This is a genomic window from Mesorhizobium dulcispinae, assembly GCF_033977345.1.
Classification (GTDB): Bacteria; Pseudomonadota; Alphaproteobacteria; order Rhizobiales; family Rhizobiaceae; genus Mesorhizobium; species Mesorhizobium dulcispinae.
Genome location: NZ_JAVIIY010000004.1, coordinates 221,926 through 334,687, shown reverse-complemented (window position 1 = coordinate 334,687; position 112,762 = coordinate 221,926). Strand labels below are relative to the sequence as shown.

104 protein-coding genes, 1 tRNA gene, 1 other RNA gene and 2 pseudogenes (2 of these 108 running past the window's edge) are annotated in these 112,762 nt (G+C 64.2%); 41 read left to right on the top strand and 67 right to left on the bottom strand.

Annotated features, from left to right (window positions below):
* A protein-coding gene (locus RFN30_RS12580; RefSeq protein WP_320262391.1) for an SRPBCC family protein crosses the window boundary here: on the top strand, positions 1 to 120 show its 3' end. 342 nt of this gene lie to the left of the window's left edge; only the last 120 of its 462 coding nucleotides appear in the window; its start codon lies beyond the left edge, outside the window; it ends in the stop codon at positions 118 to 120.
* 7 nt (positions 121 to 127) lie between these two features.
* On the opposite strand, the gene RFN30_RS12575 is transcribed toward RFN30_RS12580, so the two are convergent.
* The 4 genes from RFN30_RS12575 to ssrS all read right to left on the bottom strand — a co-directional run bounded on the left by RFN30_RS12575 (position 128) and on the right by ssrS (position 2,692).
* On the bottom strand, positions 128 to 895 hold the full coding sequence (locus RFN30_RS12575) for a TerC family protein (protein WP_320262390.1): 768 nt from the start codon (positions 893 to 895) through the stop codon (positions 128 to 130).
* Between the two features lie 70 nt (positions 896 to 965).
* Positions 966 to 1,790 (bottom strand): TIGR00282 family metallophosphoesterase, encoded by an 825-nt coding sequence (locus RFN30_RS12570; RefSeq protein ID WP_320262389.1) that lies wholly within the window; start codon positions 1,788 to 1,790, stop codon positions 966 to 968.
* A 78-nt stretch (positions 1,791 to 1,868) separates the two neighbouring features.
* Positions 1,869 to 2,456 carry a 5-formyltetrahydrofolate cyclo-ligase gene (locus RFN30_RS12565; protein ID WP_320262388.1) on the bottom strand — a complete coding sequence of 196 codons (588 nt, stop codon included), beginning with the start codon at positions 2,454 to 2,456 and terminating at the stop codon, positions 1,869 to 1,871.
* Positions 2,457 to 2,536: 80 nt separating this feature from the next.
* Positions 2,537 to 2,692, bottom strand: a non-coding RNA gene (ssrS, locus tag RFN30_RS12560) — 6S RNA.
* 151 nt (positions 2,693 to 2,843) lie between these two features.
* On the opposite strand from ssrS, the gene RFN30_RS12555 reads away from it, so the two are divergent.
* From RFN30_RS12555 to msrB, 4 genes are all read left to right on the top strand, one after another.
* Complete coding sequence (locus RFN30_RS12555; protein ID WP_320262387.1) at positions 2,844 to 3,683, top strand: AAA family ATPase; 840 nt, start codon at positions 2,844 to 2,846, stop codon at positions 3,681 to 3,683.
* 92 nt (positions 3,684 to 3,775) lie between these two features.
* Entirely contained in the window at positions 3,776 to 4,222 is a 447-nt protein-coding gene (locus RFN30_RS12550) for a GNAT family N-acetyltransferase (RefSeq protein WP_320262386.1), read from the top strand.
* Positions 4,223 to 4,229: 7 nt separating this feature from the next.
* Positions 4,230 to 5,420 carry a vWA domain-containing protein gene (locus RFN30_RS12545; RefSeq protein WP_320262385.1) on the top strand — a complete coding sequence of 397 codons (1,191 nt, stop codon included), beginning with the start codon at positions 4,230 to 4,232 and terminating at the stop codon, positions 5,418 to 5,420.
* Between the two features lie 94 nt (positions 5,421 to 5,514).
* Complete coding sequence (gene msrB, locus RFN30_RS12540; RefSeq protein WP_095809928.1) at positions 5,515 to 5,919, top strand: peptide-methionine (R)-S-oxide reductase MsrB; 405 nt, start codon at positions 5,515 to 5,517, stop codon at positions 5,917 to 5,919.
* Positions 5,920 to 5,989: 70 nt separating this feature from the next.
* Here the strand turns inward: msrB and RFN30_RS12535 are convergent, their stop codons facing one another.
* Positions 5,990 to 6,334 (bottom strand): hypothetical protein, encoded by a 345-nt coding sequence (locus tag RFN30_RS12535; protein WP_320262384.1) that lies wholly within the window; start codon positions 6,332 to 6,334, stop codon positions 5,990 to 5,992.
* Positions 6,335 to 6,516: 182 nt separating this feature from the next.
* On the opposite strand from RFN30_RS12535, the gene RFN30_RS12530 reads away from it, so the two are divergent.
* On the top strand, positions 6,517 to 7,026 hold the full coding sequence (locus RFN30_RS12530; protein ID WP_320262383.1) for an arsenate reductase ArsC: 510 nt from the start codon (positions 6,517 to 6,519) through the stop codon (positions 7,024 to 7,026).
* A 138-nt stretch (positions 7,027 to 7,164) separates the two neighbouring features.
* Here RFN30_RS12530 and RFN30_RS12525 read toward each other — a convergent pair whose 3' ends face one another.
* The 10 genes from RFN30_RS12525 to RFN30_RS12480 form a co-directional block, all read right to left on the bottom strand.
* On the bottom strand, positions 7,165 to 7,614 hold the full coding sequence (locus RFN30_RS12525; protein WP_320262382.1) for a hypothetical protein: 450 nt from the start codon (positions 7,612 to 7,614) through the stop codon (positions 7,165 to 7,167).
* 167 nt (positions 7,615 to 7,781) lie between these two features.
* On the bottom strand, positions 7,782 to 8,042 hold the full coding sequence (locus tag RFN30_RS12520) for a DUF2312 domain-containing protein (protein ID WP_040974416.1): 261 nt from the start codon (positions 8,040 to 8,042) through the stop codon (positions 7,782 to 7,784).
* Between the two features lie 392 nt (positions 8,043 to 8,434).
* The gene (pyc, locus tag RFN30_RS12515; RefSeq protein ID WP_320262381.1) at positions 8,435 to 11,893 is read right to left on the bottom strand and encodes a pyruvate carboxylase; all 3,459 of its coding nucleotides are present in this window, start codon (positions 11,891 to 11,893) and stop codon (positions 8,435 to 8,437) included.
* A 271-nt stretch (positions 11,894 to 12,164) separates the two neighbouring features.
* On the bottom strand, positions 12,165 to 13,283 hold the full coding sequence (locus tag RFN30_RS12510) for a branched-chain amino acid ABC transporter substrate-binding protein (protein WP_320262380.1): 1,119 nt from the start codon (positions 13,281 to 13,283) through the stop codon (positions 12,165 to 12,167).
* Positions 13,284 to 13,421: 138 nt separating this feature from the next.
* Positions 13,422 to 13,769 carry a DUF6867 family protein gene (locus RFN30_RS12505; protein ID WP_320262379.1) on the bottom strand — a complete coding sequence of 116 codons (348 nt, stop codon included), beginning with the start codon at positions 13,767 to 13,769 and terminating at the stop codon, positions 13,422 to 13,424.
* 79 nt (positions 13,770 to 13,848) lie between these two features.
* Positions 13,849 to 14,577 (bottom strand): ABC transporter ATP-binding protein, encoded by a 729-nt coding sequence (locus RFN30_RS12500; protein WP_320262378.1) that lies wholly within the window; start codon positions 14,575 to 14,577, stop codon positions 13,849 to 13,851.
* Positions 14,577 to 15,734 (bottom strand): ABC transporter ATP-binding protein, encoded by a 1,158-nt coding sequence (locus tag RFN30_RS12495; protein WP_320262377.1) that lies wholly within the window; start codon positions 15,732 to 15,734, stop codon positions 14,577 to 14,579. The genes RFN30_RS12500 and RFN30_RS12495 overlap by 1 nt, the downstream gene beginning before the upstream one ends.
* Complete coding sequence (livM, locus tag RFN30_RS12490) at positions 15,734 to 17,128, bottom strand: high-affinity branched-chain amino acid ABC transporter permease LivM (protein WP_320262376.1); 1,395 nt, start codon at positions 17,126 to 17,128, stop codon at positions 15,734 to 15,736. The genes RFN30_RS12495 and livM overlap by 1 nt, the downstream gene beginning before the upstream one ends.
* Before the next feature lie 5 nt (positions 17,129 to 17,133).
* On the bottom strand, positions 17,134 to 18,036 hold the full coding sequence (locus RFN30_RS12485) for a branched-chain amino acid ABC transporter permease (RefSeq protein WP_320262375.1): 903 nt from the start codon (positions 18,034 to 18,036) through the stop codon (positions 17,134 to 17,136).
* Between the two features lie 668 nt (positions 18,037 to 18,704).
* Positions 18,705 to 19,091, bottom strand: a complete 387-nt coding sequence (locus RFN30_RS12480; protein WP_320262374.1) for an ectoine synthase — start codon at positions 19,089 to 19,091, stop codon at positions 18,705 to 18,707.
* A 167-nt stretch (positions 19,092 to 19,258) separates the two neighbouring features.
* On the opposite strand from RFN30_RS12480, the gene RFN30_RS12475 reads away from it, so the two are divergent.
* Positions 19,259 to 20,146 carry a LysR substrate-binding domain-containing protein gene (locus tag RFN30_RS12475; RefSeq protein WP_320262373.1) on the top strand — a complete coding sequence of 296 codons (888 nt, stop codon included), beginning with the start codon at positions 19,259 to 19,261 and terminating at the stop codon, positions 20,144 to 20,146.
* Positions 20,147 to 20,167: 21 nt separating this feature from the next.
* Here the strand turns inward: RFN30_RS12475 and RFN30_RS12470 are convergent, their stop codons facing one another.
* Genes RFN30_RS12470 through RFN30_RS12460 form a run of 3 tightly spaced genes read right to left on the bottom strand, consistent with a single transcriptional unit; the run spans position 20,168 to position 23,458 of the window.
* Positions 20,168 to 21,169 (bottom strand): 4-hydroxyproline epimerase, encoded by a 1,002-nt coding sequence (locus RFN30_RS12470; protein WP_320262372.1) that lies wholly within the window; start codon positions 21,167 to 21,169, stop codon positions 20,168 to 20,170.
* 36 nt (positions 21,170 to 21,205) lie between these two features.
* Positions 21,206 to 22,513: an NAD(P)/FAD-dependent oxidoreductase gene (locus RFN30_RS12465; RefSeq protein WP_320262371.1), complete on the bottom strand. Its 1,308-nt coding sequence runs from the start codon at positions 22,511 to 22,513 to the stop codon at positions 21,206 to 21,208.
* 15 nt (positions 22,514 to 22,528) lie between these two features.
* Positions 22,529 to 23,458: a dihydrodipicolinate synthase family protein gene (locus RFN30_RS12460; protein ID WP_320262370.1), complete on the bottom strand. Its 930-nt coding sequence runs from the start codon at positions 23,456 to 23,458 to the stop codon at positions 22,529 to 22,531.
* Between the two features lie 68 nt (positions 23,459 to 23,526).
* Between RFN30_RS12460 and RFN30_RS12455 the strand changes: the two genes are divergently transcribed.
* Positions 23,527 to 24,231: a GntR family transcriptional regulator gene (locus tag RFN30_RS12455; protein ID WP_320262369.1), complete on the top strand. Its 705-nt coding sequence runs from the start codon at positions 23,527 to 23,529 to the stop codon at positions 24,229 to 24,231.
* A 51-nt stretch (positions 24,232 to 24,282) separates the two neighbouring features.
* Here RFN30_RS12455 and RFN30_RS12450 read toward each other — a convergent pair whose 3' ends face one another.
* The 3 genes from RFN30_RS12450 to RFN30_RS12440 form a co-directional block, all read right to left on the bottom strand.
* On the bottom strand, positions 24,283 to 24,600 hold the full coding sequence (locus RFN30_RS12450) for a hypothetical protein (protein WP_320262368.1): 318 nt from the start codon (positions 24,598 to 24,600) through the stop codon (positions 24,283 to 24,285).
* A 259-nt stretch (positions 24,601 to 24,859) separates the two neighbouring features.
* Positions 24,860 to 25,165: a hypothetical protein gene (locus tag RFN30_RS12445; RefSeq protein WP_320262367.1), complete on the bottom strand. Its 306-nt coding sequence runs from the start codon at positions 25,163 to 25,165 to the stop codon at positions 24,860 to 24,862.
* A gap of 437 nt (positions 25,166 to 25,602) precedes the next feature.
* Positions 25,603 to 27,099, bottom strand: a complete 1,497-nt coding sequence (locus RFN30_RS12440; RefSeq protein WP_320262366.1) for a CoA-acylating methylmalonate-semialdehyde dehydrogenase — start codon at positions 27,097 to 27,099, stop codon at positions 25,603 to 25,605.
* 374 nt (positions 27,100 to 27,473) lie between these two features.
* Between RFN30_RS12440 and RFN30_RS12435 the strand changes: the two genes are divergently transcribed.
* Positions 27,474 to 28,355: a LysR family transcriptional regulator gene (locus RFN30_RS12435; protein ID WP_320262365.1), complete on the top strand. Its 882-nt coding sequence runs from the start codon at positions 27,474 to 27,476 to the stop codon at positions 28,353 to 28,355.
* 37 nt (positions 28,356 to 28,392) lie between these two features.
* Here RFN30_RS12435 and RFN30_RS12430 read toward each other — a convergent pair whose 3' ends face one another.
* The 9 genes from RFN30_RS12430 to rsfS form a co-directional block, all read right to left on the bottom strand.
* On the bottom strand, positions 28,393 to 28,968 hold the full coding sequence (locus RFN30_RS12430; RefSeq protein WP_320262364.1) for a hypothetical protein: 576 nt from the start codon (positions 28,966 to 28,968) through the stop codon (positions 28,393 to 28,395).
* A gap of 91 nt (positions 28,969 to 29,059) precedes the next feature.
* Complete coding sequence (locus RFN30_RS12425) at positions 29,060 to 30,319, bottom strand: D-amino acid dehydrogenase (RefSeq protein ID WP_320262363.1); 1,260 nt, start codon at positions 30,317 to 30,319, stop codon at positions 29,060 to 29,062.
* Positions 30,320 to 30,409: 90 nt separating this feature from the next.
* A complete protein-coding gene (gene alr, locus RFN30_RS12420) occupies positions 30,410 to 31,555 on the bottom strand; it encodes an alanine racemase (RefSeq protein ID WP_320262362.1) in 1,146 nt (381 codons plus the stop codon).
* A 69-nt stretch (positions 31,556 to 31,624) separates the two neighbouring features.
* Positions 31,625 to 32,143, bottom strand: coding sequence for an RNA pyrophosphohydrolase (locus RFN30_RS12415; protein WP_430694638.1), 519 nt, complete (start codon positions 32,141 to 32,143; stop codon positions 31,625 to 31,627).
* Between the two features lie 136 nt (positions 32,144 to 32,279).
* Positions 32,280 to 33,479 (bottom strand): divergent polysaccharide deacetylase family protein, encoded by a 1,200-nt coding sequence (locus RFN30_RS12410; protein WP_320262360.1) that lies wholly within the window; start codon positions 33,477 to 33,479, stop codon positions 32,280 to 32,282.
* 212 nt (positions 33,480 to 33,691) lie between these two features.
* A complete protein-coding gene (locus tag RFN30_RS12405) occupies positions 33,692 to 35,023 on the bottom strand; it encodes a S41 family peptidase (protein ID WP_168247415.1) in 1,332 nt (443 codons plus the stop codon).
* A gap of 1 nt (position 35,024) precedes the next feature.
* Positions 35,025 to 36,359 carry a murein hydrolase activator EnvC family protein gene (locus RFN30_RS12400; protein WP_320262359.1) on the bottom strand — a complete coding sequence of 445 codons (1,335 nt, stop codon included), beginning with the start codon at positions 36,357 to 36,359 and terminating at the stop codon, positions 35,025 to 35,027.
* 148 nt (positions 36,360 to 36,507) lie between these two features.
* A complete protein-coding gene (gene rlmH, locus RFN30_RS12395; protein ID WP_320262358.1) occupies positions 36,508 to 36,990 on the bottom strand; it encodes a 23S rRNA (pseudouridine(1915)-N(3))-methyltransferase RlmH in 483 nt (160 codons plus the stop codon).
* A 61-nt stretch (positions 36,991 to 37,051) separates the two neighbouring features.
* Entirely contained in the window at positions 37,052 to 37,429 is a 378-nt protein-coding gene (gene rsfS / locus RFN30_RS12390; protein WP_126091382.1) for a ribosome silencing factor, read from the bottom strand.
* 240 nt (positions 37,430 to 37,669) lie between these two features.
* Here rsfS and RFN30_RS12385 point away from each other — a divergent pair, with 240 nt between their 5' ends.
* Positions 37,670 to 38,521 (top strand): mechanosensitive ion channel family protein, encoded by an 852-nt coding sequence (locus RFN30_RS12385; protein ID WP_320262357.1) that lies wholly within the window; start codon positions 37,670 to 37,672, stop codon positions 38,519 to 38,521.
* Between the two features lie 4 nt (positions 38,522 to 38,525).
* On the opposite strand, the gene RFN30_RS12380 is transcribed toward RFN30_RS12385, so the two are convergent.
* The 5 genes from RFN30_RS12380 to obgE form a co-directional block, all read right to left on the bottom strand.
* The gene (locus tag RFN30_RS12380; protein WP_320262356.1) at positions 38,526 to 39,812 is read right to left on the bottom strand and encodes an MFS transporter; all 1,287 of its coding nucleotides are present in this window, start codon (positions 39,810 to 39,812) and stop codon (positions 38,526 to 38,528) included.
* A gap of 207 nt (positions 39,813 to 40,019) precedes the next feature.
* Positions 40,020 to 40,607, bottom strand: a complete 588-nt coding sequence (locus tag RFN30_RS12375) for a nicotinate-nucleotide adenylyltransferase (protein WP_320262497.1) — start codon at positions 40,605 to 40,607, stop codon at positions 40,020 to 40,022.
* A gap of 251 nt (positions 40,608 to 40,858) precedes the next feature.
* Positions 40,859 to 42,145 (bottom strand): glutamate-5-semialdehyde dehydrogenase, encoded by a 1,287-nt coding sequence (locus RFN30_RS12370; protein WP_320262355.1) that lies wholly within the window; start codon positions 42,143 to 42,145, stop codon positions 40,859 to 40,861.
* An 18-nt stretch (positions 42,146 to 42,163) separates the two neighbouring features.
* The gene (gene proB / locus RFN30_RS12365; protein WP_320262354.1) at positions 42,164 to 43,303 is read right to left on the bottom strand and encodes a glutamate 5-kinase; all 1,140 of its coding nucleotides are present in this window, start codon (positions 43,301 to 43,303) and stop codon (positions 42,164 to 42,166) included.
* Complete coding sequence (gene obgE / locus RFN30_RS12360; RefSeq protein ID WP_320262353.1) at positions 43,300 to 44,337, bottom strand: GTPase ObgE; 1,038 nt, start codon at positions 44,335 to 44,337, stop codon at positions 43,300 to 43,302. The genes proB and obgE overlap by 4 nt, the downstream gene beginning before the upstream one ends.
* Before the next feature lie 203 nt (positions 44,338 to 44,540).
* On the opposite strand from obgE, the gene RFN30_RS12355 reads away from it, so the two are divergent.
* Positions 44,541 to 45,404, top strand: coding sequence for an endonuclease/exonuclease/phosphatase family protein (locus tag RFN30_RS12355; RefSeq protein WP_320262352.1), 864 nt, complete (start codon positions 44,541 to 44,543; stop codon positions 45,402 to 45,404).
* Between the two features lie 167 nt (positions 45,405 to 45,571).
* Here the strand turns inward: RFN30_RS12355 and RFN30_RS12350 are convergent, their stop codons facing one another.
* From RFN30_RS12350 to RFN30_RS12340, 3 genes are all read right to left on the bottom strand, one after another.
* Positions 45,572 to 46,159: a GNAT family N-acetyltransferase gene (locus RFN30_RS12350; protein ID WP_320262351.1), complete on the bottom strand. Its 588-nt coding sequence runs from the start codon at positions 46,157 to 46,159 to the stop codon at positions 45,572 to 45,574.
* A gap of 126 nt (positions 46,160 to 46,285) precedes the next feature.
* Positions 46,286 to 46,555: a 50S ribosomal protein L27 gene (rpmA, locus tag RFN30_RS12345; protein ID WP_040991608.1), complete on the bottom strand. Its 270-nt coding sequence runs from the start codon at positions 46,553 to 46,555 to the stop codon at positions 46,286 to 46,288.
* A 100-nt stretch (positions 46,556 to 46,655) separates the two neighbouring features.
* Positions 46,656 to 47,354, bottom strand: a complete 699-nt coding sequence (locus tag RFN30_RS12340; protein ID WP_320262350.1) for a 50S ribosomal protein L21 — start codon at positions 47,352 to 47,354, stop codon at positions 46,656 to 46,658.
* 327 nt (positions 47,355 to 47,681) lie between these two features.
* Here RFN30_RS12340 and RFN30_RS12335 point away from each other — a divergent pair.
* Positions 47,682 to 47,771, top strand: a tRNA-Ser gene (locus RFN30_RS12335).
* Between the two features lie 293 nt (positions 47,772 to 48,064).
* Here the strand turns inward: RFN30_RS12335 and RFN30_RS12330 are convergent.
* Positions 48,065 to 48,685 (bottom strand): hypothetical protein, encoded by a 621-nt coding sequence (locus tag RFN30_RS12330; protein WP_320262349.1) that lies wholly within the window; start codon positions 48,683 to 48,685, stop codon positions 48,065 to 48,067.
* Between the two features lie 142 nt (positions 48,686 to 48,827).
* Here RFN30_RS12330 and RFN30_RS12325 point away from each other — a divergent pair, with 142 nt between their 5' ends.
* Positions 48,828 to 49,100: an SEC-C metal-binding domain-containing protein gene (locus RFN30_RS12325; RefSeq protein WP_320262348.1), complete on the top strand. Its 273-nt coding sequence runs from the start codon at positions 48,828 to 48,830 to the stop codon at positions 49,098 to 49,100.
* Between the two features lie 71 nt (positions 49,101 to 49,171).
* Positions 49,172 to 50,002 (top strand): hypothetical protein, encoded by an 831-nt coding sequence (locus RFN30_RS12320; RefSeq protein ID WP_320262347.1) that lies wholly within the window; start codon positions 49,172 to 49,174, stop codon positions 50,000 to 50,002.
* 154 nt (positions 50,003 to 50,156) lie between these two features.
* Here the strand turns inward: RFN30_RS12320 and RFN30_RS12315 are convergent.
* A pseudogene (locus RFN30_RS12315) lies at positions 50,157 to 51,645 on the bottom strand (HAL/PAL/TAL family ammonia-lyase).
* A 227-nt stretch (positions 51,646 to 51,872) separates the two neighbouring features.
* A complete protein-coding gene (locus RFN30_RS12310) occupies positions 51,873 to 52,595 on the bottom strand; it encodes a sulfotransferase family protein (protein WP_320262346.1) in 723 nt (240 codons plus the stop codon).
* Positions 52,596 to 52,937: 342 nt separating this feature from the next.
* On the opposite strand from RFN30_RS12310, the gene RFN30_RS12305 reads away from it, so the two are divergent.
* The 3 genes from RFN30_RS12305 (at position 52,938) to RFN30_RS12295 (ending at position 55,894) form a co-directional block, all read left to right on the top strand.
* Positions 52,938 to 54,596 (top strand): caspase family protein, encoded by a 1,659-nt coding sequence (locus RFN30_RS12305; RefSeq protein ID WP_320262345.1) that lies wholly within the window; start codon positions 52,938 to 52,940, stop codon positions 54,594 to 54,596.
* Positions 54,597 to 54,815: 219 nt separating this feature from the next.
* Positions 54,816 to 55,445, top strand: coding sequence for a TetR/AcrR family transcriptional regulator (locus tag RFN30_RS12300; protein ID WP_320262344.1), 630 nt, complete (start codon positions 54,816 to 54,818; stop codon positions 55,443 to 55,445).
* Positions 55,442 to 55,894 (top strand): cupin domain-containing protein, encoded by a 453-nt coding sequence (locus RFN30_RS12295; RefSeq protein WP_320262343.1) that lies wholly within the window; start codon positions 55,442 to 55,444, stop codon positions 55,892 to 55,894. Before RFN30_RS12300 ends, RFN30_RS12295 begins: the two co-directional genes overlap by 4 nt.
* Before the next feature lie 111 nt (positions 55,895 to 56,005).
* Here the strand turns inward: RFN30_RS12295 and recQ are convergent, their stop codons facing one another.
* A complete protein-coding gene (recQ, locus tag RFN30_RS12290) occupies positions 56,006 to 57,853 on the bottom strand; it encodes a DNA helicase RecQ (RefSeq protein ID WP_320262342.1) in 1,848 nt (615 codons plus the stop codon).
* 179 nt (positions 57,854 to 58,032) lie between these two features.
* Here recQ and RFN30_RS12285 point away from each other — a divergent pair, with 179 nt between their 5' ends.
* Positions 58,033 to 58,659 carry a LysE family translocator gene (locus RFN30_RS12285; protein WP_320262341.1) on the top strand — a complete coding sequence of 209 codons (627 nt, stop codon included), beginning with the start codon at positions 58,033 to 58,035 and terminating at the stop codon, positions 58,657 to 58,659.
* Between the two features lie 18 nt (positions 58,660 to 58,677).
* Here RFN30_RS12285 and RFN30_RS12280 read toward each other — a convergent pair whose 3' ends face one another.
* The 3 genes and pseudogenes from RFN30_RS12280 to RFN30_RS12270 form a co-directional block, all read right to left on the bottom strand.
* Positions 58,678 to 59,637, bottom strand: coding sequence for a glycoside hydrolase family protein (locus tag RFN30_RS12280; protein ID WP_320262340.1), 960 nt, complete (start codon positions 59,635 to 59,637; stop codon positions 58,678 to 58,680).
* Positions 59,634 to 60,380 (bottom strand): sulfotransferase family protein, encoded by a 747-nt coding sequence (locus RFN30_RS12275; protein WP_320262339.1) that lies wholly within the window; start codon positions 60,378 to 60,380, stop codon positions 59,634 to 59,636. The genes RFN30_RS12280 and RFN30_RS12275 overlap by 4 nt, the downstream gene beginning before the upstream one ends.
* Positions 60,381 to 60,772: 392 nt before the next feature.
* Positions 60,773 to 60,844, bottom strand: a pseudogene (locus RFN30_RS12270) (cupin domain-containing protein); the annotation flags it as partial.
* Between the two features lie 211 nt (positions 60,845 to 61,055).
* On the opposite strand from RFN30_RS12270, the gene RFN30_RS12265 reads away from it, so the two are divergent.
* On the top strand, positions 61,056 to 62,570 hold the full coding sequence (locus RFN30_RS12265) for a mannitol dehydrogenase family protein (protein WP_320262496.1): 1,515 nt from the start codon (positions 61,056 to 61,058) through the stop codon (positions 62,568 to 62,570).
* Here the strand turns inward: RFN30_RS12265 and lepB are convergent, their stop codons facing one another.
* The 8 genes from lepB to RFN30_RS12225 all read right to left on the bottom strand — a co-directional run bounded on the left by lepB (position 62,571) and on the right by RFN30_RS12225 (position 69,784).
* Entirely contained in the window at positions 62,571 to 62,954 is a 384-nt protein-coding gene (gene lepB, locus RFN30_RS12260) for a signal peptidase I (RefSeq protein ID WP_320262338.1), read from the bottom strand.
* Positions 62,955 to 63,057: 103 nt separating this feature from the next.
* The gene (locus RFN30_RS12255) at positions 63,058 to 63,465 is read right to left on the bottom strand and encodes a F0F1 ATP synthase subunit epsilon (protein ID WP_320262337.1); all 408 of its coding nucleotides are present in this window, start codon (positions 63,463 to 63,465) and stop codon (positions 63,058 to 63,060) included.
* A gap of 99 nt (positions 63,466 to 63,564) precedes the next feature.
* Positions 63,565 to 65,136, bottom strand: a complete 1,572-nt coding sequence (gene atpD, locus RFN30_RS12250) for a F0F1 ATP synthase subunit beta (protein WP_320262336.1) — start codon at positions 65,134 to 65,136, stop codon at positions 63,565 to 63,567.
* 72 nt (positions 65,137 to 65,208) lie between these two features.
* The gene (locus tag RFN30_RS12245) at positions 65,209 to 66,093 is read right to left on the bottom strand and encodes a F0F1 ATP synthase subunit gamma (RefSeq protein ID WP_320262335.1); all 885 of its coding nucleotides are present in this window, start codon (positions 66,091 to 66,093) and stop codon (positions 65,209 to 65,211) included.
* Positions 66,094 to 66,122: 29 nt separating this feature from the next.
* Positions 66,123 to 67,652 (bottom strand): F0F1 ATP synthase subunit alpha, encoded by a 1,530-nt coding sequence (atpA, locus tag RFN30_RS12240; RefSeq protein WP_127862518.1) that lies wholly within the window; start codon positions 67,650 to 67,652, stop codon positions 66,123 to 66,125.
* Positions 67,652 to 68,212: a F0F1 ATP synthase subunit delta gene (locus RFN30_RS12235; RefSeq protein WP_320262334.1), complete on the bottom strand. Its 561-nt coding sequence runs from the start codon at positions 68,210 to 68,212 to the stop codon at positions 67,652 to 67,654. Before RFN30_RS12235 ends, atpA begins: the two co-directional genes overlap by 1 nt.
* A 351-nt stretch (positions 68,213 to 68,563) precedes the next feature.
* Positions 68,564 to 68,959, bottom strand: coding sequence for an AGROH133_08824 family phage infection protein (locus RFN30_RS12230; RefSeq protein WP_320262333.1), 396 nt, complete (start codon positions 68,957 to 68,959; stop codon positions 68,564 to 68,566).
* A gap of 129 nt (positions 68,960 to 69,088) precedes the next feature.
* Positions 69,089 to 69,784 carry an aspartate/glutamate racemase family protein gene (locus tag RFN30_RS12225; protein ID WP_320262332.1) on the bottom strand — a complete coding sequence of 232 codons (696 nt, stop codon included), beginning with the start codon at positions 69,782 to 69,784 and terminating at the stop codon, positions 69,089 to 69,091.
* Positions 69,785 to 69,850: 66 nt separating this feature from the next.
* Between RFN30_RS12225 and RFN30_RS12220 the strand changes: the two genes are divergently transcribed.
* Both RFN30_RS12220 and RFN30_RS12215 read left to right on the top strand, forming a co-directional pair.
* Entirely contained in the window at positions 69,851 to 70,093 is a 243-nt protein-coding gene (locus tag RFN30_RS12220; protein WP_320262331.1) for a type II toxin-antitoxin system Phd/YefM family antitoxin, read from the top strand.
* Entirely contained in the window at positions 70,090 to 70,545 is a 456-nt protein-coding gene (locus tag RFN30_RS12215) for a PIN domain-containing protein (protein WP_320262330.1), read from the top strand. Before RFN30_RS12220 ends, RFN30_RS12215 begins: the two co-directional genes overlap by 4 nt.
* A gap of 11 nt (positions 70,546 to 70,556) precedes the next feature.
* Here RFN30_RS12215 and RFN30_RS12210 read toward each other — a convergent pair whose 3' ends face one another.
* Positions 70,557 to 72,740: a primosomal protein N' gene (locus RFN30_RS12210; protein WP_320262329.1), complete on the bottom strand. Its 2,184-nt coding sequence runs from the start codon at positions 72,738 to 72,740 to the stop codon at positions 70,557 to 70,559.
* A gap of 91 nt (positions 72,741 to 72,831) precedes the next feature.
* On the opposite strand from RFN30_RS12210, the gene fsa reads away from it, so the two are divergent.
* Positions 72,832 to 73,488: a fructose-6-phosphate aldolase gene (fsa, locus tag RFN30_RS12205; RefSeq protein ID WP_320262328.1), complete on the top strand. Its 657-nt coding sequence runs from the start codon at positions 72,832 to 72,834 to the stop codon at positions 73,486 to 73,488.
* Positions 73,489 to 73,629: 141 nt separating this feature from the next.
* On the opposite strand, the gene lptE is transcribed toward fsa, so the two are convergent.
* Positions 73,630 to 74,208: an LPS assembly lipoprotein LptE gene (gene lptE / locus RFN30_RS12200; RefSeq protein WP_320262327.1), complete on the bottom strand. Its 579-nt coding sequence runs from the start codon at positions 74,206 to 74,208 to the stop codon at positions 73,630 to 73,632.
* Positions 74,195 to 76,822 carry a leucine--tRNA ligase gene (gene leuS, locus RFN30_RS12195; RefSeq protein WP_320262326.1) on the bottom strand — a complete coding sequence of 876 codons (2,628 nt, stop codon included), beginning with the start codon at positions 76,820 to 76,822 and terminating at the stop codon, positions 74,195 to 74,197. Before leuS ends, lptE begins: the two co-directional genes overlap by 14 nt.
* A gap of 146 nt (positions 76,823 to 76,968) precedes the next feature.
* Between leuS and RFN30_RS12190 the strand changes: the two genes are divergently transcribed.
* From RFN30_RS12190 to RFN30_RS12170, 5 genes are all read left to right on the top strand, one after another.
* Positions 76,969 to 77,631: a YggS family pyridoxal phosphate-dependent enzyme gene (locus RFN30_RS12190; protein ID WP_320262325.1), complete on the top strand. Its 663-nt coding sequence runs from the start codon at positions 76,969 to 76,971 to the stop codon at positions 77,629 to 77,631.
* 67 nt (positions 77,632 to 77,698) lie between these two features.
* Positions 77,699 to 77,953, top strand: coding sequence for a type II toxin-antitoxin system Phd/YefM family antitoxin (locus tag RFN30_RS12185; protein WP_320262324.1), 255 nt, complete (start codon positions 77,699 to 77,701; stop codon positions 77,951 to 77,953).
* Entirely contained in the window at positions 77,953 to 78,360 is a 408-nt protein-coding gene (locus RFN30_RS12180) for a type II toxin-antitoxin system VapC family toxin (protein ID WP_320262323.1), read from the top strand. Before RFN30_RS12185 ends, RFN30_RS12180 begins: the two co-directional genes overlap by 1 nt.
* Positions 78,361 to 78,485: 125 nt before the next feature.
* Positions 78,486 to 78,887, top strand: coding sequence for a hypothetical protein (locus RFN30_RS12175; RefSeq protein ID WP_320262322.1), 402 nt, complete (start codon positions 78,486 to 78,488; stop codon positions 78,885 to 78,887).
* Between the two features lie 164 nt (positions 78,888 to 79,051).
* Complete coding sequence (locus RFN30_RS12170; RefSeq protein ID WP_320262321.1) at positions 79,052 to 80,101, top strand: aldo/keto reductase; 1,050 nt, start codon at positions 79,052 to 79,054, stop codon at positions 80,099 to 80,101.
* A 63-nt stretch (positions 80,102 to 80,164) separates the two neighbouring features.
* On the opposite strand, the gene RFN30_RS12165 is transcribed toward RFN30_RS12170, so the two are convergent.
* Positions 80,165 to 81,070 carry a LysR family transcriptional regulator gene (locus RFN30_RS12165; protein WP_320262320.1) on the bottom strand — a complete coding sequence of 302 codons (906 nt, stop codon included), beginning with the start codon at positions 81,068 to 81,070 and terminating at the stop codon, positions 80,165 to 80,167.
* 121 nt (positions 81,071 to 81,191) lie between these two features.
* Here RFN30_RS12165 and RFN30_RS12160 point away from each other — a divergent pair, with 121 nt between their 5' ends.
* Entirely contained in the window at positions 81,192 to 82,379 is a 1,188-nt protein-coding gene (locus RFN30_RS12160) for an MFS transporter (RefSeq protein WP_320262319.1), read from the top strand.
* A 40-nt stretch (positions 82,380 to 82,419) separates the two neighbouring features.
* Complete coding sequence (locus RFN30_RS12155) at positions 82,420 to 83,454, top strand: aldo/keto reductase (protein WP_320262318.1); 1,035 nt, start codon at positions 82,420 to 82,422, stop codon at positions 83,452 to 83,454.
* Positions 83,455 to 83,662: 208 nt separating this feature from the next.
* Here the strand turns inward: RFN30_RS12155 and RFN30_RS12150 are convergent, their stop codons facing one another.
* Positions 83,663 to 83,935 carry an usg protein gene (locus RFN30_RS12150; protein ID WP_192258213.1) on the bottom strand — a complete coding sequence of 91 codons (273 nt, stop codon included), beginning with the start codon at positions 83,933 to 83,935 and terminating at the stop codon, positions 83,663 to 83,665.
* Between the two features lie 306 nt (positions 83,936 to 84,241).
* On the opposite strand from RFN30_RS12150, the gene acs reads away from it, so the two are divergent.
* Both acs and RFN30_RS12140 read left to right on the top strand, forming a co-directional pair.
* The gene (acs, locus tag RFN30_RS12145) at positions 84,242 to 86,197 is read left to right on the top strand and encodes an acetate--CoA ligase (protein WP_320262317.1); all 1,956 of its coding nucleotides are present in this window, start codon (positions 84,242 to 84,244) and stop codon (positions 86,195 to 86,197) included.
* The gene (locus RFN30_RS12140) at positions 86,197 to 86,946 is read left to right on the top strand and encodes an MOSC domain-containing protein (RefSeq protein ID WP_320262316.1); all 750 of its coding nucleotides are present in this window, start codon (positions 86,197 to 86,199) and stop codon (positions 86,944 to 86,946) included. The genes acs and RFN30_RS12140 overlap by 1 nt, the downstream gene beginning before the upstream one ends.
* Before the next feature lie 15 nt (positions 86,947 to 86,961).
* On the opposite strand, the gene RFN30_RS12135 is transcribed toward RFN30_RS12140, so the two are convergent.
* The 3 genes from RFN30_RS12135 to RFN30_RS12125 all read right to left on the bottom strand — a co-directional run bounded on the left by RFN30_RS12135 (position 86,962) and on the right by RFN30_RS12125 (position 91,233).
* Positions 86,962 to 88,230 carry a class I SAM-dependent methyltransferase gene (locus RFN30_RS12135; RefSeq protein WP_320262315.1) on the bottom strand — a complete coding sequence of 423 codons (1,269 nt, stop codon included), beginning with the start codon at positions 88,228 to 88,230 and terminating at the stop codon, positions 86,962 to 86,964.
* Positions 88,231 to 88,640: 410 nt separating this feature from the next.
* Positions 88,641 to 90,059 (bottom strand): pilus assembly protein, encoded by a 1,419-nt coding sequence (locus RFN30_RS12130; RefSeq protein WP_320262314.1) that lies wholly within the window; start codon positions 90,057 to 90,059, stop codon positions 88,641 to 88,643.
* Positions 90,060 to 90,363: 304 nt separating this feature from the next.
* Complete coding sequence (locus RFN30_RS12125; protein WP_320262313.1) at positions 90,364 to 91,233, bottom strand: transglutaminase-like domain-containing protein; 870 nt, start codon at positions 91,231 to 91,233, stop codon at positions 90,364 to 90,366.
* A 170-nt stretch (positions 91,234 to 91,403) separates the two neighbouring features.
* Here RFN30_RS12125 and RFN30_RS12120 point away from each other — a divergent pair, with 170 nt between their 5' ends.
* Positions 91,404 to 92,069 (top strand): HAD-IA family hydrolase, encoded by a 666-nt coding sequence (locus tag RFN30_RS12120; protein WP_320262312.1) that lies wholly within the window; start codon positions 91,404 to 91,406, stop codon positions 92,067 to 92,069.
* Between the two features lie 112 nt (positions 92,070 to 92,181).
* On the opposite strand, the gene RFN30_RS12115 is transcribed toward RFN30_RS12120, so the two are convergent.
* Positions 92,182 to 92,400 carry a DUF1674 domain-containing protein gene (locus tag RFN30_RS12115; protein ID WP_320262311.1) on the bottom strand — a complete coding sequence of 73 codons (219 nt, stop codon included), beginning with the start codon at positions 92,398 to 92,400 and terminating at the stop codon, positions 92,182 to 92,184.
* 157 nt (positions 92,401 to 92,557) lie between these two features.
* Here RFN30_RS12115 and htpX point away from each other — a divergent pair, with 157 nt between their 5' ends.
* The 5 genes from htpX to purH all read left to right on the top strand — a co-directional run bounded on the left by htpX (position 92,558) and on the right by purH (position 98,872).
* Positions 92,558 to 93,571, top strand: a complete 1,014-nt coding sequence (gene htpX, locus RFN30_RS12110; protein ID WP_320262310.1) for a zinc metalloprotease HtpX — start codon at positions 92,558 to 92,560, stop codon at positions 93,569 to 93,571.
* Positions 93,572 to 93,621: 50 nt separating this feature from the next.
* Positions 93,622 to 93,885, top strand: a complete 264-nt coding sequence (locus RFN30_RS12105; RefSeq protein WP_320262309.1) for a hypothetical protein — start codon at positions 93,622 to 93,624, stop codon at positions 93,883 to 93,885.
* Entirely contained in the window at positions 93,882 to 95,228 is a 1,347-nt protein-coding gene (locus RFN30_RS12100) for an RsmB/NOP family class I SAM-dependent RNA methyltransferase (protein ID WP_320262308.1), read from the top strand. Before RFN30_RS12105 ends, RFN30_RS12100 begins: the two co-directional genes overlap by 4 nt.
* A gap of 205 nt (positions 95,229 to 95,433) precedes the next feature.
* A complete protein-coding gene (locus RFN30_RS12095; RefSeq protein WP_320262307.1) occupies positions 95,434 to 97,158 on the top strand; it encodes a heparinase II/III family protein in 1,725 nt (574 codons plus the stop codon).
* A 97-nt stretch (positions 97,159 to 97,255) separates the two neighbouring features.
* Positions 97,256 to 98,872: a bifunctional phosphoribosylaminoimidazolecarboxamide formyltransferase/IMP cyclohydrolase gene (purH, locus tag RFN30_RS12090; RefSeq protein ID WP_320262306.1), complete on the top strand. Its 1,617-nt coding sequence runs from the start codon at positions 97,256 to 97,258 to the stop codon at positions 98,870 to 98,872.
* 178 nt (positions 98,873 to 99,050) lie between these two features.
* Here the strand turns inward: purH and RFN30_RS12085 are convergent, their stop codons facing one another.
* Both RFN30_RS12085 and RFN30_RS12080 read right to left on the bottom strand, forming a co-directional pair.
* A complete protein-coding gene (locus RFN30_RS12085; RefSeq protein ID WP_320262305.1) occupies positions 99,051 to 100,427 on the bottom strand; it encodes an MFS transporter in 1,377 nt (458 codons plus the stop codon).
* Between the two features lie 277 nt (positions 100,428 to 100,704).
* Entirely contained in the window at positions 100,705 to 105,504 is a 4,800-nt protein-coding gene (locus tag RFN30_RS12080) for an NAD-glutamate dehydrogenase (protein ID WP_320262304.1), read from the bottom strand.
* Between the two features lie 126 nt (positions 105,505 to 105,630).
* On the opposite strand from RFN30_RS12080, the gene RFN30_RS12075 reads away from it, so the two are divergent.
* The 3 genes from RFN30_RS12075 to RFN30_RS12065 all read left to right on the top strand — a co-directional run bounded on the left by RFN30_RS12075 (position 105,631) and on the right by RFN30_RS12065 (position 107,727).
* Complete coding sequence (locus tag RFN30_RS12075; RefSeq protein WP_320262303.1) at positions 105,631 to 106,194, top strand: peroxidase-related enzyme; 564 nt, start codon at positions 105,631 to 105,633, stop codon at positions 106,192 to 106,194.
* 153 nt (positions 106,195 to 106,347) lie between these two features.
* Positions 106,348 to 106,671, top strand: a complete 324-nt coding sequence (locus RFN30_RS12070; RefSeq protein ID WP_320262302.1) for a YciI family protein — start codon at positions 106,348 to 106,350, stop codon at positions 106,669 to 106,671.
* Between the two features lie 429 nt (positions 106,672 to 107,100).
* Positions 107,101 to 107,727, top strand: a complete 627-nt coding sequence (locus RFN30_RS12065; RefSeq protein WP_320262301.1) for a DUF1062 domain-containing protein — start codon at positions 107,101 to 107,103, stop codon at positions 107,725 to 107,727.
* 53 nt (positions 107,728 to 107,780) lie between these two features.
* Here the strand turns inward: RFN30_RS12065 and typA are convergent, their stop codons facing one another.
* Positions 107,781 to 109,610: a translational GTPase TypA gene (gene typA, locus RFN30_RS12060; protein WP_320262300.1), complete on the bottom strand. Its 1,830-nt coding sequence runs from the start codon at positions 109,608 to 109,610 to the stop codon at positions 107,781 to 107,783.
* A gap of 212 nt (positions 109,611 to 109,822) precedes the next feature.
* Here typA and RFN30_RS12055 point away from each other — a divergent pair, with 212 nt between their 5' ends.
* Entirely contained in the window at positions 109,823 to 110,092 is a 270-nt protein-coding gene (locus RFN30_RS12055) for a hypothetical protein (RefSeq protein WP_320262299.1), read from the top strand.
* A gap of 222 nt (positions 110,093 to 110,314) precedes the next feature.
* On the opposite strand, the gene RFN30_RS12050 is transcribed toward RFN30_RS12055, so the two are convergent.
* Both RFN30_RS12050 and RFN30_RS12045 read right to left on the bottom strand, forming a co-directional pair.
* The gene (locus tag RFN30_RS12050) at positions 110,315 to 111,889 is read right to left on the bottom strand and encodes an alkaline phosphatase D family protein (protein ID WP_320262298.1); all 1,575 of its coding nucleotides are present in this window, start codon (positions 111,887 to 111,889) and stop codon (positions 110,315 to 110,317) included.
* Between the two features lie 263 nt (positions 111,890 to 112,152).
* Positions 112,153 to 112,762 carry the 3' end of an MFS transporter gene (locus RFN30_RS12045; protein ID WP_320262297.1) on the bottom strand. It continues 674 nt past the right edge of the window, so 610 of the gene's 1,284 nt are visible here — the last part of the coding sequence; the start codon falls outside the window, past its right edge — the gene reads right to left on this strand; it ends in the stop codon at positions 112,153 to 112,155.

Below are 112,762 nucleotides of genomic sequence, written 5' to 3'. Positions count from 1 at the left end.
AAGCAGGCGATCGACTCCACCGGCGGCTTCTCGCTGGTGCTGGCCGGCGCCAAGGCGTGGCTGGAGCAGGGCCTGACGCTTGGCCTTGTCGGCGACCGCCACCCAAAACGGCTGTTGTGACGGGGCCTCAATGCCCGCTGCCGGACCGTTGCTTCCTCCGCTGCCGCGCCAGCATGTTGAGCCCCTCGACCAGCGCGGAAAAACCCATCGCCGCGTAGATGTAGCCCTTGGGCACGTGGTAGCCCATGCCGTCGGCGATCAACGTCATGCCGATCATCAAGAGGAAGCCGAGCGCCAGCATGACGATTGTGGGGTTCCTGGCGATGAAGTTGGCGAGCGGCGTCGCCGCCAGCATCATCGCGCTCACCGCCACGATCACCGCGATGTACATGATGGCAATCTCGTCGGTCATGCCGACGGCCGTGATGATGGAATCGATCGAGAAGACGAGGTCGAGCAAAAGAATCTGGAAGATCGCGCCGGCAAGGCTCATCTGCAGCGCGCCGCCCACCATCGAATCCTGATGGTCTTGCGGATCGACCGTGTGATGGATTTCCTTGGTTGCCTTCCACACCAGGAACAGGCCGCCGGCGATCAGGATCAGGTCGCGCCAGGAAAAGCCGTGCCCGAACGCGGTGAACACCGGCGCCGTCAGTTGCACGATGATTGATATCGTAGCGAGCAGGATGAGCCGCATGATCAGAGCCGCCGAGATGCCCAACCTGCGCGCGCGAGCCCGTTGCGCTTCGGGCAGCTTGTTGGTGAGGATCGAAATGAAGATCAGATTGTCGATGCCGAGCACGACCTCGAGCACCACCAGCGTCAGCAGTGCGATCCATGCGGTCGGATCGGAAACGAAGGCGAAGTGCGGCGCCAGGAATTCGACAAGCTGCATGAAGGTCGTCCCCTCTACGATCTAGAGCAGTTTTGTCGCCAGTTAGGTACGACCGGCACTCATATCAATGTCACGACCAGAAGGACGGCGCGGTTTCCTCGAGCCTCGGCCCGCGGCGAAACGGCGCGATCTTCTCGGCAAGCCCGGTGCGGTCGGAAATCTCGACGCCGATGCCGCAGAGCGTCGCTGGTCCGCTCGCCGCCTCGAAGCGGCCCTTCGGTACCTTCGACAGGAAGCGGTTGAGCGGCTCCTCCTTGTCCATGCCGAGCGAGGAGTCATAGTCACCGCACATGCCGGCATCCGAAATATAGGCGGTGCCGCCATTGAGGATCTGATGGTCGGCGGTCGGCTGGTGCGTATGGGTGCCGACCACCAGGCTGGCGCGGCCGTCGACGAAATGCGCGAAGCACATTTTTTCCGAGGTCGCCTCGGCGTGGAAATCGATCACCGCCGCATCGGCCTGCTCGCCGAGCGGGCAGGCGGCAAGCTCGCGCTCGCCGGCCTGGAACGGATCGTCGAGCTCGGGATGCATGAAGACGCGCCCCATGATGTTGGCGACCAGCACCCGCGCGCCATTCCTGGCGATGTAGACGCCGGAGCCGCGTCCCGGCGTGCCCTTGGGAAAATTGGAGGGGCGCAGGAAGCGCTCCTCGCGCGGCGCGAAGATCAGCGCGTCGCGCTGGTCCCAGACATGGTTGCCGGTGGTGACGACATCCGCGCCCGCCGCAAGCGTCTCGCGAAAGATCTCCTCGGTGATGCCGAAGCCGCCGGCGGCGTTCTCGCCATTGACGATGACGAAGTCGAGCTTGAAATCGGAAATCAGCCCGGGCAGCTGTTCCCACACCGCCGTGCGTCCAGTTTTTCCGACCATGTCGCCGAGGAAGAGAAGTCTCATACGATCCTGCGCCGAAAGTCCGCCAAGCAAAAGCTGCATGACTTTCCGCAAAAGATCATGCGTTTCTCAAACGCTTTTCTACAATTGCGGCATGAACCGGCGCAACCCGCTCTCGGTCAGTATTTCCGGGATGATGACGTCGTGGTTCTCGTCAGGGACCATTTCGACCTCCTGGCAGTCGAAGGCGATGCCGATCAGCCGTGGCGTCAGCCCCTTGTCGGCCAGCTTGCCGATCGCCCGATCGTAGTAGCCGGCGCCATAGCCGATGCGGTGGCCGCGCGCGTCGAAGGCGGCGAGCGGCACCAGCATGAGAGAAGGATCGAGCACTTCCGCCTCCTCATGCGGCCCGACCGTGCCGAAGCCCATCTCGACCATCGGCGCGCCGTGTACCAGTTCGCGGAACTCGATGGTGGTTTTGTCAAGGATCGCCGGCAGGCAGAGCCTGGCGCCCTTTTCGCGCAGCACAAACATCAGCGGCCGCACATCGACCTCGGAGCGCATCGGCCAAAAGCCGGAAACGACCTGGCCCGGTTCGACGGTGATTTGCTGCTTCGCGGTTTCTGCCATTTCGAGCGCGATCTCGACGCGCCAGAATTCATCGAGTGCATCGCGACGCGCCAGCGCTTCCTTGCGAAGCCGTTTCTTCAGGTCTTTCGGTGGGTTCATGCTCAGACGCTAGAAAAGGCCGGATCTGAATGGAGTTTTAGGAGCGACGTTTTCTACCGCATATCCCAAAATCGGGAGAGTGGCGATCCACACAACCGGTGGAGAGGTCGATCCCGGGTGCCTACAAAGTAGGTGGGCGCCGTGTGAGAAAACCCACGGGTCTTCCCAGGGACAGCTCCCTAAGGATCGATAAGGCCCCGGGGATAAGTTTCTCCTGCCGGGAAGCGCAGACCGCCAGCGCCAATATAGGCCGACGGTTGGCAGAGCGCCAGAAGGACAGCCGGCCGAGTGCCGGCAAAATTTGCGTCGTACGGCTTGCGGCGTCGCTATGCCTTGCACAGCCTGGGCAGCGTCCTTACGGTCGCGGCCAAACGATCAGGAGAAGAAATGCGTTTCGAAGGCACAGCGGCCTATGTCGCCGACAAGGATCTGATGGTGGCGGTCAACGCCGCGATCGCGCTGGAGCGGCCGTTGCTGGTCAAGGGCGAGCCCGGCACCGGCAAGACGGAGCTCGCGCGCCAGGTAGCGGCGGCGCTCGGGCTGGATTTCATCGAATGGAACGTCAAGTCGACCACCAAGGCGCAGCAGGGCCTTTACGAATATGACGCGGTCTCGCGCCTGCGCGACAGCCAGCTTGGCGACGACCGTTTCAGCGACATCAGGAACTACATCAAGCGCGGCAAGCTGTGGGATGCCTTCGCGGCGCCGAAGAAGGTCGTGCTGCTGATCGACGAGATCGACAAGGCCGACATCGAGTTCCCCAACGACCTGCTGCAGGAGCTCGATCGGATGGAGTTCTTCGTCTACGAGACCGGCGAGACGATCAGGGCGGCGCTGAGGCCGATCGTCATCATCACCTCCAACAACGAGAAGGAACTGCCCGACGCCTTCCTGCGCCGCTGCTTCTTCCACTACATCCGCTTCCCCGACATCGAGACGCTGCACCGGATCGTCGACGTGCATTATCCGGGCATCAAGCAGAACCTGGTGCGGGCCGCGCTCACCCAGTTCTACGAGATCCGCGAGGTGCCCGGACTGAAGAAGAAGCCGTCGACCTCTGAGGCACTCGACTGGATCCGCCTGCTGGTCGCCGACGACATCGCGCCGGAAGATTTGCGCGCCGACCCGAAAAACATGCTGCCGAAGCTGCATGGCGCGCTGCTGAAGAACGAGCAGGACGTGCACCTCTTCGAGCGCCTGGCCTTCATGGCCAGGCGGCAGGGATGAGGCGCCAGCAATAGCGCTTTCTTCGGCTGTGGACCGTTGCCGGCAAGCGGCCGTCAGAGCAGCTTCGGGCCAAAACATTGGAGGAGAACGAAATGTCCGCGATCACCGTCCGCCCGCTCGCGCAGTCCGACCACGCCGACTGGCGCCGCCTGTGGACCGCCTACCTCACCTTTTATGAGACCAAGCTGCCGGACGAGGTTTACGACATCACCTGGAAGCGCCTGTTCACGCCTGGCGAGTTCGAGCCGAAAGGTTTTATCGCAACGCTCGACAGCAAGGCCGTGGGCCTGACCCACTACCTCTATCACCGTTCCTGCTGGTCGGAGAAAAACAACTGCTATCTGCAGGACTTGTTCGCCGACCCCGAAGTGCGCGGCAAGGGCGTCGGCGCGGCGCTGATCGAAGCGGTGAAGCAGGAAGCCGGCAAGATCGGGGTGAAGAACGTCTACTGGATGACGCACGAGACCAACGCCACCGCGCGCCGGCTCTATGACCATGTGGCAAGGCGGACGGGCTTCATCGAGTACGATCTGCTATAACGGGCCGATGTTCATCCCTTTCTTCCTCGAACTGAAGGCCGCGCGGGTTCCCGTTTCGCTCAGGGAATATCTGTCGCTGCTCGAAGGACTGGAAGCCGGGCTGGTCGACTATGACATCGAGGGTTTCTACTACCTCGCGCGCTCGGCCCTGGTGAAGGACGAGCGCCATATCGACCGTTTCGACCAGGTGTTCGCGCATGTCTTCAAGGGCGTCGAGGCGCTCGCCGGGCCGGACGCCGTCGATGTCGCCAACATCCCCGAGGAGTGGCTGCGCCGGCTTGCTGAAAAGCATCTGACCGACGAGGAGAAGAAGCTGGTCGAGGCTCTAGGCGGCTTCGACAAGCTGATGGAGACGCTGAAGCAACGGCTCGAAGAGCAGAAGGGCCGCCACCAGGGTGGCTCGAAGTGGATCGGCACCGGCGGCACCTCGCCCTTCGGCGCCTATGGCTACAATCCGGAGGGCGTGCGCATCGGCCAGCACGAAAGCCGGCATCGCCGCGCGGTGAAAGTCTGGGACAAGCGCGAGTTCAAGAACTTCGACGACGCCGTCGAGCTCGGCACCCGCAACATCAAGGTGGCGCTGAAGCGCCTGCGCCGCTGGGTGCGCGAGGGTGCGGAAGAAGAGTTCGACCTGCCCGGCACCATCCATGCCACCGCCGAGCACGGCTATCTGGACGTTAAGACCCGGCCCGAGCGGCGCAACGCGGTGAAGCTTTTGCTGTTCTTCGATGTCGGCGGCTCGATGGACGACCATATCCGGAGCGTCGAAGAACTGTTCTCGGCCGCCCGCGCCGAATTCCGCCAGCTCGAATATTTCTACTTCCACAACTGCCTCTATGAGCGCGTCTGGAAGGACAATCGCCGCCGCCTTGCCGAGACGATCCCGACCTTCGACCTCATCCACAAATACGGGCCGGACTACAAGGTGATCGTCGTCGGCGACGCCTCGATGAGCCCTTACGAGATCGCCCATCCCGGCGGCTCGGTCGAGCACTGGAATCCGGAAGCCGGCAGCGTCTGGCTCGGGCGGCTGCTGCAGCAATGGCCGAATGCGGTCTGGCTGAATCCTGAAGCCGAGAAGAACTGGCGATACACGCATTCGATCGCCATGATCAACGACATCTTCGGCGGCCGCATGTTCCCGCTAACGCTTGCCGGACTCGAAGCGGCAACGAAGCAGCTTTCCCGCAAACACTAGCCTGCTACCGCTGGCAGCGCCTGTAACAAACGCCTATGTTTGCGCGAATACAGGCTGCCAACCAACAACGAGCCGCCAAGGCCGAGGAGATTTCATGGACACCCACGCCTACCCCGTCACCCGCACCGATGCCGAGTGGCGCGCCCGGCTGACGCCGGAGCAGTACGCCGTCATGCGCAACCATGGCACCGAGCGTCCCGGCAGCTGCGCCCTGCTTTATGAGAAGCGCGCAGGCACCTTCTTCTGCGTCGGCTGCGATCAGCCGCTGTTCGAATCCAAGCTGAAGTTCGAGAGCGGCACCGGCTGGCCGAGCTTCAACGATCCGGTGCCGGGATCGATCGAGACCACCGTCGACCGCAGCTACGGCATGGTGCGGACCGAATGCCACTGCTCGCGCTGCGGCAGCCATCTCGGCCATGTCTTCGAGGACGGCCCGCCGCCGACCGGTCTGCGCTACTGTATTAACGGCGTGGCGCTGCGGTTCGAGCCGGCAGCCTGACCGGTACCCTGTCATAACTTTTGAAAGGGCGGCTTCGGCCGCCCTTTTTATGCGCACCTGCTGTGCGTCCTCACCCGATGACCGTCGCGATCAGCCAGAGCGCCGAGCCCAGCATCATCAGCGAGGCCTTGGCGCCGCCGGTCTTCTCCGCCGTTCGCCAAACGGCAAGGGCGAGGAAGATGTTGTAGGGAACGGGGAGGAAGTGCACCGTGAGCACCAGCCAGAGCGGCAGCTTCAGCCCGAGCAGGACAAGCGCCAGCGCCGACGAGGCAATGTTGATCGCCGTGCCGGCGAGCAGCATGTCGCGCCAGAACAGCTGGTTCAGCGCTGTCTCACCCCGCCAGCGCGCACGAAAGAAGCTCGCTAGGCGGGCAACCTTGCCGGACGCCGTCCCCGCCGGCTGCGAATCGTCCATTTGTCAGCCTCGCCAGCGCTCACACAACGCCGAAGATGCCGAACACCGTCGGCAAAGCAAGGCCCCGCGAGATCTCACGCGAATGTGACAGCAAAATCTGCCATCAATGTTCGGGTAGCCGCGATGCGTGAATCCGCATCATCGGTCAGTCATTCGCAGAGTCCGGAATGGAGGGGTGCCAAATGAATGATCATGTCTACAACGTTCTCTTTCTCTGCAACGCCAACTCGGCTCGCTCGATCAAGGCCGAAGCCATTCTCAATCGGGTCGGAGCCGGCCGCTTCAAGGGGTATTCGGCCGGCGCGCGTCCCAAGGGCAGAGTCAACCCCTATGCCATCCAGCTGCTGCAGAGCCTGAGCTACGACACTTCCTTCGCCCGCTCGAAGAGCTGGGATGAGTTCTCAGGAGCCGACGCGCCGGAGATGAACTTCGTCTTCACGCTCTGTGACAGCACGGCGAACGAAAGCTGTCCCGTCTGGGCCGGTCATCCAATGACAGCACTTTGGGCGGTGCCGGATCCGTCCAAGGCAGCCGGCACCGACGCCGTGCAGCATTTTGCTTTCGCGGACGCTTATCGCATGCTGCACAACCGGATCGGCCTGTTTATCAACCTGCCGATAGGCTCCCTTGATCAACTGGCCCTGACGCAGCATCTGGAAGAAATCGGTCGCGACCAGCCGCGGCCGAATTGAAATTCCGAATTGCAGGGGGTCAGCGATCCGATCGAAAGCTGAACCGCTCTTGAGCAATTCCAGGAAAAGTGTGTGACGGTTATGCGTCAAAACAAAGAGATAGAGCGGTTCGGCGTTTCCGTGAAACGGTGAACCGCTCTAACGACGGGATTCGTCTCGGAGGATCGCGAGAACAGCGCGCTCGAAGCGCGAGCATTCCGTCACCAGCCAGTCGGCCATGGCCGGCCAGTTGTCCTCGGCGAAGCAGTTGACGCGCCATTGCGAATTGATGCCGAGGTTTTGCGCGCTCTGCTCCGGCCTGAGCTTCAGCCGCGCCTCGATTGCCGGCTGGAAAGGCTTCAGCCGTGTCCAGACTTCCGTCGCGCCGAGCTTTTCGTTGCGGCCGAAGAAGACGCCGACCACATTCTCGCTCGGCGCGACATACATGGAAAGCACCAGAGCGAACTCTGGCAGCCCACGCTGCCAGAACCACGGCCCGCGCCTTGCCAGCCGGGCTCTCTCTTCCGGGTGCCGCTCGGCGAACAGCGCCCAGAAGCCGCGATGGCGGAACTCCGAAGCACGATGACCGCCGAAGTCGAACTCGCTCATGGCCGGCTGCTCGCATATCTTGGCCGAGACTGTTTCGAAATTCGCTCCGGCGAGTCATATGGTGGTGTTTTCGAGAACCGTAGCGCAGCGGACATTTGGTCCGTGAGCAACGGAAGCCCAGAAAGCGCCACAAGATGGCCGCCGGAGTAGAATTTCCAAACAGTCTCTTAGACCATGCCGAGCGCGGCCTTGTAGAGATCGAGGATCGACTCCTCCTCCTGGCGCTCGGCCTGGTCCTTCTTGCGCAGCCGGACGATGGTGCGGATCGCCTTGGTGTCGAAGCCGGTGCCCTTGGCCTCGGCATAGACGTCCTTGATGTCGTCGGAAATAGTCTTCTTCTCTTCCTCGAGCCGCTCGATGCGCTCGATGATGGCGCGCAGCTGGCCGGCGGCTACAGTCTGGCTGGTCTCGGTGATCTCGTCGGCCATTTTTCTCTCCGCGTCGTTGACTTCCGGCGACTCGCAAAAGAGGCCGGCAAATTCGAGCGGGTTCGATGCCCGAGCGGGCGCTACGGGTCAAGCCGTTATTGATGCGGCATGAAAGGCCGGGTTACTGCCGAGGTCGGCGCTGCCCCTCATTGTCCTGCCGGACATTTCTCCCCGTATAGTGACGGGGAGAAAATGCTGTCGCCGCCGGCTTCGCCAATCGCCAGCGCTGAAGGAAGCGCGCCGAGGTTGCGGCTGCCTCTTTCTCCCCGTTTACGGGGAGAAATGCCCGGCGGGGCAATGAGGGGCGGCGCCAACATCGATGATTGGCCCCTCCGCTGGTGCGCAGTCTCGTTATGTCGAGCACTTGCCTCGGGGCAGCCTGCCGCTTTGTCTCAGCCGAAGGCGATCAGCAGATCCTTCGCGTCAATCTGGTCGCCCGCCTTGACCAGCACTTCGGCGACCACGCCATCGCGCTCGGCATGCAGCGCCGTCTCCATCTTCATCGCCTCGATCGAGAGCAGCACGTCGCCCGCCTTGACGGCCTGGCCTTGCGCCACGGCAAGGGCCGACACCACGCCCGGCATCGGCGCGCCGATATGCGCTTCGTTGCCGGGTTCCGCCTTGCGCCGCGCCTTGGCGGCGGAGGCGCCATGGGCTCGGTCCGGCACCTTCACGCGGCGCGGCTGGCCGTTGAGCTCGAAGAAGACGGTGACCATGCCCTTTTCATCGACATCGCCGAACGCCTGGCAGCGCACCACCAGCGTCTTGCCCTTCTCGATGTCGACGAAGATCTCGTCTTCCGACTTCATGCCGTAGAAATAGGTCGGCGTCGGCAGCACGCTGACGGGGCCATAGGTTTCCTGCGCGGCGGCAAAGTCGGTGAACACTTTCGGATACATCAGCCAGGAGGCGAATTCGAACTCGCTGAGCTTGCGCTCGAGCTTCTCCTCGATCTCCTTGCGGCTGGCCTTGAGGTTCGCCGGCTTGAGCAGCGAGCCCGGCCGAACGGTGATCGGCTTTTCGCCCTTCAGCGCCTTCTTCTGCAGCGCTTGCGGCCAGCCGCCAGGCGACTGGCCGAGATCGCCGCGCAGCATTGAGACGACCGAATCCGGGAAGGCGATGTCCTTGGCCGGGTTCTCGACATCGGCGACGGTGAGGTCCTGGCTCACCATCATCAGCGCCATGTCGCCGACCACTTTCGACGACGGCGTCACCTTGACGATGTCACCGAACATCAAATTCACGTCATGATAGGCCTGCGCCACCTCGTGCCAGCGCGTTTCGAGCCCGAGCGAGCGCGCCTGCTCCTTGAGATTGGTGAACTGGCCGCCCGGCATTTCGTGCAGATAGACTTCCGAGGCCGGTCCCTTGAGGTCACTTTCGAAGGCCGCGTACTGGTTGCGCACCGCTTCCCAGTAGAAGGAGACGTGGCGTATCCACTGCGGGTCGAGGCCTGGGTCGCGCTCGGTGCCCTTGAGCGCCTCGACGATCGAGCCGAGGCAAGGCTGAGAGGTATTGCCGGAGAAGGAATCCATCGCCGCGTCGATGGCGTCGACACCGGTCTCGACCGCCGCCAGCACCGTCGCCGCCGACAGGCCGGACGTGTCGTGCGTGTGGAAATGGATCGGCAGGTCGGTCTCTTCGCGCAGCGCCTTGAGCAGCACCCGCGCCGCCGACGGCTTCAGCAACCCCGCCATATCCTTGACGGCGATGATATGCGCGCCGGCCGCTTCCAGTTCCTTCGCCAGCCCGACATAGTATTTGAGGTCGTACTTTGCGCGCGCCGGATCGAGGATGTCGCCGGTGTAGCACATCGCCGCTTCGATCAGCTTGCCCTCGGCGCCCACCGCGTCCATGGCGACGCGCATGTTTTCCACCCAGTTCAGGCAGTCGAAGACGCGGAACAGGTCGACGCCGCCGGCGGCCGCCTGTTTGACGAAATGCTGCACGACATTGTCAGGATAGTTGGTGTAGCCGACGCCGTTGGCGCCGCGCAAAAGCATCTGCAGCAGAAGGTTGGGGGCTGCTTCGCGCACTCTGCCCAAGCGTTCCCACGGATCCTCGGTGAGGAAGCGCATGGCGACGTCGAAGGTCGCGCCGCCCCAGCATTCGAGCGACAAGAGCTGCGGCAGCGCCCGCGCATAGGTGCTGGCGATGCCGGCGATGTCATAGGTGCGCATGCGGGTGGCGAGCAGCGACTGGTGGCCGTCGCGCATCGTCGTGTCGGTGACCAGCACTTGAGGCTGCTCGCGCATCCAGGCAGCAAACTTTTCCGGTCCGAGCGCATCGAGGCGCTGCTTGCTTCCGTCCGGCACCTTGCCGTTGAGATAGGGCACGACGGGTGCGGCGGCATCTGCTTTCGGCATCGGCCGTCCGCGCGTCTCGGGATGGCCGTTGACGCTGACATCGGCGAGATAATTGAGCAGCTTGGTGGCGCGGTCCTGGCGCTTCACCTGCTGGAACAGTTCCGGCGTCGTGTCGATGAACTTGGTGGTATAGGAATTGTCGGCGAAGCTCGGGTGGTTGATGATCGCTTCGAGGAAGGTGAGGTTGGTCGCCACGCCGCGGATGCGGAATTCGCGCAGCGCCCGGTTCATGCGCGCGATCGTCTCGGCCGGCGTCGGCGCCCAGGCCGTTACCTTTTCCAGCAGCGGATCGTAGAACCGGGTGATGACCGCGCCCGAATAGGCGGTGCCGCCGTCGAGCCGGATGCCGAAGCCGGTGGCGCCGCGATAGGCGGTGATGCGGCCATAATCCGGGATGAAATTGTGCTCCGGATCCTCGGTGGTGATGCGGCACTGCAGCGCGTGGCCGTTGAGCTTGATGTCCTTCTGCGTCGGCACGCCGGATTCCGGCGTGCCGATGGCGAAGCCGTCGAGGATGTGGATTTGCGCCTTCACGATGTCGATGCCGGTCACCATTTCCGTGACGGTATGCTCGACCTGGATGCGCGGGTTGACCTCGATGAAGTAGAACTTGCCGGTGTCGGCGTCCTGCAGGAACTCGACCGTACCGGCGCCGATATAGCTGGTCTCGCGCGCTATCTTCAGCGCGTAGCCGCAGAGCTCCTCGCGCAGCGCCTCGCTGAGATAGGGAGCCGGCGCGCGTTCGACGACCTTCTGGTTGCGGCGCTGGATCGAGCAGTCGCGCTCGAACAGATGCACTGCGTTGCCATGGCTGTCGCCGAGCACCTGCACCTCGACATGGCGGGCGCGCTCGATGAGCTTTTCGAGATAGACCTCATCCTTGCCGAAGGCGGCCTTCGCCTCGCGCTTACCTTCCATCACCTCGCGCGCGAGGTCGGCTTCCGAACGGATCGCGCGCATGCCGCGGCCGCCGCCGCCCCACGAGGCCTTCAGCATCACCGGGTAGCCTATGTGCGCAGCGAGCTTCTTCACCTGGTCCATGTCGTCCGGCAGCGGATCGGTGGCGGGCACGACCGGCACGCCGACCTCGATAGCCAGGTTGCGCGCGGCGACCTTGTTGCCGAGCCGGCGCATCGTCTCCGGCTTCGGCCCGATGAAGGTGATGCCGGCGGCAGCACAAGCCTCGGCGAATTCCGGGCTCTCCGACAGCAGGCCGTAGCCGGGATGGATGGCGTCGGCGCCGGACAGCCTGGCGACGCGGATCACCTCGTCGATCGAAAGGTAGCTCTCGATCGGCCCCATGTCCTTGGCGAGATGCGGCCCGCGCCCGACCTGGTAGCTTTCATCGGCCTTGAAGCGGTGCAGCGAATATTTGTCCTCTTCCGCCCAGATCGCCACGGTTTTGAGGCCCAGTTCGTTGGCCGCGCGAAAGACGCGGATGGCGATTTCGGACCGGTTGGCGACGAGGATCTTCGTGATTGCCAAGGACTGGGCTCCAGCAGCGGAAGGTGAGACGAACGGCGCAATGATTAGCGTGAAAATGCTGCAGTGCAAACAAAATCGCGCGACACTTAAATCGATTTAAATCGTTTATTTGCGCCAACCCGCCGCCGGCGTTCCGGCCGCCGGTTTTATGAGCGCCCTGCAAGATGTCCCCAGCGAGGGGACGGGCGGTGAGCGGCCCGCGAGCACCGCCAAAGAAAATGCCCGGCGCTGAGCGCCGGGCATCGCGAAAAGTCGGCTTCTGTTTGCCGGCTTATTTCTCGAAGTAGCTGTACTTGCCGTCCTCGCCCTTCTTCCATTCGTAGATGACGTAGTCCGGACGGGTGATGTCGCCCTTGGAGTCGTAGCCGATCTCGCCGATCGCCGTCTTCCACGGACCGCCGGACTTGATCGTCTCGGCAACCTTCTGCGCATCGTCGGCCGAGCCGACCTTGGCAATGGCCTGAGAGATGATCTGGATCGCGGCATAGGAGTAGAGCGTGTAGGCTTCCGGCTCGAAGCCGGCGGCGCGGAACTTCTCCACCACTTCCTTGGCGGCCGGATTCTTGCGCGGATCCGGAGCGAAGGTGTTGAGCGTACCGGCAACGGCGTCGCCGGCGATCGAGGCCAGTTCGTTGGAGACGATGCCGTCGCCCGAGAACATCGGCGCCTTCAGGCCCTGGTCGGCCGACTGACGGATGATCAGACCGGCTTCGGTGTGCAGGCCGCCCCAGTAGATCAGGGTGACGCCATTTTCCTTCATCTTGGCGATGAGGGCCGAGAAGTCCTTGTCGCCGACGTTCACGCCTTCATACATAACTTCCTTGATGCCGTTGGCGTTCAGGTTCTTCTTGGTCTCGTCGGCAAGGCCCTGGCCGTAAGGCGTCTTGTCGTGGATGATGGCGATCTTGGCGTCCTTGAAGTTCTTGGCGATGTATTCGCCCGCCACCTTGCCCTGCTGGTCGTCGCGACCGCAGGTGCGGAAGGTGTTCCACAGGCCGCGCTCGGTGAGCTTCGGATTGGTCGCCGACGGCGTCATGACGAGGATGCCGTTCTCCGCATAGACTTCCGAAGCGGGAATGGTCACGCCCGAGTTGAAGTGGCCGTCGACGAACTTGACGCCGTCGCCGACGAACTTGTTGGCGACTGAGATGCCCTGCTTGGGATCGGAGACGTCGTCACCGATCTCGAGCTTGAGCTGCTGGCCATTGATGCCGCCCGCCGCGTTGATGTCGGCGACCGCCTGTTCCGCGCCCTTCTGCAGCTGCGCGCCGAAAGCGGCGTTCGGACCGGTGATCGGACCGGCGACGCCGATCAGGATGTCGGCCCACGCGCTGCCGCTGAACGCGATGAACGCGGTCAGCGCCACGGCGGACAAAAGTGATTTTTTCATTGAAACGCTCCCATTTACGGAGTGGGCGTGGATGACACTTTCATGCGATGCCCACCCTTATCGCAGAAAGCATAGAATGCCGATTTTCAGGCACTTGTCCACGCCGATTCATCCCCGAAACGGCGTTAATCATGAACCTCAACCCTTCGGTTTCCAGCTCAATAAGGAAGCTCTTTCGTAGAGCCAATTATACTGCGTGACCATCTGGTTGGTGCGCGTGTATTGATAGCCGAGGAAGCCCAGTATCATCAGCACGATGGTGTCGACGATATAGTAGTGCAGCGAGAACATCGTGCCCCAGAACAAGGCATGATGGATGAACCTTGCCCCGATGCCGAGGCCAAGCATGTAAATGAACAGGCGGACGTGGGTGCCCCAGGTCTGGGCCACGGCTTTGCCGGTCATCCAAGCCGCCCCGCCGCCGAGCAGGCCCGTGACGAACAAGAAATGCCAGATCGAGGCTTCTTCGTAGAGAACGCCCTGCATGATTGATGTCTCCCAACCCTAGAGCAATTCCAGGAAAAGTGTGAAACGGTTTTCCGTTCGGAATTGCATCAAAACTGCCCTAGTGATGCCCGCCTTCGAGATAGGCGGCGCGCACTTCCGGATTGGCGAGCAACTCCTTGCCGGTGCCGCTCATCGTCACATTGCCGTTGACCATGACATAGCCGCGATTGGCGAGCTTGAGCGCGCCGAAGGCGTTCTGCTCGACCAGGAACACGGTCAACCCCAGCGACTTGTTGAGCTCGCGAATGGCGTCGAAGATCTGCTTGACGATCAGCGGCGCCAGACCCAGCGACGGCTCGTCGAGCAGGAGCAGCTTCGGCCTCCCCATCAGCGCGCGCCCGATGGACAGCATCTGCTGCTCGCCGCCCGAAAGCGTGCCGCCGCGCTGGTTGATGCGCTCCTTAAGCCGCGGGAACAGTGCGAACACCTTCTCGGCATCCTCGTCAAAATGCTTGAGATTGTCGATGCTGGCGCCCATCTGCAGGTTTTCCATCACCGTCATGCGCGGGAAGATGCGGCGTCCCTCCGGCGACTGGGCGATGCGCAGGCGCGCGATCTCGTGTGTCGGCAACTGGGTGATGTCGGTGCCGGCGAAGGTGATGGTGCCCGCGTGAGCGCGTGGAGCTCCAAAAATGGTCATCATCAGCGTTGACTTGCCGGCGCCGTTGGCGCCGATCAGCGCCACGATCTCACCCTGGTTGACCGTGACATCGACGCCGTTCAGCGCCCGGATGTTGCCGTAGTAGGTCTGCACGCCCTTGATATCGAGCAGCGTTGTGCCGGCCATTACTTACGCCCTCCGCGCGGCTTAGCTGTCGAGGATTTCGCAACCGGCTTGGCCGGCGAGGTGGACTTTTTGGCCGAGGGCTTCGGCTTCACTGCGGGCTGTCCGGGTTGCGAGGCCGGTTTGCTTCTTGTCGAGTTCGCGCGTGCATCGACCTGAGCCGCTTTCGAGGCGCTCTTCGACACCGTGACCCGCTCGCCCTCGTCCGCGTGCTCCACGGTCTCGGAAACCGGCCCCGCCATCATCGAGGCCGAGCTTCCAGGGCCGTGCGCGGCATCGGGGCCCGTATCCAGCTGCTCGATGACGGCCTCGTCGCCGACCTCGGTCAGCACCTCCTCCACCTCCTCGTCGTCGACGCCGAGATAGGCGGCAATCACGCGCGGGTCGGTGCGCACCGTCTGCGGACTGCCGTCGGAGATCTTGCGGCCATATTCGAGCACGACGACATGGTCGGAGATCTGCATGACCACCGACATGTCATGCTCGATCAGGAGGATCGAGGTGCCGGTGTTGTCCTTGATGTCGTTCAAGAGCTCGTTGAGCGAGGCCGATTCCTTCGGGTTGAGGCCGGCGGCCGGCTCGTCGAGGCAAAGCAGCTCGGGACCGGTACACATGGCGCGCGCGATCTCCAGCCGCCGCTGCGCGCCATAGGGCAGGTCGCCGGCCGGATCGTCGGCGCGGTCAACGAGGTCTGCCTTTTCCAGCCAGTGCCTGGCGAGCTCGATCGATTCGGCCGAGGCCTGGCGATAGCTCGGGACGCCGAACAGGCCGAGGAAGGTGTAGCCCGAGGCCTTCATCAGCTTGTTGTGCTGGGCGACCAGCAGGTTCTCCAAGAGCGTCATGCCCGAGAACAGCCGAATGTTCTGGAAGGTGCGCGCCACGTTGGCGCGCGCCGGGATCTCGTGGTTGGGCAGGCGCTCGAGCAGAAAGGTCGAACCGTCGCGCTTGTTGAGCGTGATCATGCCTTCCGTCGGCTTGTAGAAGCCGGTGATGCAGTTGAACACCGTGGTCTTGCCGGCGCCGTTCGGCCCGATCAGCGCGGTGATCTCGCCGCGCCTGGCCTGGAAGGACAGGTCGCCGATGGCGACCAGGCCGCCGAATTTCATCGACAGATGCTCGACCTGGAGGATGAAATCGCTCGTGGAAGCTTGCACGTTCATCAGCCGTGGCCCTCCTTGGTGAAGGAGCCTGAGACCGCTCTTCGCTCCTTGAGGAAGGCTGTCGGCTCGCGACTGCCGACGAAGCCGCGCGGCTTCCACAGCATGACGATGACCATGGCCATGCCGAACAGCAGCATGCGGTAGAGTTCCGGCGTGAAGTCAGGACCGAACACGGCCTTGAGGAAGCCGAGCTCGCGCAGGATCTCGGTGCCGCCGATCATCACCAGCGCCGCCACCGCAATGCCGCCGAGCGAGCCCATGCCCCCCAGCACGACGATGGCGAGGATGATCGCCGATTCCAGGAAGACGAAGGATTCGGGGCTGACGAAGCCTTGCCGGGCGGCGAAGAACGAGCCGGCGAAGCCGCCGAACATGGCGCCGGTGGCGAAGGCCGTGAGCTTGGTGGTGGTGGTGTTGATACCGAGCGAGCGGCAGGCGATCTCGTCCTCGCGCAATGCTTCCCAGGCCCGGCCCACCGGCAGGCGGCGAAGCCTGATGGTGACGAAGGCGGTGATGAAGCAGAGGCCCAGGATCAGGTAGTACAGGAAGATTTTATAGTAGGCGCCCGACTGGGTGATGTGCAGCACCTTGGCGATGTAGTTAGGGTCCGAGACGTTGAACGACATCAGGCCGAAGAACGACACTTTCGGAATGCCGGAAACGCCGGCCGAGCCGTTGGTCACCTCGCGCCAGTTGATGATGACCAGCCTTATGATCTCCCCGAAGGCCAACGTCACGATCGCCAGGTAGTCGCCGCGCAACCTTAACACCGGGAAGCCGAGCATGACGCCCCAGAACGCGGCCATCATGCCAGCGGCCGGCAGCAGGATCCAGAACGACAGGCCGAAATGCGTGCCGAGCAGCGCATAGGCATAGGCGCCGACGGCATAGAAGGCGACGTAACCGAGGTCGAGCAAGCCTGCCAGCCCGACGACGATGTTGAGGCCCCAGGCCAGCATCACATAGATCAGGATCTGGATGCCGAAATTGTCGACCCATTTCAGCGAGCCCTGGAAGCCGAACGCCAAGACCATCACGACTGGATAGGCGATCAGTACCGTGACGCCAATCCTGTTGAAGTTGCGCCGCACAAAACCCGCTTCGGCCGCGACGGCGGCCGGCGCCTTGGCCTTTTCCGCCTTGGCCCGCTCCATCGCCGGCTGCGCGTAGCCGACATAGAGGAAGCGGCCGACGGCGGTGGCAATGACCACCAGGGCAAGCAGGCCCCAGCGCTGCACCAGGATCAGCTCGTTGTTGATGTTCTGGTCGGTCCTGAGGCCGATGAACAGCACGAACAGGCCGAGCGCGATGGCGCCGGCATAGAGCGCTTCGCGGAATGCGCGTTGGATGGGAGGGACGACGACGTCGCGCTCCGGAGATACGGTAACGGCCATGAGGATCAGACCTTTTCGACTTCAGGCCGGCCCAGTATGCCGGAGGGCAGGAAGATGAGCACGATCGCCAGGATCGAGAAGGCGGCAACGTCCTTGTAGTCGATCGAGAAATAGGCCGACCACATGCTCTCGATAAAGCCGATCAGCAGCCCGCCAAGCACCGCGCCCGGCAGCGAGCCGATACCGCCGAGCACCGCCGCCGTGAAGGCCTTCACGCCCGGCACGAAGCCGTCGGAAAACACCACGACACCGTAATACATCAGGAACAGCGTGCCCGCGACCGCGGCAAGCGCCGCGCCCATGATGAAGGTGATGGAGATAGTGCGGTCGACGTCGATGCCAAGCAGCGCCGCCATCTTGCGGTCCTGCTCGCAGGCGCGCTGCGCCCGCCCCAGCGCCGTCCTATTGACGAGGTACCAGAAGATCGCCAGCAGCACGGCGGTGACCAAGACGATGATGATCTGCTTCAGCGAGACGCTGATGCCGTCGACTGTGTATACTTGGCTGACCAGCGGCGGGATCGGCTTGTTGCGCGGGCCCTGCGTGACCTGCACGAAGTTGGACAGCGCGATCGACATGCCGATGGCGGTGATCAGCGGCGCCAGCCGGAACGATCCGCGCAGCGGCCGGTAGGCCACCTTCTCGATCGTCCAGTTGTAGAGGCTGGTGAGCAGCATGCCCACGATCATCATGATCAGAAGCGCCACCACCACAGGCACGGAATAAAACAGCGCGCCGAGGATCAGGAACACGATGAGGGCCGCGAAGGCGCCGACCATGAAGATGTCGCCATGGGCGAAATTGATCATGCCGATGATGCCGTAGACCATCGTGTAGCCGATCGCGATCAGCCCATAGATAGATCCCAGCGTCAGCCCGTTGATAAGCTGCTGGACGAAGTACTGCATATTTATGCGGCTCCCCTGGAATGTCGCCTTCGCAGACGCATTCCTTTTCGTATTTCCCCTAGTCGTAAAGTCTCGAGCCCGGATTGCAACGTCATTTTTCAATCCCCGAGCGTGGTTTGGAAGCACGCCACCCGATTGCCCGTTTTTTGTCACCCGGCCCCTGGACTATCGCGGACCCTATCATTGGCACAACGCAATGTCTTTGACGATTCAGCCGTAGCATGCGCGCCGGTTCGAAGAAATCGCCGTCAAAATAAATTGATGAGGAGATTCCTTGCGTCGATGAAGCTGGTCGGTTTTGCGGCCCCGCCCATTCTGCGGGATCAGGATTCTCGCCAGTGTGACAGCCATGCGACAGCGCGCCGCAACTGTCGACATTCTCCGTCGCCTCAGTCGGCAGCGGTTTGCTGCCAGCCCCTCTGTCGGTCCGAATACAGCGCAATCCGAGATCACGGGCGGCCGCGAGATCGAGGTGGGGCTGGCGCAGATGTGCACGAAATCGCCGCGGCTAATGCCAAGCGCTTTGTGGGCAAAACGAAGATCTGTTGCCGGCTTGTAGGCGTCGCCCTGCTGCGCGGTGATGACGCGGCCGACGAAAACACAGCTAGAGCGGGTCGGCGATTCTATCAAAAGCTGAACCGCTCTCGAAACACAGCCCTGCGCGAAGTTCAGTAAGCGGAACCTCCGCTTCCGTTGAGGGTGTGCCTCTCGGTGCCGTTGAGGGGCGGATTGAAGACGCTGACCAGCACCATGTCGCCCGCTACATCGGCGCGAAGGTAGTGATCGTCATGGGCATCGAGAACGTAGATCGTGCCTGGCTCGATGCGATGGACCGCACCGGACATATCCTCGACTTCGCCGCTGCCGGAAATACAGTAGCAGGCTTCCAGGTGACGCCGGTACTGAAGGCGGGACTCGCTGCCGGCCCGCACCACGGTATGACAGACCGTGAACCCCATGCCGTCACGCTGGGTGAGCAACCGATGGCTTGTGCCATTGCCCCAGTCGACGAAGAAGTCAGTTTTTTCTACATCAGCCAATTGCCTGGTGAACATTGCGTCTCTTTCTTATGGGTTGCACCGAAAGCGCCATCTGCTCCCGAAATTGCTATAGTTTTCGGCGCTTCGATGCGCTAACTTCGAAGCAGGACTTAAGAAATGTCGTAAGCTGCGGCGAAGTTCAAATGACAGATTTTGGCCCCAGGCATTAGAAAAATTTACAGATGGATTATCTGCCGCTGAACGCCATTCGCGCTTTCGAGGCCGCCGCGCGTCATCTCAGCTTTTCAGCGGCGGGTGAGGAGCTGCATGTCACCCATCCTGCGATCAGCCATCAGATCAGGCGGCTGGAGGAATGGCTCGGCGTACTCTTGTTCCACCGGGATGCCCGCAAGGTTCGCTTGACCGACGCCGGGCTTGCCCTGCAGGCCTCGGCGACGGCGGCGCTCTCCGACCTTGCGGCCGCCTGCCGGCGTATCCGCAGGAACGCGGTTGCCACGTCGCTATCGGTTGGCTGCATCCCATCCATTGCCAGCAGGTGGCTGGTCCCGCGCCTTTCGGACTTTACGGCTCGCCACCCCGAGATCGCGATCCGTGTCGCCTATGCGAAAGCCGAAGACCGGCTCGAGGACGACGACAACGACATCCTGATCACCCTCGGTGCCGATCCATCTCCGGGGGCTGCCAGCCTCAGGCTCTTCTCCCGCATCAGCCGGCCCGCCTGCAGCCCGCACTATCTGGCCCGCAAAGGCCAGCTTGGCACGCCGGCGGATATTGCCGCCGCAGACCTTTTGCATGACGAGACTCGTCAGGGCTGGCGCGAGTGGTTCTCGCAGGCCGGCATGGCAGGAGCCGACATCGGCAACGGGCCCGTCTTTGCTGATTTCAATATACTGGCGACGGCCGTCATTGCCGGCCACGGTGTCGCCCTATGCCCGATCGAGGTCTTTCGCGAGGAATTGCGGCGCGGCGATCTCGTTGTCGTGTCCGACATCGCGACCGACACGGACAAAGGCTACTATCTCACCATGGCGGCGCAGCCCTCTGCGGCCGAAATCACCTTTGCCGACTGGTTCCGCGATCAGGTTTCAACCGACGGCGAGACTGCCTGACGCCTTCGACCTTTGACAGCATCAGGTGACGATAAATCCATGCGCGAACGGATCGCGATCGTCGATGAAGATGGTGTTCAATCCGGTCATGCGCGCCCAGCCGCCGATCGACGGGACAATCGCCGGTTTGCCGGCTACGCTGACCTCCTTTTCGACCCTGCCCTTGAACAGCGAGCCGATGATCGATTCATGCACGAAGCTGTCGCCCGCATTCAGTTTGCCCTTGGCGTGGAGTTGCGCCATCCGGGCCGAGGTGCCGGTGCCGCAAGGTGAGCGGTCGATCGCCTTGTCGCCATAGAAGACGGCGTTGCGCGCATCGGCCTCGGCATCTTTCGGCTTGCCGGTCCACAGCATGTGCGACAGCCGGTTGATGCCGGGGTTCTCCGGATGCACGAATGAATACTTCTCGTTGAGGCGCTGGCGCACCACCGGGCTCCAGGCGATGAGGTCGCCGGCCGAATGGTCGGCCATGTCGCGATAGTTCTCCTGCGGCTCGACGATGGCGTAGAAATTGCCGCCATAGGCGACGTCGACGCTGATCTCGCCAAGCACTGGGCATTCCACCGTCAGCCCTTCCACATAGAGGAAGGACGGCACGTTGGTGATGCGCACCTCCTCGACATATTCGCCGACCTGCTTGTATTCGGCGATGACCAGGCCGGCCGGGGTGTCGAGCCGCAGTACCCCCGGCGTCTTCGGCCTCACCAGTCCGTGCTCGATCGCCATCGTGACGGTGCCGATGGTGCCGTGGCCGCACATCGGCAGGCAGCCCGAGGTCTCGATGAACAGGATGGCGATATCGCAGTCCTCGCGTGTCGGCGGATAGAGGATCGAGCCCGACATCACGTCATGGCCGCGCGGCTCGAACATCAGCCCGGTGCGGATCCAGTCATACTCGGCGAGGAAATGCGCCCGCCGTTCCATCATCGTCGCGCCTTCAAGCAGCGGCCCGCCGCCGGCGACCAGCCGGACCGGATTGCCGCAGGTGTGGCCGTCGATGCAGAAGAAGGATTTCTTGGCCATGATGGCTCCCTGAAATATCAGAAATCTGAGGAATTGTCAGAACCGTTGCGGGCGGAAAGGGGTGAGGTCGAGCGGCGGCGGCTGCCCGAGAACGAGGTCGCGGATCAAGCGGCCGGTCGCAGCCGCCTGGGTCAGGCCGAGATGGCCGTGGCCGAAAGCGTAGAAGACGTTCGGCGCCCGCGCCCGGCCGATGACCGGCAGCGAATCCGGCAGCGACGGACGAAAGCCCATCCACTCGCGGCCGCCCGACGGATCGAGCCCGGGCAGGAAACGCCTGGCTTTTTCCAGCATCGCCTTCGAGCGCTGGAAATTAGGCGGCCGTTCGATGCCGCCGAGCTCGACGGCGCCGCCGACGCGCAGGCCCGTTTCCAGCGGCGTGATGACGAAGCCGTGTCCGGAAAAGATCAGCTGCCGTTTCACGTCGAAAGCCGACACCGGCAGCGTGGTGTTGTAACCGCGCTCGGTTTCCAGCGGGATGCGGTCGCCGAGATCTTTGGCCAGGAGATGCGACCAGGCACCGGCGGCGATGACAAGTCGCTTCGCCTTTCGGGCCGTGCCGTCGGCGAGCATGATCGTGGCGCCATTTGTTCCGGCCTCGATACGCTCGACCCGCGCGTGCACGAAGCGGGCGCCGAGCTTCTCCGCATAGGCCCAGACCGCCTTGCCGAGCAGCTTCGGATCGGCGACCGTCTTCCAGCTCGGCACAAAGGTGCCCTTGACGAAGCGCGGCGCGAGACCCGGCTGCAGCGCCGCCATCTCCTCGCCTTCGACATGGCGGAAACCGATACCGAAGCGTTCGCGCGCGCTCCAGCCGGACAGCGAGGCGCGAAACTCCGCCTCGCTTTCGTAGAGTTCGAGCGAGCCGTCCTCGCGCAGCATCGGCCGCGTGCCGGAGCGGTCGAGCAGGCCCATCCATTCCGCTTCGGCGAGCTTCATCATGCCGGCTTGCGCCGCGAGGCTTGCCTCGTAATGCTTGGCGGCGCCAGCGCGCCAAAAGCGGATCAGCCAGGGAAGCAGCTTCGGCAGATAGGCTGGCGGAATAGCCAGCGGCCCGAGCGGGTCGGCGAGCCATTTCGGCAACTGCCTGATCATGCCCTTATGCGCCAGCGGCAGCACGTCGGAGAAGGCGAAGGCGGCGGCGTTGCCCGAGCTCGTCTCCTCGCAGATGCCGGTGCGGTCGAAAATGGTGACGCCGCGCCCCGCCTCGGCGAGGTGGACCGCTGCGCAGATGCCGATGATGCCGCCGCCTATGATGGCGATGTCTTCTCCTTCTCCCCGTTCACAGGGAGAAGATGCCCGAAGGGCGGATGAGGGGCGGCGCCCCTCTTCGGAATTTCCCTGCACGCGAATGCTTACCCCTTACTCGGCCGCTACCATGCTCTCCACCGGTCGAGAAAAATCCGCCGGCAGTTGCGGCCGCACGGCCAGCGCATCCCTGACGATCTTTTCCACCGCCTTGCGGCGCTCGCCCGACAGCGGCTGGCGCGGCATGCGAACGCGGTCATTGGTATCGATCGCCAGCGCTTCGGCAAGCTTGATGTTTTGGACCAGATAGGTCGAGACATCGAGGTCGAGCAGCGGCCGGAACCAGCGGTAGATCTTCAGCGCCTCCTCGCGGCGGCCGTTTCTCATCAGCTGGTAGATGGCGACGGTCTCGCGCGGGAAGGCGGTGACAAGGCCGGCCACCCAGCCGATGGCGCCGACCGACAGCGCCTCGAAGGCGAGGTTGTCGACGCCGGTGAAGAGATCGTAGCGGTCGCCGAGGCGATTGATGATCTCGGTCGAGCGGCGGATGTCGTCGGACGATTCCTTGATGGCGACGAAGCGCTCGTCCGATGCCAGCTCCTCCATCAGGTCGACAGTGACGTCGACGCGATAGGCGAGCCGGTTGGAGTAGATCATGACCGGCAGGTCGCCGGCTTCCGCGACGGCGCGAAGGGCTGCGACCGTTTCTTCCTGGTCGGTGTGGTAGATCGGGCTCGGCACCACCATCAGGCCGTTGGCGCCTTCCCTGGCGGCACGGCGCGCGATGCTTGCCGCTTCGCGGGTGCCGGGCTCGTTGACGGTCAGCAGCACCGGCTTCTTGCCGGCGACCTTCTGCGCCGTCTTCAGCACCTCGATCTTCTCGTCATGCGAAAGCATCGGCCCTTCGCCAAGCGAGCCGCAGACGATGATGCCGTCGCAGCCGGCCTCCATCTGCAATCCGTAGCAGCGCTCCATCTCGGCATGGTCGAGGCGATCATCGGCGGTGAATTTGGTCGTGACTGCGGGGAAAACTCCGGCCCACATGGCTATTGCTCCTCTGATATATCAGTCGTATATCTATTAAGAATTGGTCTGTCAACGCTGAATCCGTTATGATATATGAAAAATATATCAGGAGCCTGTCATTGATCTCCCCACTGATATCCATTGAGACCAACACGACCTTCGAACCGGCGGCGACCAAGGCCTATCGCGCGCTGGAGCACATGATCGTAACCCTCGAGCTGGCGCCATCGAGCTTCGTCACCGAAGGCGCACTGATCGAGCGGCTGGGTCTCGGGCGCACCCCGGTGCGCGAGGCGATCCAGAGGCTTGCCTGGGAAGGCCTGTTGGATATCAGGCCGCGCGCCGGCATCGCGGTCGCGCCGCTTCACCCCGGCGACTGGCTGCGCGTCATCGACGCCAGGCGCGGCGTCGAGGTGGTGCTCGCCCGCTCCGCCGCCCGCTTCGTCACCCGCGAGGCGGCCGACCTGTTTCACGAGGCGGCCCTTGCCATGCAGAAGGCGGTGATCTCCGGCAACGTGCTTGCCTTCATCCAGGCCGACAAGCAGCTCGACGAGGCGTTGGCGCTCGCCGCCGACAATCCGTTCGCGGCGCGCGTGGCCGCGCCCCTGCAGACGCACAGCCGGCGCTTCTGGTTCCGTTACAAGGCGGATACCGGGCTCGCCGAATCGGCCGAGCACCATGTCGCGCTGATCCGCTCGATCCTCGACGGCGACGAGGAAGCCGCCGCCAAAGATGCCAAGAAGCTGATGGCGCTGCTGCGCGGCCACGCCGAGGTGGCCGCGACGCGCTGACCGGAGCAGTTCAGCCTTCGCCGAACCGCTCCGTTTGGTCATTTGCGCAACTCAACCGCCCGGCTGCCGGACCGCGGTGGCCAGCGTGTCTTCCCATCCGTCGCCCGCCGCCAGGATGCAGCTTTGGCCTTTGACGTCGGTCATCAGGATGGTCCAGGTCCCTTTTGCCGAGACAAAGACCTCGAAGATGGCCACTTCTCCGGCCACGCCATAGCCCAGCCGCTTCTCCTCGAATGCCGCCGCCAGTCTCGAGACCAGATAGTCATGGCCGCCGCAGATGACCTGCGCCTGCACCGGGAAAGACGACAGCGCCATCACGGCGCCGACCGCCGCCAGCTTTATGCATCGATACGAAAAAATGCGTGCCATAGGGCACCTCCTTTGCCTTCGCATTCCGGCAAGGGAGGCACATTCGGCCACCTCAGTGTGCCGGAACGCTCCAGGCCGGATTCGACGTCTTCATCGCGTCACTCCTTCTGGTTTCCGGTCTGTCGCAGGGAGATCATCACTCCCTGGATTCGATATGGTGAACCCAAGCCCCGTAAACAAGCGGGCGCTACTGGAGGGCATCTGGGTCGGCTTTTGCTCAAAAACCGTGGCAAGAGGCTCGGCCCGGCATCCTCGGTGTTCAAGTGCCTGGCAATGCCGCGTTGATCGTCGGGCTATCCCAACCCTCGCCGACGGAGAGAATGCAGCTTTGCCCCTTGGTGTCGGAGGCAAGAACGGTCCAGCTGCCCTGGTCGGAAACAAAAATCTCAAGCACGACGTTCGGATTGATCAGCCCGCGTCCTGCTTCGCTCTCGTGAAACTTGTCGCCGAGCGCCTTGATGATGTCGGCGCGCGGGGCGCATTGCGCGGCCGCACTGGCCTGGACGGTCCCGCCGGCTATCGCAGCCGCGGCAAGGCACATCGTTGCCATAAGAAATCGTGTCATCTGACACCTCCTCGCGCCAGACGAGAACCCCGGCAGCAACCGGCGCTGTTTGATTGGCCTGCACGCATTGCAGGAATACAGCCTAAGGCGGATGGCTGCCTGTTGGTTCCATCACACAGCGATGGAATTATTAGAATGCGCAGATGCTTCCCTGACGTGCAACGTCGAAAATGGTGTACCGCAAGTTGCGCTGCGGGTTGGAGAGATGCGCCGGGCAACGCTGCAAGCTTGCCTGCGATATGAATGAGGTGAGGCCAAATCGCCTGCTCCGTAGATCCAAAAAGAAAGCGCGGCTCGCACCGCGCTTTCTCAGTGATGGCTCTCAGAGGACCGGTCAGTTCATCGTCGGGATGACGAATTCCGCGCCGTCCTTGATGCCTTGCCGCGCGCCCGCAGCCGCAACGCGGCGAGGACGCGCAAACAAGGAAACCGTCGGGCTAGTTCATCGTCGGAATGACGAATTCAGCGCCATCCTTGATGCCCGACGGCCAGCGCGAGGTGACCGTCTTGGTCTTGGTGTAGAAGCGGAACGCGTCCGGGCCATGCTGGTTGAGGTCGCCGAAGGACGACGCCTTCCAGCCGCCGAAGGTGTAGTAGGCGATCGGCACCGGGATCGGTACGTTGACGCCGACCATGCCGACCTGGACCCTGGAAGCGAAGTCTCGCGCGGCGTCGCCGTCGCGGGTGAAGATGGCAACGCCATTGCCCATCTCGTGGTCGTTGGCAAGCTTGATGGCGTTCTCGTAGGTCGGCGCACGCACGACGGAGAGCACCGGCCCGAAGATCTCTTCCTTGTAGATGCGCATGTCGGCCGTCACATTGTCGAACAGGCAGCCGCCCATATAGTAGCCGTCTTCATAGCCCTGCATCTTGAAGCCGCGGCCGTCGACGACCAGCTTGGCGCCTTCCTTGACGCCGATGTCGACATAGCCCTTGACGCGCTCCAGCGCTTGGCGCGTCACCAGCGGGCCGAAATCGGCCGAGGAGTCGGTCGACGGACCGACCTTCAGGCTTTCGACACGCGGCACCAGCTTTTCCATCAGACGGTTGGCGGTGTCGTTGCCGACCGGCACCGCCACCGAGATCGCCATGCAGCGCTCGCCGGCCGAGCCGTAGCCGGCGCCGACGAGGGCATCGACGGTCTGGTCCATGTCGGCGTCGGGCATGATGATCATGTGGTTCTTGGCGCCGCCGAAGCACTGCACGCGCTTACCGGCCGCGCAGCCGCGCGCATAGATATACTGGGCGATCGGCGTCGAGCCGACGAAGCCGACGGCCTTGATGTCCGGATCGTCGAGGATGGCGTCGACCACTTCCTTGTCGCCGTTGACGACGTTGAGCACGCCTTCCGGCAGGCCGGCCTCGATGAATAGCTCCGCGATGCGCAGCGGCACGCCCGGATCGCGCTCCGACGGCTTCAGGATGAAGGCATTGCCGCAGGCGATCGCCGGAGCGATCTTCCACAGCGGGATCATGGCCGGGAAGTTGAACGGGGTGATGCCGGCGACGACGCCGAGCGGCTGGCGCATCGAATAGGTGTCGATGCCCGGGCCGGCGCCATCGGTGAACTCGCCCTTCATCATATGCGGCGCGCCGATGCAGACCTCAACCACCTCGAGGCCGCGCTGGATGTCGCCGCGCGCGTCGGCAATGGTCTTGCCATGCTCGCGCGCCAGGATGTCGGCCAGCTCGTCATAGTCGCGCTGGACCAGTTCGAGGAACTTCATCAGCACGCGCACGCGGCGCTGCGGGTTGGTGGCTCCCCACTTGAGCTGCGCCGCCTTGGCGTTCTCGACCGCGGCGCGCAGTTCCTGCGCCGAGGCCAGCGCCACTGTGGCGCGCACGGAACCGTCCATCGGCTGCATCACATCCTGCTTGCGGCCGCTGGTGCCGGCGACACGCTTGCCGCCGATGAAATGACCGTATTCGATCATGGTTTCTCTCCCTGTTTGATGATGCGCCATTGTCCGCCTTTGCGGCGGCGATGGCAACGCGAGCCAGAACGCAACCGTTGTGCGGAAAATAGACAACGGCCGGACGCTGTGCATTAATTGCCGCAAATGACGATGCTGCCCGATCGTTGAAAAGGATTGAAGGTTGAGTTCCTTCACACCCCCCTCTGTCCTGCCGGACATCTCCCCCGCAAGGGGGGAGATTGGCGGTTTCCTTGATGGCGCCTCTCCTCAAACGTTGGCGATAGGCGAAAGCGGGCGCGACATCCAATCTCCCCCCTTGCGGGGGAGATGGCCGGCAGGCCAGAGAGGGGTTGGCGGGAACGCAACGCGCGCAATTAGTCCGGACCACCCCCATGAACTGGGATGACGTCCGCATCTTTCTCGCCGTGGCGCGCGCCGGCCAGATCCTCGGCGCGGCCAAACGGCTGGAGCTCAACCACGCCACCGTATCGCGCCGCATCGCGGCGCTAGAGGACGCGCTGCGCACGAAACTTTTCCGTCGCCTGACCACCGGCAGCGAGCTGACGCCGGCCGGCGAGCGTTTCCTCGACATTGCCGAGCGCATGGAGAGCGACATGATCGCCGCGCGCTCGACCATCGCCGGCGAGGGCGACGACGTCTCCGGCACGGTGCGCATCGGCGCGCCCGATGGTTTTGGTGTTGCCTTCCTCGCCAAGCGGCTCGGCGAGCTGACCGCGCTCCACCGCGAGCTCACCATCCAGCTGGTGCCGGTGCCGCGTTCCTTCTCGCTGTCGCGGCGCGAGGCCGATATCGCCATCACCGTCGAGCGGCCGACCGAAGGCCGATTGGTGGCGGGGAAGCTGGTCGACTATACGCTCGGGCTGTTCGCCTCCCGCGCCTATGCCGAGGCGAACGGCCTGCCGAGGACGGCAGCCGATCTCGGCCGGCACACGCTGATCGGTTACGTGCCCGATCTCATCGTCAGCCCCTCGCTCGACTATGCCGCCGAGTTCAGCCCCGACTGGCGCTCTAGCTTCGCCATCTCCTCGGCGCTCGGCCAGGCGGAAGCCGTGCGTTCCGGCGCCGGCATCGGCATCCTGCACACCTTCGTCGCCCGCTCGATGCCGGAGCTGGTGCCGGTCGACATCGTGGCGCCCATCCGCCGCGCCTACTGGCTGGTCTATCACGAATCGGTGAGACCGCTGCGCCGCGTCCAGCTCGTCGCCAATTTCATTACCAAGGCCGTGGAGCGGGAAAAGGGGCTGTTCGTCTAATGCCGCCCAAAAGCGCGACGCGCTTTGGGTCCCGCCTTCAAGGCGCATCGAGGGCGAAAGAGTTCACAACCTTCTCGGCCTCATCGGCAAACGGCGCCCACATCCGGGCGGCATCCTCGGCGCTGTCGCCCATCAGCCCGCAGGTGACGAAGCCATACCGATCGCTGCGTATCGAAATGGCGATCTTGGCATGGCCATAGAAGCTGGCATTGCCGTCGCCGAGCCGGAAATCCATGTCGGCTATCCGCACCGGATAGCCATCCGGGAAATGCGCCAGCCTGTCCTTGCTGAAACTGGCCGAACCGAAGGCCGCGCCGATCAGCGTGTGCCAATCGTCCAGCGACCAGTCCTTCTCGACGAAGGCCCTGGGATCGGGCGGATTGTCCGGAGCGGTGGGATCATAGAGATTTTCCGATACCCTGCAGGTCAGGCCTCTTTCGCCGGATTTGACCTTGAGCCGCATGGTTTCGCTGGATGTGGTCTCGCTCGTCCATCCCTCCGGATAGGTCAGCGAGAAACCATGCTCCTTGTCGTGGACGGTCTTGTCCGCGGCCAGCGCGGCCGAGGCGCAGACCAGATATCCGGTCGCTGCAATCAAAAGAAATGGGCGCATCAAAACGTCCCCCACCATGGCCGACGATAGCACAACCGGCGCTTCGACAGCTTAAAGCGCCGCGCCTCAGTCCTTTTCGTCGCGACGCGCTTTAAGCCTTGACGTAGCGATCCGGGCTGAGGTCGAGCGCGTTGATCTCCGGCACACGGTTGGACATGATATCGGAAAGCACCCTGGCCGAGCCACAGGCCATGGTCCAGCCCAGCGTGCCGTGACCGGTGTTGAGATAGAGGTTGGACAGCTCGCTCTGTCCGACCAGCGGCGGCCCGTCCGGCGTCATCGGCCGCAAGCCGCACCAGAAGGTCGCCGCCTTGAGGTTGCCGCCGCCCGGGAACAAGTCGCCGACGGAGTGCTCGAGCGTACGGCGCCGCGATTCATGCAGGCGAAGGTCGAAGCCCGAAATCTCCGCGGTGCCGCCGACCCGGATGCGATCGCCGAGCCTGGTGATCGCCACCTTGTAGGTCTCGTCCATGACCGTCGACACCGGCGCCGCCGCCGCATCCGTGATCGGCACGGTGATCGAATAGCCCTTGACCGGATAGACCGGGATCGGCCGCTTCATCTTGCGCATGAAGGGGGCCGAATAGCTGCCCAGCGCCATCACATAGGCGTCCGCCGTCCGCCAGCCCTTGTCGGTGCCGACCTGGACGACGCGGTTGCGGTTCCTGACGACGCGCCGGATGGTCGTGCCGTATTCGAAGGTGACGCCACGCGCAACGCAAAGCTCCGCCAGCTTCTCGGTGAACAATTTGCAGTCCCCGGTTTCGTCGCCGGGCAATCTCAGCCCGCCGACGAATTTTTCCCGCACGCCGGCCAGCGCCGGCTCGGCCGCGATGCAGCCGTCCCGGTCGAGGATCTCATAGGGAACGCCATATCTCTTCAGCACCTCGACGTCGCCGCCTGTGCCGTCGAGCTGCTTCTGCTTGCGGAAAAGCTGCAGCGTGCCCTTGGACCGCTCGTCATAGGCGATCCCGGTCGCAGCACGCAGCGCCTTCAGCGTGTCGCGGCTGTATTCGGCGACAGGCACCATGCGCGACTTGTTGAGCGCATAGCGCTCGGCCGTGCAGTTGCGCAGCATCTTGATGAGCCACGTCCACATATGCGGATCGAAGGCCGGCCGCACCACCAGCGGACCGTATTTCATCAGAAGCCATTTGACCGCCTTGACCGGAATGCCGGGCCCTGCCCATGGCGAGGCATAGCCGGGCGACACCTCGCCGGCATTGGCAAAGCTGGTCTCCAGCGCCGGCCCCTGCTGCCGGTCGATGACCGTGACTTCGTGGCCGGCCTCGGCAAGGAAGTAGGCGGTGGTGACCCCGATCACGCCGCCGCCCAGAACCAGGACTTTCATTCTATGCTCCCTCAAAGCCGGCCACACGCTTGGCAGCGTTGCCCCTTTCATCTGTCTGCCGGATTTTGTTGCGCCCGCCAAGTAGGGCAGTTACGCGCCGATGTAGCGGCGGTGAAAGCGCGCACCCAGGCTGGTCAGGATTTCGTAGCCGATGGTGCCGGCATGCGCCGCCGCGTCGTCGAGGCTTTGCGACTGGCCGATGAGCTCGACGAGGTCCCCCTCGCCCAGCCTGCCGGCCGGAAGCGCTGAAATGTCGAGGATGATCGAATCCATCGAAACCCGCCCGACGAAAGGCAGCCGCACGCCCTCGAACCAGGCGGCCGAAGCGGCGCGCCGGTGCCAGCCATCGGCATAGCCGAGCGAGATCGTCGCCAGCCTCAGTGGTCCGCGCGAGTGATAGGTGTGGCCGTAGCCGATGCCGGCGCCTTCTTCCACGCTGCGCGTCTGCGCCACCTTCGCCTGCAGTCGCACCACCGGCAGCATCGGGTTGGTCTCGCCCGGCGTCGGGTTGATACCGTAGAGCGCGGCGCCGGGACGGGCGAGATCGTAGTGATACAACGGCCCCAGGAAGATTCCGGACGAGTTGGCGAGCGAGGCAGGGGCCGCAGGCAACGCCTTCCGCAGCCGTTCGAAGGCCAGCCACTGTTGTTCGTTCGCCGGATTGCGGGGCTCGTCGGCGCAGGCGAGATGGCTCATCACGAAGCGGATGTCGATGCCGTCGAAAGCATCCGTCCCGAGCGCCTCGACATCGGCCGGCGGCATGCCCAGCCGTGACATGCCGCTGTCGACCTGGACCGCGGCCGGCAGCTTTCGACCGGCGGCACGCGCCGCTTCACGCCACGCTCCCAGTTGAGCGATGCTGTTGATGACGGGATGAAGCCCGGCCGCGAGAGCTTCCGATTCGGAGCCCGGCGGCAGGCCGTTGAGGACGAAGATGTCATGTCCCGGCCCAAGCGCCTTGCGCAGCGCGATGCCCTCGCTGAGCAGGGCGACGAAGAAGATGTCGCAGCCTTCCCTGATCAGCGCCGATGCCACCTGCGCGGCGCCGAGACCATAGCCGTCGGCCTTGAGCACGCCGGCGCAGCGCACGCCCGCCAGCCGCGCTTTCAGCCGCCGGTAGTTTTCCCGGATGGCGCCGAGATCGATGGTCAGGATCGCGCCGGCCGCCGTTTCGCTGACCGTCGAATTGTCGGCGCCATCTGGAACCGGGAAACCGCGTCCGGTGTCGTCATTCATGGCGACCCCCTTATTGTATCAAGGGCAATCATTAGGACGCCGATGCCAGCGCGGCAACAGTAGCCTGTTCTAGCGGACCAGATGCTCGAAAGCCCCCACCACCTGCTCGTAGACCTTACGCTTGAACGGCACGATGAGCTCAGGCAGTTCCTGCATCGGCCGCCATGCCCATTGATCGAATTCGGCCTTGTGGCCGCCGGGCGGAGGGTTGATCTGGATTTCGCTTTCGTCGCCCTCGAAGCGATAGGCGAACCATTTCTGCGTCTGGCCGCGATAGCGCCCCTTGAAGGCGACGCCGACCAGATGCGGCGGCAGGTCGTAGTTGATCCAGTGCGGCGCTTCGGCAAGCAGCGACACGCTGCGCATGCCGGTTTCTTCGTAAAGCTCCCGCTCCGCCGCCGCGAGCGGCTCCTCGCCCTCGTCGATGCCGCCCTGCGGCATCTGCCAGAGTTTCGTGGTGCCGGAAAACTCGCTGTCGGGCTCGGCAATGCGATGGCCGACCCAGACCAGCCCGGCGCGGTTGAGGATCATCAGCCCGACACAGGGACGATAAGGTAACGTTTCGGGATCGATCATCTTCTTGGACATTCCGGGTTCCGGCATCGGCGAGAAGCCGATGACTGAAGCGCGTCGCGCTGAGACGGATTCAGTCGACGCGCTTCAGGTCTTTGTTTTTATGCATGTCGTTTGCGCAAAACCGCTGCACACTTTTGCGCGACATGCATTAGCCTTTCTGGGGATCGATGGCGACAGCGGAAATGGGCACGATCTCGATGCCGCGCTTCTTCGCTTCCGCCACCCAGGACGTCACCGTGTCGATGGTGATATCGAAGGCCGAGCCGATGCCGACGGCGCTGCCCTTGGCCCGCGCGGTCGCCTCGAGGCTGTCAAGCTTCTTCAGGATCTCGCCGCGGTCCTGCACCGCGTCGATCGCCATGTCGCCGGCCACGAAAGGCACGCCGTCCTTCAGCGCGAGGTCGGGCGCCAGGCTCCGCGCGGACGATCCGTCATCGACATAGGCAAGGCCACGCTTGCCGAGCTCGGCCATGAACGGTCCCATCGCATTTGCATCGGCCGAGAAGCGCGCGCCCATATAGTTCATGACGCCGGTATAGTTGGTCGTCCTGGACAGCGCCCAGTGCAGGCTCTTCAGGTTGTCGTCCGGGCTTGCCGAGACCGTCAGCGTGTTGCGCCCCGGATTGACGTTCGGATAGTCGAACGGCTCCAGCGGTATCTGCATGACGATCTCGTGCCCGCTCTGGCGTGCCGCCTTCATCCAGCGGTCGATACTATTGCCCTGCGGCGCGAAAGCCAGCGTGACTTCGGCCGGCAATTTGGCGATCGCCGCCTGCGTGCCGGTCTGCGAGACCGCGAGCCCGCCGATGACGATCGCCACGCGCGCGCCGCGCGCGCCGGACCACGGCCGCGCATAGACGTCGAACGGCCGCCTGCCGTCGGCGGAACGGACCGGCAGCGGGCCGCTGTCGCTGGCCTCGATCAACGCCCTGTCGGGGATATGCGCGACCTTCAGGTTCTGCCCGAGCGTCGAGGGATCGCGGATGACGATGCCGGCTTTGGGCGGGCTGTCGCCTTCTTCGGTCTGGACATGGATGATCTGCGGGCCGCCGCTCTTCGTCGGCGTGCTCGCATTGGGGCTCGCCGTCGCCGCCTCGGCCGGTGCCGGCGTCGCCGCCGGTGCCGGCGCAGGGGTTGGCGCCTCGGTGACCTTCGGCGTCGAAACGGCTATCTCCGACGGCTTGCGGAAAGGTTTTTCACGCAATGCGATCGCACCGGAAATGCCGATCACGGCGAGGATGGCAACCGCTGCGCCAAGCGTGCCGGCGCCGATGCCGCGGGCGGCGGGGCGCTGAGGCCGGAGCGTCTGTCCGAGCGGGCGTTCGATATCCTTGCCGGTGTCAGCCAAGCCGCATCCCCAGGCCCGTGGCGCGGCTGATCGGATCAGCGTAGCTGATCGAATCGTCAGCGCTCACGCGCGAATTCAAAAAATCAGGCGCCCCGGCGCCTCGTTCCCGAATCAACTTGTCCCCGAATCAAACTGCCGGAACCTTGCGGTCCCGGCAGCATTGCATCGCTTCGGTCGGTCGGCCAGAGCGATATGCTCCGGCCATCCCGCCTTTACTGGTTCAGCACAGCCTTGTCCGGGTTCGGCGGGAAGGCCGGATCGGTCTTTTGGCCGCGCAGCAGCTGTTCTGCATAGATCAGCTGCAGGTCGTCTTTCGGTTCCGGCGGCACATAGGCGGCCGAGCCCGAACCGGTCGAGCTCTCGTCGGCGCCCTTGATGTGGCCCTTGAGGTCGGATTCGCCACGGGTCAGGTCCCTGCCCTGCAGGTCCGGCGGCAGCGGCTGGTCGACCTTGATGTCGGGCGTGATGCCCTTGCCTTGGATCGACTTGCCCGACGGCGTGTAATAGAGCGCCGTGGTCAGCCTGAGCGCGCCGTTCTCGCCGAGCGGGATGATGGTCTGCACCGAACCCTTGCCGAACGACTGCGTGCCGACGACGGTGGCGCGGCGCAGATCCTGCAGCGCGCCGGCGACGATCTCGGACGCGCTTGCCGAACCGCCATTGACCAGCACGATCAGCGGCTTGCCGCCGATGTCGTCGTTCTGCTTCGGCTTGGCGTCGAAGCGGGTGACGTCCTTCGGATCGCGGCCGCGGGTCGACACGATTTCGCCGCGCTTCAGGAAGGCATCCGACACGCTCACCGCCTGGTCGAGCAGGCCGCCCGGATTGAGGCGCAGGTCGAGCACATAGCCCTTCAGCTTGTCGTTTGGCACCTGCTTCTTGATGTTCTCGATGGCGTTCTCGAGATCGTCATAGGTCTTTTCGGTGAAGGAGGTGATCTTCATGTAGCCGACGTCGTTCTCGACCCGGTACTTCACCGCCTTGACCTTGATGATGTCGCGCACGACCGTCAGCTCGATCGGCTTGTCGGCGCCCTGGCGCAGGATGGTGAGCTTGATCGGCGTGTTGACCGGGCCGCGCATCTTCTCGACGGCATCGTTGAGTGTGAGCCCGCGCACCTCCTCGCCGTCGATCTTGGCGATGTAGTCGCCGGCAAGCACGCCCGCCTTGGCGGCCGGCGTATCGTCGATCGGCGTGATCACCTTGACGAGGTCGTTTTCCATCGTGACCTCGATGCCGAGGCCGCCGAACTCGCCCTTGGTCTGCACGCGCATGTCCTGCGCCTGTTCGGCATTCATGTACGAGGAGTGCGGGTCGAGCGAGGCGAGCATTCCGTTGATGGCGTTCTCGACCAGCGACTTGTCGTCCGGGGGCGTCACATATTGCGCACGCACGCGCTCGAAGATGTCGCCGAAGATCGCCAGTTGCTTGTAGGTCTCGGAACCCGCAGCGTTCGCCGCCGAGCCGGGCGCGCCGTAGACCAGGCTCATTGCCGATGCGCCCATCAGCGCGCCGGCAAACAGAAGCGACAATTTCCGCATCATTTCACGTCCTTCCAGAAAATCGGTCCGCCCACCAGGGGTTCGGATCGACGGGTTTTCCATCCTTGCGGAACTCCACATAGAGCTCCGGCGTGGCATTTCCATTCTGCGAAGCCGAGGTGCTTGCCACCCGGGCCTCTCCCATCGCGCCGACCGGCTCTCCTGCGAGCACCGACTGTCCGGTCGCGACGCTGATTCTGCTCATCCCAGCCAGGACGACATGATACCCGTCGCCCGCATTGAGGATCAAGAGTTGACCATAGGAACGAAACGGCCCCGCATAAAGCACATTTCCATCCGCCGGCGCGGTGACGATGGCTCCCGATTGTGTCGCAACCATGTCGCCCTGCATCATTGCGCCATTGCCGTCGTCGGTTCCGAATCGCCGTTTGATCTTGCCGATGACCGGCAGCGCGATCTGGCCCTGCAGCGCCGCGAACGGGGCGGAAGCGGTCAAACGGTTGCCCTCCGGCACCGGCGGCGCGGCGGGCTCCGTCGTGGATGCCGTCGTATCGCCGTCCGCCGATTTCCGATCGGCCGCCCTGGCCTGGTCGGCCGCCTTGCGCGCCTTGTCGGCCTCGAGCGAGGCGATGAGGTCCTTGAGGCTGCTGGCCCTGGTCGCCAGCTGCTGCGAGCGCTGCTGCTCGGCGGCCAAAGCCGCTTCGGTATCGGCCTGCAGCTTCTGCTTGGCCTCGAGCAGCATGGTCAGCCGCTTCTTTTCCGCCGTCTGCTCGGTAACGGCGGCGGTGAGCCGCCCCCGCTCGGCCTCGATCGAGGCCGTCACCCGGGTCTGCTCCTTGAGATCGGCGAGCAGCCTGTCGGTCTGCTGGCGCAGTTCCGGCACGACGGCGCCGAGTAGGATGGCGCTGCGCACCGACGACAGCGCGTCCTCCGGCTTGACCAGGATCGCCGGCGGCGGGTTGAGCCCCATGCGCTGCAGGGCGCCGAGCACCTCGGCGAGCACGTCGCGCCGCGCCACCAGCGAGGCGTGCAGCTTCTCTTCCTCGGCCTTGAGCCCTTCCAGCTTGGCGCCGATGTCCTCGATGTCCTGGCCGAGCTTCTGCTCGGTCATGGCCGACTGGATCAGCGCCGCGCTGATCGAGGCATGGTCCTTCTTGACCGTCGCGACGTCGGCGGCGAGCTTGGCCAGCCGCTCGGAGGACAAGGTGATATCCTTGGAGACCTGCTCGTATTCGGCGCGGCTCCGGTCGGGGTCCGGCGCGACATCGAGCGTGTTTTCCGCGGCCATGGCCGGCCCGAGCGCAATCAGCGCGGCGACAAAGGTCAAGCCGCAGCGGCTGCGCCAGGCGCGCGTTCTCGAATTCCAGCCTTCAAACATCCGGCCTCGACTCTATCCGCCGCTTCGTTAACGAACCATCAACCATGTTAGAGCACCCGCAACAACTGTGGTGTGGGACCATTGAGGCGGAAATCCGGGCGAGCGGACGCGATCCCCAGCTTTCGCGAGTCATGTCGCGAACAATGACTCAAGCGCGATGATAGGGATGCCCGGAAAGGATAGTCACGACCCGGTAAAGCTGCTCGCCGAGCATGACGCGCACCAGCTGATGCGGCCAGGTCAGCGCCCCGAATGACAGCACCAGATCAGCCTCCTCGCGCAAGGATTTGTCATGGCCGTCGGCGCCGCCGATCGCGATGACCAGCGTTTTGCGGCCGCTGTCGCGCAACTGGCCGATACGGGCGGCGAGATCTTCGGAGGAGAGCGCCTTGCCGCGCTCGTCGAGCAGCACCAGCACGGTGCCTTGCTGCCGCTGGGCCTGCAGCTTCTGGCCCTCCTCGCGGCGGCGTTCGTCGGGGCTCTGGCCACGGCTCTCGGGCGTCTCGACAACGCCGGCAAACTCCAGCCCGACCGCCGGCCCGCTTTTGGCGAAGCGCTCGAAATAGCGGTCGGCGAGTTCTCTCTCGGGGCCGGTCTTCATCCGGCCCACGGCATGAACGGTAACCTTCATCCTCGCCTCGGCGAGCATTCTATCGACACCGGACCGGAATGGTCACGGCATGCGATACGGCTCAGTGCAAGGTCTCTTCCTCGAGGTCCGGCGCCTGCCACATCTTTTCGAGATTGTAGAATTCGCGGACTTCGGGACGGAAGACATGGACGATGATGTCGCCCGAATCGATCAGGACCCAGTCGGCGCTGGCCAGCCCCTCGACGCGCGCCATGCCGAGACCGGCATCCTTGAGCGCCTTGAGGAGATGATCGGCGACAGCCGAGACATGACGGTGCGATCGGCCCGACGCGATGACCATATAGTCGCCGAGGCTCGATTTACCCTGGATGTCGATTGAGACGATGTTTTCGGCCTTGGAGTCTTCCAGACTGGCAAGGACTGTCTTGATGGCGAGGGACGCAGCATCGCTTCCGCTGATCCCGGCCGGCGAAGGCACGATATCGGCCTTCTTCCGCAGTGCTGTTCTCAGTGTGTTTCCTTTCCCAACAAGAACAACCAAATCACCCCGCAAATCAGGTGACGCCACTTACATAGGCAGAGTTCCATTGCAGTTTCAAGACGGGGCGCCCTGCCGGTGCCAACGCGGCCCCTCTTCGTCGGGTTCCGCCCTGCCGAAAAAATCGGAACCCTTGCGCTCGGCGCGGGTTATCGGCTCAACGATCAAAGGGGACTTATCATGCCGACAGACCCGCAAGAGGCACTTCTCGTCGTTCAGGCTGGGCTTGCGCAGCTCTCTACGCTTATCGTTTCCTATTCCTTCTCGGCGATCGGCGCCGTCATCCTTCTGGTTGTCGGCTATTTCGTCGCCGGCCTTGCCGAGCGCTCGATCTTCGCCGGCCTCGGCCACATCCACGGCTTCGACGCTACCTTGCGTCATTTCTTCTCGAAGATCGTCCGCTACGCCATCCTCGTCCTCGTCGTCATCATGGTGCTCGGCCAGTTCGGCGTGCAGACGGCTTCCATCATTGCCGCCATCGGCGCCGTCGGCCTGGCCATCGGACTGGCCCTGCAGGGCACGCTGCAGAACATTGCCGCCGGCATCATGCTTCTGGCGCTGCGGCCTTTCCGCATCGGCGAATCCATCGAGGTCGGCTCGATCGCCGGCACGGTCGAGGAGATCGGCCTGTTCGCGACCAAGCTGCGCACCGTCGAAGGCGTCTACATCCTGGCGCCCAACTCGACGCTGTGGAACCAGCCGGTGCGCAACTTCACCCGCAATGGTGTGCGCCGCACCGATATCAGCTTGAGCATCGGTTCATGGAACGACATCGACCGCGGACAGAAGACGCTGCTTGGCATCGCCGGCGCCGAGAAGCGCATCCGGCGCGAACCGGCGCCGATCGCCTTCGTGGCGGGCCTGGGCGAGACCACGGTTTCGCTGACCTTGCGCTACTGGACGTCGGCGGCCGATTACTTCGCCACCCAGATTGACATGACCAAGCGCGCCAAGCAGGCCTTCGACAACGAGGGCATTTCGATCCCCTTGCCGCCGCCAGAGGCGCCGGCAGCGGAGGCTCGCAAGCAATAACCTCTCAGTTCCTGGTCGGGCCTGCCGGCTCTTCCGGTCCAAAAGCAAGCTCCACCGGCAGAGGCGTCTGCGCCGACATCGGCGCGAAGCTGCCGGTAGCGGGAGCGGGCGTCGGCCGCGCGGCAAACACCCGCCACAGCACGAACAGGCAGAACGCCGAAGCGATGAAGATGCCGACATAGATGAAGGTCTCGGTGCCGAAGACGGCGGAAAGCGCCGTCACGATGCCTGGCACGATGAAGCCGGACAGCGACCAGGCAAAAAGCAGTGAGCTCGACAGCGCGAGCAGCTCGTCCTTCCTGGCGCGGTCGGCGGCATGGGCGCTGGAAAGGGAATAGATCGATTCCGACGCGCCGTCCCAGATGAGATAGACCACCACCAGCGCCATCAGCGCGCCGCCGTCGAAGGCGATGGCGAGCAGGCTCGCCACCACCGCCAGCGCCGCCGCGCCCGCCAGCACATAGCGCCGGTCGGTGCGGTCCGAGAGCCAGCCGAGCGGTATCTGCAGGATCAGCGTGCCGACCGGCATCGCCGCCAACAACAGCGCCACATCCGCCTGGCTGTAGCCCTTGGCGGTGGCGTGGATCGGCGCGAAACCGGAAATGATCATCGACAGGCCGCCGACAGCGAGCATGCCGACGACGCCGACCGGCGAAATCTTCCAGGCCTGGCCGAGCGCCACCGAAGCCGCCAGCGGCGCGGGCGGCTGGGCAAGCCTCGTCATGCCCACGGGCAGGATGGACAAAGCGGTGAAGGCGATGCCGATCAGCGGCGCCGCCGCTGTCTGGATGTCGATCGCGGCGAGCGTCGCATAGCCGACGCCCAATCCGCCGATATAGGCGACGTAGAACACCGCCATGACCCGGCCGCGTATGGCATTCGGCAAGGCATCGTTGAGCCAGCTCTGCGCGACGATGAAGAGGCCGCAAATGGCAAAGCCATAGAGCGCCCGCGCCGCGATCCACAGCAGCGGCATCGGCCCGGCGCCGATCGCGACGTTGGAGAGCGCGATCAGCGCCGAAAGCACCATGAAGGCGCGGGCATGACCGACGCGCCTGACGAGAGGTCCGGTCAGGATGCAGCCGGCGAGCCCGCCGGCCGAAAGGCCGGTGACGATCAGTCCGGCCCAGGTCGGATCGAAGCCGTCGGCGCCGAGCCGCACGGGAATGAAGGCGAACATCAGCCCGTTGCCGATCGCGATCAGCGCCATCGACACAATGACGCTGGCAATGGCGATCAGCGGCGCCGACTGAGCGCCTGGATCGGTCGCGGTGCGGCTCTTCTCCAGCATGCCTGCCACCATCGCTCACCGGAAGGCGAAAAGCCGCCGTAAAAGCGACATGGCTGCACTTCCCTTCCCCCCTTGTGGGGGAAGGTGGATTGCCGCGAAGCGGCAAGACGGATGAGGGGTGCTCCAGCGGAGTGAGACGCTGGCGTTTCCTGGAACACCCCTCATCCGTCGCCTTCGACGACACCTTCTCCCACAAGAAGGTAGGCGCTACCCCTTCCCCGCGTTGCGGATCGCGGTGGAGGAGAGCGACGATCGCGGACCATGGATGAAGGTCCAGGCCGGCGCCCGCATGCGGGCAAGCCGCGGCGCGTCGCCTTCGTCGATGCGGGCATAGTCGAAGGTCTTGGCGACGACCGACGACAGGAAGGAAAGCGTGGCGCCCGGGCGGTCGATGACCGCGATCGGGAAGGTCAGCACGATCTCGCGCCAGCGCTGCCAGCGATGGAAATCGCGCAAGCTGTCCGCGCCCATGATCCAGACGAAGTCGACGCCCGGATTGCGCGCCTTGACCAGCGCCAGCGTGTCGGAGGTGTAGCGGACATGCTGCGCGGCCTCGAAGGCTGTGACCTTGATCTTCGGATTCCTGGCGATCTTTTCGGACAGCACGATGCGTTGGGCGAGCGGCGCCAGCTCGCGCGCGCTTTTCAGCGGATTGCCGGGCGTCACGATCCACCAGAGCTGGTCGAGCGCCAGCCGTCTCAGCGCAATTTCCGCGACCAGCGCATGGCCGGCATGCGGCGGGTTGAAGGAGCCGCCGAACAGGCCGACGGCAAGCCCCCTGCCGGCATGGGGCATGCGAAGGTAAGGGGCGGGAACGGCAGGTTCGGTTGGAGAAAGCACGGTGCTAAGCACCCCCCTCTGCCCTGCCGGGCATCTCTCCCGCAAGGGGAGAGATTGGCAGCTCCATCGATGGCGCAACCCCTGCAGCATCGACAATTGGCGAAACCCCAAATGACAGCTGATCTCCCCCCTTGCGGGGGAGATGTCCGGCAGGACAGAGGGGGGTGGCTGGGCGCGGCACCCTCAGATCCTAGCGGCAAACAACGTCAAGGCCTCACCTGTCCCGAACCGCGGACGCGGTATTTGAACGAGGTCAACTGCTCGACGCCGACCGGCCCGCGCGCATGCATCTTGCCGGTGGCGATGCCGATCTCGGCGCCCATGCCGAACTCGCCGCCATCGGCGAACTGCGTCGAGGCGTTGTGCAAAAGGATCGCCGAGTCGATCTCGTTGAAGAATTTTTCGACCGCCTGTGCATCCTCGGCGATGATCGCCTCGGTGTGATGCGAGGAAAAGGTCTCGATATGGTCGATCGCGCCGGCGACGCCGTCGACCAGCTTCACCGCGATGATGGCATCGAGATACTCCGTCACCCAGTCGGCATCGGTCGCCGGACTGGCATCCGAGAAAGCCTTCATCACCTCGGTGTCGGCGTGAATTTCGCAGCCGGCGGCGCGCAGCGCTTCCAGGATCGGCACCAGATGCGTTGAGACCACCGCGCGGTCGACCAGCAGCGTCTCGGCCGCGCCGCACACACCTGTGCGCCGCATCTTGGCGTTGACGGCGATCTTCACCGCCATGTCGAGTTTTGCGGAGCGATCGACATAGAGATGACAGATGCCTTCGAGATGCGCGAAGACCGGCACCCGCGCCTCGTTTTGCACGCGACCGACCAGGCTTTTGCCGCCGCGCGGGATGATGACGTCGAGATTGCCGCCGAGACCTTTGAGCATCTCGCCGACGGCGGCGCGATCGGTGGTCGGCACCAGTTGGATGGCATCTTGCGGCAGGCCCGCCGCCTTCAGCCCTTCGACCATGCAGGCATGGATGGCAGAGGACGAATTGATCGAATCCGAGCCGCCGCGCAGGATTACCGGATTGCCCGCCTTCAGGCAGAGCGCGCCGGCATCGGCCGTCACGTTCGGGCGGCTTTCATAGATGACGCCGATGACGCCGAGCGGCGTGCGCACGCGCTCGATATGGAGGCCGTTCGGCCGGTCCCATTCGGCAATCACGTCACCGACCGGATCCTCGAGCGCGGCGATCTCGCGGATGCCGTCGGCCATCGCCTTGATGCGCGATGGCGTCAGCTTCAGCCGGTCCATGAAGGAGCCGGACAGCCCGGCCTCCTCGCCGTTCGACATGTCGATGGCGTTGGCCTCGAGGATCGCCTGCTCATTGCGCAGGATGGCGTCGGCCATGGCGGCTAATGCGGCATTCTTGGCCGCGGTCGCGGCGACGGCCAACGGTCGGGCGGCGGCGCGGGCGCGGCGGCCGATACCGGCCATCAGCGCCACGGTATCTTCCCCGGATTTTTCATGCAGCGTCAGCATGGTTCATCCTCCGCTGGGTCATTCGCTGGCCAATACTTGGTCGCCGGCGACGCTTACGACAAGGTCGTCGCGATGGATCATCGCCGAGCGCGCCTCGTAGCCGAGCACAGTTTCGATCTCGGCCGTCTTCAAACCCGCGATCCTTACGGCATCGGCGGCATCGTAGGCAACCAGCCCGCGCGCGATCTCGCGGCCCTCGGGCGACAGGATCGCTACCGTGTCGCCGCGCGAGAAATTGCCGCTGACGAGCTTCACACCCGCCGGCAGCAGCGACTTGCCCGATTTCAGCGCGCCGACCGCGCCGGCATCGACTGTCAGCCGCCCCGCCGGCTCGAGCTGCCCGGCGATCCAGGTCTTGTAGCCCTTCACTGGATTGGCGCTCGGCTTGAAGAACGTCGCGCGCTCGCCGCGCTCGATCGCCATCAGCGGCGACAGCCGCGTGCCGGAGGTGATGATCATCGCCGTGCCGGCGGCGTTGGCGATCTTGCCGGCATCGAGCTTCGTCCGCATGCCGCCGCGCGACAATTCGGAAGCGGCGGCACCCGCCATCGCCTCGATGTCGGGCGTGATGCGGTCGACCACCGGAATGAATTTCGCCCCCGCGTCCTTGGCCGGCGGCGCCGTGTAGAGCCCGTCGATATCGGAAAGCAGCACCAGAAGATCGGCGCCCATCATCGTCGCCACCCGCGCGGCCAGCCGGTCGTTGTCGCCATAGCGGATTTCCGAGGTCGCCACCGTGTCGTTCTCGTTGATGACCGGCACCGCCTTCATCTTGAGCAGCGTCGAGATCGTGGCACGCGCATTGAGGTAGCGGCGTCGCTCCTCGGTATCGCCGAGGGTCAGAAGAATCTGGCCGGATTTCAGCCCATCCTTGCCGAGCGCGTCCGACCAGGCCCCGGCGAGCGCGATCTGGCCGACGGCAGCCGCGGCCTGGCTCTCCTCGAGCTTCAGCGCGCGCTTGCCGAGGCCGAGAATGGTGCGCCCGAGCGCGATGGCGCCCGACGAGACGACCAGAACCTCCGCGCCGGCATTGGCGAGCACCGCGATGTCGGCGGCAAGCGACGTCAGCCAGTCGCGCTTCAGCCCTGTCGTACGATCGACAAGCAGCGCCGAGCCGATCTTCACGGTTATGCGCCGGTATGATTTCAGCGATTTCATGGGTTTTGCTGCCAGCGCGTATCGACAGGGGCGGGAACGGCATCGCGCGCCTCGGCGACAACCGCCATCAGCGCGCGCAAGACGGCCTCGACGCCTTCGCCCGTGACGGCCGACAACAGCATCGGCGCGCGGCCGGCGGCGCGCTTCAGCGAGGTCGCCTTCTTCTTGCGGGCGTCCGCATCGAGGATGTCGACCTGGCAGAGCGCGACGATCTCGGGCTTCTCGGCCAGCCCATGGCCATAGGCTTCGAGCTCGGCGCGCACGGTCTTGTAGGCCTTGCCGGGATTTTCCTCCTGCGCCGAGACGAGATGGAGCAGCACGCGCGTGCGCTCGACATGGCCGAGGAAGCGGTCGCCGATGCCGACCCCCTCATGCGCCCCCTCGATCAGGCCGGGGATGTCGGCCAGCACGAATTCGCGGCCGTCGATGCGGGCGACGCCGAGGCCGGGATAAAGCGTGGTGAACGGATAGTCGGCGATCTTCGGCTTGGCGGCGGTGACAGCCGCCAGGAAGGTCGACTTGCCGGCATTGGGCAGGCCGACAAGACCGGCGTCCGCAATCAGCTTGAGCCGCAGCCAGATGCTCAACTCCTCGCCCGGCTGTCCCGGATTGGCGCGGCGCGGCGCCTGGTTGGTCGAGGTCTTGAAATGCTGGTTGCCGAAGCCGCCATTGCCGCCCTTGGCGAGCAGGAAGCGCTGGCCGACTTCGGTCAGGTCGCAGATCAGCGTCTCGTTGTCTTCCGCAAAGACCTGGGTGCCGGCCGGCACCTTCAGCGTGATGTCGGCGCCCTTGGCGCCGGTCATGTTGCGGCCCATGCCGTGCATGCCGGTCTTGGCCTTGAAATGCTGCTGGTAGCGATAGTCGATCAGCGTGTTCAGCCCGTCGACCGCTTCCACCCAGACATCGCCGCCGCGGCCGCCGTCGCCGCCGTCGGGGCCGCCGAACTCGATGAATTTCTCACGGCGGAACGATAGCGATCCGGCGCCGCCGTCGCCGGAACGGATGTAAACCCTGGCTTGATCGAGGAATTTCATCTGATTTTCGAGGTTTCTGCTGATTGCCTTGCGCGATTGCTCTAAACCAAGGCGGGGCCCAGGGCGAGGCTGTTTTGTGACGAAAGCGCTGGCACACGCTTTTGGGCACATGGTGAACATCCCGGCACTGCCCGATTGCGAATGGTCCCGCGCGACGATCGTTTCCGCTTTTCGCGGTTTCGCGTTGGTGTTGGAGTACCGGAATGCAGCTCGTCACCTACAACATCCAATACGGCATCGGCCTCGACGACAAATACGATGTCGGCCGCATCACCGACGCCGTGCGCGGCGCCGATGTCATCGCGCTGCAGGAGGTGACCCGCAACAATCCGCGCAACGGCGACCGCGACATGGTGGCCGAGATCGGCGAGGCGTTGCCGGACTATTTTGCCGCCTATGGCAGCAATTTCGAGGTCAATATCGGCTCGCGCCTGGATGCCGGCCGCGCCGTCACCCGGACCTTCCAGCTCGGCAACATGGTGCTGTCGAAGACGCCCATTCACCTGTCGCGCAATCTCCTTCTGCCGCGCAGCCGCAGTCTGGAGCGGATGAACTTCCAGCGCGGCGCGCTCGAGGCGCTCATCGAGACCCCGCTCGGTTTCATCCGCTTCTACTCCACCCATCTCGACCACCGCAGTCCCGTCGAGCGCCAGAGCCAGATCCGTTTCCTGCGCCAGCGCCTGCTCAACTATGCGCTGGAGGGCGGCGGCCTTTCCGGCATTCCCGAGATCGGCCTGCCGGACCTGCCCTACCCGGAGGCCTTCGTCGTCATGGGCGACTTCAACATGCTGCCCGGGTCGCCCGAATATGTCGAACTCGCCGGACGCACGGACCATGAGTTCGGCATGCCGCTGACCGCCGACCTCGCCGTCGACGTCGCCCAGCGCCTCGACGTTTCCGGCCTGTTCACCTGGATCGACCCCAAGCGGCCCGACGATGCGGCCCGCCACAAATGCATCGACTATGTTTTCACCAGCGCCTCGCTCGCCGGCTCACTGAAGCGGCTGTGGGTCGACCGGCAGGCGCGTGGATCGGATCACCTGCCGGTGTGGGTCGAACTGAGCTGAGTCCTTTTGACGGTTCGGCCTGCGCCGAGGTGCGTTCAGATTCAGGTCAGACCGAGCCGAAAACACTGGGTTTCGAGAACCGGAGCGGAGCGTACTTAAGTACGTGAGCACCGGAAGCGCAGAAAATCAGTGTTTGCAGGCCGGTCTCACCTGAATATCGGCACACCTCAGAAATGGACCCAGTTCCGCAGGCTGGTCCACGTCTTGCGATCCAGCCGGTAGCGCTCGACCGGCACCTGGCCGGCGACGATCGAGTTCAGCATGCCCTGGCCGGCATACTGGAAGCCGCACTTGTGGATGACCCGGCGGGAGGCCGGATTGATGACCCTGGTCGAGGCATGCAGCACCTGGATCGAGGTCTTCTGGAAGGCGAGGTCGACCAGGGCGTGCGCGGCTTCCGTCGCGTAGCCGCGCTTCCAGTAGGGCTCGCCGATCCAGTAGCCGAGCTCCAGCCCGCGATCGGTGGTGTTGAGGCCCGCGCAGCCGACGAAAGTGCCGGTTCCGGCAAGCGTCAGCGCATAGACGATGCCGGCGCGGCGCGATGAGGCCATGGCCAGGAAGGCGCGCCCTTCGGCCTCGCCGTAAGGATGCGGCATGCGGGCCAGCATTTCGGCGACATGTCGGTTGTCGGCCAAAGCCACCAGTTGCTCGAGGTCGCTCTCGCGCGGCGCGCGCATAACCAGCCGCTCGGTGGCGAGCACCGGGCAGTCGATCGCGTAACTTTCGTCTTCGGTGTCTTCCGCTTCGGCAACCATTTTAGTCCTCCAGGGCATAAGAAAAATGAAAAAGGAGAGATGGAAGCCCATCTCTCCTGATCCTTTTCCTGGCCTGGCCAGACACCGGTTCCCGAGATGGGCGCCGGTGTTATGGTGCGGAACCGGCTACTCCGCTGCTTTGGTGATCGGGTTTACCGAGACGTAGGTTCGGCCGTTGGCTTTTTTGTTGAAGGTGACTGCGCCGGCTTCGAGCGCAAAGAGGGTGTGGTCCGTGCCCATGCCAACGTTGGTGCCCGGATGCCATTGCGTACCGCGCTGACGAATGATGATGTTGCCGGCGACGACGGCTTCGCCGCCGAACTTCTTCACGCCGAGACGCTTGGAGTGCGAGTCGCGACCGTTGCGCGACGAACCGCCAGCTTTCTTGTGTGCCATCTAACTAACTCCGATGCGCCCTGAGGCGCTTGAATGGTCTTATGAACGCGTTCGCGTTCCGTTTCAAGTCCGTACCGGCGACGATTATCGCCGATCAGCCTTACTTCTTCTTCGCCAGTTCCTTGGCCTGCTCGCGCCAGTCCTTGATCTGGTCGGCGCTGAACGGCATGTGCTCGTCGATCTTGGCGACATCCTTGTCGGTCAGCTTGGCGAGTTGCGCGAAGGTGACGATGCCCTGCTCGTTAAGATCCTTCGCGGCGACCGGGCCGATGCCCTTGATCACCGTCAGATCGTCCGGCTCGCCCTTCGGCGCCTTGAACAGCGGCGCAGCGGCGGTCTCGGCCTTGGCTTCTTCCTTCGGTGCGGCCTTGGCCTTGGCTTCCTTCTTGGCCTTGGCCTCCTTCGGGGCGGCCTCTGCCTTCGCCTCGGCGGCGACTTCTGCCTTGGCTTCCGGCTTGGCAGCGGCCTTCTTCGACGGCTTGGCGCCACCCAGCAGGATCTCGGCGATCCTGACGGTGGTCAAAAGCTGGCGGTGGCCGATCTTGCGGCGCGAATTCTGGCGGCGGCGCTTCTTGAAAGCGATGACGGTCCGGTTCTTGCCCTGCTCGACGACTTCCGCCGTGACCATGGCGCCATCGACGAACGGAGCGCCGAAGGTGACATTCTCGCCCTCGCCATGCGCGAGCACATTGCCGATCTCGACGATTTCGCCGACCTTGGCTTCGACTTTTTCGATCTTCAAGAGATCGTTGGCGGCGACGCGATACTGCTTGCCGCCCGTTTTGATGACTGCGAACATTTTTTGCCTTTCGCTGTTCGGTCGGCCTTGATGAACCGCCTCAAGCGGTTCGGCCGTCTTTTTGTCAGTCTGCGGGTTCAAAAAACAAGCGGCGCGGAGAAGCCCCCACGCCGAATGCGGGCTGTCCCTAACCGAAGGTTGCGCGGAAGTCAAGGCAAGCGGGCCTTGCCTTGAAGATACGCCGAGCGACGTTGCCGGCAAAGGTCGGACGGTCGCCTCGCCGATGCTTTTCCGGGAAGCGGAAAATCGGTGGAATAAGGCCTTGTAACTGCGACAGTCAGCCGTTATCTAGTGCGGCGCGCCGGCAACGGCCGACCATGACCTCGCGGAGAGGTGGCAGAGTGGTCGAATGCACCGCACTCGAAATGCGGCATACTCGCAAGGGTATCGGGGGTTCGAATCCCTCCCTCTCCGCCAGAACTTTCCCATAAATCTCTATTTTTATTTCGTTTTCTGAGCCGATCAGAGATTTCCTTGCACCATTCCTTGCACTTTAAGAGCGCGGCGTGCCTGTCGGAGAGCCCTCGGCAAGCTCCTCAGGCATTCGCTTTTGCGAGCGACCTCGCCCATTGACCCAATTTCTCATTTTCTCTGCCATGGCCACCGACCTCGGTAAGCCAACGCCCGAACGTCGCGTGTAGGCAGTAGCCGGACAGAACGCTCCCGGCGCTAGGAGGGTGAAAGCGGACCTTCCGGTCCTTAGGATCGGGCTATTTCGGTTCGAGATCGAGCCATACAGCGTTCTTCGCGCCGAGCGTTTCGATCATCGCTTTCAACTCGCCGCGATCGCCAAATTGACCGTTCGGCACCTTTCGCCGATCGCCCAACTCGCATTCCAGTACTCGGTCGAATAGCTTGTCGACACCGAAGCTTGACGAACTGCGCTTCGGCACATCCACCGACCTGATAACGTCGATGCCGGTCGGGGAATATATCCACACGACCGACCCCTTCTTCGTGACCATGTTCATGCGACGGCATTGTTCGGCAAGTTCTCGGAAGTTGAGCTTATCCTGACGCTTGGCCTGAACGAGCACGCCTTTGGTTGCTGTGTTGCCCAGGTCATCCTCCACCGAGATAGCGAAATAGAGATCCGTGCCCATCGGCTTCTCGAGACTCTTGCGGCCGTGGGAATTAATGGTCTCGGTGATGACGCGAACACGGTAGCCGCGCAACACCCTGTCGTTGAACCGATCTTCGAGCCGCTGACCAATGCGGGAGGTGATATCGGGCTCCTCGGTGAGCCCTTTCATCCGATCTCGCACGAGTTCATCGAGCGCACGGCCGAACGCCTGCGAGATCTCGCCTCTGACTTCCAAATCGTCGATCACCTATACCCCCACCCATCCCGGCGAAAAGACACATCGCCGGCGTCGAAAGGTGAGATATTTGGCAGACGATTCGTCGCGCGCCAACAGTTAACTGAAGTCATCAGGCTGTTCGACGCGCGCGGTTTGAGACTTGGAACTGAGGATGTCAGATGCAACAAGCTTGGGAAAAGATGGAAAGCGGTGGAAAGCAATGAAAGGCCTTGGACGGAACGACCCCTGTTGGTGCGGATCAGGACAGAAATACAAGAAGTGCCACCTCAATCGGAGCCTGCAGGAGAAGGGCAACCCTTGGGATGCGGTCGCGGCCAACAAGAAGGGTTTCACGAGAAGAAATGCTGCGCTCAAGGTGCTGGGCTCGGCTCCTGCGAGGGCAAGATCATCAAGGCTCATACCGTTTCACGCGGTCCAAATCTGACGAAAATCGCAAGGCTCGGCAAAGTCGTGTGCTATAGCGCTAATCCGTCCGAGTTGGCAAAGAACGGCGGAATGCTGACGGCCGCCGAGGTCGGCATTGGCGACGCATCTGTCTTTTACGGATTTTGTGCTGGGCACGACCGCAGCCTCTTCTCCTGTATCGAAAATGACCCCTTCACCGGGCGACCCGACCAATGCCTCGCAATAGCCTATCGTACGTTGAGCAGGGAGTTCTATGGAAAGGATGCAGCAAGTCATCTCAGAGAGACATTGCGAGACGCGGACAAAGGGAAGTTGCCCGTCGAACAGATCCAATTACAAGCCCTGCTAAACCTTATCGATCAAGGAAATGAGCTGGCAAAAAAGGACCTAAAAAACACCTATGGCAAGCTCACACAAGCGCTGGTTGGAGGCCGGGACGACGTGCTGCGCTCGATGGTAATCGAGTTTGGAGGCACTTTACCGTTCATGCTGGCTGGGGCTTGGTCTCCATTCACGGACCTCATTGGGAATGAACTTCAGCAAGGATTTACAGACGAACAGCTAGAGCAGATTTTCATATCTAGTTTTGCCGGAAACGGTGATAGCAAGATCTGCATTTCGTGGTTGGATACAAACGATGCGCCAGGGCAGGTCATAGCAAATCAAATTCACAATTTGCCGAAAAATCAGCAGGCCATGGCTTGCCTTCAGTTTTCCGTAAAGCACGTCGAGAACGTCTTTTATGAGCCGACATGGTTCGAAGCTCTTTCTACGAGTCAACGCAGGCAACTGGATATATTGGCTGCAAGCGGCGTGGATGTTTTTGGCAGCGTTCCAGCCGCGCAAATAGATTTGAGCTTGAATTTCGACCTACCTAATGCCACCCGCGTTTTTATCGTCAGCGGGCCAAAAGAGGGGTAGATACGAAACGGCACCTCTCCTCTTTCTGCCGTTCTCACAATTGCCGTTCTGCCCCGAGCGCCAATCGCTCTTTCCGGGCCCTGTACGGAAGCAGGATGCCCTGCGAAGCTTTAGCGTAGGAGGGCGGCTCCAAGTTTGTCTCGACGTCCCACCGCTACTGCGCCACATCGGCTTCGCTGATGAAATCGCGCAGCATTTCCATGTCCCATGACAGCGGGCGATCGTCGCTATAGTGCGCGACGCGTTGACGGACAGCGCGATAGATGACATCGGTGCCTGGCGCGCGCGCCGCCTTTTCTGACAGGAAATCATGCGCCTGCGCGGCTGCCATGAGTTCGATCGCCAGAATATATTCAGCGTTGTCGATGACGGCCAGAAGCTTGTTGGCCGCCACGGTTGGGTGAGCGAGGAAATCCTCCTGCAAGCCGGATGTGACGCCGCCGTCTGTTGCTGCCGGCGCGGCAAGGCGCCGGTTGACGTTGCTCAGCGAAGCGGCGGTGTACTGGGCGATCATGAAGCCCGAGTTGCAACCGCCCTCCGCCGCCAGAAATGCCGGCAGATTGTTGACCAGCGGGTTGACTAGGCGGTCGATGCGACGTTCGCTCATGGCCGCGACCTGCGCCAGGGCAATCGTCAAAGCGTCGGCGGTCTGCCCGAGCGCTGGTGCGACTGCATGCGCCTGCGAAAACACCAGGGGGTCATCGGGCGTGCCGGACACGGCGGGATTGTCGGTTATCGAAGCCAGTTCACGATCGACCAGTTGCGCGGAGCGCTCCAGCACCTCTCGCGCCGCGCCATGCACGTGCGGCACCGCGCGAAGGCTGAGCGCATCTTGCGTGCGACTGCCGTGCGCCGCCGCGATCAGCCCGCTGCCGTCGAGCAAGCGCCGCAATGAAGCGCCAACGGCCTGGATTGCCGGGCGAAAGCCTCATGGCAAGCACATGTTCGTTGAAGGCCGCCATCTGCCCGCCGGCGGCTTCCAGCGTGAGCGCCGCCGCGGCATCGGCCCAACGCAGCAGACGCTCGGCGCGAACCAGCGCGATGCTTGCCAGGCCGGTTGCGCATGCCGTGCCGTTGACGAGGCTCAAACCTTCCTTGGCGCCCAGAACCAGCGGCTCCAGGCCGATCTCGGCCAGCGCCTGGCGTCCGCTCATCCTGCGCCCGGCGACGCTTGCCCTGCCCTCGCCGATCAGCACCAGCGCTATGTGGGCATTGTGCGTGAGATATCCGGCCGATCCCCGGGAAGGAACATCCGGAACGCATTTCCGCTCGAGGAAGGCGAGCAGGTTGCGGACGATCTCTGGCCGCACGCCCGAATGGCCATGCGCGAAATTTGCCACCTGCACGGCAATGACGGCGCGGATACTGCGCTCGGGCACCAGCTCGCCGACGCCGCAAGCGTGGCTGAGAATGATGTTGCGCGAGAGCTTCTCCTGGAGGGCCGGCGCCACCACCTGGCTTGCAAGCGCCCCGACCCCGGTATTCACGCCATAGGCGCGGATGCCTTTTTCGACGAGGCTTCCCACGATGCGGTTCGCATGCGCGATACGATCCCAAGCGGCCGGCGCCAACGCAAGATTTTCGCCGTCCCCCACGCGGGCGATGTCGCGCCAGCTTGCGGCATTGTCAATGACGATTGTCATTCGCGGATTCCACCCAGGCTGATAGCCCTCTAAGACCGGTCGCTGGGTCCCCATGTCCCCAGCAGCTTCGTACCTAAAGCTTTTCGAGCACAGCTTTTGTCGAAATTTCGCCGCTGCAGCGGGACAAAGGTGATAATTTCGATGGAACTTGGCTCAGGATTAGTCCAACCTTCCGCGCGAAGCAGGATGCCCTCCGAAGCCTCGGCGAAGGAGGGCGACCGCCGCTCTCAGCAATATCCGAAATAGGCCATCAGCTCACGGGCCTCACCCGCCTCGAAACGCGAGGCGACGTCCACGGGCAGGGTCGATCTCCAGCCGCCCCTGTAGTCGGTGATCGGTTGGTTGACCTGTGCCAAACGGCGGGCGGAATGCGCCGTTCGAATTTTCCTGTCCCTTCCCCAGACGACCGGATGCTGGTGATAGTCCAGGATGGCAGGATCGAAAGCCACGCCCATGAAGCGGCATAGCCGTTCGATGGAAAGCGCAGGCGATTCGATAAAGTCCTCGTAGCGCCACAGCATGCTCCCGCCTCTCTCGACACAGAGCATCGAGGCCTTGCTGTCGGCGACCCACCTTTGGAACGCTCTGTCGAAATCGCCCTCGTAACGCTGCCCGAGCGATGTCACGACATCCCGGCCGTCGCGCGTGACGACGATGAAACGAGCGCCCGGGATCGTCTCGAGTATCTGACGGGTGCAATGGATGTGACCCGGGGTTTTTTCGACCCAGACGCTCCGCCGCGAAATGGCCGCCTCAAGCAAAAGCAAGCTTAGCTTGGTCCATCTGGCGCCTTTGTCCGAGACAAAAGCGCTTGTTTCCCGCGGGACGCTGAAGATATCCGGATGGGCGGCCAATATCCGGGCGAGCAAGGTCGAGCCGGTATGGCCACAACCACAGATAAATATTGAAGTTCTCGGCTTCGGAATAAGCCGCACAACACCCCTGTTCACTTGCCGTGTCCTCCCCCGGAAACTTAATCGAACCTCCTCTTTTGAGTTATTGCAATAGGGAATGTTTCCACAGGGGCGGCTAGGCCCGACGCGGCGTCTGGCCATGCAGCTACGCCTGCGGTTTCCCGCCCCGTTTGGCAAAATCGCCATCTTCCGAACCACCCCTGAGCCGGTTCGCCAGGCAACCTGTCGGGGATCGCCAACTCGCAACGGCTCAAAGCGCGACGGGATACGCATTCGACGGCGCTAATGTGTTATATATTTCATGGAAGGGGCATCCCCCACGTGAAATTGCGACTGGAACGAGCAGGCAAAGCCGCAACTTGATTGAGAGTGCGCGCGATGAGGTTCTGGGCCGCCATTGTTGGTTTGTTCTTCGTGGCTGCTGCCGGTTGGCCGCAGGCAAGTGCCCTTGCCGCCGGCAGCAATCGGGTCGCCCTGGTCATCGGCAACAGCAAATATGTCTACGCGCCGGCCCTTGCCAATCCCGCCGGCGATGCCCGGCTGATGGCCGAAGTCCTGCGCAAGGCGGGGTTCAACGTCATCGAAGGCGTCGACCTCGACTATGCCGGGATGCGGGATCGGCTGAACAAGTTCACCGAGGCCTCGTACGACGCGGATACGGCGCTGATCTACTACGCCGGCCACGGCATGCAGGTGAACGGCAAGAATTATCTGATCCCGATCGATGCCGAGCTCACAGCTCCGGCGCATCTCAAGACCCGCACCGTCCAGATGGACGAGCTGCTCGCCGCCCTGCCGCCCGACCCGGCCGTCGGCATCGTCATCCTAGATGCCTGTCGCGACAATCCGCTGGCGAGGACCCTGGCGGCTGCGTTGCCGAAGAGCCGCTCGACCACCGCGCCGGGCCTGGCGCCTATCGATATTAGCGGGTCGGACGTCGGCACAGGCGGCGTGCTGATCGCCTTCGCGACCGATCCCGGTGCCGTCTCCTACGACGGCAGCGGTACCAACAGCCCCTACACGATGTCGCTGGCCAGGCATCTCGCCGAGCCGGGCGTGGAAATCCAGAGCGCGCTGACCCGGGTCCGCGGTGAAGTGACGGCCGAGACGAACGGACGCCAGCGGCCCTGGCACAACGCCTCGCTCGGCCGCGAGGTCTTTATCGGCCCGCAGGCGCCGCCACCGGCCGCGCCGGCTCCGCAGCCGTCCGCGGCCGAGGCCCCGGTCGAGCCCCCAAGCTCGGATGCGCGCGGATGGGAAATCGAGCAGCGCGTGTGGGACGAGGCCTCCAAGCGCAACACCATCGCGCATTACGAGGCCTATCTGCAGCAATTCCCCAAGGGGGCTTTTGTTGACCTCGCCCACCTTAACATCGATCAGTTGAAGCAGCCGAAGGGCACGACTGTCGCCGCCGCCGATTCGAGTTCGGCAAGCCGCTCGTCGGTGCCCTCGATGCCGACCGTGGCGCCGGACACTGGAACCGATATCTCCGAATCCGCGCTCGGCCTCGACACGGCGGCTCGTCTCGACCTGCAGCTCCGCCTCCAGGCGCTGGGTTACGACCTCGGCGATCTCGACGGCACGTTCGGTCCCAAGACACGTCGCGCCATCGCCGACTGGCAGAAGTCGGAAGGCCTGCCGTCATCGAGCTTCTTCACGCTCAAGCAGCGCGACCGGCTAATCGCCGAAACCGAGGCATTGATGGAAGCCGCCCGCGCCAAGGCGGCAGCCGACAAGGCCGCGGCGGACAGGGCCGCGGCGGACAAGGCTGCGGCGGACAAGGCTGCGGCCGGCCGAGCCGCCGAGGCGCCAAAACCACCCCCGGCCCCGCCCGTTGTCGCGCAACCCAAGCCGGAGCAGCCTGCGCGCACCGAGCAGAAGAAAACCGTTCGCAGGACCAAGCCGACGTCGGCTTCGCCGTCCGTGGCAGAGCGGGAAAAACCGCAGAAGAAGCAAACCGGCCGCTACAAGATCTGTACGACCGTGCGCGGTGTCTTCCAGATTCCGGCAAACGAGATTTGCTCGCCAGGGCTGTAGGCGTCGATCCATCGGCGCAGCTGGCATTCAATCGGAATTCCGAAGCCTCGGTTCGGATCGAGAGCCTGAGTGCCCGCGATCCAACCCAGAAGCGCTAGACCAAAGCCCCGGCGACAGCAGCGCCGCGCTTCGATTTCGATTAATGACACCATCGATGACACCAATTGACAGCCGTCAATTTTCATGACACAGATAGTGTCACCAATTAGGAGCACCCGCGTGTCGCAAGTCCGCACCTACAACAGCCCCATGCGCGAAGAGAAAGCGCGCGAAACGCATGAGGCGATCCTTTGTGCCTTGTTTGAGCTGATGGATTCGGCCACCGCCGCGGACGAGATCAGCATGGAGGCGATCGCCCAAAAGGCGGGGGTGCAGAGGCGGACCGTGTTCCGCCACTTCGCCACCAAAGATGATCTGCTGACTGCCTTTTGGCCTTGGCTGAATGCCCGGATAGGAGCCTCTACGACCCCAGAGACCCCCAAGGACATCATCGATGGCCCTCGGCGTGCCTTCCCGCGGTTCGATATGCACGACGCAGCCATCCGCTCATCGCTGCATTCGCGGACCGGCCGTGAGATGCGCATGGGCACGGTGGCGGGTCGCCGCGCCAATTTCAGGCGCGCGCTGGCTCCCGCCATTTCCTCTCTTCAGCCCGCCGACGCCGAGAAGGTCGAGGCGCTGGCTCACCTGCTCTTCTCGGCCTCCGCATGGGAGGTTCTGAAGGACTATGGCGGTCTCACCGGCGCCCAGGCCGGCGAGACCGCATCCTGGGCGCTCGAGGTGATCCTGTCCGCGGTCACCCCGGGTCATTCACCGGCGGAAGTTGCAAACCAAAGAGACAAGCCATGAACTTCAACGTCACCACTCCCGAGGCCGCCCAGACGCTCTGGGTCGTCGCCGACCGCATCCGCCTGCTCGGCGGCATCGCCGATTCCAGCCTTGAACTCATCGAGGTCGAGGTCCCGCCGGGTTCCGGCACTCCGCCGCACAGCCACGCGTCGCCCGAGTTGTTCTATGTGCTGGAAGGCACGCTCACCGTCCGTCATTTTGGCACGGGCGGCCCGCCCGAAGTGACCGTCGCCGGTCCCGGTACTTCCGTGCGCATCGGCCCGAGGGCGCCGCACAATTACTCCAACGACAGCGGCCGCCCTGTACGGATGCTGGTGCTTGTCGAGCCGTCCATGATCGCTTTCTTCCGCGACATCGGCACCGTCGAGCCGCAGGCGCAGCCCGACTTTGCCCGGATCGGCGCCGCCATGCAGCGCCACGGTATCGAGGCGCTGCCTGCTGCGGCCTGAACTTCCGCACGACGCTGATCAAACAGGAGACCGCCGGCAAGGACAGCGAAGCGCTTCCTTGTTGGCGGCAACTCCTGTGCGGGGCAGCACCCCGTCGCGGATCGAAAGGCGCTAGGCGGCCGCCTGATGCGCAGCGATCGCGCTCAGGAACACCTCGCCGAACTCCCTGAGCTTTGCCTCGCCGACGCCGTTTACTTGCGCGAAGGCATGGAGGTCGCGCGGACGGCGTTCGGCCATGTCGATCAGCGTGCGGTCGGAAAAGACGACATAGGCCGGCACCTGGCGTTCCTTGGCCAAGCGCAGCCGCAGCGCCTTGAGCGCGGCGAGCAGGGCGGCGTCCAGATCGTCGGTGCCCGCCTGGGCCAGGGCCGAACGCGCCTTGTTGCGCAGGGAACGATGCCGCGTCTCGACGCGGTACTCGAACGCAGTCTCGCCGCGGCCGAGCGCGCGGCCGCTTTCGGAAATGGCCAGGCCGCCATAGCCGTCCGGATCCGGCATCAGGAACCCGCCCGCCTCGAGCTGGCGGATCAGCGACAGCCACGCAGGCCGCTTGTGCGCCGCGCCGGCGCCGAAGGTGGCAAGCCTTTGATGACTCCTGGCCAGCACCTTCTCGGTCTCGTGGCCGAGGAGGATGTCGACGATATGGGAAGCGCCGAACCGTTCGCCGGTTTGCGCGACGGCCGCGAGGATGATGCGCGCCTCGGTGCTGCCGTCCGCGCGCGGCGCCTGGTTAAGGCAGTTGTCGCAATTGCCGCAGGGCTGCGCCTCCTCGCCGAAATAGCCGAGCAGCACCTGGCGGCGGCACTGCGCCGTCTCGCAATAGCCGATCAGGGTGTCCAGCCGGCCGTGCGAGCGCCGCTTGTGCTCGGGCGAGGCATCTTCGTCGTCGATGAACAGGCGGCGCGTGCGGATGTCGCCGAGGCCGTAGAGCATATGCGCCTCCGCCGACCGGCCGTCGCGGCCGGCGCGGCCGATCTCCTGGTAATAGGCCTCCAGGCTCGCCGGCAGGTCGGTGTGGAAGACATAGGCGACGTCCGGCTTGTCGATACCCATGCCGAAGGCGATCGTCGCTACCATGACGACGCCCGAGAGCGTCATGAAAGCGTTCTGATTCGCTTCACGCGCATCCTTGCTCATGCCGGCATGGTAGGCGAGCGCGGTAACGCCGTTTTGCTCGAGGAAGGCCGCCATCTCCTCCGTCTTCCGGCGCGACAGGCAGTAGACGATGCCGCTGCGCCCCGAATGGCGTTCGACGAAGCGCAGCAGCTGGCGCTTGCTGTCCTGCTTCGGTTCGATGGCGAGCTTGATGTTCGGCCGGTCGAAGCCCAGCACCAGCGTGTCGACCCGGTCGGCAAACAGCCGCGCCGAAATGTCGGTGCGCGTCGTCTCGTCCGCGGTCGCCGTCAGCGCGATGATCGGCACTTCCGGAAAGATGTCGCGCAGCCGCGCAAGGTCTTCATATTCGCGCCGGAAGGCCGGTCCCCATTGCGAGATGCAATGCGCCTCGTCGACGGCGATCAGTCTGATGTCGAGCCTGGCGAGCGCGTCGAGCATCCGTTCGGTCATCAGCCGCTCCGGCGCGAGATAGAGCAGCCGCGTCTGGCCCGACGCGACGCGGCGCCATGCCGCGACATTGGCATCGCGCTCGAGCGAGGAATTGATCGTGTCGGCGGCGACGCCGGCGAGCCGCAGCGCCGCGACCTGATCCTGCATCAGCGCCACCAGCGGCGAGACGACGATGGTGAGCCCGCCCAGGACCAGTGCCGGAACCTGGTAGCAGAGCGACTTGCCGGCGCCGGTCGGCATGACCGCCAGCACATGGCGTCCGGAGAGCAGAGCCTCCATCACGTCGGCCTGGCCGGGACGAAAATCGTCGAAGCCGAACACGTCCTTCAGCACGCGCCGCTTCGGATCGCGCCCCTCCGCCGGAATGCCCGCCATCGATGTCCGCCCCGCCATCGAATTTTGCATTGAGAGTGATTCCCGGATTCGGCTGAGGTAGCCTTCTTAAGAGGAAGATCGCCCGAACGCTATGCGAACCCGTGCTTACTCGCCGTTTTGCTGGCGCATCGCTGTCGCATTGCCTTTCCGGTCAAAGAATGGCTTGTTATCCCGGCCCGCAGCGGAGGAACCCGGCAATGATCGACCTGGCCACGTTGGCGACCTATGTCGCGATCGTGCTTGGCTTCGTCTTCATTCCGGGCCCTGCCACGCTGCTTACCGTGGCGCGGGCGACGAGCTCGGGAACCAAGGTCGGCATCGCCACCGGTGCCGGCGTCGCGGCGGGCGACGTCGTACACACCGCTATGGCGATCTTCGGCATTTCGGCCGTCATCGCCACCTCGGCGATGCTGTTTTCCATCGTCAAATATATCGGCGCGGCCTATCTCGTTTACCTCGGCATCCGCGCCATCCTCGAGAAGGCGCCGGCCGATCTCGCGGGCAACGCCCTGGCCGTGCCGGCGGGCAAGGCGTTCCGCCAGGCCATATTGACCGAGGTGCTGAACCCGAAGACCGCGCTGTTCTTTCTTGCCTTCCTGCCCCAGTTCGTACGCCCGGAACACGGATCGGTCGCGCTTCAGCTGACGGTCCTCGGCGCCGTCTTTGTCCTCCTTGGCCTCTTCAGCACGGTGGTCTTCGCGGTCTCCGCCGGATGTCTCGGCTCCTTCCTGCGCCGCAACCCGGCGGTGCTGAAATGGCAGGGCAAGGTGGTCGGCGGCATCTATTGCGCGCTCGGGATTCGGCTGGCGCTGCAACAACGCTGAGCCGCAAGTGATGATGCGTCACACCCCGAGCCGGCTCCATAGGTCCGCAATCGATCTTCGCAAGCCGGCAGCCCTGGGTTCACCCGGTCGGATTTCGGCCAGAGCAATGCCGCTTTCGCCCGCGATGGCATAGAGCAGCCAGGTCCGGCCATCCTCCTCGAAAATGGCCGGATCGCGCAGTCCGTTCTCCTTGCGCCTTGCCATGCCCACTCGGCTGCGGCGAACCGGCAGGCCGGCGCCTTCATAATCGGTGCCCGGCCTCAGCAATTCGGTTCTGCCGCACACAGCCCAGCGCCGCCAGTCCCCGGAGAGGTCGATGCTGCCGTAAAACACGCGCTCGGGCGCATCGCCCTTGCATGTATAGTAGACGGTCAGCGAGCCCCCGCTTTTCTGCACCGCCGCGTGCCTCGGTCGAGCCCAGCGCGAGCCCGGCAGCACGATCGGCCCTTCCTCGAAACCGGAAAGACCGTCGAGCGAACGGCGAAGCCTTATTTTGCCCGTGCCGAAGAGCCCGTACCAGTAGCCGTCGTGGTGAAAGATCCTCGCATAGGACGGCCCGAGCGCACGGGCGCTGGGCTCGAAGTGAAGGCCGTCGACCGACGTGGCCGCAAAGGTCGTCTGCTCGCGGCCATGCAGCTCCGGGCCGTGAAAATACATGACAATGCGTTCATTCTGCTCGTCGACATGCACGTCGGGGGAGGCGATGTGACCCCTGACAAAAGGACATTCGCCAAGCGAAAGCACTCCACCCGGGTGGATCCGCCAGGGGCCTTGCAGCGTGTCTGAATAGGCCAGCCGGATGGAAGTGCCGTTGTGATGCGCGAAATAGAGGTGATAGGCTCCGAGCCGGCCGCTCGCCCAGGCCGGCATCTTAACCAGCGATGGGCCGTTTATGCTGGTCCCCTCATCGCCCGGCAGCATATCGGGCGTAATCAACGGGCCGTGCCGTTCGACAGAAAGACCAAGCATCGACGTCACGCGCTTGCCCACTCCGGCATGTCGTAGCCGAATTCGTCGCAGAAGCCTCTCAGCCGGTCGAGGAACGCCGGCGGCAGGCCTTTGATATAGGCAAGATACTCCTCGTTCCGTTCCCATTTCTGGAGCGAGGTTGCCCGTATCGGGTTGCCGGTATCCTCGCTGAAGCGGATACGCGGCCTGAGGTCGAATGCTCGCGCGATCCGCTCCTGAACCTCGTCCGGCCGAGCGATCATGTCCTCGTAGCGGACATAGACGATCGCGCGGTTCGGCTGCGCCTTTCTCAGCCGCAGCAAAGCCTCGTATTCCGCCAGCCAGCGTTCGGACGTGACATGGAACCGGCGCTCCGCCCTGCTTTCCGGATGCGAGCTCGTGAGCACGTCGAAAGGGTGGCGGACGCAGTAGATCAGGCCAATGGCGCGAGGCAATCTCGTCAGATGCACGTGACCCCGCTCGGTGCGCTTGACGACAAGGTTGGTTTCGGGACGGTCCAGCATATCCAGCTGGGTATATTTCGCTTCGGCCCTATGGACGAAAGTGTCGTCGAAACATCCCATCAGACGCTGGGTCAGCGTCGTTCCGCTGCGCGCGCAGCCGGCGATGAATATCTTCTTGTAGCGCGCCGCGCCTCCGGTAACCCAAAGCCGCCACAGCCGCTTGATATCCAACGCCAGGCGCCGGATCTCCCTGATCGGCCGCCTGGCGGCCTCGCGCAAAAAGGCTTCCGATTTTTGTACCACGTCCATTTCCGACTTTCTCTCCCGCCGGCCTAAGCCTTTCTCTCCCGCCGGCCTAAGCATATCTCCCGAAAGTGGGACCCGGTTTCGGGATGAAGACATGCGTTAAACTAAAAAAACCTAAAGCATGGAGCGAATCTGAAAGATCGCGACGCGCTTTAGTCCATCCGCTGCCAAAGCCGGCATCCGTGGCCGAATAATGATCTACGGCCCGCCGTCTCTTTGGCCGATATGCCGGCAGAGTTCCAGCCTTTCTTCGTTAAACCTATCTTCACCATGTTGCGGCAGCTTGTGGTCCTGCGGCGATGTTCAGAGTACCGCGGCGGCGCCACAGGCGCCCAGGCAACAAACCCGCGCCCACCGGCGCGGGTTTTCCTTTCCGACATTTCACAAGCTGCGCCTCAGGCGAGGAAGTCGGCTCGATGGGGCGCAAAGCTGTCGACCAGCCGACCCGCCTCCAGCGCCTTGACGCCGACAGCACGCGCCTGGTGAAGCTCTGAGAGAGCCGAAAGACCGTCTTCAGATTGATGTCCATTTCCAGTCAGCCTCGGTTCAGGCCGACGGCGCCGGCGCGCCGGATGAAGAGCCCGGCCATTGTACGGGGCAGCGACGGATGCTACGCCGCAGCCTTCCGCTCCTGCCCAGCGAGCGGCTCGACGCGCCGATCGGAGACTTCAAATGCCAATGAACAGCCGTCTTTCGAATGCCTCCATCGCGAAACTGCCAGGCGCAACAGCCATACCGCGCTACGACCGCGGCGCCGTGACGCCCGGCATCGTCCATCTCGGCGTCGGCGCTTTTCATCGGGCGCACCAGGCGGCCTATGTCGATGCCTGCCTGGCGGATGGCGAGGCGGATTGGGGCATCGTCGGCGTCTCGCTGCGCAGCCCCGACACCCGCGATGCGCTGGCGCCGCAGGATGGGCTCTACACACTGGCGGTGAGGGACAGCGCCGGCGAGCAGCTTGAGGTCATAGGCTCGATCCTGTCACTGTTGGTGGCGCCGGAGGATCCCGGCGCGGTTCTGGCAGCGCTCACCGATCCGCGCATCCGCATCGTCACGCTGACCATTACCGAAAAGGCATATCTGCGTGCGGCGGACGGCACGCTCGACGAGGCCCATCCCGACATCGTGCACGATCTGGCGAACCCTGGATCGCCGAGGACCGCGCATGGCTTTCTCACCGAGGCGCTCGTCCGCCGCCGCGCTGCCGGCGCGCCGCCTTTCACCGTGCTCTGCTGCGACAATCTCCCGGCCAACGGCGCGACGCTGCACAAATTGCTGGTCGAGTTCGCGAAGCTGCGGGATGCCCGAGCCGGCGCAGGCGACCAGCCGTTAGCCGGCTATGTTGCCGATCAAGTAGCCTTCCCGTCGAGCATGGTCGACCGCATCGTGCCGGCGACAACCGACTCAGACCGGGCGCGTGTCGCGCAGGAGCTCGGCGTCGAGGACGCCTGGCCGGTGATGACCGAGCCGTTCCGCCAATGGGTGATCGAGGATCGTTTCCCGGCCGGGCGCCCGGCCTGGGAAAAATTCGGCGTCACCATGGTCGAGGATGTCGGGCCCTTCGAGGACATGAAGCTGAGACTGCTCAACGGCGCCCACTCAGGCATCGCCTATCTCGGCCTGCTCAGCGGCCACGCCACCGTCGATCGTGCCTTCGCCGATCCCGCGATCCGGCGATTCGTCGATGCGTTGTGGGCCGAAGCCATCCGTACGCTGCCGGACGACGCCGGGCTTGATACGACCGCCTATACGGCCGAGCTCGCCGAGCGTTTTTCCAACACGGCGCTCGCCCACCGCACGGCGCAGATCGCCAATGACGGCAGCCAGAAGCTGCCGCAGCGCATCGTTGCCTCGGCCCTTGCGCGGCAGGAGGCGGGCCTGCTGCCGGAACATTTGTCGCTGGTTGTCGCCGCCTGGATCGCCGCATGCGCCGCGCGCGGCAGCAGCTTGCCGCAAGGCCATTTCACCGATCCGCTCGATGCCGCCCTCAGTGACCTGTTCGGCCGCAATCTGCCGACAGCGGAGATGACGGCGACCGTGTTCGACCTCGCCGGCTTTGCCAACGGCCACGCGGAGCGCCAGAGGTTGATCGAGTTTGTCGCCACTCATCTGGTCCATGTCAAGCAGGGTGGTCCGAAGCTGGCTCTCGCCGCGCTCGGCATTGGCAACGAGCCGCCCAGGCTGGCCGAGTAGCTATTCGCCCGCGGACCCGTTCACGACCTGCCGCGCGGCATAATCGACGCCGTTCGAGTTCCAGAACACCCGCGCCGCCTTGCCGACGAGATTCCCGTAAGGCACCGTGCCCATGGTGAAGCGGCTGTCGGCCGAGTTGTCGCGGTTGTCGCCGAGCATGAAATATTCCCCGGCCAGCACCGTGATTTCCGGTGTGTCGTCGCCGACCGAGGTCACATCATAGTTGATCACCAGATAGGAGGCGCCTTGCGGCAGCGTCTCCCGCTGCAGCCGGGCCGAGCGTATGTCCCCGGTAGAGTATTCGCCGAGGTCCTCGAACTGGACGGCGACCCGGTTGATGTAGAGCCGGCTGTAGAGCGGCCCGCCGTTTCCGTGAAACGGCAAGACGCTCCGACAAGCAGGGCGGACTGTCCATCAAAGGAGAAAACCGGGCAAACAAAAAAGCGGGGCAAGCCCCGCCTTTTCAATCCATTGTCAGCAGCCGATTTCAGGCCGGCAGCAGCGCGCCTTCCAGCGTGGTGAGCTGGCTGAGGAACTGCTCGGCCTTGGCGCGGCTCTCGTCATCCTTGGCGTCGGCGGCGTCTTCCCTCGCCTCCTGGATGCGGCGGGCAATATCGGCGCGGTCGATGTCGTTCACATGCGTCGCCGATTCGGCCAGCAGCGTGCAGCCCGAAGGCAGGATGTCGGCGAAGCCGCCGAACACGACATAGCGCTCTTCCTTGCCCGCCGTGGTCTTCACCGTGACGACGCCGGGCTTGATCATGGTCATGACCGGAGCGTGCTGCGCCAACACCGTCATCTCGCCTTCGGCACCCGGGATGACGACGGAATCGACCTGTTCGGAAACGAGCAGCCGCTCCGGCGAGACCAGTTCGAACTTGAAAGCTTCAGCCATGCCTGTCTAGCGAGTAGGGAATAGTGGGTAGCGAGTAGTGAAGAAACTCGGCCGGCCCACTGATCCCTATTCGCTACTCCCTATTCGCTATTCGCTTCGTTACGCCGCTTCAGCCGCGAGGCGCTGCGCCTTCTCGACCGCTTCCTCGATGCCGCCGACCATGTAGAAGGCGGCTTCCGGCAGGTGGTCGTAGTCACCGGCGCAAAGGCCCTTGAAGCCCTTGATGGTGTCGGCGAGGTCGACCAGCTTGCCCGGCGAACCGGTGAACACTTCGGCGACGAAGAACGGCTGCGACAGGAAGCGCTCGATCTTGCGGGCGCGGGCAACCGTCTGCTTGTCCTCTTCCGACAGCTCGTCCATGCCAAGGATGGCGATGATGTCCTGCAGCGACTTGTAGCGCTGCAGGATCGACTGCACCTGGCGGGCGACCTGGTAGTGCTCCTCGCCGACGACCATCGGATCGAGCATGCGCGAGGTCGAGTCCAGCGGATCGACGGCCGGGTAGATGCCCTTTTCGGAGATGGCGCGGTTGAGCACGGTGGTGGCGTCGAGGTGGGCGAAGGAGGTCGCCGGCGCCGGGTCGGTCAAGTCGTCGGCCGGAACGTAGATGGCCTGCACCGAGGTGATCGAGCCCTTGGTCGTCGTCGTGATGCGCTCCTGCAGCGCGCCCATGTCGGTGGCCAGCGTCGGCTGATAGCCCACGGCCGACGGAATGCGGCCGAGCAGCGCCGACACTTCCGAGCCAGCCTGCGTGAAGCGGAAGATGTTGTCGACGAAGAACAGCACGTCCTGGCCTTGGTCGCGGAAATACTCGGCAACGGTGAGGCCGGTCAGGCCGACGCGGGCGCGCGCGCCCGGCGGCTCGTTCATCTGACCGTAGACGAGCGCTGCCTTCGAACCCTGGCCGCCGCCCTTCTTGTTGACGCCCGATTCGATGAACTCGTGATAGAGGTCGTTGCCTTCGCGGGTGCGTTCGCCGACGCCGGCGAACACCGAGAAGCCGCCGTGCGCCTTGGCGACGTTGTTGATCAGCTCCTGGATCAGCACGGTCTTGCCGACGCCAGCGCCGCCGAACAGGCCGATCTTGCCGCCGCGGGCGTAAGGAGCGAGCAGGTCGAGAACCTTGATGCCGGTGACCAGGATCTGAGCTTCCGTCGACTGGTCGACATAGGCCGGGGCCGGCTGGTGGATGGCGCGCAGCTCGACGGCGTCGACCGGGCCGGCTTCGTCGACCGGCTCGCCGATGACGTTGATGATGCGGCCGAGCATGCCCGGGCCGACCGGAACCGAGATCGGGCCGCCGGTGTCGAAGACGTCCTGGCCGCGGACCAGACCTTCCGACGAGTCCATGGCGATGCAGCGCACGGTGTTCTCGCCGAGATGCTGGGCGACCTCGAGCACCAGGCGATTGCCGACATTGTCGGTTTCGAGCGCATTCAGAATGGCCGGCAGATGATCTTCGAACTGCACGTCGACGACGGCGCCGATGACCTGGCGGACCTTGCCGGCGGCGCCGACCCGCTTCGCCGCAACGCTTGCCGCCTTGGCGGGCGCCGCTGCCTTGGCCGGAGCGGCCGCTTTCTTGGCCGGAGCGGCCTTCGCGGCTGCTGCCGCCGCCTTGGGGGCCGGTGCCGCCTTGGCGGCGGTCTTCGGGGTAGCTGCTTTCGCCATCGTCTTTGCCCTTTTCGTCTATCCGTTGTTCACGCTGCCCGCTGCGAGGCCATTGCCCCGCGCGGCCCGCGCCTAGAGCGCCTCGGCGCCCGAAATGATTTCGATCAGTTCCTTGGTGATCTGCGCCTGCCGCTGCCGGTTGTAGGTGATCGACAGCCTGTTGATCATGTCGCCGGCGTTGCGCGTCGCATTGTCCATCGCGCTCATCTTGGCGCCCATCTCGCCGGCCGCGTTTTCCAGCAGCGCGCGGAAGATCTGCACCGCGATGTTGCGCGGGATGAGGTCGGAGAGGATTTCGCCCGGCTCCGGCTCGTATTCGTAGACGGCGGTGGCGCCATTGCTCGTCTCGGCGGCGGCGGAAGCCTGGGCCGCCGGGATGATCTGCTGCGCCGTCGGGATCTGGCTGATCACCGACTTGAACTGCGAATAGAACAGCGTGCAGACGTCGAAGCCATTCTGGTTGAACAGGTTAATCACCTTGCGCGCGATCGCATCTGCATTGGCGAAGCCGAGCGTCTTGACCTCGCGCAGGTCGACGCGCTCGAGAATCAGCGAGCCGTAGTCGCGGCGCAGGATGTCAAAACCCTTCTTGCCGACGCAGATGATCTTGACCTGCTTGCCGTCGGAGAGAAGCCGGCGGATGTGGTCGCGGGCAAGACGCGCGATCTGCGAATTGAAGCCGCCGCACAGGCCGCGCTCGGCGGTGCAGACGATGAGCAGATGCACATCGTCCCTGCCGGTGCCGGTCATCAGCGCCGGAGCATCGCCGCCGCCGCCGATCGCCTGGGTGATGTTGGCCAGCACCGCGCCCATCCGCTCGGAATAGGGCCTGGCCGCTTCTGCTGCTTCCTGCGCGCGACGCAGCTTCGCCGCGGCGACCATCTGCATCGCCTTGGTGATCTTCTGCGTCGCCTTGACCGAGGCGATACGGTTACGAAGGTCTTTTAACGAAGCCATGCTTCAAACCCGATCCCGTCCGGCTTCGTTCAAGCAAAGGTCTTGGCGAAGGCGTCGATTTCCGCCTTCAGCTTGGCGCGCAGGTCGTCCGACAGCGCCTTCTCCTCGCGGATACCGTCGAGCACGTCCTTGCCGGCCGAGCGCATGTGGCTGAGCAGGCCATGCTCGAACTTGCCGACCTGGTTGAGCGCCAGCTTGTCGAGATAGCCGTTGACGCCGGCGAAGATCACCGCGACTTGCTCCTCGACCTTGAGCGGCGAGAACTGCGGCTGCTTGAGCAACTCCGTCAGGCGCGAACCGCGGTTGAGCAGGCGCTGCGTGGCGGCGTCGAGGTCGGAACCGAACTGCGCGAAGGCCGCCATTTCGCGGTACTGCGCGAGCTCGCCCTTGATCGAGCCGGCGACCTGCTTCATCGCCTTGATCTGCGCCGAGGAACCGACGCGCGACACCGATAGACCAACATTCACCGCCGGGCGGATGCCCTGGAAGAACAGGTTAGTTTCGAGGAAGATCTGGCCGTCGGTGATCGAGATAACGTTGGTCGGAATGTAGGCCGACACGTCATTGGCCTGCGTCTCGATGATCGGCAGGGCGGTCAGCGAGCCGTTGCCGTTGTCGTCATTGAGCTTCGCGGCGCGCTCGAGCAGGCGCGAGTGCAGGTAGAAGACGTCGCCCGGATAGGCTTCGCGGCCCGGCGGGCGGCGCAGCAGCAGCGACATCTGGCGATAGGCGACGGCCTGCTTCGACAGATCGTCATAGCTGATCAGCGCATGCATGCCGTTGTCGCGGAAATACTCGCCCATCGTGCAGCCGGCAAACGGCGCCAGGAACTGCATCGGCGCCGGGTCGGACGCGGTGGCCGCGATGATGATGGAGTAGTCGAGCGCGCCGCGCTCCTCCAGCACTTTCACGAACTGCGCGACGGTCGAGCGCTTCTGGCCGACGGCGACGTAGACGCAGTAGAGCTTCTCCTTCTCCGGGCCGTTGTCGTGCACCGACTTCTGGTTCAGCATCGTGTCGAGGATGATGGCCGTCTTGCCGGTCTGGCGGTCGCCGATGACCAGCTCGCGCTGGCCGCGACCGACCGGGATCAGCGCGTCGATGGCCTTCAAGCCCGTCGACATCGGCTCGTGCACCGACTTGCGCGGAATGATGCCGGGCGCCTTGACGTCGACGCGGCGGCGCTCGGTGGCCTTGATCGGGCCCTTGCCGTCGATCGGGTTGCCGAGGGCGTCGACGACGCGCCCGAGCAGGCCGGGGCCGACCGGAACGTCGACGATGGCGCCGGTGCGCTTGACGGTGTCGCCTTCCTTGATGTCGCGGTCGTTGCCGAAGATAACGACACCGACATTGTCGGCTTCGAGGTTGAGCGCCATGCCGCGGATGCCGCCCGGGAATTCGACCATCTCGCCGGCCTGGACATTGTCGAGGCCGTAGACGCGGGCGATGCCGTCACCGACGGACAGAACCTGACCGACTTCGGAGACCTCGGCCTCCTTGCCGAAATTCTTGATCTGGTCTTTCAGAATTGCGGAAATTTCCGCGGCGCGGATGTCCATCAGCCGACCTCTTTCAGTGCAAGCTTGAGCGAATTGAGTTTGGTTTTGAGCGACGTATCGATCTGGCGCGAGCCCATCTTGACGATCAGCCCGCCGAGCAGCGACGGGTCGACGGTCATGGCGATGGCCACGTCCTTGCCGGCGATGCTCTTCAGCGTCGCCTTGAGCTCGGTCTGCTGCGCATCCGTCAGCGCATGCGCCGAGGTCACCTCGGCGGAAGCCTCGCCGCGATGGTCGGCGGCGATCTGGCGAAACGCCTTGATCATGCCGGGCACGGCGAACAGGCGGCGGTTGCGGGCGACGACGCGCAGGAAATTGCCGACGAGGCCGGTGATCTTGGCCTTGGAGATGATTGCTCCGATCGCCTTGGCCTGATCGTCGCTGGAGAACACCGGGCTGTTGATCAGCCGGGCAAGGTCGGCGCTGCCGTTGAGCATCGCCTCGAAATCGTTGAGATCGGCCTCGACCTTGGCGACCGAATTTTCCTGCAGCGCGAGCTCGAACAGCGAGCTTGCATAGCGTTCTGCGACAGCTGAGATTGGCGAGGACGATTGGGCCACGGACCGTCTTTTCTCTTGTCTGACAGGCCGCAGATTGTTGGCGCGAGCAAAAACTCTGGCTAAATCTTTGACCTTACTGCGATTTTTCCAAGCACGGAGGGATGGCTTCCGCTATCCCCGGCCGAAAGTCGATTGCCGTCTAGCACAGGCCTTTTAAGACCGCAATGCATCGTCCGGCATGGTTTTCAGGCACTTTTGTCGCATCAGGCGGCGAAGGCCAAGCTCAAGCGCCGGATTAATGCATGTCGCCCAAAAGTGTGCAGCGGTTTTGGGAGAACGACATGCATCAAAACAAGGACCTAAAGCGCGTCGCTTGAATCCGTTTCAGCGCGACGCGCTTTAGTCACGGTTTCACGGCACGAAGCCGAAGGCGAAGGCCAGCGGAAGCGCTGCCAGCACCAATTCAACCACGATGGAAGCCCAGTTGAAAGGGGTGTTGGCGCCGTCCGACATCATCGACAAAAGTCGGCCGAAAGCGGTGAACAGCCAGGAGAAGCCGAGGGCCATATAGAGCAGCGGCTGCGCCAAAAGGATGCAGCACAGGCTGACGCCGAGATAGAATCCCGACATGCGGCCGCGCCCTTCGGCGATCGCCGCGGCCTTCTCCGGCTTAACCTGCAGGCGCAGGATGCGGAAGGCGAGGTTCGGCGCCAGGAATAGGAGCAGGCCCATGAGCAGCGTGATGACGGCGCTCGACCATGCCAGCCACTCGCCCTGGCTCGCCGGCCACGGAAATGCGAATTCCATCTAATCCCCCTCGTAAAGTCTTGTTCTGAAATTGCCGGCATTTTAGCGGAGGAAAAGCCGCGCGCCAGATGTCCGCCGACACATTAGAAAAGACGCATCAGAAGAGCGCCCAATCGGGACAACGCCCAATCAGGATAGGGCGAAGTCGATCGCGGCCTCGGCATGGATGCGCGTGGTGTCGAACACCGGGATGTCGAAATCGTCCTGAGCGATGAGCATCGTGATCTCGGTACAGCCCATGATGAGGCCGTCGATTTTTTCGTCGCGCAGCATGCGGCCGACCTCCTCGACATAGGCCGCTTTCGAATCGCCGTTGACGACGCCTTGGCAGAGCTCGTCGTAGATCACCCTATGCACCATGTCGCGACCGGCCTGGTCCGGCACCACCGGCTGCAGCCCGTATTTGTCGGCCAGCCGGCCCTTATAAAAATCCTGCTCCATGGTGAAGCGCGTCGCGAGCAGCGCCGGGCGCTGCACACCCGCCTCGACGACGGCACGTGCCGTGGCATCGGCGATATGGATAAGCGGGATCGACACTGCGGCCTGCACATCGTCGGCGAGCTTGTGCATGGTGTTGGTGCAGATCACCAACCCATCCGCGCCGGCCGCCCCCAATCCGCGCGCCGCTTCCACAAGAAGAGCGCCGGCGCCTTCCCAGTCGCCCGCATGCTGCCGTTCGGCGATCTCGGCGAAATCGAACGACCATAGGAGCAGCTTCGCCGAATGCAGCCCGCCCAGCCGCTCGCGCACGATCTCGTTGAGCAGGCGATAGTAGATGGCGGTCGATTCCCAGCTCATGCCGCCGAGCAGGCCCAGGGTTTTCATAAGCGCGCTGTTCCTTTCCTCGGCAATTCCTATATTATGACTACATGAGACCACAAGGAGGTTGCCGTGAAAACGATGCAGGTTCGGGAAGCCAAGGCAGGGTTCTCGGCGCTCGTCGAGGCCGCGGAGGGCGGCGAGCCCACCATTATCACAAAGCATGGTAAGCCAGCAGCGGCTATCGTTTCGGTCGAGGACCTGCAAAAGCTTTATCCGGTCAAGCGTCGAAACTTCGGGGAGTTCCTTCTGACCTATCCGGGAGGTATCGAGCTTGAAAGGAACGAGTCACCGTCGCGGGATGTCGACCTTTGAGCGGCTATCTTATCGATACTTCCATCTTATCGGCATTCGCGCCTGGAAGGCCGCCACTTGCAAAAGACATCGCCACCTGGATCGTGACTCAAGGCGCAAAGCAAACACTCTTCATACCGGTTATAGCGATCACCGAAATCGAGAAAGGTATACACAAGCTGGTTCGCGCCGGGGCCACAAAACGCGCTGAAGGTCTCACTGCTTGGCTCAACGAAACTATCGAAGACTTCGCGGATCAAATTCTAGAGGTCAATGCCGATATAGCGCGAAGAGCGGGTCAAATGGAGGAAGCAATCTCTGCACAAGGGAAGAATCCGGGATTGGCCGACATATTGATCGCGGCTACGGCGGCAACCAACGAACTCACTGTGATAACGGCAAACATCAGGCACTTTGAGGCGCTTGACGTCTGGTGCTGGAACATACTGCAAGATCCGCCGAGCCCCGACTAATCATCCCAATCTCACAGAAAACTCTGCGGGTCGATGTCGACCTGCACGCGTACCGAGCCGCGCAGCTTCGGCCCCTCCGCGAGCATAGCACGGATAAAACCTTGCATGTCGGCGCGCCGCTCGCCCTGCACCAGGAGGCGGAAGCGGTGGCGGCCGCCGATTAGCGACAGCGGCGCCTCGGCGGGTCCAAGCACGAAGAGGTCGGAGGCTTGCGGCGCCGCCCGTCTCAATCCCCGCGCATGGCCTTCGGCCTCGCCTCGCGTCGCGGCGCTGACGATGATACCGGCGAGCCGGCCGAAAGGCGGCAATGCCGCCCGCTCGCGCTCGGCGATCTCGCGCTCGTAGAAAGCTTCCGAATCGCCGGAAACGATTGCCCGCATCACCGGATGGTCCGGCTGGTAGGTCTGTAAGAGGCCGAGGCTTTTCTTGCCGGTGCGGCCGGCGCGGCCGGTCACCTGGCTGAGCAGTTGGAAGGTGCGCTCGGCCGCGCGCGGGTCGCCATTGGCAAGGCCGAGATCGGCGTCGACCACGCCGACCAGCGTCATGCCGGGAAAATTGTGGCCCTTGGCGACGAGCTGCGTGCCGATGACGATATCGGCCTCGCCATTGGCGACGGCCTCGAGCTCGAGCCGCAGCCGGCGCACGCCGCCAAGCAGGTCGGACGACAGCACGATGGTGCGCGCCTCCGGGAAATGCGCCACCACCTCCTCGGCGATGCGCTCGACACCTGGCCCGCAGGCGACCAGGTGATCGAGCGTGCCGCATTCCGGACAGGCCTCCGGCCGCCGCTCGTTGTGGCCGCAATGATGACACACGAGCTGGCCGCGAAAACGATGCTCGACCAGCCAGGCCGAGCAGACCGGGCAGCCGAAGCGATGGCCGCAGACTCGGCAGAGCGTCAGCGGCGCATAGCCGCGCCGGTTGAGGAAGAGCAGCGACTGCTCTTGTCTCTCCAGCGTGCGCTGCATCTGCTCCAACAGGATCGGCGACAGGAAGCCGCCGCGCGCCGGCGGCGCGCGTCGCATGTCGATCGACTTCAGGTCGGGAAGTGCCGCCTCGGCGAAGCGCGACGACAGCACCGCCCGATGATAGCGGCCCTGGCTGGCGTTGACCCGGCTTTCGACCGACGGCGTCGCCGAGGCGAGCACGACCGGAAAGCCGCCGATATGGCCGCGCACCACCGCCATGTCGCGTGCATTGTAGAAGACGCGATCCTCCTGCTTGTAGGCGGGGTCGTGCTCCTCGTCGACGACGATCAGGCCGAGTTCCTTGAACGGCAGGAACAGCGCCGAGCGCGCGCCGGCAACGACGCGCACGCCGCCTTCCGCGACCTGCCGCCAGACGCGTTCGCGCATCCGCGGCGGCAGGTCCGAATGCCATTCCGCCGGCTTGGCGCCGAAGCGGTCCTGAAAGCGCTCGAGGAAGGCATGCGTCAGCGCGATTTCCGGCAGCAGGATCAGCACCTGCCTGCCCTTGTCGAGCGCGGCCGCCACCGCCTCGAAATAGACCTCGGTCTTGCCCGATCCGGTGACGCCGTCGAGCAGGGTGACGTTGAAGGCATCGGCGGCGATGGCGGCGCGCAGTTTTTCGGCGGCGGCTTTCTGGTCCGGCATCAGTTCCGGCACGGCGTGGCCGGCATCGGGCGTCGCCACCACCGGCCGTGGCGGGATCATCACCGTCTCGAACACGCCCTGCGCCCTCAATCCGTCGATGACGGTCGAGGACACGCCCGCCGCATGCGCCAGCCCCGAGCGCGTCCAGGCCAGGCCGCCCTCGGCCGTTTCCAGCACGCGGCGCCGCGCTTCGGTCAATCGATCGGGCTCGGCAAGCGTGCGCTGCAGCCCTTCGATCCAGGGCTCCGGGTCGAAGGCTTCGGGAGCCCTCAGCAGCATGCGCGCCACCATGCCGGGGGCCGACAGCGTGTATTGCGCGATCCAATCGACGAAGCGGCGCATCGCTTTGTCGATCGGCGGACAGTCGAAGACCTCCTCGATCGGGCGCAGCTTCTTCGGATCAACTGATTCGACCACGCCGTCCCAGACGATGCCGGCGACCTGGCGGGGGCCCAGCGGCACGCGCACGATCGAGCCCGGCACCACGCGCATGCCCGGCGGCACGGCATAGGTGTAGGGCCGTTCGGCCGGCATCGGCACCAGCACCGGTGCGGCCGCGACAAAGGGCGAATCTTCGATCATGAGGCGTGACCTTGCCCCGACTTTGCTCTAGATCAAAGGGTGACCCTCGAACGTGCCTGACCGGCACCAGGAAATCCCCAAGGAGACCGCCATGAAATTTTTTGTCGACACCGCCGACATCAAGGAGATCAAGGAACTGAACGATCTGGGGCTGCTCGATGGCGTCACCACCAACCCCTCGCTGATCCTGAAATCGGGCGGCAAGATCGCCGAGGTGACGAAGCAGATCTGCGACATCGTCGAAGGCCCGGTCTCGGCCGAGGTCGTGGCCACCGAATTCAAGGACATGATGGGCGAGGCCGAGGTGCTGGCCAAGATCGCGCCGAATGTCTGCATCAAGGTGCCGCTGACGCTGGACGGCCTGAAGGCCTGCAAGACGATCCGCACCGAGATGAACCGCATGGTCAACGTGACGCTGTGCTTCTCGGCCAACCAGGCGTTGCTTGCCGCCAAGGCCGGCGCATCGTTCATCTCGCCTTTCGTCGGCCGCATCGACGACACCGGCTCGGACGGCATGGAGCTGATCTCGGAAATCCGCACCATCTACGACAATTACGATTTCAAGACCGAGATCCTGACGGCTTCGGTGCGCACGGTGAACCACGTCAAGCAGGCCGCATTGATAGGCGCCGATGTCGTGACGGCGCCGCCGGCGACGCTGAAGGCGCTGGTCAACCATCCGCTGACCGACAAGGGCCTTGCCGCCTTCCTCGCCGACTGGGCCAAGACCGGCCAGAAGATCAACTGAGGCCGGAGCAATTCCAGGAAAAGCGTCTGACGGTTTTCCGTTCGGAATTGCGTGAAACAAAAGCCGCCAAACAGCAAAAAGGCCGGGCAACCGGCCTTTTTTGTAACATGCAAACGATGCGCGAAGGTGTTGAGATTCAGGTCAGGCTTTCTTGCCGTGCCTGGCCAGATCCTGAGCAACTGCGAGGCGTAGCAAGTCGGCAAGCTCCCGCGCGGCGCGGTTCTCGGCGTCGATCTGCGCCCGGTACGCCGCAAACTCCTGGCGCGGCCGGTCGAAGGACGACGGGATCGAGCGCTTACCGACCGCGACCACTGCGCCGGTCGCATCTCGCAGCACATAGTTGGCGGTGAGCGTCACGGTGCCCGCCGTAGGCTCGTCCTCTTCGGTCTGCACCTGAACGATAGCCGCCGACTCGATCAGCTCGGTGACGCCGAGGTCGAGCGTATAGGCGGGCGATGCCGGCTCGCCCGAGCCCTGGCTGAAAGCGAAGATCAGATTGTTGCGCACCTGCTGGCCGTAGCGCGTGCCGACCGGCTTGATCGAGATCGATGCCAGCTCGGCGGCGGCGCCGACCGTCGAGCCGACGGTGAGCGGCGCGCTGGAATAGAGCGGCCGCACCGTACAGGCCGAGACCAGTGCCAGCGAGGCGACCAGGCCGCAGAGAGCCGCGCGGCGCAGCAAACGCGCCGCCTGTGACTTTTCCGGATCAGGCAACGACATTGACGATCCTCTGCGGGACGATGATCACCTTTCGCGGGGCCTTACCATCGAGCGCTTTTTGCACGAAGTCGAGAGCCAGCACCGCTTTTTCGACGGCACCTTGATCCGCGTCGCGGGCAATTGTCAAATCCCCGCGCTTCTTGCCGTTGACCTGCACCGGCAGCACGATCTCGTTGTCGACGACGAGGGCCGGATCGTAGACCGGCCACGGCCGCTCCGCGACCATCTCGGTGCCGCCCAGCGTCTCCCAGCATTCCTCGGCCAGATGCGGCATCACCGGCGCGATCACATGCACCAGGATCTCGACGGCCTCGCGGCAGGCGCCTTTCAGGGCCGCGTCGGCCTTGCCTTCGGCGACGTCGTTGAGCGGCGTGGTCAGCGCGTTGGCAAGCTCGTAAATGCGGGCGATCGCCCGGTTGAAGCCGAGCTTCTCGATGTCCTCGCCGATCGCTTTCAGGATCTTATGCGCGGCCTTGGAAACGGCGCCCGCCTCGCCATCCTTCGCCGCGGCCGGCTTCACGCCGGGGAGCTGCTCGGCCGCGATCTGCACCAGGCGCCAGACGCGCTGGACGAAGCGATGCGCGCCGGCCGCGCCCTCGTCGGTCCATTCGACGTCGCGCTCCGGCGGCGAATCCGACAGCATGAACCAGCGCGCGGTGTCGGCGCCGTAGCCGTCGGTGATCTCTTCCGGACTCACCGTGTTCTTCTTCGACTTCGACATCTTCTCGAGCGCGCCGATCGTCGCGTCCTCGCCTGTCGCGATCTCGACGGCGCGGCGCTTGCCGCCCACATCCTCGATCCTGACCTCGCTCGGCGACAGCCAGCGCCCGTTGGTCGACGGGCCGCCGACGCGGTAGGTCTCGTGCACGACCATGCCCTGCGTGAACAGGCCCTTGAACGGCTCGGCGAGATTGAGATGGCCGGTCTCGCGCATGGCGCGGGTGAAGAAGCGCGAGTAGAGCAGATGCAGGATCGCGTGCTCGATGCCGCCGATATACTGGTCGACCGCCAGCCATTCGTCGGCCGCCTTCGGCTCGGTCGGCTCGTTGGCCCAGGGCGCGGTGAAGCGCGCGAAATACCAGGACGAATCGACGAAGGTGTCCATCGTGTCGGTCTCGCGCCGCGCGTCACGGCCGCATTGCGGGCACTTCACATACCGCCAGGTCGGGTGGCGGTCGAGCGGATTGCCCGGGCGGTCGAACTCGATGTCGTCGGGCAGCCTGACCGGCAGGTCGGCCTTCGGCACCGGCACCACGCCGCAGGCCTCGCAGTGGATCATCGGGATCGGGCAGCCCCAATAGCGCTGGCGCGAGATGCCCCAGTCGCGCAGGCGGAAGTTCACCTTGCGCTCCGCCATCGGCCGGCCGCCGATCGTCTTCTGTTCGAGCAGCTTCGCCACCTCGTCGAAGGCCCGCTCCGGCTTCATGCCGTCGAGGAAGCGCGAGTTGATCATCACGCCGTCGCCGTCATAGGCCTCCTCGATGATCTGGAAGCTCCCTTGATTTTCGCCCTCCGGCATCACCACCGGGATCACCGGCAGGCCGTATTTGTTGGCGAAGTCGAGGTCGCGCTGGTCGCCCGACGGACAGCCGAAGATGGCGCCGGTGCCGTATTCCATCAGCACGAAATTGGCGACATAGACCGGCAGCGTCCAAGCATCGTCGAACGGATGAACGACGCGGATGCCGGTGTCAAAACCCTTCTTCTCGGCCGTCTCGAGCGCGGCCACTGAGGTGCCCATATGGCGGACCTCGTCGATGAACTTGGCCAGCGCCGGATTGCTCTCGGCGGCCTTCCTGGCCAGCGGGTGGTCGGCTGCGACCGCCATGAAGGAGGCGCCGAAGATGGTGTCCGGCCGGGTCGTGTAGACTTCCAGCTCGTCCATCTCGCCGACCGGGGCCGCGAGCGGCCAGCGGATCAGCAGCCCTTCCGAGCGGCCGATCCAGTTGTGCTGCATCAGCTTGACCTTTTCCGGCCATTCCTCGAGCAGGTTGAGCGACTCCAGCAGGTCCTGCGCGAAATCGGTGATCTTGAAGAACCACTGCGTCAGCTCGCGCTGCTCGACCAGCGCGCCCGAGCGCCAGCCGCGGCCGTCAATGACCTGCTCGTTGGCGAGCACCGTCATGTCCTCCGGGTCCCAGTTGACCTTGGAGGACTTGCGCGTCACCAGCCCCTTCTCGACGAAATCGAGGAACAGCATCTGCTGGCGGTGGTAGTAGTCGACATCGCAGGTCGCGAACTCGCGCGCCCAGTCGAGCGACAGGCCCATCATCTTGAGCTGCTCGCGCATGACGGCGATGTTCTCGTAGGTCCAGTCCTTCGGATGGACCTTGTTCTGCATCGCCGCGTTCTCGGCCGGCATGCCGAAGGCGTCCCAGCCCATCGGGTGCAGCACGTTGAAGCCCTTGGCCCGCTTGTAGCGCGCCACCACGTCGCCCATCGTGTAGTTGCGGGTGTGGCCGATATGGATCTTGCCCGACGGATACGGGAACATCTCGAGCACGTAATATTTCGGCTTCGGATCGTCGTTCCTGGCCTCGAACAGCTTCTTTTCGGCCCAGGCCTTCTGCCATCTGGGCTCTGACGTGCGCGGATTGTAACGTTCGGTTGCCATCGGGTGTTTTTCACTTAAAAGCGGTACGCGGCGCCGGACAAGGCCGGCAGCCTAGACAATGTCGTCGCGGTGTTCACCATGGATTGCCGGACCCGTCAACTGTGGCGATCCGGCGAAGGCGCTAAAACTATAGGCAGGATATGGGCATGACGAGTGCCGTCGAACAGCTTCTCGCGGTCAAGGCGAGGATCGCGAATGCCGAGCGCGAGGCCAAGCGCGACCCCGGCGCCGTCACGCTGGTCGCGGTATCGAAGACGTTTACGGCCGAAGATATTCGTCCCGTGATCGAGGCCGGCCAGCGCGTTTTCGGCGAGAACCGCGTGCAGGAAGCCCAAGGCAAATGGCCGGGGCTGAAGGAGGCATTTCCCGACATCGAATTGCATCTGATCGGCCCGCTGCAATCCAACAAGGCCAAGGAAGCGGTGGCGCTTTTCGACGTCATCGAGACGGTCGACCGCGAGAAGATCGCCGCCGAGCTTGCCAAGGAGACCGCCAGGCAAGGTCGGGCGCCGAAACTCTATGTCCAGGTCAACACCGGCTCCGAGCCGCAAAAGGCCGGCATCGAGCCGCGCGAGGCGGTTCGTTTCGTCAAGCGCTGTCGCGAGGCGCACGGCCTCGCCATCGAGGGCCTGATGTGCATTCCGCCGGCGGACGAGAATCCCGGCCCGCATTTCGCGCTTTTGGAAAAGATCGCCCGCGAAGCCGGCGTCGCAAAGCTCTCGATGGGCATGTCCGGCGACTACGAGACCGCGATTGCCTTCGGCGCCACCAGCGTCAGGGTCGGCTCGGCGATCTTCGGCAGCCGGTAGGCCTTCGTTTCGATTGATAATGGGAAACTGTCGGTTTATATCTAGCCAAGCTAGCTAGGAGCGACCCATGAACTGGCATCTTCAGGACGCGAAGAACAATTTTTCGAAAGTGGTACAGCGGGCGCGAACCGAGGGGCCGCAGACCGTGACGCTTCGCGGCGAGCGCGCTGCGGTCGTGCTTTCCGCCGAGGACTACGACCGCCTGGCCGGGAAAAAGAAGTCGCTCGCCGAATATCTTCTGAGCGGTCCTGGCTGGGACGATGAATTCGACAAGGAAATCACCCATCGCCCGGATACGATGATCCGGGACGTCGATCTCTGATGTACCTGCTCGACACGAATGTTGTTTCGGACGTGCAAAGGCGGCTGCCGAAGCCGACCGCCTGGATAGCTTCGATCGATCCGGCATCAATCAGCCTCAGCGTCATTACACTCGGCGAGATCGAGCGGGGAATCGTCAAGCAGCGTGAGGTCGCCCCCGAAAGGGCCGCCCGGCTTGATATCTGGCTGCGAGAGTTGCGAAGAGACAATGACGACCGCATCCTTCCGATCACCGAAGAGATTGCACTGGCATGGGGACGCATCACGGCAGGTCGCACGCGAGGCGGCGCAGACTCCCTCATTGCCGCCACGGCGCTGGTCCATGACCTTATTTTGGTCACGCGCAATGTCGCGGACTTCGAATATATTGGCCTGACAGTCCTCAACCCTTGGGAAAGCTTATCCTGAGCTTCGCCGGATCGCTGGCGGCAAAGGCAGGCGCGTCATACCACCGCATTGTCGCGCCGGACCACCTCACTAGGTGCGGGTGAAGGAACGAGCGCGTGGCTCCTTTCAAGTCAAAGGAGGCTCCGATGACCGTCACACGCCACGACCAGGAAATCACACAGGACCGGCAAATCTCCCGCGGGCTGCACCGATGGGTCTATTTCGCCATGGTGGGGCTTGCTGCCTGCTATGCGCTGTCGGCCTGGATCGGCTTCGCCGGCGGCTATGACGAATACCTGCTTTTCGTCGTCACCGGATTCATCGTGATGTCGGTGGCGCTGCCGGCCATCGCCGGCCGCGTCTGGCGCCATCACCGGATCGGCCGTCCCCGCAAGGTCAAGGCTTTCCCCGATTGGATCGCAGGCGAAATCGACACCGGCGAGCATCCGGTGAAAGCCAGCACCGCGACGATCGAAATTCTCCTGCCGCTTGCCGCCGTCGCATTCGGCATGACGGCGTTCGCGATCCTCGCTCTGGTGGAAAGCTGAGCTATCCGAGGCAGACGCTTGGTCACGATCTCGTTACCGACCCAACCGGCGGGGGCGGATTCGTTGCGCCGTCGCTTGAAACGAAACGGGCCGTTCCTATTTCCCTCGTGTCATCCGGACAAAAATGTCCTCTCACCCAATCCTTCTCTCGGGGAAATCTCACCATGCGTTACAACCAGCTCGGCAATACCGGCCTGTTCGTCTCCGAACTCTGCCTCGGCACCATGACCTTCGGTGCCGCCGGCGAGAACGCCCAATGGGGCCTCATCGCCAGCCTCGACCAGAAAGGCGTGAACGAGATCGTGGGTCGCTCGATCGCTGCCGGCGTCAATTTCTTCGACACCGCCGACGTCTACTCCTTCGGCCAGTCGGAGAGGCTGCTCGGCCAGTCGCTGAAGGACCTTGGCGTCAAGCGTTCGGACGTGATCGTCGCCACCAAGGTGCATGGCGTCATGGGCGAAGGCCCCAACCAGCGCGGCTCCTCGCGCGGCCACATCATGGATTCGATCGACGGCAGCCTCGAGCGGCTGCAGACCGACCATATCGACCTCTACCAACTGCACGGCACCGATACGGTGACGCCGATCGACGAGACGCTGCGGGCGCTCGACGACCTCGTCGCCAGCGGCAAGGTGCGTTACGTCGGCGTCTCCAACTGGCAGGCCTGGCGCATCGCCAAGGCGCTGGGCATCGCCGAGCGCAAGGATTATGCCCGTTTCGAGACGGTGCAGTCCTACTACTCCATCGCCGGCCGCGATCTCGAGCGCGAGATCGTGCCTTTGATCAACGAGGAAAAGCTCGGCCTCATGGTCTGGTCGCCGATGGCGGGCGGGCTGCTGTCGGGCAAGTACGGACCGGGCGCGCCGGGCAATGGCGAAGGCCGCCGCGCTTCCTTCAACTTCCCGCCGGTCAACGAGGACCGCGCCTGGACGGCGGTCGCAGCCATGCGCGAGATCGCCAAAAAGCACAACGTCAACGTCGCCACGGTGGCGCTGGGCTATGTGCTGGCAAAACCCTTCGTGATGAGCGTCATCATCGGCGCCAGCCGCATGGACCAGCTCGAACAGAACCTCGCCGCCACCGGGCTGAAGTTCGACGCCGACGATCTCGCGAAGCTCGACGAGGTCAGCGCGCTGCCGTCCGAATATCCCGGCTGGATGCTGGAGCGACAAGGCGCCGGCCGGCGTCCGGCGCCTTTCGTGCCGAAGGTGTGATCCGCCGTCGAATAGCCTGACTTATCGGGAGCCGCGTGTCCTCGGACGCGCGGCTTTTCCGTTTCAGAGACGAACGGTTTCCGCGAGAAAGTCGAGAAAGGCGCGCACCCTGGCCGGCAGATGCTTGCCCTGACCGACATAGACTGCGTGCGTCGGCTCCTCGTCGCCGGGATTGAACTCCTCCAGCAACGGCACGAGCAGCCCGGCGGCGATGTCGGGTTCGACATGCCAGCGCGCCAGCCGCGCTATGCCGGCTCCTGCCAACGTCGTTCGCCGCATCGCTTCGCCGTCGGTCAGCGACATGTTTCCGACAATCGGCATGATGATCGATTTGCCTGTCGCATCGACAAAGGGCCAACCTTCGATGTGCCTGGCAAAGCCGAAGGCCAGCATGTTGTGGCGGGCGAGGTCGGACAATGCGCGTGGCGTGCCGCGCGCTTCGAGATAGGCAGGCGACGCGACCAGCACCATCCGGCTCTGGCCGAGCTTGCGCGCCACCAGGCGTGACTCGCGCAGCGGCCCGGCGCGGATGGCGACGTCGGCGCGCTCTTCCAGAAGGTCGATGACACTGTCGGTCAGCACGGCTTCGACGAAAATCTCGGGGTACTTTTCCAGGAAACGCGGCAGCAGCGCCATCAGCCGGTGCTGGCCGAACGGCACATAGGAATTGACCCTCAGCCTGCCGCGCGGCGCCGCACCCGCCGCCGCTTCGCGCTCGGCCGCGTCGAGGTCGGCGAGGATGCGCAAGCCGCTGTCGTGGAAGGCGGCCCCTTCCGGGGTCAGTTGCAGCCGCCGCGTCGAGCGGCTGATGAGCCGCGCGCCGAGCCGCGCCTCGAGCCGTGCAATCAGCTTGCTCACGGCCGATGGCGTCATGCGCAGCGCCCGTGCCGCCGCCGAAAAACTGCCCGCCTCGACGACGCGGACGAACACTTCGATCTCGCCGGAGCGGTTGATTTCGGGCCTCGCCATTCGTGAATCTATTTCACAGAAAATATGCCCGATGCAAGCTGGTTCACAGCTTGGCGGATCACGATCTTCGCGGTCGGGGCGCGGGATTGGGCGTCCCTTCACAATCAATCGGACCACCGCCATGCCCCTAGCTCTTTATGCCCTCACCGCCGGCGCCTTCGGCATCGGCGTCACCGAATTCGTCATCATGGGCCTGCTGCTCGACGTCAGCGCCGATCTCGGCGTCTCGATCTCGGCCGCGGGCCTGCTGATTTCCGGCTATGCGCTGGGCGTCGTCGTCGGCGCGCCGCTGCTGGGCGCGCTCACCGGCCGCCTGGCGAAAAAGACGCTGCTGCTTGCCCTGATGGTGGTCTTCACTATCGGCAACCTCGCCTGTGCGCTGGCGCCCGACTACTGGACGCTGATGGCGGCGCGTGTGCTCACCGCTTTCGCCCATGCCTCCTTCTTCGGCGTCGGCTCGGTCGTCGCCACCAGCCTTGTCACGCCCAACAGGAAGGCCTCGGCGATCGCGCTGATGTTCACCGGCCTCACCGTCGCCAACATCCTCGGCGTGCCGTTCGGCACCTGGCTCGGCCAGGCCTATGGCTGGCGATCGACCTTCCTCGCCGTGACGCTGGTCGGCATCGTCGCCTTTGCCGTGATCGCGCTGTTGGTGCCGCGCGACGAACCGGCCGCGACCGACGACGAGGCGAACTCCGAAAGCGCGCTTGCCGTGCTGGGCCGCCGGCCGGTGCTACTCGGACTGTTGACCACGGTGCTGAGCTGGGTCGGCGTCTTTGCCGCCTTCACCTATCTGGCGCCGATCCTGACCCGGATCAGCGGCTTCTCCGAAGCCGCTGTGTCGCCGATCCTGCTCGTCTTCGGCGGCGGGCTGGTCGCCGGCAATCTGCTCGGCGGGCGTCTTGCCGACCGCCATCTGGTGCCGACGGTCATCGGCACGCTGATCGCGCTCTCGGCCGTGCTGTTCGTCATGACCGCCGCCATCCATCAGCCGATTGCGGCGATCATCGCCGTCGGCCTGCTGGGCGCAGCTGCTTTCGCCACCGTCGCCCCGCTGCAGATGTGGGTGCTGGACAAGGCCAAGGGCGCTGGCCAGGGCCTCGCTTCGTCCTTCAACATCGCCGCCTTCAACCTTGGCAATGCGATCGGCGCCTGGCTCGGCGGCTTCGTCATCGACCACGGACCGGGCCTCGGCGCCGTCACGCTTGTCGCCGGCCTGGTGCCGCTTGCAGCGCTGGCCGTCGTGCTCCTTGCGCTGCGCCTGGAGCGCGGCCGCAGGCTCGGAGCGCCGGTCACCGCGCAGTGCTGACCGGCCCAAATCCGCCATCAAGATCATAAGGAGCAACATCATGGACTATCGACGTCTCGGCGCTTCCGGCCTGCAAGTGCCTGCGCTTTCCTTCGGCGCCGGAACCTTCGGCGGCTCGGGCCCGCTGTTCGGCGCCTGGGGCAACAGCGACGCGAAGGAAGCACGCCGGCTGGTCGACATCTGCCTGGAGGCAGGCGTCAATCTCTTCGACACGGCCGACGTCTATTCGAACGGCGCCTCGGAGGAGGTGCTTGGCGAGGCGATCAAAGGACGCCGCGACACGGTGCTGATCTCGACCAAGACCGCGCTGCCGATGGGCGACGGCCCGGCCGATTATGGTTCTTCCCGTTCACGGTTGATCCGCTCCGTCGACGCGGCACTGAAGCGCCTCGGTACCGACTATATCGACCTCTTGCAGTTGCACGCCTTCGACGCCGCGACGCCGATCGAGGAAGTGCTGTCGACGCTGGACGACCTCGTGCGCTCGGGCAAGCTGCGCTATGTCGGCGTCTCCAACTTCTCCGGCTGGCAGGTGATGAAATCGCTCGGCCTGGCCGACAAGCACGGCTATCCGCGCTACATCGCGCATCAGGTCTACTATTCGCTGGTCGGGCGCGACTATGAATGGGAGTTGATGCCGCTCGGCCTCGATCAGGGCGTCGGCGCGCTGGTGTGGAGCCCGCTCGGCTGGGGACGGCTGACCGGCAAGATCCGCCGCGGCCAGCCCTTGCCGGAAAAGAGCCGCCTGCACGACACCGCAAGCTTCGGTCCGCCGGTCGAAGACGAGCATCTCTATCGGGTGGTCGACGCGCTGGAGGCGATCGCCGCCGAGACGGGCAAGACCGTGCCGCAGGTCGCCATCAACTGGCTGCTGCAGCGGCCGACCGTATCGTCGGTGATCATCGGCGCGCGCAACGAGGAACAACTGCGCCAGAACCTCGGCGCCGTCGGCTGGACGTTGGCGCCGGAGCACATGAAGGCGCTCGATGATGCAAGCGCGGTGACCGCGCCTTATCCTTACTTTCCGTATCGTCGTCAGGAAGGATTCGCCCGGCTCAACCCGCCGGCGGTGTGAAGCGCCGGCGTTGAAGCTGCCAATCTCCCCCCTTGCGGGGGAGATGTCCGGCAGGACAGAGGGGGGTGTGAAGGATCGCGACCCTTTGGCTTGAACCGCCAACTACGAGCGCCTTCATGGACAATTGCAGAGATGTTGGCGGGACAGCACCCCCCTCTGCCCTGCCGGGCATCTCCCCCGCAAGGGGGGAGATTAGCTGTACCGCCGCTCAGTGTAATACGAACTCCCCATCCACCTTCCGCCACTCGTTCGGGGCGATCAGCTTCTGGTGCGTGTAGGTGACCGAATGCAGCGGACCGTCGAGCTTCGTCTTCCAGAATTCGATGAAGCGGATCAGCACCGGAAACTTCGGCGCGATGTCGTAGTCCTGCCAGATGAAGCTTTGCAGCAAATGCGGGTGGTCAGGAAAGTGATAGAGGATTTTGGCCGTAGTCAGCCCATAGCCTCTCAGCATCAGGTCCATTTCGGAATGATCGCGCATTGCAGCCCCCAGATTTGATTCTCCTTCCCTCCCAACACGAAATTGTGCGCGCTATTGCTTACCCGTCTATTGATATTCTAGTGGTCGCCTTCGGTTTTGTCACGAAAAAACATATGCTTAGCAGCGACCGCCGCCGACTGCTGACAGCGCTTCGCGGTTGCCCCTGCGTCATCCCGCCGCGCGAATCCAACGTCTAATATTGCCGTCACAGCGGAACTGTTAATAATGCCCGCGAATTCGCGGCTGCTTCGCCGCGATGCCGCCGGCATGTCAAGCCGGCGGAACCGTCCCGGAGGAAAGCTAAAAATGTCCGATGCCCATGTCCACCGCGTCCAGCCGGCGTGGAAGAAGAACGCGCTGATCGACAACGACACCTATCTCAAATGGTACGCCGACAGCGTGAAGAATCCGGACAAGTTCTGGGGCAAGCACGGCAAGCGCATCGACTGGTTCAAGCCCTTCACCAAGGTGAAGAACACTTCCTTCAACGGCAAGGTCTCGATCAAGTGGTTCGAGGACGGCCAGACCAATGTTTCCTACAATTGCATCGACCGGCATCTGAAGAAGCGCGGCGACCAGACCGCCATCATCTGGGAGGGCGACAACCCCTACGATGACAGGAAGATCACCTACAACGAGCTTTATGCGCATGTCTGCCGCTTCGCCAATGTGCTGAAGAAGCACGGCGTCAAGAAGGGCGACCGCGTCACCATCTACATGCCGATGATCCCGGAGACGGCTTACGCGATGCTTGCCTGCACGCGTATCGGAGCCATCCATTCGGTCGTCTTCGGCGGCTTCTCGCCCGACTCTCTCGCCGGGCGCATCGACGACTGCAAATCGACCTTCGTCATTACAACCGACGAGGGCCTGCGCGGCGGCAGGCCGATCCCGCTGAAGGACAACACCGACAAGGCGATCGAAATCGCCGCCAAGGCCGGGACCAAGGTCGAGAAGGTCCTGGTCGTACGCCGCACCGGCGGCAAGGTCGGCTGGACGCCCGGCCGCGACCTCTGGTACCACGACGAGGCCGCCACCGTTAAGGCCGACTGCAAGCCGGAGAAGATGAAGGCGGAGGATCCTCTCTTCATCCTCTACACCTCGGGCTCGACCGGCAAGCCGAAGGGCGTGCTGCACACCACCGCCGGCTATCTCGTCTTCGTCTCGATGACGCACCAATATGTCTTCGACTACCATGACGGCGACATCTACTGGTGCACCGCCGATGTCGGCTGGGTCACCGGCCACAGCTACATCGTCTACGGGCCTCTAGCCAACGGCGCCACCACGCTGATGTTCGAAGGCGTGCCGAACTACCCCTCGCAGTCGCGCTTCTGGGAAGTCATCGACAAGCACAATGTCAACATCTTCTACACCGCGCCGACGGCGCTGCGCGCGCTGATGGGCGCCGGCGACGGCCACGTGAAGAAGACCTCGCGCAAGTCGCTGCGCGTGCTGGGCACCGTCGGCGAGCCGATCAATCCGGAAGCCTGGGAGTGGTATTTCAACGTCGTCGGCAACGCCAAGGTGCCGATCGTCGACACGTGGTGGCAGACCGAGACCGGCGGCATCCTGATCACGCCGCTGCCCGGCGCCACGGACCTCAAAGCGGGTTCCGCGACGCGACCCTTCTTCGGCGTCCAGCCGCAGCTGGTCAACGGCGACGGCAACGTGCTCGAAGGGGCGGCCGACGGCAATCTCTGCATCATCGATTCCTGGCCGGCCCAGATGCGCACCGTCTATGGTGATCACGACCGTTTCGTGCAGACCTATTTCTCGACCTACAAGGGCAAGTACTTCACCGGCGACGGCTGCCGCCGCGACGAAGACGGCTATTACTGGATCACCGGCCGAGTCGACGACGTCATCAATGTCTCCGGCCATCGCATGGGCACCGCCGAGGTCGAATCCGCGCTGGTCAGCCACGACAAGGTCTCGGAAGCAGCCGTCGTCGGCTATCCGCACGACATCAAGGGGCAAGGAATCTACTGCTACGTCACGCTGATGGCCGGCGAGACATCGGGCGATGGATTGCGCAAGGAACTGATCGACCATGTCCGCAAGGAGATCGGCGCCATCGCCACGCCGGACAAGATCCAGTTCGCGCCGGGTCTGCCGAAGACCCGTTCGGGCAAGATCATGCGCCGCATCCTGCGCAAGATCGCCGAGGACGATTATGGCTCGCTCGGCGACACCTCGACGCTCGCCGATCCGGCCGTTGTCGACGATCTCGTCGCCAACCGGCAGAACAAAAGGGCCTGATGACCGTCCAGGCGGCACTCGGCACGGTCAGTCAGCTCTGGCGCTATCCGGCGAGCTCGCTCGCCGGCGAGCGCCTCGACGCCATCTCGGTCAGCATCGAAAGCATCGAAGGCGATCGCATGTTCGGCCTGGTCGACGCTACGGACAACGAGATCGCGAGGCCCGACCGCGACGTCAAATGGCACAAGGTGCCACGCATCCGCACGAGGCTGTCCGCAGACAGGAAGCTCGAGGTGGCCGTGCCGGACGGCGACTGGCTGGCGGCCCCCGGGTCCGAAAGCGATCGCGCCGTTTCCGACTATCTCGGCTTCAAGGCGTCGATCCGGCCGTTCGGCCAGGAGAACGCGCCGCCGACCTATGCCGGCCCGCTGACCGCCGCTCGCTACCGCAAGGCGCCGATCCACCTGCTCACCACCGCCTCGCTGGCAAGGCTGAAGGCGCTGCATCCGGAAGGCGTGCCCGATCCGCGCCGTTTCCGTCCCAACGTCGTCGTCGATATGGACCCCGTCGAAGGCTCTTTCCCGGAAACCGAATGGATCGGCCGCAAGCTTGCGGTCGGCGATCTCCTGCTCACCGTCTCCGAGCCTTGCCGCCGCTGCGGCTTCACCATCATCGCCCAGGACGGCTTCGACAACGATCCCGGCATCCTGCGCAATCTTGTCCGCCACAACGCCCACAATCTCGGCGTCTACTGCACCGTCGACCGGCCGGCGCGGATCGAGATGGGCGCGCCGATGCGCTTCGTCTGACCGCTCACCTTCACCCTACCGGTAGAGATCGGCTCGCGTCGGCGGCAGGCCGCTCGGGCCACGCGCGCGCCTAGTGGCGACGGTCTGGAAAATCTGCGCCGAGGCGCGCTCGAAGGCGATCGAGCAGCCGCTGAGATAGAGCAGCCAGAGCCGCGCCTTCGCCTCGCCGACCTCGGCGATCGCCTCCTCGAAGCGGGCATGGAGGCGCTCCGCCCACAGACGGCAGGTGCGCTGATAATGCTCGCGCAGGTTCTCGACGTCATGGACAAGGAAGCCATGCGCCTCGAGATTGCCGAGCGTCATGCCGATCGTGTCGAGCTCGCCGCCGGGGAAGATGTATTTGATCAGCGCCTTGTATTCCGGTCCCTTGCGCAGCGTCTTCCTGATATCGCCCTTGCTGCGCCTGGTGATGGCGTGGTGCAGGTAGATGCCGCCGGGCTTCAGCAGGCGGTGAACCGCCGAGAAATAGGCATCGTGGTTGGCAAGCCCCAGATGCTCGAACATGCCGATCGACGAGATCTTGTCGAAGCTGCCGGAGAGCTCGGCATAGGATTTTATCTCGATGGTGATCCGGTCCTCCAGCCCTTCGGCGCGAATGCGCTCGCGGGCAAGGTCGGTCTGGGCTTGCGACAACGAGACGCCGTGGCCGACGACGCCATAGTTCTTCGCCGCATGGATGAGCATGGCGCCCCAGCCGCAGCCGATGTCGAGCAGCCTTTCGCCCGGCTTCAGCCTGAGCTTGCGGCAGATATGGTCGAGCTTGTCGACCTGGGCCTGGTCGATGTCGTTGGCGAAATCCCGGAAGTAGCCGCAGCTATAGACCATGCGCTCGTCGAGGAAGAGCCGGTAGAAGGCGTTCGAGATGTCGTAGTGATGCTGGATCGCCTCCTTGTTCGATCCGCTGACGAAGGGCTTGCGGCCGGAGAGATCGCTGCGCGCCGTCATCTGTTTTCGCGAAAACAGCACCGCAGGCAGGTCGCGCAGGATCGCCAGCTTGGGCAGGGATTTGAGCTTCGTCTTGAGCTTGCCTTGCGAAGGCAGGGCGTAGAAATCGAACAGCGTGCCGCCTTCGATGTCGACGGTCTTGGAAATCCACATCTCGACCAGCGTCGAGAAGGTCGGCCGCCGCGCCAGCTGCCAGACGATGTCCTGGTCGTTGATGGCAAGCACCGGACCGCCGGCCGGCCCGATCCGCTCGCCGGTCCACAGCCTGACCGCAAAACCCGGCTTCAGTGTCTCGACGACCCTCCGCACGATCCGCGCGGCCCTGTCGGCGGCATTCATTCCAACCTCCCGATGCATCGAATACGCCCACTTGCCGAGGCACTGTCGTCCAATTGGCCTTGGGACCGCAATCCCGATCTGTTGCGCAAATGCACTACTGCGAGGATTTCCCGCTTGGCCATTGCGTCGCGGCACCTTGTCATTTGCCGCGACGCACCCCATTCTTTGGGCCGTGTTCAACCAATCGAAAGGAGGTGATCCGATGTCGAGTGATTTCGTTTTCCATAACGTGAGCTCAGCGGATTGCACTTCCGGGAAGCAGTCTTCCCGTTAAGGCGCGAGACGCGCGGCAGGTGACCCGAAGGGGTCGCCGCCAGGAGCCGCGTCATGGACGGAAACACGGAAGGCCGCCGGCTTCGTCAAGAAGCGGCGGCCTTTTCCTTTGGTGCGAGTGGCGGGGTGCGGATCGATCAGCGTCTGATGGTAAGCTTCTCGATATTCTGGGTGATCTCTTCGAAGGCCCCCGACAGTTCGGCCCCGTTGGCGGCCTCGTAATAGTGCTTCAATGGGGAAGTGTCTGCGCTCGCGCAGTCCTTTAGCACGGACTTGGCCTGATCCCGCTCGGTCGTCGTCATCGACGGATCATTGAGATCGAAGCCGATGGTGAAGACCTCGATGCCGTCGCGCTTCATGTTGTCGCAGATGTTCTCGGCGTTGCTGCGCGCCATCTGGCCCTGGTCCTGTCCCTTCGGGGCTCCGCGCGGGCCCGCAAAGGCCGTGTTGAATTGACCGTCCGTCATCAGTATGGCGATCTTGGCCACCTTTTTCGGATCGAAATTGGCAGGGCCGGCGCCCAGACGGGCATCGACGATTGCCGAGCGCCCGGACGGCGAGAGCATATAGTAGCCCCATTGCGCGGCAATCCCGCCGGCTGTCACGCCAGTCGCGCTGAAATGGTCGATCGTGACGAGCAGCTTGTCCTGGTCGGCCGTCAGCGGAATGACCGCAGGAGCCGGGCAGGTCTTCATGTGATCGTCGCGATTGACCTTGGCCAGGTACTCCCGGCCGCTGTTGTCCCGCCGCGATGTGGAAGGTCCGTCGGACGAGGTGTCGGCGTGGCCGTCCTTGTCTTTGCGTTCGGTGGCACATTTATCCTTCGCCGGTGTCACCGACGCCGAAACCGGAGCATCCAATGGCGGCGGCAGGTCCGGCCCGCCCTTCTCCTCGACGAAGACGCTGCCGGACAGAGCGCCGGTATTCACCGCTTCGGCGTAAGGAACGATCGCCACCCGTACACGCGGATCGCTGGGGTCGCGATTCTGTTTTAGAAGATCCTTGACCGCATTCGAGGCCGCGTCCTGCAGGTCGCCGATCTTATTGGTCTTGGTTCTCCAGTCGGCAGCCATCGAACCCGTGATGTCGAGCATCATCGCCACCTCGATCTTCTTGTCCGAATAGAGCGCCAAGGTCGACGTGGTCACGCGCTGCATGTTGCCCACGCTGAAGAGCGGGAAATAGAGAGCGCTATCGGCATGCCCATCGGCCTGCACGGTTTTCGCCGTCCTGTCGATGGAGAGCTTGTCGAGCACGATCTGGTCGGCCTGCAGGATACCGGCCGTGCTGTTGGCGTCGAGAAATGCCTGCACCGATCGATTGGCGTCGGCTTCCTTGATGACGCCGAGGGTGAGATCGCGTGCCGTCGAGGTCACGGCGGCGTCGACGACGCTCTGCAAACTCGATCTCGCATTGTAGAGCTGCGAGATATTGACCGCGAATCCCACCCCCAGCGCCAGGACCGATGCAGCAGCCCCGAACAGAACCGCGAAATTGCCTCCGCGGTCCCGGGCAAAGCCGTCCACCCCACGAACGAGACCGTTGAACTGCCGCATCTTTCCACCCCCGCCTGTCTGCGGCATCGATGCCGCTCGAGGCAGGCGTTGCAGGATTTCGGCCAGACGCTGCCGCCGGTCGGCCAAAGACGCTTAATGGCAGGTTAACGCATTGTTTTTGCTTGATTTCGGCAGACAGGAAGGTGAACGGCGGGTAAACGAAAAGGCGGCGGCGAAATGCCGTTCAGGAAGCGCTTACCATGATCTGTCGGGCGACTGTGACCCCTCCCGCTTCGGCACAGCCACGGTCTGTGCTGAAGCGGGTCAGCGGCGGCGCTGGAGCCATGGTGAAACAGCCACCCGCTTACGCCAGCATTTGCGCGCTTATCGTACGGTCGAGGCCGTGATGCGGCGGATTGAAACGGTTGCCTTCCTGCTTATAAGTCCACACCTTGAACAGGGCGAGCTTGTGCGGGCCGAAGCTGTGCAGCAGCGGCACGTCGGCGGCGTCACGGCCGCGCGCGATCACGACGCGACCTATCCTGCGGCAATTGTGGCGCGGGTCGAACGTGTACCATTTGCCGTCGAGGAACACTTCCATCCAGGCCGAGAAGTCCATTGGTGCCGGATCGGCCGGCACGCCGATATCGCCGAGGTAGCCGTTCACATAGCGCGCCGGAATATTCATGGCGCGACAGAGCGCGATCGCGAGATGCGCGAAGTCGCGGCAGACGCCGACGCGCTCCTCATGCGCCTGTGCCGCCGTGCGGGTGGCGCGGGCATAGCCGTAACCGAAAGAGAGCCGGCTGTGGACATAGTCGACGATCGCCTGCGCGCGCGCCCAGCCTGGCGGCAGATGGCCAAACAGCTGCCAGGCGAGGCTGCCGAGGTGATCGGTCTCGCAATAGCGGCTGCCGAGCAGGTAGACCAGCACCTCGTCCGGCAGGTCCGGCACCGGCGTTTCGCGCGCCAGCGTGTTGACCTCGTCCGTCTCGCCGCTGTCCTCCACCGTCGCATCGTAGAGGATACGGAAGGCGCCGGCCGGCGCCGTGAAACGGCGGCAGATATTGCCGTGGCGGTCGCGATAGGTCCGTGTCGGCACCGAAGGGGACGTCAGCACCCGCGTCTGCCGCTTGACGTCGCGCTGGCGGTCGGGGTGGATGTCGAGCAGCGAGATGATCGGCGTGGCGTGGACGCATTCGATGGCGATTTCATAGCCGAGCCGGATCAGCATCGCGTTCCCCCCTTTTTTGTGATGTCGCAAGACAGGATGAAGAACGCGGCAACGGAGACGTTGTTCCTGCGAAGCATAGAAATGGCGGCTGTACCTTCTCAGGCAGCGCTCACGGCATTAAGGTAAGGCCCGGTTTCGCCCTCCCCGAAAACGATTCCCCAGGATATCCGATGTTCCCAGGCAGAAAGTTCGCCGCCTTCCTTTTCGACATGGACGGCACGGTCCTCAATTCGATCGCCGCGGCGGAACGCGTTTGGACCACATGGGCGCACCGCCATGGCCTCGACGTCGCGAGCTTCCTGCCGACGATCCACGGCAGGCGCGCGCGAGAGACGATCGCCGCGCTGAAGCTTCCCGGCGTCGATCCGATCGTGGAGGCCGATGCGCTGCTCAAGGCCGAGGCTGCCGATCTCGAGGGCATCGTTCCGATCCCGGGCGCGGTGGCGTTTCTCAAATCGCTGCCGCCCGAACGGTGGGCGATCGTCACCTCGGCGCCGCGCGAACTCGCGCTGCTGCGCATTAAGGCGGCCGGCATTCCGGTTCCCGCCATGATGGTTTCGGCCGAGGACGTCACCCACGGCAAGCCGGCGCCCGACTGCTTCCTCTTGGCGGCAAAACGTCTTGGGGTCGAGGCGCACGACTGCCTCGTCTTCGAGGACGCCCCGGCCGGCATCGCCGCGGGCGAAGCTTCCGGCGCCTCGGTGATGGTGATCAGCGCCACGCATGTCCATCCGGTTGTGACGCAGCACGCCAGCATCGCCACCTACGACGCGCTCGGCATTGCTCTCGACGATAACGGCTGGATGGTCGTTGAACCGCAGCGCGACGCGGCCTAAAGCGCGTCGCGCTGAAACGGATCCAGGCGACGCGCTTTAGGTCTTTGTTTTCATGCATGTCGTTTTCGCAAAAACCGCTGCACACTTTTTGCGCGACACGCATCAGCTCTCGTTAAAAGTCGCTGGCGAGACCCTTTACTTCCCAGTCCCCGTAGCGACCGGGTTCCTTGCCGCCGCGGCCGCCGAGCTCCTTCGGCAGGCGGGCTTCCGCCTCGCGGTAGGCCTTTCGCCTGGCTTCGGCTTCCGCCAATGCGCGCTGCGCCTCTGGCGTCAGCGTCTTTTGCGGCTTGTCGCCTTCGGCTGTTTCGATTTTTCTGGGTTGTTCGGTCATGCGATATGCCTTGCCGATTAAAATAGGGGGGGGCCGATTAAAACAGGGGGCCGATTGAAACGGGGACCGGCCTTTCCCATCATATAGCCATGACGATGGCAGGATCGACCCCCATTCGCCACCACGCCAAACGCCACCACGCCGAACGGAAGAGACGATGAACACGCTTCGCACCGCCATGCTTCTTGCCGCGATGACCGCGCTGTTCATGGGCGTCGGCTTTCTCATCGGCGGCACGGGCGGCATGATGATCGCGCTTCTAATCGCCGCCGGCATGAACCTGTTCAGCTACTGGAATGCCGACAAGATGGTGCTGTCGATGAACCGCGCCGTCGAGGTCGACGAGAAGAACGCCCCCGAATATTACGCGATCGTTGAGGCGCTGGCCAAGCAGGCCGGCCTGCCGATGCCGAAGACCTATCTGATCGACAGTCCGCAGCCCAACGCCTTCGCCACCGGCCGCAATCCTCAGAACGCGGCGGTAGCCGCATCCACAGGTTTGCTGGAGCGCCTCAGCCACGAGGAGGTGGCGGCGGTGATGGCGCATGAGCTTGCCCATGTGCAGCATCGCGACACGCTCACCATGGCGATCGTCGCCACGCTCGCCGGCGCGATCTCGATGCTCGGCAACTTCGCATTCTTCTTCGGCGGCAATCGCGACAACAACAACCCGTTCGGCTTCGTCGGCGTGCTTGTCGCCATGCTGGTCGCCCCCTTTGCCGCCATGATCGTGCAGATGGCGGTGAGTCGCACCCGCGAGTATGAGGCCGACCGGCGCGGCGCCGAGATCTGCGGCCACCCGCTATGGCTGGCCTCGGCGCTCGACAAGATCGCCCGCGGCGCCGAACGCATTCCCAATCCGGATGCCGAGCGCAACCCGGCGATGGCGCATCTCTTCATCATCAACCCGCTCCACGGCGAGCGCATGGACAATCTGTTCTCGACCCATCCGAACACCGAGAACCGCATCGCCGCCCTTGAGCAGATGGCGCGCGAGATGGGCAACGTGCCGCAGGCGGCGCGGCGCGAGGCACCGGCGCCGAGCCGGCCGGACGAGCCGCAGGCAGGGCCATGGGGCAAGCCGGCTGAACCGGAGCAGCCGAAGCCCAATCCATGGGGCCGCAATCCGACCGGGCCCCGTGGCGCCGGACCCAAAGGTCCGTGGTCGTGAGAAGGGCGGCCGACCACAAGGTACCCCTGCGCCTTGAGGAAATGCGGATCTTGTGCGCCAAGCATTGGAACCCAATAGGGATACCGATGGAGAATACGGCGACATCCGAGAAGTTAGGGCTTCCTGAGGACGAATATGACAACTATCTGATCCAGGTCATGCGTCTCGTCGTCGACGGTGCATCTCCGAGACAAATCTCCGACTACCTCGGCAAGGTGGAGAATGAATATCTGATGCTTTCTTCCCCCTCAGGAAGCAAAGACGATTTCGTCAACGCTGTCTTCGAACTAGCCAAGCGATCAGCGGCACGATGAAGCTCCATACAAGCCAAGCTTCAGAGGTGGCCGGCCTCGCCGCGCGCAAGGCCGCCGCGCGCCTGCTTGCCGCCGTCATCGATGCCCACACGCCCCTCGACGGACTGACCGACAACGAGCACGGCCACCCGCAATACAAGGCTCTCGACGCCCGTGACCGCGCGCTGGTGCGCGCCATCCTGGTCACGGCGCTGCGTCACCGCATGACCATTGCCGGACTGCTGGCGAAGCGGCTGGAGAGGCCGCTGCCGCCCAATGCCACCGCGCTCTCGCACATCCTGCATGTGGCCGCCGCGCAGATCCTGTTTCTCGATATTCCCGACAGCGCCGCCGTTGACCTCGCCGTCACCCACGCCAAGTCCGACCCGCGAACGACGCGCTTTTCCGGTCTGGTCAACGGCGTGCTGCGTTCGCTCGCGCGCGCCAAGGAAGCTGAGCTTGGCCCCGCGCTTGCCGCAACCAGCGAGGCGCCGCAATGGTTTTCCGAACGGCTGATCTCCGCCTATGGCGTTGAGAAATCACGCGCCATCCTTGCCGCGCATCGCCATGAAGCTCCGGTCGATTTCACGGTCAAATCCGACCCGGCGCTCTGGGCCGGCAAGCTCGGCGGCATCGTGCTGCCCACCGGCACGGTGCGTGTCGAGAAGCTGCAGGCCGGCGTGACCGACCTGGCCGGCTTCGCCGAGGGCGCCTGGTGGGTGCAGGATGCGGCGGCAAGCTTGCCGGCGCGCCTGTTCGGCGACATCGAGGGACAGCGCATCGCCGACCTTTGCGCCGCGCCCGGCGGCAAGACGGCGCAGCTCATCCTCGCCGGCGCCAACGTAACCGCCGTCGACACCTCGAATAACCGGCTGGCCAGGCTGGGTGTGAACCTCAAACGCCTCGGTCTGTCGGCCGAGTTGCTGCAGACCGATCTGCTCGACTATCGGCCGGCGGAACCGTTCGACGCCGTGCTTCTCGATGCCCCCTGCTCTTCGACGGGCACCGTGCGCCGGCATCCCGACGTGCCGTGGACCAAGACCATGGCCGATGTCGAGAAGCTTGCCGCGCTCCAGCGCCGGCTGCTCGCCCATGCCGTCGGCCTCGTCAGACCCGGCGGGCAAATCGTCTTTTCCAACTGTTCGCTCGACCCGATCGAGGGCGAGGATCTTTACCACGCTTTCCTTGCCGGGACTCCCGGCGTGGTCGCCGATCCGATCCGGCCCGGCGAGTTCGCCGGCGTCGATCCGTTCCTGACGCCGGATGGCACGTTACGCACCACGCCCGCCGACATGGTGCTGGGATCGCCTGGCATTTCCGGCCTGGACGGCTTCTTTGCAGCCCGGATGAGAAGGACGATTTAGTGCATGTCGCGCAAAAGTGTGCAGCGGTTTTGCGAAAACGACATGTATAAAAACAAGACGTTATTGCATAAAACTTGCCGACTTTTTTAGGGACGACCCCCGGCGGCAGCGCGTGAAGAGCTTCACTTCGGTGAAATCCGCCTTCGCATAAGTTCTTGAATCATATAAGCTTGTGCTTCGGGACTGAGGACAATCAGGAGGGGATTTGGCACTCGTTGCCGGCAGCACGACGCGTCTTTGGACGCTTGTCGCGAGGGAGTTCTGGCGCAAGACCCGCCGGCGCCTTCGTGCCGGTCCTATCTATCGCTGGCGTTATTCCGGCCGCACGCCCGAGCGCGTCCTCATCGCGCCGCCGGATCTGAGGCTCTCCGACCCGCAGATCGCGCTCGAAATCTACTATGGCCGCTATCCGCTGTCCGGCCACATGATCGAGACCGGCGGCAAATCGCCTTTCCAGATCAACGTGCCCAACCGCGGCTGGCAAAAGACGCTGCACGGCTTCCGCTGGCTGCGCCACATGCGCGCCGCCGGCACCGAGCTCGCCGCCGCCAATGCTCGCGCCCTGGTCTCGGACTGGGTCGCCATGCACGGCAACCAGATATCGGGCGTCGCCTGGGAACCCGGCACCACGGCCAAGCGGGTGATTGCCTGGCTGCAGCATTCCTCGGTCGTGCTGCAAGGCGCCGAGTTTCCCTTCTACCGTGCCTTCCTCAAATCGCTCGCCATGCAGATCCGCTATCTCAGGTCGATGGCGCGCGAGATGCCCGACGGCAAGGACCGGCTGCGCGCCCGCATCGCGCTTGCCTTCGCAGCGTTGTCGCTGCCCGCACCGGCCTCGGCGCTGCGCAGCGCCACGCGCAATCTCGCCGAGGAGCTGGACCACCAGATCCTGCCTGACGGCGGCCATATCTCGCGCAACCCGATGACCGTGCTGGAATTGCTGGCCGACCTTTTGCCGCTGCGCCAGACCTATGCCAACCAGGCCGAGGCGCCGCCGCCCGCCTTGATCAACGCCATCGACCGCATGCTGCCGGCGCTGCGCTTCTTCCGCCACCAGGACGGCAGCCTTGCCCGCTTCAACGGCATGGGCGCCACCATCCATGACCGCATCGCCACCATCCTGCGCCATGACGACACGGTCGGCGCGCCGCTTCTGCACGCGCCGCATTCCGGCTATGAGCGCCTGTCGATGGGCGGCGTCACGGTGATCGCCGACACCGGCACGCCACCGCCCGTCGACGTCTCCAACGCCGCGCATGCCGGATGCCTCGCCTTCGAGCTTTCCTCCGGACGCCAGCATTTCATCGTCAACGCAGGCATCGACACCTATGGCGCCGCCGAGTTCCGGCCGCTCGCCCGCGCCACCGCCGCGCATTCGACCGCCACCGTCAACGACACGTCCTCGGCGCGCTTCAGTCACTCCTTGCGGGTCAGCGACCTGCTCGGCTCGCCGCTGATCGGCGGCCCGCAGCACGTGCCCTGCAAGCGCATCGACCAGAAGGGCGTGCACGGTTTTGTCGCCCGCCACGACGGCTATGCCGCGCGCTTCGGCTTCCTGCATGAGCGCGAGCTGAAGCTGACGGAGAACGGCAATGTTCTGACCGGCCGCGACCGCTTCCTGCGCCCCGGTGGGGGCGCGATCCGCAACAACGGCCGCGACTTCGTCACCGTACGCTTCCACATCCATCCCGACATCGGCCTGCTGCAGGACGAGCAGGACCACCTGGCCCTGGCGGCCGCCCAAGGCGACACCTGGGTATTCAGCTGCGCGGAAGTGGCGCCGGAGGTCGAGGAATCGATCTATTTCGCCGGGCTCGGCGGGCCGCGCCGCAGCCGGCAGATCGTGCTTGCCTTCAAGGCCTCGGAGATCGCCGAGGTGCATTGGCAGCTGACGCGCTCCAATATCGCCGGCTACCCCGAAAACAACTGATTCGAAGCCAAGGAACCCGAGCTGCGCGCTTGATTTCCGGGCCTCATATGCTACGGCCCGCGAACGTTTCCTAACCAGCCTTGAAAGGCCGTCAGCAATGGCCGTCCCCGCCAAGAACATTCCGGCGCCCGACCTCGTTCCGGTTCGCCGCGCGCTGCTTTCCGTTTTCGACAAGACAGGCCTGATCGACTTCGCCAAAGCGCTTGCCGCCGCCGGCGTCGAGCTGGTCTCCACCGGTGGCACCGCGAAGGAGATCGCTGGGGCCGGCCTTGCCGTTCGCGACGTTTCGGAACTGACCGGTTTTCCAGAGATCATGGACGGCCGCGTCAAGACCTTGCATCCGTCGGTGCATGGCGCGCTGCTCGGTGTGCGCGACGATCCCGAGCACGCGAAGGCGATGCACGACCACCACATCCAGCCGATCGACCTCGTCGTCTCCAACCTCTATCCGTTCGAGGAGGTCCGCCGCTCCGGCGCCGGCTACGCCTCGATCGTCGAGAACATCGACATTGGCGGCCCGGCGATGATCCGCGCCTCGGCCAAGAACCACGCCTATGTCGCGATCGTCACCGACCCCGCCGATTACGCCTCGGTGCTCAACGCGCTCGAGATGAATCTCGGCTCGCTGTCGCTCGATTTCCGCAAGAAGCTGGCGGCGAAAGCCTTTGCCCGCACCGCGACCTATGACGCAGCGATCTCCGGCTGGTTCGCCGAGGCGCTGGAGATCGAGCATCCGAACTGGCGCGCCTTCGGCGGCCGTCTCGACCAGGTGATGCGCTATGGCGAGAACCCGCATCAGGGCGCCGGCTTCTATCTCTCCGGCGACAAGCGGCCGGGCGTCGCGACCGCCAGGCAATTGCAGGGCAAGCAGCTTTCCTACAACAACATCAACGACACCGACGCCGCCTTCGAGCTGGTCGGCGAATTCGATCCGGCCCGATCGGCGGCGATCGCCATCATCAAGCACGCCAACCCATGCGGCGTCGCCGAGGGCGAAACGCTGAAAGCGGCCTACGCCAAGGCGCTGGCCTGCGATCCGGTCTCGGCCTATGGCGGGATCGTCGCGATGAACCGCACCCTCGATGCCGAGGCGGCGGACGAGATCGTGAAGACCTTCACCGAGGTGATCATCGCGCCCGACGCCACCGACGAGGCCATGGCGATCGTAGCGGCGAAGAAGAACCTGCGCCTTCTGGTCACCGGCGGCCTGCCCGATCCGCGCGCGGCAGGCACGATAGCGAAATCGGTCGCCGGCGGGCTGCTGGTGCAGGGCCGCGACAATGCGGTGGTCGACGATCTCGAGCTGAAGGTGGTGACGAAGCGCGCGCCGACGCCGGCCGAGATGGCGGACCTCAGATTCGCCTTCCGCGTTGCCAAGCACGTCAAGTCGAACGCCATCGTCTATGCCAAGGACGGCGCCACGGTCGGCATCGGCGCCGGCCAAATGAGCCGCGTCGATTCCTCGCGCATCGCCGCCCGCAAGGCGCTCGATGCGGCGGAAGCGGCCGGCCTCACCGAACCGCTGACCAAGGGTTCGGTCGTCGCCTCCGACGCCTTCTTCCCCTTCGCCGATGGGCTATTGTCAGCGATCGAGGCCGGCGCGACGGCCGTGATCCAGCCCGGCGGCTCAATGCGCGACGACGACGTGATCGCCGCTGCCGACGAGCACGGCATCGCCATGGTGTTCACCGGGGTCAGGCATTTCAGGCACTGAGCGCTTCTTCCTTCTCCCCTTGTGGGAGAAGGTGGATCGGCGCGCAGCGCCGAGACGGATGAGGGGTGTTCCAGCTTGGCAATGTGCCTGAAATTGCCGCCGCCTCACTCCGTCCAACACTCCTCATCCGTCGCCTTCGGCGACACCTTCTCCCACAAGGGGAGAAGGAGAAGAAGCGCTAGTCCACCGGCTTGTCCGCCGGGTACGGCGTCCGGACCAGGATCGCCATGCCGATGCCGAGAAACAGGATGATGACCGCCATGCCGAGACGCGCCGAGCCGGTGGCTGCGGAAATCGTTGCCAGCAGGAACGGCGCCAGGAAGCTGGTTGCTCGCCCGGACAAGGCGTAGATCCCGAAATAGCGACCCGATTCGGCCGCCGTCACGCTGCGCGCCATATAGGAGCGGGACGAGGCCTGCACCGGTCCGAAGGCGAGCCCGATCAGCAGGCCGTAGAGAATATAGGCTTTCTCGGCAGCGGTCCCGAACAGGCCGCCCGAATCGGCAGTGGGGAGCGGGATCAGCCCAAGCAGGGTGAAGCCTGGCCCCGTTGAGATGATACCCGCGGTGGCAACCGTCAGCATCACCAGCGAGATCATCACCACCGCCTTCGAGCCAAGCGCCGTGTCGAGGCGGGCGGCGACCCAGCAGCCGAAGATGGCGACGACGTTGAGGATGATGCCGAACAGGCCGATTTCGGTGATCGACCAGCCGAACATCGCCGCGGCGAACACGCCGCCCTGGGTCAACAGCGCATTGACGCCATCCTGATAGATCATGCGGGCAATCAGGAAGCGGAAGATGCCGATACGCTTGCGCGCTTCACCCAGTGTCGTCTTCAGCTCCGAAAGGCCTTCGCGCACCGCCGGCCCGATCGGAATCCCCTTGCTGGCATCCGGTGTGAAGAAGAACATCGGCAGGATGAACAGGAAATACCACCCGGCCGAGAGCGGTCCGGTTATGCGCGCATCCTCGCCGAGCTTCGGGTCGAGCCCGAACAGCGGATCGAGGCCGATGATCGTCTTGCCGTTCTCGGGCGAGCCGGCCAGAAACAGCACGACGAAAATCAATGCGACCATGCCGCCGAGATAGCCGAGTCCCCAGGCAGTGTTGGAGATCCTTCCGATCTCCGCCTTCGGCACCAGCCGAGGCATCATCGAATCGTTGAAGACGGTCGAAAACTCCGCTGCGACGGAGGCCAGCGAGAAGAGCAGCACGATCAGGAACGCGTTCGAGCCGGGCGCCGCGATCCACAGAAGCGTCAGGCTGGTGATCTTGATCGCCGCGAAGAAGGCGATCCACGGCTTGCGCGGGCCGGTCTGGTCGGCGATCGAGCCTAGCACGGGTGAAAGGACGGCGATGACCAATCCAGCGGCGGCGATGCCCCAGGCCCAGGCGGCCTGGCCCATGACCGGATCGCTGACCATACGCGAAGCAAAGTAGGGTCCGAAGATGAAGGTGGTGACGACGGTGAAGAAGGGCTGCGCCGCCCAGTCGAAGAACATCCAGCCCCAGATGCCGCGCCCCGTCGCCCGCTGCACTGCTACCTCGGCCATGTCCCCTCCGGCTTCATCCGCTCCGCCCGCGCGCCATGTCTGCATGTTTTCGGGCAGCGATGCAAATGAACATCGTTTGCGCTTGCTCGGGGTTCCTCGCCCCCACGAAGTGGGGGAGAGGTGGCTCGGCGAAGCCGAGACGGAGAGGGGGATGCGCCGGCCGCGCTTGGGTTGACGTTCAAGAAAGGCCTCCGCCCTACGAAGGCGCCCTCTCCGGCCGCTTCGCGGCCACCTCTCCCCCGCTCTGGCGGGGGCGAGGAATCCAAGCTTTCGAAACCTACATCCCCGTCAGGTCGCTCATCAGCCCCGACGCCACCGAAAGCCGCGACACGGTGATCTCGCCGCCTTCGGTCAGCGCCTGCAGCCGGTCGCGGATGCGCCCGACGCGCTCGCCGCCGGCCTCCAGCCAGGCCGCAACCGGATCCGCCGCCTTGCCGTGGCCGGTCAGCGCCGCGACGGCGATGCCGCGCCTGGCCATGCCGATCGTGTCCGTCGCGCGCGACAGCGCCAGCTGGTCGTAATAGTCCGGCGGCATGATCGAGCGCGCGGCCTCCTCTATCCGAGGGATGCGGAAGGCGTCGCTGACGGCGAAGAAGGCCTTGGCCCCGCTGACGATGTCGGCATTGGCCGTGCGCGCGGTGAGCGCGATATCCGGGATCAGTTCACCGACCTCGGCGAGCGCGAGCTTCTCGGCCAGTTTCTCCGGCGCGCCACCCTTGAACAGGTCGTGCCGCCGCTCCTCGATCCGCTCGCGCGAGAAGGCCGGCAGCAGCGAGGTGAGCTTCGGCTCCAGCGCCTTGCGCGCCTCCTGCAGATCGCCGATGCGCTGGCCGAGCGGCGCCGAGCCCAAATCGTTCTTCAGGTACCAGCCGCTGCTCATGAAGATGAGCCGGCTGACCGCCTGGTAGAGATCGAGCTGGGTCTGGCCGTCGATCTGGTTGTCGAGCGCGTCGATTTCCTTGTAGAGCGCCGGCAGCGCGAAACCGTCGCGCACCACGGCGAAGGTGCGCACGACAGCGGCCGCGGTACGGCCCGTCGCCTCCTGCAGCCGGTTGACGAAGGATGGCCCGCCGCGGTTGACGAGGTCGTTGGCGACGACGCGCGCGATGATCTCGCGCCGCAGCCGGTGGTCGCGGATCTCGCCGGCGAATTTCTTTGCCATGCGCTCGGGGAAATAGCCCATCAGGTCGCGATCGAAATGCGGATCGTCCGGCACGTCGCTGGCGACGATGTCGGAAAACAGCACGATCTTGGCATAGGCGAGCAGCACGCCGAGTTCCGCCCTGGTCAGCGGCTCGCCCCGCACCTCACGCTCGGCAAGAGCGGCCGGCGACGGCAGCGTCTCGACCGCGCGGTCGAGCAGGCCGCGCGCCTCCAGCGCCGTCATAAAGCGCGCCTGGTGCGCGATGTCGGCGAGCCCGCGCTTGCGCGCCAGTGAAAGCGCCAGCGTCTGCTGGTAGTTGTTGGATAGCACCAGCGCGCTCACCTCGTCGGTCATCTCGGCGAGCAGCTTGTTGCGGGCCGGCCTCCCCAGCGCGCCTTTGCGCATGGCCGAAGCCAAAGCGATCTTGATGTTGACCTCGACGTCGGAGCAGTTGACGCCGCCCGAATTGTCGATGGCGTCGGAATTGCAGCGGCCGCCATTCATGCCGAACTCGATGCGCGCCCGCTGCGTGACGCCGAGATTGGCGCCCTCGCCGATGACCTTGGCGCGCACGTCCGAAGCCGTGACGCGGATGGCATCGTTGGCGCGGTCGCCGACATCGGCATTGGTCTCGCCGGAAGCCCTGACATAGGTGCCGATGCCGCCGAACCACAGAAGATCGACCGGCGCCTTGAGGATGGCGTTCATGATCTCGACCGGCGTCGCCGTGGTCTTGGCAAGCCCGATCGCGGCGGCCGCCGCCGACGGCAGGGTGATCGACTTCTGGCCGCGCGAGACGATGACGCCGCCTTCCGACAGCTTCGACTTGTCGTAGTCCTGCCAGGACGAGCGCGGCAGGGCGAACATGCGCTGGCGCTCGGCCAGCGAGGCCGCCATGTCGGGATCGGGATCGATGAAGATGTCGCGATGGTCGAAGGCTGCGATCAGCCTGGTCCGCGGCGACAAAAGCATGCCGTTGCCGAACACGTCGCCCGACATGTCGCCGACGCCGACGACGGTGAAGGACGAGGTCTGGATGTCGCGGTTCATCTCGCGGAAATGCCGCTTCACCGCTTCCCACGCGCCCTTGGCGGTGATGCCCATCTTCTTGTGGTCGTAGCCGGCGGAACCGCCGCTGGCGAAGGCGTCGTCCAGCCAGAAGCCGTGCTTCTCGGAAATGGCGTTGGCGGTGTCGGAGAAGGTCGCCGTGCCCTTGTCGGCGGCGACGACGAAATAGGGATCGTCAGGATCGCGCCGCACCACGTGGGCCGGCGGGATGACACCGTCGACGCCGATATTGTCGGTGATCGAGAGCAGGCTGGAGACGAAGTTCTTGTAGGCCGAAGTACCGGCCTCGAAGATCGCATCACGCCCAGCGCTCATCGGCAGTTTCTTCGGATAGAAGCCACCCTTGGCGCCGACCGGCACGATGACCGCGTTCTTGACCTGCTGCGCCTTGACCAGGCCCAACACCTCGGTGCGGTAGTCCTGGGCGCGGTCCGACCAGCGCAGGCCGCCGCGCGCGACCGGGCCGAAGCGCAGATGCACGCCCTCGACCTCCGCGCCGTAGACGAAAATCTCGCGCCAGGGCTGCGGCGCCGGCAGGCCGTCCACAGCCTGCGAGTCGAGCTTGATCGCCAGCGACTGCCCTTTCGCTATCGTATCGGCTACGAAATGATTGGTGCGCAGCGAGGCTTCGATCAGGTTTAGGTAGCGGCGGATGATGGTGTCGTCATCGATATTGGGCACCTCTTCCAGCGCGTCCCTGATCTTGGCCTTGAGGTGCTTGGCGGCGACCACGCCTTCGGTCTCGGCCGCCGGCCCGAGACGGGCGACGAACAGCGCATGCAGGCCGCGCGCGATCTCCGGATAGCGGTTGAGCGCGGCGGCGATGAAATCCTGGCTCTGCGGGATGCCGGCCTGCTGCAGATAGCGGCCGTAGGCGCGCAGGATGGTGATCTCGCCCGACCACAGGCCGGCGGTCTGGGCAAGGCCGTTATAGCCGTCATTGTCGACATCGCCGCGCCAGACCGAAAGGAAGGCATCCTCGAACAGCGCGCCGCCGTCGGCGAGGTCGATCGGCTTGCCGTAGCTGTTCTCGAGCTCCATGTCGTGGATGAAGACCATGCCGGAAGCTTCGTCGCCGACTTCGAAGGTGCGCTCGCTGATGACGCGGAAGCCGATGTTCTCCAGAACCGGCACGCGCCTCGACAGCGCCACCGGGCTACCATAGTGATAGATCTTCAACGCCGCCTGATGCGGCTCCTGGTCGGCGTGGCGATAATAGTCGATGGCGATCGGATTGGCAGCATCGATCCTGGCGATGCGTCCGGCATCGGCCAGCGCCACGGTCGGCGAAAAGGAGTCGCGATAGCTTTCCGAAAAGCGCGAGGCAATGGCCGTGAGCGTTGCATCCGCGCCGGATTCCGACACCGCTTCGCGTAGCGCATCGTCCCAAGTGCGCACGATGTCGCGGATCGCCGCCTCGATCGTCGCCGGCTCGACCTTCGGCGTCTTGCCGCCGGAGCGGCCGATGATGAAATGCACGCGCGCCAGCCCGCCTTCCGGGAAGGCCGGGTAATAGGCCGAGAGCCGGCCCTCGAACACGGTCTTGAGATAGGTGCCGATCTTCTCGCGCACGACGCTGTCGTAGCGGTCGCGTGGCACGAAGACGAGGATCGAGACGAAACGGTCGAACTGGTCGACCCGCACCAGCGCCCTGACGCGCGGCCTTTCGATCAGCCCGAGGATGGCTTCGGCGTGCTTCCTCAGGATCGGCACCGGGACCTGGAACAGCTCGTCGCGCGGATAGCTCTCCAGCACGTTGATCAGCGCCTTGCCGGAATGGTCGTGCGGATTGAAGCCGGACTTGGCGATGACGGTCTCGGCCTTCGAACGCAGATAGGGGATCTTCATCACCGACCGCGTGTAGGCGGTCGAGGTGAACAGGCCGACGATGCGCAGCTCGCCCGAAAGCACGCCCGTGGCGGTGTAGGTCTTGACGCCGATATAGTCGAGATAGATGCGCCGGTGCACCTGGGACTTGGCATTGGCCTTGGTGACGATCAGCGGTTCCGGCCCATGCAGGAAAGCGCGGATTTCCGGCGTCGTCGACACCGCCTCGGTGCCGCGCCTGAGAACCAGGACGTCGGGATCGGCGAGGATACCGAGGCCGGGCTTGTCGGCGCGCTCCAGCATGCCGCTCTTCTCGCCGCCGGTGTAGTTGAACTCGCGCATGCCGAGGAAGGTGAAATTGTCGTCGCGCAGCCATTCGAGGAAGGCGATCGCTTCGGTGACGTGCGCCTTGTCGAGCGGCACCGGCGCGTAGCGGAATTCCGAGATGGCCTGGTCGAGGCGGGCAAGCATCGGCTTCCAGTCGGTGACGGCGGCGCGCACCTGGTCGAGAAGCTTCTTCAAGCGGCCTGCAAGGGCCTCGGCCTGGTCGGCCGAAAGGCGGCCGATATGGACGTGGACGACGCTCAGCCGGTCATTGCCGGTTTCTCCCTTGACGGAGCCGCCGTCGCCGAGGATCTCCTCGACGCCGCTCTTGCCGTGCCGCACGACGATGACCGGATGGGTGACCAGCAGCGGCTCGCCGGCGGTCTCGGTGATCTCGCCGAGGATGGAATCGAACAGGAACGGCATGTTGTCGTTGACGACGGTGATGACCGTCATGGGCCGGCCCTGGCGCGTCACCCCGGAATCCACGTCGATGGCGATGATGCAATCGCCCTTTTTGTGCCTGGCGACCGCGCGGCCGGCGAGATCGGCGGCGCGCTCGAGGTCGGCGACGTCATAGGCGGCGATGTCTTCGGCCGGCGTGCGGGCCAGAAGATAGTCGGCGAGCCTGCCGGGCTTTTCGCCCGCCTTTGCCGCGCCTCCTTTTGCCGGACTGGTCTTTTTCGGCTGGCTTGCGGTTTTCAGGCTGGCCATGATGCGAAGTCCCTCCCGTCACATGCTTTTGCGGCTATGGTAGCAGAAGAGCGCCATTTGGCGACAAAGGTTTGACGACGCTTTAAGAAAATCGAACCGACGCTCACCCCTGGGAGGAGACCGGACATGACCGACAGGATTACGGCGCTCGACCTCGCCCCGGCGGAGTTCAGCGAAGCGACGAAAGCCTATTTCGCCAAATGCGAGGAGAAGCTCGGCCTCGTGCCCAACGTGCTTCTGGCCTACGCCTTCGACGAGAAGAAGCTGCGCGCCTTCACCGACATGTATAACGACCTGATGCTGGGCGAGTCCGGGCTGTCGAAGCTGGAGCGCGAGATGATCGCGGTCGCCGTCTCCTCGATCAACCACTGCTACTACTGCCTGACCGCGCATGGCGCGGCGGTGCGTCAGCTGTCGGGCGAGCCTGCGCTGGGCGAGATGATGGCGATGAACTTCCGCGCCGCCGACCTGTCCGAGCGGCAGAAGGCGATGCTGGAATTCGCGGTCAAGCTGACGGAGGAGCCGGCCAAGATCGTCGAGGCCGACCGCGCCGCGTTGCGACAGGCGGGTTTCAGCGATCGCGACATCTGGGACATCGCTTCGACCGCCGCCTTCTTCAACATGTCGAACCGCGTGGCCGCAGCGGTCGACATGCGGCCGAACGACGAATACCACGCCATGGCGCGGTGACGGCTGCCGACGTCTTAATATATTAGCTAATCTGCATTCTCGATTGCCTGTTTTCCGTTTTGGGCCGATGATCAAGGATTGCGGCGTAGCCGCATATCAACGATTGCGGCGTGGCCGCATGCCGGTTCGACGCCGCCGACAAGGGAGGAGAACATGGCGAAATTTCTCTATGTCTATCATGGCTCCGGCAAGATGCCGACCGAGGAAGCCGAGCGCAAAGCGGCGATGGATGCCTGGACCGGCTGGTACGACAAGCTGGGCTCCGCTGTCGTCGACGGCGGCAATCCGGTCGGCATGTCGAAGACGGTGATGCCGGGCGGCACGGTCGAGAACAATGGCGGCAGCAATCCGACCGCCGGCTACACGATCGTCGAGGCGAAGGATATCGACGATGCCGTCGCCAAGGCCAGGGATTGCCCGATCCTGATGAACCCAGCCTTCAGCGTCGAGATCGCGCCGATCATCGAGATGATGTAGGGCTCGCGCCGCGATGGCCGCAGCCACTCTGTGGCGAGGAAAGGCGAGACGACATATTGGCCTTGCCTGCCCTCCGCCGCGCGGCTAGAAGAGCCGACCCTTCATCCATTTCGAGCTTCACTTTGCCTCAGTAACCGCCGGTCTCGTCTACTCCCCGAAGCACCGCAGGCGCAGCTTTGGCGGCACCTGCATCATTTCACGTGTTCTTCAGGCGGCGGTTTCGAGACCGGTTTGGCATTGCTGAATCGCCGTCGCGCGTAATCCGCCGACGCCTGACTTCCAACATCGCAGCCTTTCGCCACGCCGTGCCCGCATGGGCATGATCCCGAAAATTGGTATCCGATTTTTCGGCAAAGATCATGCTCAGACAAAGAGGGCTCTCGGACATCGCCGGCCTGACGGACTTCCCGACGGGAAGGGCTTACCGGCATGTCTGGACTTTTGCGTATCCGCTGGGCGATCGCGCCCGCAATCGCGCCTCGACCTCTCATCAACTGCAATCGTTGCGGCGGAATCAGATCCTATCGATGCAGCGAAAAATTCCGTGTCAACGCCAACGGCAAGCGTATCGACGCCTGGCTGATCTATCGCTGCACAGGGTGCGACAATTCCTGGAATTTCACCATTTTTGAGCGCTGCAATCGTCGCGATATCGAACCGAAGCTGCTGGCGGCGCTCGAAAGCAACGACCCGGCGCTCGCGCGACGTCATGCGTTCGATGCCACCGCACTACGGAGCCGGATCGGACGGATCGAGGAATTTCCCGACGTTGCGGTCCGAAAGGAGCTGCTGGACGGAGGGCCTGATTGCGCCGCCGCGCTTTGGGTCGAGCTGCGGCTCGACGCCGCGACACCCTTGCGGCTTGACGGTCTGCTTGCTGGAGAGCTCGGCATCTCCCGGTCGAGGTTGCAGGCCTGGGATGACCGGCGGTTGCTCGTCGTCGAGCCGGACGGCGCCAGGGCTCTGCGCAGGCCGGCACGCGACGGCATGGCGATCCGCATCGACCTTGGCGGCGAAGCCGATCGCGAAGCCGTCGTCTCGGCCGCGTGCGGCTGAAATGAAAAGGGAGGGAGCACTGCTCCCTCCCTTGATCCTGTTCGCGACAAAACTTACGCGGCGCCCATCACCTTGGCCGCCTTCTCGAAGCGCTTGCGCTCGTTCGGGTCGAGGTAGAGCTTCCTGAGCCGAATGGTCTTCGGCGTCACCTCGACCAGCTCGTCGTCCTGGATCCAAGCCAGCGCCCGCTCCAGCGTCATGCGGACCGGCGGCGTCAGCTTCACCGCCTCGTCCTTGCCGGCGGCGCGAATGTTGGTGAGCTTCTTGCCCTTCAGCACGTTCACTTCGAGGTCGTTGTCCCGGCTATGGATGCCGATGATCATGCCCTGATAGACCTTGACGCCCGGATCGATGATCATCGGGCCGCGGTCTTCCAGGTTCCACATCGCATAGGCGACGGACTCGCCCTGCTCGTTGGAGATCAGCACGCCATTGGTGCGGCCGGGCAATTCGCCCTTATAGGGCTCATAGGCATAAAACAGCCGGTTCATCACGGCGGTGCCGCGCGTGTCGGTCAACAGTTCCGACTGGTAGCCGATCAGGCCGCGCGTCGGCGCGTGGAAGACGAGGCGCTGGCGGTTGCCGCCGGAAGGGCGCAGCTCGACCATCTCGGCCTTGCGCTCCGACATTTTCTGCACGACGACGCCGGCATGCTCTTCGTCGACGTCGATGACAACTTCCTCGACAGGCTCCAGCAATTCGCCGTTCTCGCCCTTCTGCATGACGACGCGCGGGCGCGACACCGCGATCTCGAAGCCTTCGCGGCGCATCGTCTCGATCAGCACCGCAAGCTGCAATTCGCCGCGGCCGGAGACGAAGAAGGAGTCCTTCTCCGCCGATTCCTCGATCTTAAGCGCCACATTGCCTTCGGCCTCGCGCAGCAGGCGGTCGCGTATGACGCGGCTGGTCACCTTGTCGCCCTCGGTGCCGGCGAGCGGGCTGTCGTTGACGAGGAAGGACATGGTCACCGTCGGCGGATCGATCGGCTGCGCGTGCAGCGGCTCGGTCACGCTCGGGTCGCAGAAAGTGTCGGCGACGGTACCCTTCGACAGGCCGGCGATGGCGACGATGTCGCCCGCCTGCGCTTCCTCGATCGGCTGGCGCTCGAGGCCGCGGAAGGCGAGGATCTTCGAGATACGTCCGGTCTCGATCTGGGTGCCGTCATGATGCAGCACCTTGACCGCCTGGTTGGGCTTCAGCGAACCGGACTCGATGCGGCCGGTGATGATGCGGCCGAGGAACGGATTGGCCTCCAGGATAGTGCCGATCATGCGGAACGGACCGGGATGCACCGTCGGCGCCGGCACATGCTTGACGACGAGATCGAACAGCGGCGCCAGGCCCTGGTCCTTCGGACCTTCCGGGTTCTCCGACACCCAGCCGTCGCGGCCGGAACCGTAGAGGATCGGGAAATCGAGCTGCTCGTCGGTGGCGTCGAGCGCGGCGAACAGGTCGAACACCTCGTTGACCACTTCGATGTGGCGGGCGTCCGGGCGGTCGATCTTGTTGATGACGACGATCGGCCGCAGGCCCACCTTGAGCGCCTTGCCGACGACGAACTTGGTCTGCGGCATCGGGCCTTCGGCGGCATCGACGAGCACGATAGCTGAATCCACCATCGACAGGATGCGCTCGACCTCGCCGCCGAAATCGGCGTGTCCGGGCGTGTCGACGATATTGATGCGGGTGCCCTTCCAGTCGACCGAGGTTGCCTTGGCGAGGATGGTGATGCCGCGTTCCTTTTCGAGGTCGTTGGAGTCCATGGCGCGCTCGGCGACGCGCTGGTTGTCACGGAAGGCGCCGGACTGTTTCAGGAGCTGGTCGACGAGCGTGGTTTTCCCATGGTCGACATGCGCGATGATCGCGATATTGCGGAGGTTCATTGTCTGGTCTCGGGAGCGTTGCAGGCAGCAGGCCCAAAAGCGCCGCCTTTTTCGGTTGCGCGGCTCATACAAGGTTTTTCGCAATTGCGAAAGGGGAGGCCCCACCCCAAATACATGGTCACTGATTCTTAAACGTCTTGGTGTGAAATGATTCCGTTAACCAAGGCGGAACCTTTGAGGGGCCGGGCAGTTCGATGTTCATGACCGATCAGATGTCCAGATTGCGTCCGGTTTTAGCGTGGGCAGCGCTTGGCGTGCTGCTTGCGGCCGGTGTGGCGCAGTCGGCGACGGCGCTGAGAGAAGCTGACCCGATCTCGCCGCCTGACGCCAAAACCGCGCAGCAGATGTTCGCCGACGCCCCTGACGGTGTCGACCCGATCGTCACCGGCCCGATCAGCGCCGCCTTCAAGCAGCGGCAGAAGGCGGCCAATTGCGACAGCGCCGTCTGGCCGAATATTCCCGCGGTTTGCTACCCGGATTGACGCCCTGCAGTCTTAGGAACGCGGCAAACGTAGCGATCCTTCCCACCCCCCTCTGGCCTGCCGGCCATCTCCCCCGCAAGGGGGGAGATCAGATGTCGCGTCGCCTTTCGCCAATCTCAAACGTCAAAAAGGGGCGCCAAGGCAGAAGCAGCCAATCTCCCCCCTTGCGGGGGAGATGTCCGGCAGGACAGAGGGGGGTGCTGTCCCGCCGACTTATCCAGATTACGCCGACCGCACCGGATCGAGCGTCACCTTGTAGAGTTCGTTGTCGTCGCGATCCATCAACCGCACGGTGAGCTGCTCGGTGGCGCCGGAAATATCGACCAGCCCGAAGAACTGCAGCCCGGCCGAAGGCGGCAGGTTCTGGCCCTGCTCGGCGGTCGGCGCCTTGATGAACTTCAGCTCCGGGCCGAACGTCATGTCGAAAGCGTTCGGACCGAAGGTGCCGGCGTGGATCGGGCCGGAGACGAATTCCCAGAACGGATTGAAATCCTGGAACTGCGCCTTGTCGGGGTTGTAGTAGTGCGCCGCCGTGTAGTGGACGTCGGCTGTGAGCCAAACCGTGTTGGTGATGCCGGCGTTCTTGATGTAGCGCAGCAGATCGGCGAATTCGAGCTCGCGGCCCTTCGGCGCGCCATTGTCGCCATTGCTGACCGCCTCGGCGCCGGCCTTCTTGGCCGCGTCGTCCCAGACGACGAGGCCGAGCGGCATGTCGGCGGCGATGATCTTCCAGGTCGCCTTGGAATTCGCCAGTTCCCGCTTCAGCCACTTGGTCTGCTGCTCGCCGAGCATGCGCGACTTCGGCGTCAGCGCCTCTTCCATGTCCGGGCCGTTCGGGCCGCGATAGGAGCGCATGTCGAGGAAGAAGACGTCGAGCAGCGGCCCGTGAGCGATCTTGCGGTAGACGCGGCCCGGCTCCGACGGCTCGTAACGGATCGTCGTCATCTCATGGAAGGCGCGCGCCGCGCGGGCCGCCAGAACGTGGATCGACTTTTCCTTGTAACGGTCGTCCGCGCTCAGATTCTTCGAATCCGACCAGTTGTTCAGCACCTCGTGGTCGTCCCACTGGTAGAAGGTCGGGCAGATGGCGCTAAGCGCGAGCACATGCTTGTCCATCATGTTGTATTTCCACTGGTCGCGGTACTCGTCCAGTGTCTCGGCGACCTTGCGCTTGCCGTCGATCATGACGACGTTCTTCCACTTGCCGCCGCCGGGCAGGTCGACCTCGTCCTTCATGGCGCCATCGGCATAGATCGTGTCGCCGGAATGGAGGAAGAAGTCCGGCGTGTGCCTGGCGATGGTGGAGTAGGTCTTCATGCCGGTCTCGTCGATGCCCCAGCCCTGGCCGGCGGTGTCGCCAGACCAGGCGAAGCGCACGTCGCGCTTCGAGGCCGGCGCGGTGCGGAAACGGCCGACGATCGGCTCGGAGACGGCGTTGATGTCGGAAAGATCGGCAGCGGTCATGCGGTAGAAGATGTCCTGGTCGGCGGCGAGGTCGGTGAGCAGCCGCTTTACCGTGTAGTCGCTGGCGGGCGAGGTATCGAGCGGCGCGAGCTTGACCGCATCGGCGAAGCTTTCCGTCGTCGACACTTCATACATCACGCGCGCCGGGCGGTCGGTGCGGGTCCAGACCATGCCGGAAGTGGCGTCGACATCGCCGGACTGGACGCCATGGGTGAAGGCCGGGCGCTGACTTGCGCGGGAATAGTAGGGCAGCGCGAGACCGGAGGCGCCGACAAGGCCAAAGGCGCTGGCTGAGGTGACGAAAGCGCGGCGGGTCAACGAGAGCTTGTTCATGGCTGTCTCCGGGATGGCGTGGAACGAGACCGCCAAGCTCTCGCCTCAATGTTTCAGGCGCATATCGGAACCATGAAGTTTTGATAACAGTGAACAGATGATCTCCCCCCTCGAGGGGGAGATGTCGCCTTAGGCGACAGAGGGGGTCGTCTCGCGTGGAGCGCCAACCCTCTTCGCCTGTGGTAAGGGGTCCAGCCCGGTCGGACCGACCCCCTCTGGCCGCTATGCGGCCATCTCCCCCTCAAGGGGGGAGATCAGCGCTCTCAAGCCGCCTGCGGCTCCGGCTCGAAAGCCGGCTTGCTGGTGTTGATCAGCAGCGAGATACAGGCCGCGGCGATGCCGGTCATGCCCGCGATGAGGAAGGCGAGCTCGTAATTGCCCTGCAGCTCGCGCATCGTACCGCCGAAGGCAGCAGCCGCTGCCGCGCCCACCTGGTGGCCGGCGACGATCCAGCCAAAGACGATCGGCCCGCTGCGGTCGCCGAAGGCTTCATTGGCAAGCCTCAGCGTCGGCGGCACGGTGGCGATCCAGTCGAGCCCGTAGAGCACGGCGAAGATGATCAGGCTGACCGCCGAGAAGCCGGAATAAGGCAGGTAGATCAGCGACAGGCCGCGCACGGCATAGTAGACGCCGAGCAGCTTGCGCGGATCGAAGCGGTCGGTGAGCCAGCCGGACAACGTCGTGCCGATCAGGTCGAAGATGCCCATCATCGACAAGAGGCCGGCCGCCTGCACCTCGCCGATGCCCATGTCGCCGCAGAAGGCGATGAGATGCGTGCCGACGAGGCCGTTGGTGGTGAAGCCGCAGACGAAGAAGGTCGCGAACAGATACCAGAACACCCTGGTGCCCGCGGCACGGCGCAGCGTGGAGAGC

Bases quoted from the DNA above. Each gene is read 5' to 3' on its own strand.
- RFN30_RS12575 (WP_320262390.1), bottom strand. From the start codon at position 895: ATGCAGCTTGTCGAATTCCTGGCGCCGCACTTCGCCTTCGTTTCCGAT.
- RFN30_RS12570 (WP_320262389.1), bottom strand. From the start codon at position 1,790: ATGAGACTTCTCTTCCTCGGCGACATGGTCGGAAAAACTGGACGCACG.
- RFN30_RS12565 (WP_320262388.1), bottom strand. From the start codon at position 2,456: ATGAACCCACCGAAAGACCTGAAGAAACGGCTTCGCAAGGAAGCGCTG.
- RFN30_RS12555 (WP_320262387.1), top strand. From the start codon at position 2,844: ATGCGTTTCGAAGGCACAGCGGCCTATGTCGCCGACAAGGATCTGATG.
- RFN30_RS12550 (WP_320262386.1), top strand. From the start codon at position 3,776: ATGTCCGCGATCACCGTCCGCCCGCTCGCGCAGTCCGACCACGCCGAC.
- RFN30_RS12545 (WP_320262385.1), top strand. From the start codon at position 4,230: ATGTTCATCCCTTTCTTCCTCGAACTGAAGGCCGCGCGGGTTCCCGTT.
- msrB (WP_095809928.1), top strand. From the start codon at position 5,515: ATGGACACCCACGCCTACCCCGTCACCCGCACCGATGCCGAGTGGCGC.
- RFN30_RS12535 (WP_320262384.1), bottom strand. From the start codon at position 6,334: ATGGACGATTCGCAGCCGGCGGGGACGGCGTCCGGCAAGGTTGCCCGC.
- RFN30_RS12530 (WP_320262383.1), top strand. From the start codon at position 6,517: ATGAATGATCATGTCTACAACGTTCTCTTTCTCTGCAACGCCAACTCG.
- RFN30_RS12525 (WP_320262382.1), bottom strand. From the start codon at position 7,614: ATGAGCGAGTTCGACTTCGGCGGTCATCGTGCTTCGGAGTTCCGCCAT.
- RFN30_RS12520 (WP_040974416.1), bottom strand. From the start codon at position 8,042: ATGGCCGACGAGATCACCGAGACCAGCCAGACTGTAGCCGCCGGCCAG.
- RFN30_RS12510 (WP_320262380.1), bottom strand. From the start codon at position 13,283: ATGAAAAAATCACTTTTGTCCGCCGTGGCGCTGACCGCGTTCATCGCG.
- RFN30_RS12505 (WP_320262379.1), bottom strand. From the start codon at position 13,769: ATGCAGGGCGTTCTCTACGAAGAAGCCTCGATCTGGCATTTCTTGTTC.
- RFN30_RS12500 (WP_320262378.1), bottom strand. From the start codon at position 14,577: ATGGCCGGCACAACGCTGCTCGATATCAAGGGCGTGCAGACCTACTAC.
- RFN30_RS12495 (WP_320262377.1), bottom strand. From the start codon at position 15,734: ATGAACGTGCAAGCTTCCACGAGCGATTTCATCCTCCAGGTCGAGCAT.
- livM (WP_320262376.1), bottom strand. From the start codon at position 17,128: ATGGCCGTTACCGTATCTCCGGAGCGCGACGTCGTCGTCCCTCCCATC.
- RFN30_RS12485 (WP_320262375.1), bottom strand. From the start codon at position 18,036: ATGCAGTACTTCGTCCAGCAGCTTATCAACGGGCTGACGCTGGGATCT.
- RFN30_RS12480 (WP_320262374.1), bottom strand. From the start codon at position 19,091: ATGTTCACCAGGCAATTGGCTGATGTAGAAAAAACTGACTTCTTCGTC.
- RFN30_RS12475 (WP_320262373.1), top strand. From the start codon at position 19,259: ATGGATTATCTGCCGCTGAACGCCATTCGCGCTTTCGAGGCCGCCGCG.
- RFN30_RS12470 (WP_320262372.1), bottom strand. From the start codon at position 21,169: ATGGCCAAGAAATCCTTCTTCTGCATCGACGGCCACACCTGCGGCAAT.
- RFN30_RS12460 (WP_320262370.1), bottom strand. From the start codon at position 23,458: ATGTGGGCCGGAGTTTTCCCCGCAGTCACGACCAAATTCACCGCCGAT.
- RFN30_RS12455 (WP_320262369.1), top strand. From the start codon at position 23,527: ATGATATATGAAAAATATATCAGGAGCCTGTCATTGATCTCCCCACTG.
- RFN30_RS12450 (WP_320262368.1), bottom strand. From the start codon at position 24,600: ATGGCACGCATTTTTTCGTATCGATGCATAAAGCTGGCGGCGGTCGGC.
- RFN30_RS12445 (WP_320262367.1), bottom strand. From the start codon at position 25,165: ATGACACGATTTCTTATGGCAACGATGTGCCTTGCCGCGGCTGCGATA.
- RFN30_RS12440 (WP_320262366.1), bottom strand. From the start codon at position 27,099: ATGATCGAATACGGTCATTTCATCGGCGGCAAGCGTGTCGCCGGCACC.
- RFN30_RS12435 (WP_320262365.1), top strand. From the start codon at position 27,474: ATGAACTGGGATGACGTCCGCATCTTTCTCGCCGTGGCGCGCGCCGGC.
- RFN30_RS12430 (WP_320262364.1), bottom strand. From the start codon at position 28,968: ATGCGCCCATTTCTTTTGATTGCAGCGACCGGATATCTGGTCTGCGCC.
- RFN30_RS12425 (WP_320262363.1), bottom strand. From the start codon at position 30,319: ATGAAAGTCCTGGTTCTGGGCGGCGGCGTGATCGGGGTCACCACCGCC.
- alr (WP_320262362.1), bottom strand. From the start codon at position 31,555: ATGAATGACGACACCGGACGCGGTTTCCCGGTTCCAGATGGCGCCGAC.
- RFN30_RS12415 (WP_430694638.1), bottom strand. From the start codon at position 32,143: ATGTCCAAGAAGATGATCGATCCCGAAACGTTACCTTATCGTCCCTGT.
- RFN30_RS12405 (WP_168247415.1), bottom strand. From the start codon at position 35,023: ATGATGCGGAAATTGTCGCTTCTGTTTGCCGGCGCGCTGATGGGCGCA.
- RFN30_RS12400 (WP_320262359.1), bottom strand. From the start codon at position 36,359: ATGTTTGAAGGCTGGAATTCGAGAACGCGCGCCTGGCGCAGCCGCTGC.
- rlmH (WP_320262358.1), bottom strand. From the start codon at position 36,990: ATGAAGGTTACCGTTCATGCCGTGGGCCGGATGAAGACCGGCCCCGAG.
- RFN30_RS12385 (WP_320262357.1), top strand. From the start codon at position 37,670: ATGCCGACAGACCCGCAAGAGGCACTTCTCGTCGTTCAGGCTGGGCTT.
- RFN30_RS12380 (WP_320262356.1), bottom strand. From the start codon at position 39,812: ATGCTGGAGAAGAGCCGCACCGCGACCGATCCAGGCGCTCAGTCGGCG.
- RFN30_RS12375 (WP_320262497.1), bottom strand. From the start codon at position 40,607: ATGCCCCATGCCGGCAGGGGGCTTGCCGTCGGCCTGTTCGGCGGCTCC.
- RFN30_RS12370 (WP_320262355.1), bottom strand. From the start codon at position 42,145: ATGCTGACGCTGCATGAAAAATCCGGGGAAGATACCGTGGCGCTGATG.
- proB (WP_320262354.1), bottom strand. From the start codon at position 43,303: ATGAAATCGCTGAAATCATACCGGCGCATAACCGTGAAGATCGGCTCG.
- obgE (WP_320262353.1), bottom strand. From the start codon at position 44,337: ATGAAATTCCTCGATCAAGCCAGGGTTTACATCCGTTCCGGCGACGGC.
- RFN30_RS12355 (WP_320262352.1), top strand. From the start codon at position 44,541: ATGCAGCTCGTCACCTACAACATCCAATACGGCATCGGCCTCGACGAC.
- RFN30_RS12350 (WP_320262351.1), bottom strand. From the start codon at position 46,159: ATGGTTGCCGAAGCGGAAGACACCGAAGACGAAAGTTACGCGATCGAC.
- rpmA (WP_040991608.1), bottom strand. From the start codon at position 46,555: ATGGCACACAAGAAAGCTGGCGGTTCGTCGCGCAACGGTCGCGACTCG.
- RFN30_RS12340 (WP_320262350.1), bottom strand. From the start codon at position 47,354: ATGTTCGCAGTCATCAAAACGGGCGGCAAGCAGTATCGCGTCGCCGCC.
- RFN30_RS12325 (WP_320262348.1), top strand. From the start codon at position 48,828: ATGTCAGATGCAACAAGCTTGGGAAAAGATGGAAAGCGGTGGAAAGCA.
- RFN30_RS12320 (WP_320262347.1), top strand. From the start codon at position 49,172: ATGCTGACGGCCGCCGAGGTCGGCATTGGCGACGCATCTGTCTTTTAC.
- RFN30_RS12305 (WP_320262345.1), top strand. From the start codon at position 52,938: ATGAGGTTCTGGGCCGCCATTGTTGGTTTGTTCTTCGTGGCTGCTGCC.
- RFN30_RS12295 (WP_320262343.1), top strand. From the start codon at position 55,442: ATGAACTTCAACGTCACCACTCCCGAGGCCGCCCAGACGCTCTGGGTC.
- recQ (WP_320262342.1), bottom strand. From the start codon at position 57,853: ATGGCGGGGCGGACATCGATGGCGGGCATTCCGGCGGAGGGGCGCGAT.
- RFN30_RS12285 (WP_320262341.1), top strand. From the start codon at position 58,033: ATGATCGACCTGGCCACGTTGGCGACCTATGTCGCGATCGTGCTTGGC.
- RFN30_RS12275 (WP_320262339.1), bottom strand. From the start codon at position 60,380: ATGGACGTGGTACAAAAATCGGAAGCCTTTTTGCGCGAGGCCGCCAGG.
- RFN30_RS12265 (WP_320262496.1), top strand. From the start codon at position 61,056: ATGAACAGCCGTCTTTCGAATGCCTCCATCGCGAAACTGCCAGGCGCA.
- RFN30_RS12255 (WP_320262337.1), bottom strand. From the start codon at position 63,465: ATGGCTGAAGCTTTCAAGTTCGAACTGGTCTCGCCGGAGCGGCTGCTC.
- atpD (WP_320262336.1), bottom strand. From the start codon at position 65,136: ATGGCGAAAGCAGCTACCCCGAAGACCGCCGCCAAGGCGGCACCGGCC.
- RFN30_RS12245 (WP_320262335.1), bottom strand. From the start codon at position 66,093: ATGGCTTCGTTAAAAGACCTTCGTAACCGTATCGCCTCGGTCAAGGCG.
- atpA (WP_127862518.1), bottom strand. From the start codon at position 67,652: ATGGACATCCGCGCCGCGGAAATTTCCGCAATTCTGAAAGACCAGATC.
- RFN30_RS12230 (WP_320262333.1), bottom strand. From the start codon at position 68,959: ATGGAATTCGCATTTCCGTGGCCGGCGAGCCAGGGCGAGTGGCTGGCA.
- RFN30_RS12225 (WP_320262332.1), bottom strand. From the start codon at position 69,784: ATGAAAACCCTGGGCCTGCTCGGCGGCATGAGCTGGGAATCGACCGCC.
- RFN30_RS12210 (WP_320262329.1), bottom strand. From the start codon at position 72,740: ATGATCGAAGATTCGCCCTTTGTCGCGGCCGCACCGGTGCTGGTGCCG.
- fsa (WP_320262328.1), top strand. From the start codon at position 72,832: ATGAAATTTTTTGTCGACACCGCCGACATCAAGGAGATCAAGGAACTG.
- lptE (WP_320262327.1), bottom strand. From the start codon at position 74,208: ATGTCGTTGCCTGATCCGGAAAAGTCACAGGCGGCGCGTTTGCTGCGC.
- leuS (WP_320262326.1), bottom strand. From the start codon at position 76,822: ATGGCAACCGAACGTTACAATCCGCGCACGTCAGAGCCCAGATGGCAG.
- RFN30_RS12190 (WP_320262325.1), top strand. From the start codon at position 76,969: ATGACGAGTGCCGTCGAACAGCTTCTCGCGGTCAAGGCGAGGATCGCG.
- RFN30_RS12185 (WP_320262324.1), top strand. From the start codon at position 77,699: ATGAACTGGCATCTTCAGGACGCGAAGAACAATTTTTCGAAAGTGGTA.
- RFN30_RS12180 (WP_320262323.1), top strand. From the start codon at position 77,953: ATGTACCTGCTCGACACGAATGTTGTTTCGGACGTGCAAAGGCGGCTG.
- RFN30_RS12175 (WP_320262322.1), top strand. From the start codon at position 78,486: ATGACCGTCACACGCCACGACCAGGAAATCACACAGGACCGGCAAATC.
- RFN30_RS12170 (WP_320262321.1), top strand. From the start codon at position 79,052: ATGCGTTACAACCAGCTCGGCAATACCGGCCTGTTCGTCTCCGAACTC.
- RFN30_RS12165 (WP_320262320.1), bottom strand. From the start codon at position 81,070: ATGGCGAGGCCCGAAATCAACCGCTCCGGCGAGATCGAAGTGTTCGTC.
- RFN30_RS12160 (WP_320262319.1), top strand. From the start codon at position 81,192: ATGCCCCTAGCTCTTTATGCCCTCACCGCCGGCGCCTTCGGCATCGGC.
- RFN30_RS12155 (WP_320262318.1), top strand. From the start codon at position 82,420: ATGGACTATCGACGTCTCGGCGCTTCCGGCCTGCAAGTGCCTGCGCTT.
- RFN30_RS12150 (WP_192258213.1), bottom strand. From the start codon at position 83,935: ATGCGCGATCATTCCGAAATGGACCTGATGCTGAGAGGCTATGGGCTG.
- acs (WP_320262317.1), top strand. From the start codon at position 84,242: ATGTCCGATGCCCATGTCCACCGCGTCCAGCCGGCGTGGAAGAAGAAC.
- RFN30_RS12140 (WP_320262316.1), top strand. From the start codon at position 86,197: ATGACCGTCCAGGCGGCACTCGGCACGGTCAGTCAGCTCTGGCGCTAT.
- RFN30_RS12135 (WP_320262315.1), bottom strand. From the start codon at position 88,230: ATGAATGCCGCCGACAGGGCCGCGCGGATCGTGCGGAGGGTCGTCGAG.
- RFN30_RS12130 (WP_320262314.1), bottom strand. From the start codon at position 90,059: ATGCGGCAGTTCAACGGTCTCGTTCGTGGGGTGGACGGCTTTGCCCGG.
- RFN30_RS12125 (WP_320262313.1), bottom strand. From the start codon at position 91,233: ATGCTGATCCGGCTCGGCTATGAAATCGCCATCGAATGCGTCCACGCC.
- RFN30_RS12120 (WP_320262312.1), top strand. From the start codon at position 91,404: ATGTTCCCAGGCAGAAAGTTCGCCGCCTTCCTTTTCGACATGGACGGC.
- RFN30_RS12115 (WP_320262311.1), bottom strand. From the start codon at position 92,400: ATGACCGAACAACCCAGAAAAATCGAAACAGCCGAAGGCGACAAGCCG.
- htpX (WP_320262310.1), top strand. From the start codon at position 92,558: ATGAACACGCTTCGCACCGCCATGCTTCTTGCCGCGATGACCGCGCTG.
- RFN30_RS12100 (WP_320262308.1), top strand. From the start codon at position 93,882: ATGAAGCTCCATACAAGCCAAGCTTCAGAGGTGGCCGGCCTCGCCGCG.
- purH (WP_320262306.1), top strand. From the start codon at position 97,256: ATGGCCGTCCCCGCCAAGAACATTCCGGCGCCCGACCTCGTTCCGGTT.
- RFN30_RS12085 (WP_320262305.1), bottom strand. From the start codon at position 100,427: ATGGCCGAGGTAGCAGTGCAGCGGGCGACGGGGCGCGGCATCTGGGGC.
- RFN30_RS12080 (WP_320262304.1), bottom strand. From the start codon at position 105,504: ATGGCCAGCCTGAAAACCGCAAGCCAGCCGAAAAAGACCAGTCCGGCA.
- RFN30_RS12075 (WP_320262303.1), top strand. From the start codon at position 105,631: ATGACCGACAGGATTACGGCGCTCGACCTCGCCCCGGCGGAGTTCAGC.
- RFN30_RS12070 (WP_320262302.1), top strand. From the start codon at position 106,348: ATGGCGAAATTTCTCTATGTCTATCATGGCTCCGGCAAGATGCCGACC.
- RFN30_RS12065 (WP_320262301.1), top strand. From the start codon at position 107,101: ATGTCTGGACTTTTGCGTATCCGCTGGGCGATCGCGCCCGCAATCGCG.
- typA (WP_320262300.1), bottom strand. From the start codon at position 109,610: ATGAACCTCCGCAATATCGCGATCATCGCGCATGTCGACCATGGGAAA.
- RFN30_RS12055 (WP_320262299.1), top strand. From the start codon at position 109,823: ATGTCCAGATTGCGTCCGGTTTTAGCGTGGGCAGCGCTTGGCGTGCTG.
- RFN30_RS12050 (WP_320262298.1), bottom strand. From the start codon at position 111,889: ATGAACAAGCTCTCGTTGACCCGCCGCGCTTTCGTCACCTCAGCCAGC.